The organism is Thalassobaculum sp. (assembly GCF_040219615.1).
GTDB lineage: Bacteria > Pseudomonadota > Alphaproteobacteria > Thalassobaculales > Thalassobaculaceae > Thalassobaculum_A.
Map to the genome: position 1 here is coordinate 279,022 of NZ_JAVJSE010000010.1, position 109,006 is coordinate 388,027.

Here is a 109,006-nt window from a genome sequence, read left to right on the forward strand (position 1 = left end):
CGGCCCGCAATGGTGGCAGCGTGAGATCGCAGGATGGCACCTGATCGGCCTGGACACCGCGCTGATGGGCAGCGGCCTGGAGGAGGAACGCGAGCAGCGGGCCTTCCTGGAGCAGTCCCTTGCCCACCGCGACGGCCACCCGGTGATGGTGTTCGTCCACATACCGCCGTTCGAACGGACCGCCGACGAGGAGTCGCCGGGGACCGCCTGCATCCCCAAGCCGGTCCGCGGCCACTTCCTTGAAGCCTGTGCGACAGGCGGGGTGCAGGTCATCGCCTGTGGGCACCGCCACGTCCATCGCCGGCTGCGTCACCGCGGCATGGACATCGTCTGGGCGCCAACCACCGCCATGGTCGACGTGCGGTCCACGCTCGGACCGCGCCGCCGCGCGCCGCGCCCGGGCTACCTGGAATGGCTGCTGGAAGACGGCCGCGCACGCTACCGGCTGATCGAGCCGCAGCGCATGTTCGTCATCGACATGACCGGATGGACGCAGAGCAACGGCGGCACTACCACGACCCTTCCCGCCTGGCCGGGCCCGGCCGACGGCATGCGGTAGCCTGGCCCGGCGATCGGCGGCCTGGATGCCTCATGCCGGGCGTCCGGCGCCCCCCGGTCACTTGATCGGGGCCAGCAGTTCCTTGGCGGTCACCAGCTGGCGCACGCCGTGGGCGGAGGCCTCCTGGAAGACGTTCCCCTTGCACCAGTCGTGAACGGTCGCGATGTTCACCCGCGCGCATTGCGGCCGGACGTTCCAGGTCACCTGCAGCGCCGAGCATTTCGCCTCGGTGTATTTCGGGCCGGTCGTGGAGCCCGCGAAGGACACGGCCGGGCCGGTGCCGGTCGGCAGCGCCTTCGGCTGGTGCACCCCCCCGACCATGTTGCCCTCATAGCCGAAGCTCTTGAAATCCAGCGCCTTGGGGTCGTTGACCAGCAGGAAGACCTGGGTCTCGACGCGCAGCTGCGGATTCCCGCATTGCGCACTCGAACACGCGCCCAGCCCGGCCCCCGGCTTCACGTCGCAGGAGCTGTAGACCCAGTGCACCTCGATGGTGTCGCCCGGCTTGATCCCCTTGCACGCCCCGGTCCCGCCGGCGGGATCCTGGAGCTCGGCAGGCGTCAGGCTGGCACTCTCGCCGCACTTGTACCCGCCCTGCTCGCCGGGGCCCGCGAACACCGAGAACCCCGGGCCCTTGTGCTCGGCGTTCTTGTGGAAATGGATGTTGCAGAGGTTCAGTTTGTCCGCCGGCGGCGCAGGGCTGAACAGCCGGGCGTTGGTACCCGCCGGGCTTGAGATGTCGCGCGGCGTCTGCGGGCCGTAGCCCGTGCAGAGCTCCGCGGCCGACGCCTGCGCGCCGAGCCCCAGGAGTAGGGCCAGGGAACAAGCGGCCAAGCGAGCATACGACCTGATCATGGACACCCCCATCGGATCGGTTCGAGATCGGCGAGCGCCGCCGGGCGCGGCTCCGCCTGTGTTCCGGACCCTGGGCTCGACCCCGGCCCGGAAAGCCGAAGCCTAGCATCAAGCCGTTCGGTGGGCGAGCCGAAGCCGCCGCGCCGCGGGCGCCCGAAACGAAAGCGGCCCGGAACGAGGCTCCGGGCCGCTCGAATATCTCTGCGATCGCGCCGGAGGTCAGCGCGGGGCCACCACCATGATCATCTGGCGGCCTTCCAGCTTCGGATACGCCTCGACCTTGGCGACCTCGGCCAGATCGTCCTGGACCCGCTTCAGCACGTTCAACCCGATCTCCTGGTGGGCCATCTCGCGGCCTCGGAAGCGCATGGTCAGCTTGACCTTGTCGCCGTCCTCGAGGAACCGGTTCACGGCCCGCATCTTGGTCTGGTAGTCGTGATCGTCGATGTTCGGCCGCATCTTGATCTCTTTGACCTCGATGACCTTCTGCTTCTTCTTGGCCTCGTTCTTCTTCTTCTGGGCCTCGTACTTGAACTTGCCGAAATCGAGGATCTTGCAGACCGGCGGATCGGCGTTCGGCGACACTTCGACCAGGTCGAGGCCGTACTGCTCAGCCTGCGCGAGCGCCTCGTTCAGGCTCAGCACGCCGATCATCTCGCCCTCGGGGCCGACGCAACGCACGTTACGAACGTTGATCTCGCGGTTGACGCGCGGGCCGTCCTTGGACGGCGGCGCGGCATTGAACGGGGGTCTAGCTATGGGGTCGTCTCCTTTTGATGGTTACTGTTCTGCCGGGACCTGCCCACTGGGCGGAGTGGCCTCGGATTTAAGTCTATTAACCGCTTCGTCCAGCGCAAGCACTTCCTGAGCCTGACCGCCAAGCCGGCGCATGGCAACGCTTCGGCCCTCGGCCTCGCGCGCGCCGACCACCAGGATCGCCGGCACCTTGGCCTCGGAATGCTCGCGGACCTTGTAGTTGATCTTCTCGTTGCGCCGGTCCATCGCCACCCGCAGCCCGGCCGCCTTGCAGGCCGCCGCCACTTCGGCGGCGTAGCCGTCGGCGTCGTTGGTGATGGTCGCGACCACCACCTGCAGCGGCGAAAGCCACATCGGGAAGCGCCCGGCATACTGCTCGATCAGGATGCCGATCCAGCGCTCCATCGAACCGAAGATCGCCCGGTGCAGCATGACCGGCCGGTGGCGGGCGCCGTCCTCGCCGACATATTCCGCGTCCAGCCGCTCCGGCAGCACGAAGTCGACCTGCAGGGTGCCGCACTGCCAGTCGCGGCCGATCGCGTCGCGCAGCACGAACTCCAGCTTCGGGCCGTAGAACGCGCCCTCGCCCGGGTTCAGCGTGGTCGCCAGGCCGGCGGCGTCACAGGCCTCGCGCAGCGCGCCCTCGGCGCGGTCCCAGACCGCGTCCTCGCCGGCCCGCACCGCAGGTCGGTCGGAGAACTTGATGCGGATGTCCTCGAAGCCGAAGTCCTTGTAGACGCTCTTCAGCAGATCGCAGAACCGGATGCTCTCCGCGGTGATCTGGTCCTCGGTGCAGAAGATGTGGGCGTCGTCCTGGGTGAAGGCGCGCACCCGCATGATGCCGTGCAGCGCGCCCGACGGCTCGTTGCGGTGGCACGACCCGAACTCGGCGAGCCGCAGCGGCAGGTCGCGGTACGACTTCAGGCCCTGCTTGTAGACCTGGACGTGGCCCGGGCAGTTCATCGGCTTCAGGGCCAGCACGCGATCGTCCTCGGCATTGGCCGTGAACATGTGCTCGCGGAACTTCTCCCAGTGCCCCGAGGCCTCCCACAGCGCCCGGTCGATCAGCTGCGGGGTCTTGATCTCGCGATACCCGCCTTCCTCCAGGCGGCCGCGGATGTAGGTCTCGATGGCGCGGTACAGCGTCCAGCCCTTCGGGTGCCAGAACACCGAGCCGACCGCCTCCTCCTGGATGTGGAACAGGTCGAGGTCGCGGCCCAGCCGCCGGTGGTCGCGCTTCTCGGCCTCCTCCAGCATGTGCAGGTGGACGTCCAGCTGCTTCTGGTCGGCGAACGCCGTGCCGTAGATCCGCTGCAGCATCGGCTTGCTGCTGTCGCCGCGCCAGTAGGCGCCGGCCACCTTCGTCAGCTTGAAGGCGTGGCCGACCGTCTTGGTCGACGGGCCGTGCGGGCCGCGACACAGGTCGAGGAACCCGCCCTGGCGGTAGAAGGTGATGATCTCGCCCTCGGGGATCGCCTCGGCCAGCTCGACCTTGAACGGCTCGTGGGTCTTCTTGTAGTGCAGCACCGCCTGGTCGCGGGTCCATTCCTCGCGCGTGATCGCCTCGTCGCGGTCGACGATGTCGTGCATCCGCTTCTCGATGGCGACCAGGTCGTCCGGCGTGAACGGCACCTCGCGGAAGAAGTCGTAGTAGAAGCCGTTCTCGATCGACGGGCCGATGGTGACCTGGGTCTCCGGGTACAGCTCCAGCACCGCCTCGGCCAGCACATGGGCGCAGTCGTGGCGGATATGCTCGAGCGCCGCCTCGTCCTTGCGGGTCACCAGGGCGAGCTGGGCGTCGCGCTCGATGACGCGGTCCAGGTCGACGAACCTGCCGTCGACCTTGGCGACGAAGGCGGCCTTGGCGAGGCCGGGGCCGATATCGGCGGCGACCTGGGCCGGCGTCACCGGCTGGTCGTAGGAACGGACGGAGCCGTCGGGGAGCGTTATGGCAGGCATGGCGTGTCTCGACTCGATGCGATTGGCTGACAGGGACCGGTCGGGCCGGCGGTCACCGGCCCTGCGATAGGGCGCCGCCTCAGACGCTGAACGTCCGAGACGGCCGGCTAGTCAGCTCGCGCGAGCGGCGCATCGGTTCGCCTGCGATAATCATGGTGCGGCGTTACTTAACGCGGTGGGGCCGCGGTCGCAAGGGCAGCGTGGCTCTCGGCCGCCGGCCGGCCCCGCTCACTCCTTGATCTGCGCCGCCCCGGCCATCATCGCCAGCCCGCCCGGGCCCGGGGTGCCGCGGGTATTGACGATGACCCGGCAGCCCTGGGCCGCCGGGCAGGCCCGCGTGCGATAGAAGCTCTGGATCCCGCCGTCCTCGGTGCGCTTGAAGTGCTCCTGCTCGAAGCCCGCGGCGGCGGCGCCGAAGCGTTCCCGGACCGCCGCCTCGACCGCCCCGGTGTCGCCCAGCGCCGAGAGCACCAGGCAGCCGCCGGCCTCGCGGACCACCATCACGACCTGCATGTCCGGCTGCGGGTTCCAGACGCTGCCTTCCATGCCGTGCAGCCAGACCTCGGCGAGCGGCGACTCGACCGGGGTCATGCCGGCGGTGTCGACCGGCTTTCCGGCATGGGCCGCCGGCATGCAGCGGGTCAGGAAGGTGTCCAGGAACAGCCGGGTGTGCGCGGCCTTTTCGGCATCGGGCTGCTGCGCCGACGCCGGCACGGCCGGCACCGCGGCCAGCACAAGCGCGGCCGGCAGCAGCGCGCGGAACACCGCAGTCCCGATTCCCCTCATGCCCATCGCGCACCTGCCCGCCTCGTCATCCCGACACCTTACCCCAGCGCCATCCGGGCTCAACCCCGGCGTCGGATCTCCGGCTTTGAGGCTTGCATCGCACGGCGGCTCGGGGCTCACTGCCGGCTCCGGAACGACGAGGCTGCCGTGACCGTCCAGACCCAGCCCGCCATCGCGAAGCCCGAGCCGGGCGACATCGCCCCGCGCCTCAAGCTGCGACGGCCGTCGGGCGCCGATTTCGACCTGTTCTCCGACGACCAGTCCGGGCGCTTCCATGTCCTGGTGTTCGCGTGGTCGCTGGCCGGGCCGAAGGCCGGGGCGGTCGTGCAGTCCTTCGCCGCGGCCCGCGACACTCTGGATGAGACCAGGGTGCAACTCCACCTGGTGCTGCCTGCGGCCGAAGCCGACCGCGGCACGGCGGCGGCCTTCCCGGTTCTCGCGGACGCCGACGGGTCGGCGCTGCGCCTGATGCATGGCGGCGTCCCCGGCGACGATGCATGCGTGCTGGCGGTGGCGCCGAACGGCCACGTGCTGCTGCGCCTCGACCCGGGCGCCGACGGCGATCCGGCGGCGGCGGTGCTGGAGCGCGTCCGGCCGCTCGCCGAGAAGCGCAAGGCGGCGGGGGTGCCCTCGATCCATGCACCGGTGCTGGTGGTGCCGGACGTGCTCAGCCCCGAGGACTGCCGCAGGCTGATCGGCATCTACGCCATGCAGGGCCAGGAATTCGTGGAGCCCGGCCACAACCAGCTGCAGGGCCGGACCACGGACTGCAAGATGCGGATCCCGGAATACGGCCGCAACGACCGCATCGACCACTGGGTGTGCGCGCCGCAGACCAACAACTTCATCGACAGCCGGCTGGTGCCGCGGCTGATGCCGGAGATCCAGAAGGCCTTCAACTACCAGGTCACCCGGCACGAGCGCTACCGCATCGCCTGCTATGAGGGCTACCGCGGCGGCTCGCAGCACGGCCACCGCGACAACACGCTGCCGTTCGTGGCGCACCGCCGGTTCGCGGTCACCGTCAACCTGAACGCGGACGAATACGAGGGTGCCGAGCTGCGGTTCCCGGAGTTCTCCGAGGCCGCCTACAAGACCCCGACCGGCTCGGCCATCGTGTTCTCCTGCTCGCTGCTGCACGAGGTGATGGCCATGCGCGCCGGCCGCCGGTTCGCCCTGCTGGCCTTCCTGTTCGGCCAGACCTGAGGGAGCTAGCCCGTCACTTCCTGGGTTCCGGATCGTCCGCGCCGGGGCGGCGCGCCCGTCCGGAATGACGATGGAAGGAGAGACGATCGGCGGGGCCTCCCCCTTGTCGTCATTCCGGACGGACACGCCGGAGGCGGGGCCGATCCGGAACCGACCCGCCACCGCATCAATCCCGAGCGGGCGGCCGCCAGCTGCCTTACTTCGCCGCCACCACCTCGATCTCGACCTTCCAGGACGGGTCGACCAGGCCCGAGACGTAGACCAGGGTGCTGGCGACCTTGCGGTCCCCGAGGAATTCGCCGCGGGCCTGCCGCAGGGCGTCGAGGTCGGCGCGGTCGATCAGGAAGATCCGCATGTGGACGATGTCCCCGGCCGCCATCCCGCCGGCCTCCAGCAGGGCGCCGATATTGGCGAGCGACTGCCGGCACTGCCCCAGCGCATCCGCCGCGACGCTGCCGTCGGGCCTCAGGCCGACCTGTCCGGACAGGTGCAGCCAGCGGGTCGTGCCTGCGCTGGCGATGCCGTGGGTGTAGTTCGGGACGCCGAGGACCCCGACGGTCGCCGGATCGAGCGTTGCGTGCGGCATGGGACACTCCCTGGGAAAGGATCGCTTCGGCGACGATCCGAGCAAGCCGCCGGCACGCGGTCAACCGCGGTCGCGCGACCGGATCAGAATTCCAGCCGGCCGAACAGGTGGTCGAACGGCAGCATGACGTGCGCACGGTAGGCCGGGCGTTCCTGCAGGCGGCGGTACCAGTCCTCGACGTTGGGTACCGCCGGCCGCTCGACCGCGACGCCGAAGTAGCGGAACAGGTTGGTGCCGGCCGGGATGTCCGCCAGGCCGAAGCGGTCGCCGCCGAGCCAGGGCCGCTCGGCCAGCGCCCGGTCGAGCTGCCGCATGTGACGGGCGCAGGCCGCCACCTTGGACGCCACGGCCACGCTGTCGCGCTGCGCCTCGGGGGTCCGGTAGAAGCCCCAGAACACGCCGGTCAGGAAGTCCGGCTGCAGGGTCGTCGCCGACCAGTCGATCCAGCGGTCGGCCTGCGACCGCGCGGCCGCGTCGGCGGGCCAGAAGTCGCCGCCGCCGTAGGTTGCCGCCAGGTAGCGCAGGATGGCATGGGACTCCCAGACCACCACCTTGCCGTCCTCGATCACCGGCACCTTGCCGTGCGGGTTCATCGCCCGGAACGCCGGATCGTCGAGCCCGCCATGGGAGCCGCCGGCCGGGATGTGCTCGTGCTCGAGCCCCAGTTCGCCGACCAGCCACATCACCTTCTGGACGTTGAACGAATCCCGCCGTCCCCAGATTTTCAGCATCCCCGACTCCCGGAACGTCGCCGACCGACGCCAGTTCGGCCGCGCCTGCGGTCACCCTAGCATCGCCGGGGCCGACGGGGAGAGCCCGGCATCCGCCTCGGCCCGGGCGGCCTCCAGCAGCAGGTCCCGGGTCCGGTCGTTGCGGCTCGCCGAGATCCCGGTCCGCCGGCATTCCCGGGCGGCGGTCGCAAAGTCGCGCCGGCCGAGACCGTGCTCGCGGAACCGGGGAAACCGCCGGTAGAGACCGCGCGCACCCAGATTGAAGGCCATGTCCAGCACCGCGAGCTGGGCGGCAGGCGGATAGGAGTCGAAGCCGCCGCCGACCGACCGGAAGGCGTCCCGGGTGTATCCGAGGATGGCGTTGAAATCCCGCTCGTACAGGGCCAGGACCGAAGCCTCCGGCAATCGCAGGTCGGTCAGGCCCCGGAACGCGCCGGCACCTCGGGTCGCGAGCCGGCGCGCCCGCCGGACCGCGGCATGACCCGCCACGATGTCGGCGGCGGCGGCCGGTCGCCCGGCGCGGCCTGCGACGAAGGGCAGTTCCGCCGCCTCGTCGGCGTCGCCGAGCAGGTGACCGATCCCGACGGTCACGTTGCCGCGGGTGTCGAGGTACATCCAGGGGATGTTGCCCTCGTTCTCCTCGGCCAGCAGCAGGTAGTCCAGATGGGTGATCGGCATCGCACGCTCCCGGACATGGAGCGGCCTGTTTTATCCGATCGATAGGAATATGTAAATTCCTATTTCATGAGATCCGTCACGGCCCCGATCACCGGCCCGGCCGGCAGGTCGGCCAGCGCTTCCGCGAACAGCTCGCGGACCGCCGCGCCGCGCGGCGCCGTCTTGGCCGGGTCGGAGGCGACCGAGAACAGCGCCACCGTCGGGCAGCCGGCGAGCGCCGCCAGGTGGGTCGGGCCGGTGTCGTTGCCGACCGCCACCGACGCCCTGCGGGCCAGCGCCGCCAGCTGGCCGAGGTCGGTGCGGCCGGTCAGGTCCAGCGTCGCGGGCTCGACCGCGGCGATCGCCCGGGCCTCGGCGGCCTCGGCCGGCCCGCCGACCACCACCGGGGTTACGCCCTGCGCCGCCAGGTGTGCCGCCAGCGCGCCGTAGCGGTCGGCCGGCCAGCGCTTGCCCGGGCGCTCGGGCGACGAGCCGGGGATCAGCAGCGCGAACCGTGCCGGCAGTCCGAAGCCGGCGAGATCGCCGTCCAGGAAACCCAGGTCCGGCAGCGGCACCTCGGCGATCCCGGCGACCGCCAGCTGGGCGCGCTGGCGGTCGATCGCATGCAGTCGGTGGTCGGCCGGATAGACGTGGCGGTGGCTGGCCCCGTCGACCTTGCCGGACCATTCGGGCGTCCGGTCGCGCCGGAATAATCGGAAATATCCAGCCGTCCGGTCCGAGGTCTGCAGGTCGTAGACCCGGGCGAAGCCGGCGGCCCGCAGCCTTGCGCGCCAGCGCAGCCAGGCGACCGGGCTCCAGCGCGGCGCCGGGTCGATCCAGACCTCCTGGAACAGCCCGGTCGCCTCCCCCAGCCCGCGATAGGCCGGCCGGGTCAGCAGCACCAGGTCGGCGTCAGGATGATGGCGGCGGATCGCCTGCATCGGCCCGAGCGCCATCAGGAAGTCGCCGAGCGCGCCGAGCTTGATCACCAGGATGCGGGGACGGGGCATTCCACCGGGACGGGACATTCCACTCGACGGCGCAGGCTTCGGAAACGGGTCAGACGGCGGCGGCCGCACCGTCGTCGGCACGCGCCGCCGGCCCGTCCAGCAACTCGCTATACACCGCCAGCGTCCGCGCGCACATCTGATAGCGCGAGAAGTGCTCGCGGACATGGCCGACCGCCCGTTCGGACAGCCGTCGCCGGCCGTCACCGTCGAGGGTCAGGGCGGCCCGGATGCCGTCGGCCAGCGCCCCCGGGTCGCCCGGCTTCACCAGCCAGCCGGTCTCGCCGGGCAGCACGGTCTCGCGCGCCCCGCCGTGGTCGGCGGCGACGATCGGCCGGCCCATGGCCTGGGCCTCGATCATCACCCGGCCGAACGGCTCCGGGTCGAGGCTGGCGGACACCACCACGTCGGCCAGCTTGTAGGCCGCCGGCATGTCGTCGCAGCGGCCCACGAAGTGGATGTGCGGGGTCAGCCCGAGCTTGGCGATCCTCGGCTCCAGCGCCGCCTTGACGCTGCGCCGCCCCTCGTCCTCGCCGACCATCAGGCAGTGGCAGGAGCCGCGCTCGAGCCGGGCCAGGGCGTCGACCAGCAGGCCGTGGCCCTTCCACTGGGTGACCCGGGCCGGCAGCATCACCACCGGCACGCCGTCCGGGATCCGCCAGCGGTCGGACAGCCGGATCAGCCGCTCGGCGGTGACCTTGTCCGGGTCGAACAGCGACAGGTCGACCCCGCGCGGGATCACCCGCAGGCGGGCCGGATCGAGCCCGTACTCGTTCAGCAGGCGGTCGGCGACGTAGTGCGAGATCGCGATCACCCGGTCGCCGCGCACCATCACCGAGTTGTACAGCCGCTTGGCGGCGTTGGCCGCCGCCGGGCGCTGGTGGAAGGTGGTCACGAACGGCACCCGGTTGCGCCGGGCGGCCCGCCAGGCCAGCCATGCCGGCATGCGCGACCGGGCATGCACCAGGTCGACGCCCTCCTGCCAGATCAGGTCGACCAGGGCATCGAAGGTCGAGCGCCACAGCAGCGGGTTCTTGGCGTGCACCGGCAGGGCGATGTGCCGGGCGCCGACTCGCTCCAGCTCATGCACCATCGGGCCGCCGCGCGACACCACCAGCGCCCGCCAGCCGGCCTCGACCAGGGCACGCGCCACATCGACGGTGCCGCGCTCGACACCGCCCGACACCAGGGCCGGGAGGACCTGCAGCACCGTCGGCGCCCCCCTCACGGTGGTCCGGCGGAACGCTTCGTAATCCTCGATGATCCTGATAGAGTCCGGCGCGGTCGTCGCACCCAGATCGAGCGGCTGGTTCACCGGCCCTTCCAACCATCGATGGTCCATGTCCGGGAGACCCTAGCACAATGACGGATGCCTCGCAGCCGGCGTCGCCGGAGGCCCCCGCCCCCGACCAACTTACGACAGCCGACGGCCAGGTCCTGGCCTATCACCGCAGTCCGGGACGCTCGCCCGGCGTGGTGTTCCTCGGCGGATACGCCTCGGACATGACCGGTACCAAGGCGACCGCGCTGGAGGCCCATGTCCGGGCGCGCGGCCACGCCTTCCTGCGCTTCGACTACCGTGGCCACGGCCAGTCGTCGAGCCAATTCGAGGACGGCACCATCGGCCGCTGGCGCGACGACGCCCTGGCCGCGATCGACACCCTGACCGAAGGCCCGCAGGTGCTGGTCGGCTCGTCGATGGGCGGCTGGATCGCGCTGCTGGTCGCGGTCGCCCGGCCGGACCGGGTCGCCGGCCTGGTCGGCATCGCCGCGGCGCCGGACTTCACCGAGGACCTGATGTGGGCGGAGTTCGACGAGGCCCAGCGCGCCGCCCTGGCCGCCGACCGCATCCTGCGGCTGCCCTCGGAGTATTCCGACGAGCCGAGCATCGTGACCATGGACCTGATCGAGGACGGCCGGAACCACCTGCTGCTGCGGGCGCCGGTACCGATCCGGGTGCCGGTCCGGCTGCTGCAGGGCATGCGCGACCCCGACGTGCCGTACCGCCTGGCGCTGACCCTGGCCGACCGGATCGAGGGCGACGACGTGCAGGTCACCCTGATCAAGGACGGCGACCACCGGCTGTCGACCGACCGCGACCTGGCGATCCTGGCCGCCGCCGTGGACGGGCTGCTGAAAGGGTGAGGCCTCGCGGCGGTCAGCCGCCGCCGGGCAGCGGCAGGCGGATGATCGCACAGGTGCCCTTGCCCCGGGCCGACCGCAGCTCCAGCGATCCGCCGAGCGCCTCGACCTGGCGGCGCACCACCGCCAGCCCCATGCCGCTGCCGGTGTCGCCGTGCACGCCGAGCGTCGAGACCGCCCCGGCCCAGCCCGGCGCCATTGCCCGGGCGACCTCCTCCGGGTCCATGCCGACGCCGGTGTCGGAGATCACCAGCACCGCCACATTCTCGCTCGGCTCGGTGCGCGCGGCGACCGTGACCCGACCGCCGCGCGGCGTGAACTTGATGGCGTTGACCACCAGGTTGTTGACCGCCGAGGTCAGCGCCTCGGCCTCGACCTGGATCTCGGGCAGCGTGTCCGGCAGGTCGAGAACCAGGCTCACCCCTCGCTCCTCGGCCATCGGCCCGAACAGGCCGACGATGTCGGCCAGGACCCGGCCCACCGGCGACGTCGCGACCGACCGGGCGGCGGGATCCTCCAGCAGCAGGCGGTCGCACAGCTGCAGCATGCGCAGCGCGGCACCGTGGGCGAGGTCGGCATATTCGGGATACCTCTCGCCCGGCAGCGGGCCGAAGCGCTGGTCGCGGAAGATCTCGGCGATCGCCGTCAGGGCGTTCAGGGGATTGCGCAGCTCATGGGCGATCTCCCGGAGCTGGGCCGCCGCCTCCCGGGAAAGCCGCCGATCGCTTTCGGCCGAAGCGAGGTCGCTTCTCATCATCTCACTCGTCCCTCACGCTCCTGGCCGACGGTAGGGCTAACTGGTTACCGAAGCCTTAATGCCGTGACGCCGCGAACGTTCCGACCAACCGCTCCGGATCCGAAGCACGAACCGTGCCGACGCGTCAGAAGTCCAGGTCGGCGTAGTGCTTGGCGGGGCGCAGGCCGGAGACGTGGTCGGCCAGAAGCGGCCGGAAGCTGGGCCGGGACTTGACCCGGGCATACCAGTCCTTGGCCTCGGCGTTGCGGTCCCAGGGCACGTCGCCGAGATAGTCGACGCAGGACAGGTGGGCGGCCGCCGCCACGTCGGCCAGCGAGAACCGGTCGCCGGCCAGCCAGGTCCGCCGCTCCGCCAGCCAGCCGATGTAGTCCAGGTGGATCACGATGTTGGCATGGCCGGCCCGGATCGCCTCGCTCGACGGCTCGCCGATGCCGAGGAAGCGCTTCAGCACCTTCTCGCCGACCAGCAGGTCGGTGACCTCGCGGTCGAACTTGCGGTCGAACCAGGCGACCAGCCGGCGGATCTCGGCGCGCTCGGCGGCGTCGCCCTGCAGCAGCGCCGGCTCCGGGCAGGTCTCCTCGAGATACTCGGCGATCGGCCCGGCGCCGGCGACGGTGGTGCCGTCGTCCTCGACCAGCACCGGCACCTCGCCGGCCGGGTTGATCGCCAGGAAGTCCTCGCGGCGGTCCCAGATCGGCTCGGCGCGCAGATGCGCCTCCATCCGCTTCTCGCCGAGGACGAGGCGGACCAGACGCGACTGCGGCGAGAGGGCGAGGTGAAAGAGCGTGCGCATGCCGTCGTTTGACACGGGCGGGGAGGTTCAGGCTAGCAGTATCGGCGGCGGCGGAACAGCGCGCAGCGGTCGCAGTCGGGCGGCGGGCAGGTTCCGGATCGATCGCGCTGCGGCGCGCTCGTCCGGAATGACGAGGGAAAGGGCAAGGACGTCGCGCCGACGTCAGAAGCAAATCCGCCGCATTCCCCCGATGTCGTCATTCCGGAGCGGACCGCCGCAGGCGGGATGCATCCGGAACCCACGGAGCGACAAGCGACGGTCATTCGAGCCCTACCGCACGAAGTCGAAGGGCTGGGCCCGCCGCAGGGCCTGGTCGACGCGGATCCGGTGGTTGACCGGCGGGTGGGCGCGCTGGGTGCAGTCCAGGCGCTCGCAGACCCGGCAGCTGACTCCGGCCGGGGTGAAGGCCTCTGGCTTCTTCGGGTCGACGCCGTCGCCGTAGGCCAGGTGGCGGGCGTCCTTCAGCTCGCAGCCGAGTGCGATCGAGTAGCGCGGCTGCAGCCGGTCGCGGCCGCCGCCGATCGGGTCGAGGGTCCGGGCCATGATCAGGAAGGTGGTGTCGTCGGGCAGCCGGGCGACCTGCGTGAGCAGCTGGCCCGGGCTGCGGAACACGTCGTGCACCACCAGCCGCGGGCAGGTGCCGCCGAACCGCGCGAACTGGAAGCCGCCACCCGACAGCCGCTTGGAGATGTTGCCGGCGTTGTCGACCCGCAGGAAGAAGAACGGCACGCCGCGTGCGCCCGGGCGCTGCATGGCGGTCAGCCGGTGGCAGACCTGCTCGACGCTGGCGCCGAACCGCCGGCGCAGCAGCTCGATGTCGTAGCGCAGGTCCTTGGCGGCCTGCAGGAAGGTCGCGTAGGGCATCATGACGGCCCCGGCGAAATAGTTGGCGAGCGTCATGCGGAACAGGCCGCGCGCCTCGTCGTTCGGCAGCTCGACCCGCTCGACCAGGCGGTCGAGCCGCTCGCGGTGGCCGATCAGGGCGAGTTGGACCGCCAGGTGGAAGATCCGCGCCGACGGCAGCAGGGTCTCGGAGATCAGGATGCGGCGGCGGTGGTAGTCCCAGCGCCTGAGCGTGTCGGCCATCACCTCGACCGGCATCACCCGCACGTCGATGCCGTGGGCGGCCTTCACATGGGCGCGCAGCCCGGCGAACAGCGCGTCGCGGTCGAGGCCGGCGTCCTCCCACAGCTCCTCGGCGGCCCGCTCCAGGTCGTCGAAGTGGTTGGCCTCGGCCTCCAGCACGTCGCGCACCGCCTCGACCGGGCTGTCCGGCGGCAGCGGGCCGTCGCCGGTGCCGTCGCCGCCGGCCTCGTGGGCCAGCACCTGGGCATTCTCCCAGATCCGGCGATAGGCCCGGTACAGGGTCAGCACGCCCTGGGCGGCCGCCGGCGCGGCCGCCACCAGCTCGCGCATCTCGCGGTCGGACACCCCCTGGCCTTCGAACAGCGGATCGCCGAACACCTCGGACAGGCCGGCCGCCAGCCGCTGGTCGTCGTCCTCGGCGAATTCCTTGAGGTCGATCTCGAAGGCGTTGCCGAGCTTGAACAGCAGCGGCACCGTGACCGGGCGCTGGTTGTGCTCGATCAGGTTCAGGTAGCTCGGCGAGATGCCGATCTGCGCCGCCATCTCGGTCTGGCTCAGCCCCTGGTCGATCCGAAACCGGCGGATCTTGTGGCCGAGCATGGCCTTGCGGTCCAACCGTTCGCCTGCCATGCGCGGACCTCTCCGTCACCGTCGGCGGGGCGCCGCGGCATCCTCCCGGCACTCTAGCCAAGGAGTGTCGCAAACGCGAAGAATTTTACAATCGTTACAAATTACTAAATGTGATTTTTTCTGCTGAGACAGTGTTACTCGTTTTCATGCAATAGGTTATGGCCCGCCCCGGTCTTTGGTGAATATATGGCGGTCATGTTGCGGCGCAACAGTCGCTGTGCACCGCCGAACCGATACCGAGGAGGACCACGCGATGACCCAGGAATTCGAAGACCGTACCCGAACCAAGCCGGGCCGCTTCGCCGGCATCCGTCGCGACTACACGATGGAGGATGTCCGCCGGCTGTCCGGCTCGCTCCGCATCGAGCACACGCTGGCCCGCCGCGGCGCCGAGCGGCTGTGGGAACTGCTGAACACCGAGCCCTACGTCAACACCCTGGGCGCGGTGACCGGCAACCAGGCCATGCAGCAGGTCCGGGCCGGGCTGAAGGCGATCTACCTGTCCGGCTGGCAGGTCGCGGCCGACGCCAACGTCGCCGGTTCCATGTACCCGGACCAGAGCCTGTACCCGGCCAACTCCGGCCCCGAGCTGGTGCGCCGCATCAACAACACCCTGGCCCGCGCCGACCAGATCCAGACCATGGAAGGCAAGGGTTCGACCGACTGGTTCGCCCCGATCGTGGCCGACTGCGAGGCCGGCTTCGGCGGCGTGCTGAACGCCTTCGAGCTCGCCAAGGCCTACATCGAGGCCGGTGCCGCCGGCATCCACTACGAGGACCAGCTGGCGTCCGAGAAGAAGTGCGGCCACATGGGCGGCAAGGTGCTGATCCCGGTGCAGCAGCACGTCAACACCCTGAACGCCGCGCGCCTGGCGGCCGACGTCATGGGCGTTCCGACCCTGGTGGTCGCGCGGACCGACGCCGAGAGCGCCAAGCTGATCACCACCGACGTCGACGAGCGCGACCGGCCGTTCCTGACCGGCGAGCGCACCGCCGAGGGCTTCTACCGCCTGAAGGACGGCAACAGCTTCGAGCGCTGCGTGGTCCGCGGCCTGGCCTACGCGCCGTATTCCGACCTGCTGTGGATGGAGACCTCGACCCCGAACCTGGACCAGGCCAAGCGCTTCGCCGAGGCGATCCGCAAGGAGTTCCCGGACCAGATGCTGGCCTACAACTGCTCGCCGTCGTTCAACTGGTCGGCCAACCTGGACAAGGACGACATCGCCCGGTTCCAGCGCGAGATCGGCGCCATGGGCTACAAGTTCCAGTTCGTTACCCTGGCCGGCTTCCACAGCCTGAACCACGGCATGTTCGAGCTGGCCCGCGGCTACCGCGAGCGCGGCATGGCCGCCTACTCGGAGCTGCAGAACGCCGAGTTCGCGTCCGAGGCCAACGGCTACACCGCCACCCGCCACCAGCGCGAGGTCGGCACCGGCTACTTCGACGCGGTGTCGGTGGCGATCAAGGGCGCGGACGCCTCGACCACCGCGCTGCACGACTCGACGGAAGAGGCGCAGTTCCAGCCGGCGGCGCTGACCGCGGCGGCTGAATGACACGGCCCCACCAAGACGGCCCGAGCTGAGAGGAGGAACGGACATGCCTGAGCGTTACTGGGTGATCGGCGGCGAGTACGAATCGACCGCCTTCGACAAGCTGGTGGACGGCACCGAGCAGATCCTCGGCCCCTACCGCGACCCCGACACGGCCAAGCGCGCCTGGGAGCATATCGCGGTCGAGACCCGCAGCGTCTGCACCGCCCGCTACACGATCGTCCGGGAGGGGTCGGCCGCGGCCTGACCCTATCCCTTTCCCGCGACGGTCGCAGGGCCGGGCCCTCCTCCTCACGCTCGGAGGGCCCGGCCTTTTTTTCTGTCCGTCAGCCCAGCGTCGCCCTGATGATCGCCACCAGCGCCATCACGGCCAGCAGGGCGAGCGCCGCCCGCTTCACGCTGGTCTCGTCGGCGGTGCCGTAGAGCCGGCGGCCGAGATACACCGCCCCCTCGACCAGCGGCGCCAGCACCAGGCAGTGCAGCAGCACGTCGGCGGTGACCAGCCCGTAGGCGGTCATGGTGACGAGCGCGATCAGGTCGACCGCCAGGAACACCGCCACCGCGGTCGCCCGCAGGGTGGCGGCCGGCAGCGGCGACGAGAGATACAGCAGGATGACCGGCGGGCCGGGGATGCCGGCGGCCCCGGACATCAGCCCCATGGTCACGCCGGTCGCCAGCTTCAGCCCGGTGCCGGGCACCCGCCGCAGCCCGATGCCGGCGGCGATCGCCAGCGTGGCGGCCAGCACCGCGACGCCGATCGCCAGCCGCATGGCGTCCTCGCTGAACCCGGCGAGCGCCAGGGCGCCGATCGGGATCGCCGGCAGCGCGCCGGCCAGCATCAGGAGGCAGCCCCGGCGGTCGACGTCCCGGTGGACATGGGGCAGCATCCGCAGGCTGGCGAAGATGTCGAGCACCACCGAGATCGGCACGATCTCGGCCGGCGCCGCCAGCACCGAGACGGTGGTCACCAGGATCAGCGCGAAGCCGAAGCCGGTGTAGCCGCGCACCACGCCGGCGACCAGCGAGGCCGCGGCGGCGAGCGCCCAGACCTCCGCGGGCCAGCCGAGCAGGTCCACTCGGTCAGCCGACGCGCAGGCGCCGGTGGGTCACGACGGCATCACCGTCGGCGTCGCCGCCGCGATGACACCTCCACGGCAGGACCCGCAGGATCGCCTCGCGCGGCAGCGAGTCGAGCGCCCCCCCGGCCAGTTCCTTGACCTGCAGGTGGCCGGCGGTGATCGGCCCCGGCATGGCGAGGCCGCGGGCCGCCGCCGGCTCGAAGCCGTAGGGCCGGTAGTAGGACGGGTCGCCCGACACCAGGCACAGCCGCCAGCCACGGTCGCGCGCCACCGACAGGCCGTGCCCGACCAGCGCCCGGCCGAGGCCCTGGCCGCGCCGCTCCGGGGTCACCGCCAGCGGACCGAGCAGCAGGGCCGGCCGGTCGAGGCCGACCATCACCGGCCAGAACCGCAGGGTCGCCAGCGGCTGGTCGCTCTCCGGGTCGGCGGCGATGAAGCCGAGGGTCGGGGCGCCGAGCCGCAGCCGGTAGACCGTGCGGCCGCGCCGGTCCGGGCCGAAGCCCATGTCGTTGAGGGATTCGATGGCGGCGCCGTCGGACGGCAGCTCGGAGCGGATCTGGAACATCTTGAACACCTGGCCGGAGAGGGTAGGACAAAACCCGCTCCGGCAGGGCCGGGCGGGATCAGACGAAGGCGCGTCGTCGCGCGGCCCCACGGATCGTTCCGGGGGGCGAGGTTCGTCGTCGCAGCTGATCTCGGCTCGTCGGGACCATGGCCCTTGGGCGTCCTCTGATACAGTGGCGGAACAGGTAATCGAAACCGCCCCCCCGCGCCAGAGGAAATCCACGCATGGCGGACACCACCACGACGCAGGGCGGCCGCCGCGCGGCAGCCGCGAAGCCTCCCTATGTGCAGTGCATCGGAGCCGCCACCCTCGACACCGTGCTGCGGGTGCCGGCGATCCCGCCGCACGGCAAGGTGCTGGCCGACGCCTGCGCGGTGTTCGGCGCCGGCATGGCGTCGGCCGCGGCCGCCTCGATCGCCCGGCTCGGCGGCCGGGCCGGGATCTGGGCTCGGATCGGCGACGACGAGGCCGGCGGGCGCTGGCGTGCCGACCTGGCCGGCGAGGGGGTCGACGTCTCGGCCGTCCGGGTCGTGCCCGGGCGCCGCACCGCGATCTCGACCATCGTCGTCGACGCCGCCGGCGAGCGGCTGATCGTGCCGTTCTACGACCCGGAGCTGTCGCGCGACCCGTCCTGGCTGCCGCTGGCGTCGCTGGCCGGCGCCGGGGCGGTGCTGGTCGACACCCGCTGGCCGGAGGGCGCCGCCGCCGCCCTGGACGCCGCCCGCGCCGCCGGCGTGCCGGCGATCCTGGACGCCGACACCGCCGACCCTGATGTGCTGCGCGACCTGGCGGCCCGCGCCGACCACGTGGTGTGCTCGGAGCCCGGGCTGGCGCTGCTGGAGCCGTCCGGCGACCTGGCCGCGCTGGCGGACCGGCTGCCGGCGGCGCGGGTGCTGGCGGTGACCCTGGGCGCCGACGGCGTGCGCTGGATCGCCGACCGCGTTTCCGGCGTCCTGCCCGGCTTCCCCGTGGTGGCGGTCGACACCCTGTCGGCCGGCGACGTGTTCCACGGCGCCTACGCCCTGGCGGTCGCCGAGGGACGGGGGATCCCCGACGCCATGCGGTTCGCCGCGGCCGCCGCGGCGATCAAGGTGACCCGGTTCGGCGGCCGGCTCGGCGCCCCGACCCGCGACGAGGTAGACGCGCTGCTGACCGGCGACGCCGGCTGACGCCGCTCAGCCGGCCTCGGCGGCCCGGTTGGCGAGTTCGGCGTCGGTCGCCTCGGCGCGCTGCAGGGCCGGCCGTGCCTCCAGCCGCTCGACATAGCGCGCGAAGGCGTCGACCGCCGGCAGCAGCTCGAACCGCATGGCCCAGCGCAGGGTCGCGCCGAGCACCAGGTCGGCCGCAGTGAACGGATCGCCGAACAGGTAGGGCCCTTCCTCGACCGCCGCCGCCAGGGTGCCGACCAGGGTCTCGAAGTCGCCGTAGCCGACCATCGCGCGCGGCGGCGCGTCGCGCTTCAGGGCGCGGTCGGTCATCGCCGGCTCAAGGCAGCTCGGCGAGAAGAACAGCCACTTCAGGTAAGGTCCGCGACGCCGGTCGCCGACCGGAAAACCCAGCCCGGCCTCCGGGAAGGCGTCGGCCAGATGGCAGCAGATCGCCGCCGCCTCGGTCACCGCGACACGGTCGTGCAGCAGGACCGGCACCTTGCCCATGGGGTTGAGCGCCAGGAACTCGGCGCTGCGGTTCTCGCCCCTGGACAGGTCGAGCAGCCGCAATTCGTAGGGATGCCCGACCTCCTCCAGCATCCAGTGGACCACCGACGAGCGCGACGGGATGGCATGGTACAGGACCAGTTCCGAACGGTCAGACATGCGACGCTCCAGTGCGCGACGGTTCCGTCCCGACGATTGTCCCGGGCCGCGACGGAGTCAAGAACGAATCGGGAACATTCAAGGATTCATCTGACCCGTTCGGATCGTACGCCCGTCGCTTCGCGAGTTCCGGATCCGTCCCGCCGTCGTCGGGCCGCTCCGGAATGACGACAGGGTAAGGAATCCTCCCCTTCGATTGTCGTCATTCCGGACGGACGCGCCGCCGTCGGCGCGGTCGAGCCGGAACCCACGAAGCGACGGGCGAGCAGCCCCTGCCTACACCTTCAGCGCCGCCGCCTGCCGGGCCAGATCCTCGATCCGCCCCCAGTCGCCCGCGTTGATCGCGTCGGTCGGGGCCGGGAAGCTGCCGCCGACGCACAGCACGTTGGCCAGCTTCAGGTAGGCCGGCGCGTCCTCGGCGCCGATGCCGCCGGTCGGGCAGAACGCGATGTCCGGCAGCACCGGGCGGATCTGGTCGAGAGCGTAGGTGCCGCCGGCCGCCTTGGCCGGGAAGAACTTGAGGGTGTCGAGCCCGGCCCTGCGCGCCGCCATCGCCTCGGACACGGTCTGGATGCCCGGCAGGTAGGCGAGGCCGGCGGCCGCCACCGGCGCCACCAGGTCCGGATCGAAGCCCGGCGACACCGCGAACACCGCCCCGGCCTCGACCGCCGGGCCGATCTGCCGGCGGTCCAGCAGGGTGCCGACGCCGACGATGCAGTCCGGTACCTGCGCGCGGATCGCCCGCACCGCGTCCAGGGCGGCCGGCGTGCGCATGGTCACCTCGATCACCCGGATGCCGCCGGCCAGCAGGGCGCGGGCGAGGCCGGGGCCGCGGGCCGCGTCGTCGACGGTGACCACCGGAATCACCGGCCCCGCGTTCAGGATGTCGCGGACGTTCATGGCGGATTCTCCCTCCGGGATGGCCTGCCGAAGCTAGGACCGCCGGCCGCGCGGCACAAGCCGCCCTTGCGCCGACCGGGGCCGACGTCCTATATCCCGCCTCGGAAGGTCGGCGCGGACGGGCTCCTCGCCAACCCGGTCAGGTCCGGAAGGAAGCAGCCGTAACGAGTTTCGGTCCGGGTCGCTGCCGGCCTTCCACCGGATCCCCCCCCCGATCCCCCGGCGGATCGGCCGCCGGTCGTGATCGTCGGTTTCACCCTCGCGCGCGGCGCCCTATGATCCCCGCATGAGCGACGCCGGAACGCCAGCAGACAGCCCCGCAGCCGAGTACCGTGTGCTGGCGCGCAAGTACCGCCCGCAGACCTTCGAGGACCTGGTCGGCCAGGAGACCCTGGTGCGGACGCTGCGCAACGCCTTCGCGCAGAACCGCATCCACCACGCCTTCGTGCTGACCGGGGTGCGCGGGGTCGGCAAGACCACCACCGCACGGATCGTCGCCAAGGGACTGAACTGCACCGGGCCGGACGGCAGCGGCGGCCCGACCATGACGCCCTGCGGGGTGTGCGAGAACTGCCGGGCGATCGCCGAGGACCGCCACGTCGACGTGCTGGAGATGGACGCCGCCTCGCGCACCGGCGTCGACGACGTCCGCGAGATCATCGAGAGCGTGCGCTACCGCCCGGTGTCGGCGCGCTACAAGGTCTACATCGTGGACGAGGTCCACATGCTGACCCGCAACGCCTTCAACGCGCTGCTGAAGACCCTCGAGGAACCGCCCGAGCACGTGAAGTTCATCTTCGCGACCACCGAGATCCGCAAGGTTCCGATCACCGTGCTGTCGCGCTGCCAGCGCTTCGACCTGCGCCGGATCGACGTCGCCGTGCTGACCGGGCTGTTCGAGCGGGTGTGCGCGGCCGAGGGGGTGGAGGCCGAGGCCGAGGCGCTGCGGATGATCGCGCGGGCGGCCGACGGCTCGGCCCGCGACGGGCTGTCGATCCTCGACCAGGCGATGGCACTGGCGACCGGACCGGTCACCGCCGCCCAGGTCCGCGACATGCTGGGCCTGGTCGACCGCGAGCGGGTCTACGACCTGTTCGAGGCGGTCATGGCCGGCCGCATCCCGGACGCCCTGGACGTGCTGCGGATGCTGTATGACGGCGGCGCCGACCCGGTGGTGGTGATCCAGGACCTGATGGAGCTGACCCACGCGGTCACCCGGATGAAGGCGGCCCCGAAGGCGGCCGGCGCCAACGACCTGGGCGAGGCCGAGCGCGACCGCGGCCGCAGGCTCGCCGAGACCCTGGCCGTCCCGGCGCTGACCCGGTCCTGGCAGATGCTGTCAAAGGGGCTGGGCGAGGTGCAGAACGCCACCGCCCCGGTCGCCGCCGCCGAGATGGTGCTGATTCGCCTCGGCTATGCCGCCGAGCTGCCGGACCCGGCCGACCTGATCCGCCTGCTGACCGACGGCTCGGGCGCGGTCGCCGGCGGATCGGCTGCACAGTCCGGTTCCGGCCAGGCCGCCGCCGCGCCGGTCGCCTCGGCTGTCCCGCCCCGGCCCGGCGCGCCCGAGCCGGCCCCGGTCGGCCCGCCACCTGTCGATCCCGACGAGCCGCCGGCCTATGTCACCGACGGCCCGCCGCCGGACGGCGTCGACGAGGAGCAGCCGCCGGCGATGCCGGCAACCTTCCGCGAGATGGTCGAGCTGTTCCACGCCCGCGGCGAGCCGGTGCTGTCGGCGCAGCTCGCCGGCTCGGTGCATTGCGTGTCCTATGCGCCCGGCCGGGTCGACCTGCGCCCGCAGGCCGGCGCCGACCCGCGGCTGACCGCGCAGCTTTCAGCCCATCTCGGACGCTGGACCGGGCAGAGCTGGGACATCCGGATCTCGCGCGACGCGGGCGAGCCGACCCTGCGCGAGCAGGCCGGCATGGCCAGGGCCGAGCGGTTCGCGCGGGTCGCCGAGCATCCGGTGGTATCCCGGGTGCTGGATCTGTTCCCGGGCGCGCGGATCGAGGAGATCACGGCGCCGCCGCCGGCCGACCCGGTCGGCGAGGCGGACGAGGACGAGGCGATGGACGACGCCGACACGGTCGTGCTCGACGACGAGGGCTCCGGCGGCGGGCATCCCGAAAGCAAGGCAAACCAGGCGTGAGGCAGTCATGAAGAACCTCGGCCAGCTCATGAAGCAGGCTCAGGAGATGCAGTCCAAGGTCCAGGAGATGCAGGAGCGCCTGGCCGGGCTGGAGGTCACCGGCAGGTCCGGCGGCGGCATGGTCGAGGTCGTGCTGTCCGGCAAGGGCGAGGCCCGCAAGGTCAGCATCGACCGGGCGCTGGTCGACCCGGCCGAGGTCGAGGTGCTGGAGGACCTGCTGGTGGCGGCGATCAACGACGCCCGCGCCAAGGCCGACGCCCAGTCCGCCGAGGAGATGCAGAAGCTGACCGGCGGCATCAGCCTGCCGCCCGGCTTCAAGCTGCCGTTCTGAGCGGGAGCTGCCCGGTGTCCGGCGGCGAACTCGACCGTGCGATGCAGTATCTGGCCAAGCTGCCGGGGCTGGGCCCCCGGTCGGCCCGGCGTGCCATCCTGCACCTGATGAAGCGGCGGGAGTCGCTGATGATCCCGCTGGCCGAGGCCCTGGCCGAGGCGGCCCGGGCGGTGCGGCCGTGCTCGACCTGCGGCAACCTCGACACCGTCGACCCGTGCACGATCTGCACCGATCCGCGGCGCGAGCCGCACACGCTCTGCGTGGTCGAGGACGTTGCCGACGTCTGGGCGCTGGAGCGGGCGGCGGCGTTCGGCGGGCGCTACCATGTGATCGGCGGCGTGCTGTCGGCGCTGGACGGGATCGGCCCCGAGGACCTGAGCGTCGACGGACTGGTGGCGCGGGCCTCGGACCCGGCGATCACCGAGGTGATCCTGGCGATGAACGCCACGGTCGACGGCCAGACCACGGCGCACTACGTCGCCGACCGCCTGGCGCCGACCGGCGTGCGGGTGTCCCGACTGGCCCATGGCGTGCCGGTCGGCGGCGAGCTGGACTATCTGGACGACGGCACGCTGGCGCAGGCGCTGCGGGCCCGGCAGGCCGTGTAGGGCCGGGGTTTCCGGCCACCGATTCCCCGGGGGATTCCCAGGGCGTTGACTTGCCCGGTTGCAGCCGATATACACGCGCCCTCGCCGAAATATGGCACGTCGACGTGTGACGGAGACTTCCCGTGAAGCGCACCTATCAACCGAGCGTCCTGGTCCGCAAGCGTCGGCACGGCTTTCGTTCGCGCATGGCTACCGTCGGTGGCCGCCGCGTGATCGCTACCCGCCGCGCCAAGGGCCGCAAGCGCCTCTCCGCGTAGTACCGTTCGACGGCGTCGGACGGTGAAACGATGCGGACGACCGGCGCTACCCCGCTGCCGCGCCTGCTCCGTCGCGCCGATTTTCTGCGCGCTGCCCGCGGCGTGAAAGCCGCGGCTCCCGGCCTGGTTCTCCAGGATCGCCGGCGTGCGCCCGAAGAGACCGGCGACGACACCCGTCCACGCCTCGGCTTCACCGCCAGCCGCAAGGTCGGCGGCGCCGTGGTCCGCAACCGGGCCCGCCGGCGCCTGCGCGCGGTCGCGGCCGACGTGCTGAGCCGCCGGGCCGAACCGGGACACGACTACGTCCTGATCGCCCGCGCCGCCACCGCCGACCGGCCCTATGACGACCTGCTCGCCGATCTCGAGAAGGCCCTGACCCGGATCCAGTCCGGGCGCGGCCAAACCGGCGACCGGCCTTCCAGGCGGCCCCCGCCCCCGGCCGCGGGGGCCCGGACGTGATCCGCGCTATCGTCGGCGCGCCGGTTCACCTATACCGGTTGCTGGTTTCGCCGCTCCTCGGGCCGGCCTGCCGCTTCGCCCCGTCCTGCTCGGCCTATGCGCTCGAGGCGATCGCGGTGCATGGCCCGTTGCGTGGCTGGCTACTGGCGCTGCGGCGCCTGCTGCGCTGCCACCCCTGGGGCGGTTCCGGCTACGATCCGGTGCCGCCGCTCGCCGCCGCCGATCTCGACCGTTTGCCCACGCTGCCCTCCCGCCGCCTCACTGACGGAAGTCCGCGATGACCGACCAGAAGAACATGATCCTCGCGATCGTTCTCTCCGTGATCATTCTGCTCGGTTTCCAGTTCCTCGTGGAAAAGCCGAAGATCGAGCAGCAGCGCGTCCAACAGGCCCAGGAGCAGGCGCAGCAGCAGGCGGCAGGCGGCAGCATCGTGCCGGGCCCGGGTGGCACGCCGGCGGGCTCCGCACCGGCGGTGCCGGGCAGCGCGGCCGCTGCGGCCACCGGCGAGACCCGCGAGGCGGCCCTGGCGATGAGCCCGCGCGTGAAGATCGACACGCCGCGGATCCAGGGGTCGATCGCCCTGAAGGGCGCGCGCATCGACGACGTGGTGCTGACCGACTACCGGCTGACCATCGACCCGAAGAGCCCGCCGATTCATCTGCTCGACCCGACCGGGCTGCGGCACCCCTACTACGCCGAGTTCGGCTGGGTGGCGGCCGGCGGAGCGACGGTCGCGCTGCCGACCCCGGAGACGGTGTGGACCGCCAGCGCCGACACCCTGGCGCCCGGCAGCCCGGTCACCCTGTCCTGGGACAACGGCCAGGGCCTGACCTTCGAGCGCGTCGTCTCGATCGACGACGACTATCTGTTCTCGGTCTCGCAGCGCGTGGTGAATCGCACCGACGCGCCCGTCACGCTGTACCCGTACGGCCTGCTGAGCCGCGGCGGCACGCCCGAGACCATCGACTTCTACATCCTGCACGAAGGCCCGCTCGGCGTGTTCAACGACACGCTGACCGAGCTCGACTACAGCGAGCTGCGCGAGGACGGCGACGTCGCCAAGACCGCGACCGGCGGCTGGATCGGCATCACCGACAAGTACTGGCTGGCCGCCCTGGTGCCCGGCCAGAACCAGGAGTGGAGCTACAACTTCCGCCACGCCAGCCGCAACCAGTCGGAGCGCTATCAGGTCGACTTCCTGGGCGGCGCCCAGGAGATTGCCGCCGGCGGATCCGCGGCCGTCGAGAACCGCCTGTTCGCCGGCGCCAAGGAGGTCAAGCTCCTGGACCGCTACGAGGAGCGCTACGGGATCGCCAATTTCGACCTGGCGATCGACTTCGGCTGGTTCTACTTCCTGACCAAGCCGTTCTTCTACGTGCTGACCTACCTGCACGGGGTGCTCGGCAACTTCGGCCTGGCGATCCTCGGCCTGACGATCATCATCAAGCTGCTGTTCTTCCCGCTCGCCAACAAGTCGTACAAGTCGATGGCGAAGATGAAGGAGCTGACCCCGAAGCTGACCGAGATGCGGGAGAAGTACGGGGACGACAAGCAGCGCCTGAACCAGGAGATGATGGCGCTGTACAAGCGCGAGAAGGTCAACCCGGCGGCCGGCTGCCTGCCGATCCTGGTCCAGATCCCGGTGTTCTTCGCGCTCTACAAGACCCTGTTCGTCAGCATCGAGATGCGGCACGCGCCGTTCTACGGCTGGATCAAGGACCTGTCGGCGCCCGACCCGACCAGCATGTTCAACCTGTTCGGGCTGATCCCCTGGGATCCGCCGCAGTTCCTGATGATCGGCGCCTGGCCGTTGGCGATGGGCCTGACCATGTTCCTGCAGCAGAAGCTGAACCCGCAGCCCGCCGATCCGGTGCAGGCCAAGGTGTTCATGTTCCTGCCGGTCATGTTCACCTTCCTGCTCGGCCACTTCGCCGCCGGGCTGGTGATCTACTGGACCTGGAACAACCTGCTGTCGATCGCCCAGCAGGCGGTCATCATGCGCCGGATGGGCATCCGGAAGGCGCTTTCTTGACCACGGACAGCCCCGACGCCTCGCCCGAGTTCACGCCCGAGGCGATCGAGGCCGCGCGGGTCCTGTTCGCCGCCGAGTGCAAGTTCGTGTGGGCGACGGCGGCGATCGACCAGCTGCCGCCGATCGGCCTGCCCGAGATCGCGTTCGCCGGCCGCTCGAACGTCGGCAAGTCGAGCCTGGTGAACGCGCTGACCGGCCGCAAGACGCTGGCCCGCACCTCCAACACCCCCGGCCGCACCCAGGAGCTGATCTTCTTCGACCTGGGCGGCCGGCTGCAGCTCGTCGACCTGCCCGGCTACGGCTACGCGAAGGTCTCGAAGACCAAGATCCAGCTCTGGACCGACACGCTGTTCGCTTACCTGCGCGGCCGGACCAGCCTGCAGCGCGTCAACCTGCTGGTCGACTCCCGCCACGGCCTCAAGGACAGCGACCTGCAGGCCATGGACCTGTTCGACCGGGCCGCCCTGTCCTACCAGGTGGTGCTGACCAAGGCCGACAAGCCGAAGTCGCCCGAACTCGCCGAGATCATGGAGCGGACCGCCGCCGCCCTGGCCCGGCGGCCGGCGGCGCATCCGGTCATCCGCCCGACCAGCAGCCTGACCGGGGCCGGCATCCCGGAACTGCGCGCCGAGCTCGCCCGCTTCGCGGTCTGACGCCCGCGGGCTTGCGCGGCGGCGGGCATTTGCGCTCTATTCTCCGCTATCCAGCAAGCGGGACAGCGATGATGAAGCCGATCGACCTCAAGCGCCGGGCCGAATGGCTCTCCAAGGCCGGTATCCTGACCGAGGCGCTGCCCTTCATGCGCCGCTACAACGACAAGACCGTGGTCGTGAAGTATGGCGGCCACGCCATGGGCAACGACGAGCTGGCGCTGCAGTTCGCGGCCGACATCGTGCTGCTGAAGCAGGTCGGCATGCACCCGATCGTGGTGCATGGCGGCGGCCCCCAGATTGGCCGCATGCTCGAGCGCCTGGCGATCAAGAGCGAGTTCGTCGACGGCCTGCGCGTCACCGACAAGGAGACCGTCGAGATCGTCGAGATGGTGCTGTCGGGCGCCATCAACAAAGGCATCGTCGCGGCGATCAACGCCGCCGGCGGGCGCGCCATCGGGCTGTCCGGCAAGGACGGCGACCTGATCCAGGCACGCCAGCTGCGCCGCACCCGGATCGACCCCGACAGCAACATCGAGAAGGTGCTGGACCTCGGCTTCGTCGGCGAGCCGGTGAAGGTCGAGGGCGAGATGCTGCGCCGGCTGGTGGCGCAGGACCTGATCCCGGTGGTAGCGCCGATCGGCTCCGGCCCCAACGGCGAGACCTTCAACATCAACGCCGACACCGCCGCCGGCGCGGTCGCTGCGGCGGTCGACGCCAGCCGCTTCATGCTGCTGACCGACGTCGAGGGCGTGCTGGACAAGGAAGGCCGCCTGATGCCGGAGCTGACCGTGGCCGAGGCCCAGGCGCTGATCGCCGACGGCACCATCTCGGGCGGCATGATCCCGAAGATCGAGACCTGCATCGAGGCGGTGCGCGGCGGCGCCGGCGGTGCGGTGATCATCGACGGCCGGGTCCAGCACGGCGTCCTGCTGGAGCTGTTCACCAGCCACGGCATGGGCACCTGGATCAAGGCCGACTGAGCGGTCCTACACCGCCCTGCGATCCCGACCGTCGCTGCCGGTGCGCTGCGGGCGGCGCAGGCTCGGGACGTTCCCGACCAGCAGGCGGTCGACGGTGCCGTGCTCGTCCACGAACGGCAGGACCAGACGGTCCCACTGGGCAACCTGGATGTGGTGATGCGTGCGGTGGTGGGCGAACAGCGGCCGGCGCCGGTCTGTGACCGCCTTGTAGGTCGCCACGAAATACGCCGCGACCTGCGGTACCGGGATATCCCAGACGCATTTGCCGGTCATCTCGACCCCTGAGTACTCGACGATCGTCGAGCCGTAGACCCGATAGCGGAAGTCCGCCGACCGCTCGACCGGCTCCATCAGCATCACGTATCCCAGCGCCGGCGCCAGATCGAGCGGATCGATCAGGCTGGAACGCGGAAGCCCGCCGATTTTCGGACAGGCCTCCCAGTAGCGGGCGAGGAATCGCAGCGCCAGGGGCTCGAGCGCGGATTCAGCCGGATTCCAGTGCAGCGTCGGCGACGGGCTCTGCATCTCGGCGAACAGGCCGTCGATGATCCCGGTCCGGCCGGCCGCCAATTCGAGGGCCGCCCGGGATGCGATGTCGCGCAGCTCCGACGCGGTCCGCTCGATCCGCATGGCGTCGGGCCAGGCGTCCAGGACCGCGGCGAGATGACTCGCATTCAGGGAAGGCGACCGCATCGGGGTCCGGCTCCAGTCGATCGGAAATTCAGGCGGTATGTCGGGCTGCGGCGCGCCGGATCGGCGGCTTCCGCAAGGGCGACGGCCGGGACCATACAGTGCGAATGCTAAGAAACCGTTGACCGGCGCCGTCCGGCCACGCCAGGCCTGTGGAGCGCGGTGGCTACTCGACCTTGCCCTCGGCATACATCCGCACCTGCCAGTCGAGCTGCTCGTCGTCCAGCGGGAAGCGGGTCCCGTAGGAGGCCCGCAGCACGTCGCGCGGCTCGATATAGGCGAGCCGCAGCTGCAGCTGCTCGGCGAACTCCATGGTCATGCCGGCCCGCCAGGCCAGTGCGGTCACGGCCTTGGCGCTGCCCGAGCTCATCATCGAATGCACGACCGGCTCCGGCAGCCCCGAGCGCACCGACAGAGCGGCCATCACGAAGGCCCGCCGGCCGGCGGTCAGCGCCTCGCTCAGCGACAGTTCGTCGAGCTCGCCCTCGCTGTGCATCGACAACGCCCGGCCGCGCTCGGCGCCGGCCGGCGAACGCCCGCCGGCCTCCTCGATACGGCGGCTCATGGCCTCGGCCAGCCGCGCCGAGGCGTCCTCGTCCAGGTCGGTGCGGCTGCGCAGCTCCTCGACCAGCGCCATCGCCACGAACCGTGCGAGCTTGCCGACATGGCCGGCCGACAGCTTCGGGCGAGCCACAAGCGGCGCGTGCCAGCCCGGCTTCTCCGGCGCCATGTCGATCAGCCGGTCCAGCGTCGCCTCGCGGATCTGCGCCGATTCGTTGGCCAGCAGGGCGGCGATGGCACCGTCGTCGCCACTGGCGGCGACCGCATCGGAGACCCGCGACGACACGCCGCGGCGGCGCGACACCGCAGTCACCGCCCCGGCACTGGCCGGCGCCTCCACGACCCCGACGAGGAAGTCGTCGGACAGCAGCGGCGAGAACTCCAGGACCGGTCCAGCCACCTCATGGGCGGTGTCGCGGGCCAGCACCTCGATGACCCGGCGGATCACCTCCGGCGGCGCGTTGTCGGCATCCTTGATCGCCTCGGCCAGTCGCCGCCGCACCTTCTCCGCGGCATCGACGGCCAGCGCCTCCATGACCTCGACGGTGATCCGGCGATGCTGGGACCGGCGCTCGTCCTGCAGGCCCACGACCTCGGCCCCGACCCGCCCGGCCACCGTGGCACGCACCGCCTCGTCGCGATCGCGCGCCAGGAACTCGTGCGCGTGCCTTGGCGTCGACGCGTTGGCGGCCACCGCCCGGCGGACGACCACGTCGTCGTCCTCGGCCAGGTAGAACAGCAACTCGGGGGCCAGGTCCCCCCGCTTGGCGAGCGCCCGACGCGAGGCCACGTCGCCGGTGCGGGCGATCTCCATGGCGCGCTCGCGGGCGATCGGATCCGCGACGGCGTCCTCGGCGCGACGGCGGGTGAACTTCTCGGTCATGGGTTCTGTCGTCGGTCTCGTGGCACGGGGACTTGGGGCGAAACGGCAGGCGGGGGCATCCCGGCGATCCGGTACCAGCCTTTGCCCCCGTGCTTTATCTCGTACATCACCGCGTCGGCGCGCGCGACAAGCTCTTCGCGGGTCTCGTGCGAGCCGGCGCTCCGGATCGCCATCCCGATCGACAGGCCCAGCGGATGCTCGGGGCCTCCGGAATAAGGCTCCAGTTCGCGCACCGCCTCGAGGACCCGCTCGGCCCGCGCCGCCGCGGCCGCGGCGTCGACACCCTCCATCCAGACCGCGAACTCGTCGCCGCCGAGCCGGGCCACCAGGTCGCCGGCCCGCGATTCCCGGCTCAGGATCTCGGCCACGTGGATCAGCGCCCGGTCGCCGACCTGGTGGCCGCGGGTATCGTTGACCTTCTTGAAGTTGTCGAGGTCGACATAGGCCAGTGTCCCGACCGCCGCGCCGGCATCGCCGAGTTCCAGCCGGCTCGCGAACGCGTCATCGAACCCACGGCGGTTGAGCAGCCCTGTCATCGCGTCGGTCGACGACAGGGTGCGCAGATGCTCGTGGGCAGCGACCTGCTGGAGCGCGATGCCGAGCTGGTCGGCCACCTCGATCAGCAGGGCGACCTCCTCCTCGTCCCAGACCGCGCCGGCGCCCCCGCGCCACAGCGCCACGGTCCCGTTCATCTCTTGGTGGTAGGAGAGCTGGTGGGCCAGTGCTGCACCTTCCTCGACCTCGGCGATGACCGGTTCGCGCGCTTCGACGATCGCCTCGCGCAGGTCGTCGACGACGCGCGACGGCACGCTCTCGCCGACGCCCACCGCCAGGTCGAGGCCGGCCCCGGGGACGATCCGGTAGAGGGCACAGCCATCCGCCGTCAGGGCCCGGGACAGCGCCTCGGCGGCGGCGTCCAGCATGCGCGCCGGCTCGATCTCGTCGCGGATCGTGCGGACGATGTAGGTGGTCAGCCGCTCGCGGCTGCGGGCCCGGGTCAGGGCGGCGTCGCGCTGCCGGGCCTCGGTCACGTCGCGGCACACCCCGCGGGCGCCGCTCCACCGCCCCCGGTCGTCGAACAGCGGCGCCGCCGAGGCCTCCAGGGTGGACACGCCGCCGTCGGCGCGGCGGAACCTCACCTCGACCCCCTGGACCGGCTCGCGGGCGACGAACGGGCTGACGATGTCCAGCCCCTCGGGCACCACCAGGAAGCGCTCGGCCGGCCGGCCGACCAGTTCGTCCGGATCGTAGCCCAGCGCCCCGGCGGTCGACACGAACACGAACTGTCCGGTCGGCCCGGTTTCCCAGGCGAAGTCCGAGGAGATCTCCACCAGGTCCTTGTAGCGCTGCCGGGAGTCCACCAGCGCGGCGCGCAGATTGTGGTCCAGCGAGACGTCGCGGCCGACCAGCAGCGCCAGCCGGCCGGACACCGGGATCGCCGCCAGGTCGATGGTGCTGCCGGTATCCTCGTCGGAGATCTTGAAGCTCTGCGAGCCGGTACCGGCGGTCACCGCCGACACCATGGCTGTCACCGCCGGTAGTTCGCCGCTGGCGAAGCGCATCGCGAGCGGCGCGCCGGGAATGTTGCGCGCCAGTACGCGGCCGTCGGTGCCGACCAGCATGACCGGGCCGGGATGATCGGCGAGCGGCCCGTCCTCGATCAGCTGGAGCAGATCGGCAACCGCCGCTTCGTCACCCATGTTCCGCTGCCTCCGGCACCTTGCCCAACCACGCGCACGGCGTCACTCTAGCGGCATGACTGTTAACAAGCCATTGTGGCAAATCCCATCGGAAACGCTTGACCCGGCGACCGTGGAGACCTGGGTCTTCGACCTCGACAACACGTTGTATCCGGCCCGGAGCAACCTGTTCGTCCAGGTGTCGGCCCGCATGACCCGGTTCATCCAGGACCGCTTCGAGCTCGAGGCCGGTCCGGCCAAGGAGCTTCAGCGCGACCTGTTCCGCCGCTACGGCACCACCCTGCGCGGCCTGATGACCGAGCACGCGGTCGAACCCGGCACGTTCCTGGACTTCGTCCACGACATCGACGTGACGCCGGTCGACCCGTCGCCGCGGCTCGACGACCTGCTGGCCCGGCTGCCCGGCCGCAAGCTGGTGTTCACCAACGGCTCGGTGCCCCATGCCGAGCGGGTGATGGCGCGGCTCGGCGTCGCCCGGCACTTCGACTCGGTGTTCGACATCGTGGCCGCCGACTACGTGCCGAAGCCCGACCCGCGCCCGTACGCCCGGCTGGTTGAGGTGGCGGGCTTCGCGCCCGCCGGCGCGGTGATGATCGAGGACATGGCGAAGAACCTGGCACCGGCGGCGGCCCTCGGCATGCGCACCGTGTGGCTGCGCAGCGAGCACGACTGGGCCCGCGACGGCGCCGAGGGCGAGCATGTCCACCATGTCGCGGAGGACCTGGTCGGGTTTCTGGAGAGCCTGCCCTAGCCCTCGCCGAGCCGCGTTGACAGCCTTCTGGCGCACCGCCATTGTGCCCCGGAATTCCGCCTTTTCGACACCTTGGACAGCCGACGACGGGACCGATGAGCACGAGCCAGATGCAAGCTGTGATCGACGCCGCCTGGGAGAACCGGGCCGAGATCGGCGTCAACACGAAGGGCGAGGTCCGCGACGCCGTCGAGGCGGCGCTGGAGGGTCTGGACAACGGCAGCCTGCGGGTGGCGACGCCGAAGGGCGACCACCAGTGGGAGGTCAACCAGTGGCTCAAGAAGGCCGTCCTGCTGTCGTTCCGGCTGTTCGACATGCAGGTCATCCCGGGCGGCCCCGACGGGCCGGACCTCGGACCGTCGGTGTGGTGGGACAAGGTCCCGTCCAAGTTCGCCGGCTGGGGTGAGAACCGGTTCCGCGAGGCCGGATTCCGGGCGGTCCCGAACTGCGTGGTGCGGCGCTCGGCGTTCATCGCCCGCAACGTCGTGCTGATGCCGAGCTTCGTGAACGTCGGCGCCTATGTGGACAGCGGCACCATGGTCGACACCTGGGCCACGGTCGGGTCCTGCGCTCAGATCGGCAAGGACGTCCATCTGTCCGGCGGCGTCGGCATCGGCGGCGTGCTGGAGCCGCTGCAGGCCGACCCGGTGATCATCGAGGACAACTGCTTCATCGGCGCCCGCAGCGAGGTCGTCGAGGGCGTCATCGTCGAGACCGGCGCGGTGCTGTCGATGGGCGTCTATCTCAGCAAGACCACCAAGATCGTGAACCGCCAGACCGGCGAGATCACCATGGGCCGGGTTCCGGCCTACTCGGTGGTGGTTCCGGGCTCGCTGCCCGGCAAGCCGATGCCCGACGGCCAGCCCGGCCCGTCGCTGTACTGCGCGGTGATCGTCAAGCAGGTCGACGCGCAGACCCGGTCGAAGACCTCGATCAACGACCTGCTGCGCGACTGAGCGAGGACCGGACGATGCCGGAGGCCGGCAATGGAGGCGCCGACAGTAGCGCCGGTCTCGACCCGGTCGAGGTCGCCGGCCGGCTGATCCGCTGCCCGAGCGTGACCCCGGCCGAGGGCGGTGCGATCGCCGCCCTCGAGGCGATCCTCGAGCCGATCGGATTCGCCTGCCACCGGCTGCGCTTCGAGACCCCCGGCACCGATCCGATCGACAATCTGTACGCCCGGTTCGGCACCGGCGGCCCGCATTTCTGCTTTGCCGGCCACACCGACGTGGTACCCGTCGGCGACGAGGCGGCCTGGACCGTCGGGCCGTTCGAGGGTGCGGTCAGGGACGGCCAGCTCTGGGGCCGCGGGGCGGCCGACATGAAGGGCGGGATCGCCGCCTTCGTGGCCGCCGCGGCCCGGGTGATCGGCGAGCGCGGCGACGCCCTGCCCGGCTCGATCAGCCTGCTGATCACCGGCGACGAGGAAGGACCCGCGGTCAACGGCACCACCCGGGTGCTGGACTGGATGGAGGCCAACGGGGAGATCCCCGACGCCTGCGTGGTCGGCGAGCCGACCAACCCCGCGGCCCTCGGCGACATGATGAAGATCGGCCGGCGCGGCAGCCTGACCGGCCGCCTGACGGTGCACGGCACCCAGGGCCATGTCGCCTACCCGCATCTGGCGGAGAACCCGGTTCACCACCTGCTGCGGATGCTGGAGCCGTTCGCCCACGGCCAACTCGACGAGGGCACCGCGCATTTTCCGCCGACCACGCTGGCGGTCACCAGCATCGACGTCGGCAACCCGGCCAGCAACGTGATCCCGGCGCGGGCGTCGGCGGTGTTCAACATCCGCTTCAACGACGCCCACAGCTCCGGGTCGCTGGAACGGATGCTGCGCGCCAGCTTCGACCAGAAGGGCGCGCGCTACGAACTGGCGACCGAATGCTCCGGCGAGAGCTTCGTGACCGAGCCGGGCCGACTCAGCGACCTGGTCGCCGACGCCGCCGAGGCGGTGACCGGGCGCCGGCCCGCGCTCAGCACCACCGGCGGCACCTCGGACGCCCGCTTCATCAAGCGGCTGTGCCCGGTGGTCGAGTTCGGCCTGGTCGGCCAGACCATGCACAAGGTCGACGAGCGGGTCGCCGTCGACGATCTCCGCGCCCTCACCGACATCTACGCCGCGATGCTGCGGCGGTTCCTCGCCTGACCCGGCCGGCATGGCGGCGCCCGATCGGATCGAGGTGGCGACCGCCCTGTACGGGGCCTGGCGCCTGATCCGCGGCGACGCCGGCGGCGTCGCCTATTTCCGCGCCGGCCGCGAAGGCTTCTGGTCGGCCGCCTGGGCGGTCCTGCTGGTGGTGCCGGGGCACCTGATGACCCTCGGCCTGCATGTCTCCGGCGACGACATGGTGCGGTTCGGGCTCGAGGACCTGGTGCGCGAGACCGAGATCCTGGTCATCGGCTGGTTCGGCTACGCCCTGCTGGTGTTCTACCTCCTGCAGGGCCTCGGCCGGTCGAACCGGTTCGACGGCTACATGACGGCGTATTTCTGGACCACCGTGCCGCTGGTCTATGCCGAGACCCTGCTGACCCTGTTGCGCGTCGTCGGCCTGCTGCCCGACGCCCTGATCAACCTGCTCGGCCTCGGCCTGCTGATGCTGGTGCTGTGGGTGCGCTGGTTCATCGCTCGCACCGGGCTCGGCGTCGCCGGCTTCGAGGCCAGCGCCGTCGTGGTCGGCACCATGGTGTTCGACTTCTTCGTCAGCAAGACGCTGTCGCCGCTGCTTTAGCGCCCGGTCATCAGTCCGGATAGCCCACCCCGGTCAGCGTCAGCCCGCCGGCCGGCGCGGTCGGGCCGGCCGCGGTGCGGTCGCGCGCCTGCAGCGCGCGGGTCACGTCGTCCGGCGACCATTTGCCCTCGCCGACCAGCTTCAGGGTTCCCACCATGTTGCGCACCTGATGGTGCAGGAACGAGCGCGACCGCGCCTCGACCAGGATGCGCTCGCCGTGCCGGGAGACCCGCAGGCTGTCCAGGGTCTTCATCGGCGACTTCGACTGGCAGTGCGTGGCCCGGAAGCTGGTGAAGTCGTGGTGGCCGAGCAGGCGGTCGGCGCCGGCCTGCATGGTCGCGACGTCGAGCGGCGCCTTGACGTGCCAGGCCCGGCCGGCATCCAGGGCCAGATGCGCACTCCGGTTGACGATGACGTAGCGATAGGCCCGCCAGATCGCCGAGAACCGGGCGTGGAAATCCGGCCCGACGGGCTCGACCGCCAGCACGGCGACCGGCCGCGGGACCAGATGGGCGTTGACCGCGTTCATCACCGTGCGGGCGTCGAATCGATCGGTTGCGAGGTCGATATGGGCGACCTGGCCGGTGGCATGGACGCCGGTGTCGGTCCGCCCCGCGCCGGCCACCTCGACCCGTTCGCCGGTGAACGCCGCCACCGCGTCCTCGAGCGCCGCCTGCACGGTCGGCCCGTTGTCCTGGCGCTGCCAGCCGACGAACGGGGCGCCGTCGTATTCGATCGTGAGCCGGAACCGCGGCATGGCGTCCGGGCTCAGCCGAGAACGCTGCCGGGCGCGACCGCGAAGCCGCGCAGGAAGGCGTCGGTGTCCACCGGTCCCCTGCCGGCGCGCTGCACCCGGGTCGGGCGGAGCGCGTCCGCGCCGCAGGCGATGGTCAGCTCGTGGTCCAGCACCGTGCCGGGCGCATTGGCCAGCCGTCCGACCTTCAGTACCGTCGCCGACAGCACCTTGATGCGCTCGCCCCCGAGCTCGAAATACGCCCCCGGCCAGGGATCGAAGGCCCGCACCAGCCGCTCCAGCTCGGCCGCCGGGCGGGTGAAGTCGAGCCGCCCCTCGTCGCGCTCCAGCTTCTTCGCGTATGTGACGCCGTCCTCCGGCTGCGGAGTCGGCAGCAGGTCGCCGGCGGCCAGCCCGGCCAGCGCCGGCAGGATCAGCTCGGCGCCGAGCGCGGCCAGGACGTCGTGCAGTCCGGCCGCCGTGGTCTCCGGCCCGATCGGCACCGACCGGCGCAGCAGCATCGGCCCGGTGTCGAGCCCGGCATCCATCTGCATGATGGTCACGCCGGTCTCCGGGTCGCCGGCGGCGATCGCGCGCTGGATCGGCGCCGCCCCGCGCCAGCGCGGCAGCAGCGAGGCATGCACGTTGATGCAGCCCAGCCGCGGCGCGTCCAGCACCGCCTGCGGCAGGATCAGCCCGTAGGCGACCACCACGGCGGCGTCCAGATCCAGGGCCGCGAACGCCGCCTGGGCCTCGGCGTCGCGCAGGGTCCGCGGCGTCCGCACCTCGATGCCGGCGGCCTCGGCGGCGGCCTGCACCGCGGTCGGCCGCTCGCGCTTGCCGCGGCCGGCCGGGCGTGCCGGCTGGGCATAGACGCAGACCACGTCGTGGCCGGCGTCGCGCAGGGCCTGCAGCACCGGAACCGCGAAGTCGGGACTGCCGAGGAAGGCGAGGCGGAGGGGCTGGCCGGCGGGGTCGGTCACGCCGCCTGCTCGCGCGAGCGCAGTTTCTTCGCCTTGACCATCTTCTTCATGATCATGTTGCGCTTGAGCGCCGAGATGCGGTCGACGAACAGCACGCCGTCGATATGGTCGATCTCATGCTGCAGACAGACCGCCATCAGGCCGTCGCCCTCGATCTCCTGCCTGGCGCCGTCGCGGTCGAGATAGCGCACCTTGACGCGGGCCGGCCGCTCGACGTCGGCGTACATCTCCGGCAGCGACAGGCAGCCTTCCTCGTAGACCTGGGTGTCGTCCGAAGCCCAGGTGATCTCCGGGTTGATCAGGGCGATCGGCTGCGGCTTCTCGTCCTTGCCGGCGACGTCGACCACGATCACCCGCTTCTCGACGCCGATCTGCGGGGCCGCCAGGCCGACGCCCGGGGCGGCGTACATGGTCGCCAGCATGTCGTCGACCAGCCGCCGCACCTCGTCGTCGACCGCCTCGACCGGCTTGCACTTGGTTTTCAGGACCGGGTCGGGCGCCCAGATGATCGGCAGGATGGCCATTGCGACTCTTCGTGTGCGACTCGGCAGGGCGATTCGTTCGGGTTTCGAGATCCCCTGAGGTAGGCGAACAGGCCCGGAGCGTCAAGATTCCCGCGCCGTCGCAGCTGCCGGCGGGGACCGGTCGCGAACGTGCTAGGGTGCCGGCATGGCCGAGATGACCCTTCCCCTGCCGCCGGAGCTGCTGCTGCTGATCGTCGGCGCCTGCGTGCTGGCCGCCCTGCTGCTGATCGCCTGGCGGCTGTGGACCGGCAGCGCCGGCGTCGAGGACGCGCTGGCCGAGGCGGAGCGCCGGCAGGCCGACGCCGCCGAGCGGCTGGCGCGCAGCCAGGCCGAGCTGGCCGGGCGGCTGGCCCAGGTCGCCGAGAGCCAGGCCGCCGGGCAGGCCCGCATGGCCGAGCAGCTCCAGAATCAGGAGCGCGAGCTGGCGAAGAAGCTGGAGGAGCGGCTGGCCGACGTGACCAAGCGGGTCGGCGAGAGCCTGGAGAAGTCCAGCCAGACCGCCCAGACCACGATCACCGACCTGAAGGAGCGGCTGGCGGTCATCGACTCCGCCCAGAAGAACATCACGGCGCTGTCGACCCAGGTAGTCGGGCTGCAGGACATCCTGGCCAACAAGCAGGCCCGCGGCGCGTTCGGCGAGATCCAGCTGAACGACCTGGTGATGCAGGCCCTGCCGCCGAGCGCCTACAGCTTCCAGGCGACGCTGGCGAGCGGCCGCCGGGTCGACTGCCTGCTGACCCTGCCGAACCCGCCGGGCGCCATCGCCATCGACGCCAAGTTCCCGCTCGAGCACTACCAGACGCTGCGCGACGCCGGCACCGACGCCGAGCGCGAGGTGGCCCGCAAGCTGCTGGCCCAGGCGATCAGCAAGCACGTCAAGGACATCGCCGAGCGCTACATCGTGCCGGGCGAGACCGCCGATTCGGCGCTGATGTTCCTGCCGTCGGAGGCGGTCTACGCCGAACTGCACGCCAGCCTGCCGGCGGTCGTGCAGGACGCCTTCCGGCGCCGGGTCTGGATCGTCTCGCCGACCACCCTGATGGCGACCCTGAACACCGTTCGGGCGGTGCTGAAGGACGCCCGGATCAGCGAGCAGGCCGGCCTGCTGCAGGCCGAGGTCGGCCGCATGCTGGACGACGTCCGCCGGCTCGACGACCGGGTCGGCAAGCTGCAGAACCACTTCCGCCAGGCCGACGAGGACATGCGGCAGATCCGGGTCTCGACCGAGAAGATCGACAAGCGGGCCGAGCGCATCCGCGAGGTCGAGGTCGAGACCGTCGAGCCGAAGGACGTGGCAGTCGTGCCGGATCGTCCGCGGCTGGTCTCCGAGTAGGAAACCGTCATCGTCGTGTGGCGTTCCGGCCGACGCTACGCGGCTGGCTTCAGCCCGGGTTGTCGGTCAGCTCCAGGCGCTGGTTGATCCGGTCGATCTGGCCCTGCATGCGGTCGACCCTGGATTGCAGGTGGGCGACGGTTTCCGCGTCCCCGGCCCGCTCCCGGCGCGTGCCGGCGACCCCCATCTCGAGATTCGAGAGGCGGAACAGAACCTCGTCAAACTTCTGGCTGTGCAACGCCAGCGTCGCCCGGATCAATCGGAACTGCTCGAGCATCAACTCCTGGTTGGGATCGACCATCGGCGTGTCTTCCATGGTTCAAGACTACGCCTGCCCTATGGACGGCTCAACCCGGCATTCTGCCGTCTCCCGGTTCAGGTCAGGTACATCCCGCCGTTGAGATGCAGGGTCTGGCCGTTGACATAGGCGCCCTCCGGCCCGACGAGGTAGCGCACCGCGGCCGCGATGTCGTCGACCGAGGCCTTGCGGCCGAGCGGGATGCCGTCCAGCAGGCCGGTCGGCATCGGGCCGGCCGAAGCACCGCGCTGGGTGTCGACCGGGCCGGGCGCCACGCAGTTGCAGCGCACGCCGTGCGGGCCGAGCTCGACCGCCAATGCCCGCATCAGGCCCTCCAGCCCGGCCTTCGACGCCGACACGTGGCAGCGGTTCGGGGTGCCGAGATGGGTCGAGATCCCCGACAGCGCGACGATCGCCCCGCCACCCCGCGCCACCATCGACGGCGCCGCAGCGCGCGCCGTCAGGAAGGCGCCGTCCAGGGCCACCGACAGGATCTCGCGCCACTCCGCGTAGTCCATCTCGAGGAACGCGGTCTGGCGCCGCAGGCCGGCGTTCGACACCAGGATGTCGAGCCCGCCGAGTTCGGCGGTCACCCCCGCCATCATCCGGGCGACCGCCGGCTCGTCCGCGACGTCGGCCATCCAGCCGAGGGCCCGGCCGCCGGCCGCCTGGATCTCGGCCACCACGGCATCGACCGCCGCCCGGTCCGACCGACCGTTCACGACCACGGTGGCGCCGTCGCGCGCCACCAGCAGCGCGACCGCGCGCCCGATGTTCCTGCCGGCCCCGGTGACCAGGGCGACCTTGCCCGCCAGTGCGCCTGCCATGGTCGATCTCCTCCCGTCGGTTTCGGCACACCATGCGCCGCCGAGGGCGTCGGGTCGAGGCCGCGGGACGGCCGGCAGCGGGCTGGGCAACACCGCGGTTTCGCTGTCTAATCCTTCCGGACGCTCAACCATCGGCGCGAGGACGGAATGCTCAAGGAGTTCCGGGAATTCGCCCTCCGGGGCAACGTGGTCGACCTCGCGGTCGGCATCATCATCGGCGCCGCCTTCACCGGCATCGTGCAGTCGCTGGTGAACGACATCATCATGCCGCCGGTCGGCGTGCTGATGGGCGGCATCGACTTCTCGAACTACTTCCTGGTGCTCCAGTCGGGCGAGGCGCCGGCGTCGCTGGCGGCGGCCAAGGAAGCCGGGGTGCCGGTGCTGGGCTACGGCAAGTTCATCAACGCCCTGATCAACTTCGCGATCGTCGCCTGGGCGCTGTTCTTCGTGGTCCGGCAGATGAACCGGCTGCGCCGCCGCTTCGAGGAGCCGGAAACCCCGAAGGCGCCGGCGGCACCGCCGCGCCAGGAGGTCCTGCTGGAGGAGATCCGCGACCTGCTGAAGACGCGGGGCTGAGAGCACCAGGCGGGCCGGGGCCGCCGGCCGGAAATCGACGAACGACATGGGAGGATCGCAATGTCCGTGACCGCACTCGCCGGCGACCGCCGCCCGGCGAAGTATTCCGAGCAGGAGTGGCGCCTGCGCGTCGAGCTCGCCGCCTGCTACCGGCTGGTCGAGCATTTCGGCATGGCCGACCTGGTCTACAACCACATCACGGTGCGGCTGCCGGACCCGGTCGACGGCAAGGAGGTGTTCCTGATCAACGGCTTCGGGCGGCACTACACCGAGATCACGGCGTCCAACCTGCTGCGTGTCGACATCGACGGCAAGGCGCTCGACCAGGACGACTACCCGGTGAACGGCCCGGGCTACGTCATCCACTCGGCGATCCACCGGGCTCGCCACGACGTCGCCTGCATCATCCACACCCACAGCCGGGCCGGCTGCGGGGTGGCGGCGCTGAAGGACGGGCTGGCGCCGCTCGACCAGCAGTCGATGCAGTTCCACCGGCGCATCGCCTACCACGACCTCGAGGGCATCGCGACCGACCTCGGCGAGCAGGAGCGGCTGATCGCCGACCTCGGCGGTCACAACGCGATGATCCTGCGCAACCACGGCCTGCTGACCTGCGGCCGCTCGGTCGCCGAGGCGTTCCGGCGGATCTACTACCTGGAGCGCGCCTGCCGCCTGCAGCTCGACGTCATGGCCAGCGGCGGCGCCATCGCGGTCCCCTCGGAGAAGGTCGCGGAGCACACCGCCCGGCAGTGGGAGGAAGGCTCGGCCGGCCAGGGCACCGTCGACGCCATCGAATGGCCGGCGCTGGTCCGCCTGATGGAGAAGAAGGACCCGAGCTTCGCGACCTGACGGCGGGAGCGGCGCCCGGACCGACCTCGGTACGGCGGCGGGCTGCTATGCGTGGCCGGCGTCGCTCGACAGCAGCGAGGCGCTGATCCCCAGCTTGGCCAGCGCGCGCTCCCACTTGTCGTCGAGCTCGCCGTCGAACACCAGGTCCGGGTCGGCCTCGACCGACAGCCAGGCGTTCTCCTGCAGTTCGCCGTCGAGCTGGCCGGGGCCCCAGCCGGCATAGCCGAGCGCCAGCAGATGCTGTTCCGGCCCCTGGCCGGCGGCAATCGCCTTGAGGATGTCGACGGTGGCGGTCAGGGCGAAGGTGCCGGTCAGCGGCATCGAGTCCGGGCCGACATAGTCCGCCGAGTGCAGCACGAAGCCGCGGCCGGTCTCCACCGGCCCGCCGAAATGGATCGCCGGTACCGTCGCCTCCTCGGGCGCCGGTTCCTCGACCTTCAGCTCGTCGAGCAGATCCTTGAAGGTGATCGAGCTGATCAGCCGGTTCAGCACCAGCCCCATGGCACCGTCGGCATTGTGGGCGCACAGGTAGATGACGGTGCGCGCGAACCGCGGGTCGCTCATGCTCGGCATGGCGATCAGGATCTGGCCGGCGAGATAACCTTCGGCAGTTGCTTCGTCCGACATCATGCCCGGTCCTCCTCGGGGAATGCCGATGCGGCCCTCCGGGATCCTTGTCGTCGGAATCCGTGGGCCGCGACGATTTGACAGGGCGGCGTGCCGCAGCATCCCGCCTTCGTGACCAACATCTTCGTCCCCTATTACTATATTGGTCGGCGAATGACTTTCAAACCTGGCCGATGAATATGGCTTTTTTCGCAGCGAAGCAGGCGGCCCGGACCGCCCTGGCGATCCTGGCGGCGGCGACCGTCCTGGCAGGCCATCCCGCGGCCGGACGTGCCGCCGACGCGGCCACCGACTGGGTCCGGACCGAAGCCGCCGACGTGCGACTGGTGTCGGCGATCGCCGGGACCGGCGGCCGCGAAGCCGTGCCGCTCGGCCTGGAGTTCCGGCTGGCCGAGGGCTGGAAGGTCTACTGGCGGTCGGCCGGCGACGTCGGCTATCCGCCGCAGGCGGACTGGGCCGGCTCCTCGAACCTGGCCGCCACCGAAATGCAGTACCCGGTTCCGCACCGGTTCTCGGCCTTCGGCATCGAGCAGTTCGGCTATTCCGGCCATGTCGTGTACCCGATCACCGCCCGGCTGGCCGAGCCGGGGGCGCCGTTGTCGCTGCGCGCCGCCGTGAACGCGCTGGTCTGCAGCGAGATCTGCGTGCCCCTGGACGCCGCCCTGTCCCTGGACCTGCCGGCGACACCGCCGAAGCCGACGGCGTTCACCCAGATGCTCGACCGCTGGTCGGCACAGGTTCCGTCGGACCTTCCCGGGCTCGGCCTGGACGTCGTCTCGGCCCGGACCGAGGGCGATCCGGCGCACCCGACCCTGGTGCTCGCCCTGGCTTCCGACCGGCCGCTGTCGGCCCTCGACGTGTTCCCGGAGGGCCCGGCCGGGCTGTCCTTCGGCAAGCCGGCGGTGTCCTTCGGGCCGGACCGCCGGACCGCCGAACTGCGGGTGCCGGTCGGCGCCGGCGCCGGTGCGCCGCTGTCGGGCGCCGCCCTCACGCTCACCCTGGCCGACGGCGACCGGTTCGCCGAGCGCCGGGTGACGGTCGATGCAGGGCCGGCCGGGGCGGGTCCCGCCGCCGCAGCCGCCGGGGAGACCGGCCCGGCGACCTGGCTGGCCATGCTCGGCGCCGCCGTGCTGGGCGGGCTGATCCTCAACCTGATGCCCTGCGTCCTGCCGGTGCTGTCTCTCAAGCTGCTGTCGGCGGTCGGCTACGGCGGTGCCGCGCGCGGCGCCATCCGGCGCGGTTTCCTGGCTTCGGCCGCCGGCATCGTGGTGTCGTTCCTGCTGCTGGCCGGCGGCGCGGTCGCGTTGCGGTCCGCCGGGGTGGCGATCGGCTGGGGGATCCAGTTCCAGCAGCCGCTGTTCCTGGCCGCCATGGCGACCCTGGTCGTGCTGTTCGCCGCCAACCTGTGGGGGCTGTTCGAGGTGGCGCTGCCGCGGGCGGTCGCCGATCTCGGGGCCCGGCTGCCGTCCGACACCCCGGCGCGGCCGGGCAAGTCGCTGGCCGGGCATTTCCTGACCGGCGCCTTCGCCACCCTGCTCGCCACCCCCTGCTCGGCGCCGTTCCTCGGCACCGCGATCGGGTTCGCGCTGGCCCGGGGGCCGCTGGAGATCGTGGCGGTGTTCGCCGCCATGGGCCTGGGCCTCGCCCTGCCCTATCTGGCGGTCGCGGCGGTGCCGGACCTGGCCCGTGCCCTGCCCCGCCCCGGCCGCTGGATGACCGTGCTGAAGCGGGTGCTGTCGGTGGCGCTGGCGGCGACGGCGCTGTGGCTGCTGAGCGTCCTGGCGGCGCAGACCGGAGCGGCGGCCGCGCTGGCGGTGGGCGGCGTGTTCGTAGCCCTGGCGGCGGCCCTGGTGCTGCTGCGCGGCCGCGGACTGGCAGTTCCGCTCGGGGCGGCGGCGGCGGTCCTGGCGCTGGTGCTGGCCGGGACCGGCGAGCGCCCGATGCCGGCGGAACGGACGGCCGGCAGCACCACGGTCGAGACCGTGGCCTGGCAGCCCTTCGACCGCGGCGAGATCGACCGGCTGGTCGGCGAAGGCCGGGTGATCCTGGTGGACGTGACCGCCGACTGGTGCCTGACCTGCAAGGTCAACAAGGCGGCGGTGCTCGACCGCGGCCCGGTGGCCGACCGGCTCGCCGGCGGCGACGTGCTCGCCATGCGCGCCGACTGGACCAGCCCGGATCCGGCGATCGCCGAGTACCTGGCCAGCTTCGGGCGCTACGGGATCCCGTTCAACGCGGTCTACGGCCCGGCGGCCCCGGGCGGCATCGCGTTGCCGGAACTGCTGACCGAGGACGCGGTGCTGGCGGCCTTCGGCAAGGCCGGCGCCGGCCCGGCGACCGCCCGCCTGGAGTGAGACCGGTCGTGGCGGGCGCGATTGGCCCGAGCGCTGTTGGATTGAGCCCGTCGACGGTCTATGTAAGCAGCGGAGTTTCGATGAGGATCGCCGACCGCCACAGGGGCGGAGCCGGTCGGTCCTCGGCAACGGAGGCGACGCGATGAGCATCAAGGTTGGCGACAAGGTACCGGCGGTCAACTTGAAGACCAAGACCTCGGAAGGCATCCAGGACGTGAAGACCGACGAGCTGTTCGGCGGCAAGACCGTCGTTCTGTTCGCGGTTCCGGGCGCGTTCACCCCGACCTGCTCGGCCAAGCACCTGCCGGGCTACGTCACCAAGGCCGCCGACCTGAAGGGCAAGGGCGTCGACGCCATCGCCTGCCTGTCGGTCAACGACGCCTTCGTGATGGACGCCTGGGGCAAGGACCAGAAGGTCGGCGAGGACGTGCTGATGCTGGCCGACGGCAATGCCGACTTCACCAAGGCGATGGGCCTGGTGATGGACGGCAGCGGCTACGGCATGGGCAACCGCTCCAAGCGCTACGCCATGGTCGTGAAGGACGGCGTGGTGAAGGACCTGTTCGTCGAGGAGCCGGGCCAGTTCGAGGTCTCGAGCGCCGACTACGTGCTCGGCAAGCTCTGATCCTGCCGCAGCACTGCATGTCGCGGGGCGCCTTCGGGCGCCCCTTCGCGTTTCGGCACCCCGGTCAGCGCCCGGCCTCCCGGATCGCCGCGATCGCCTGGCGGGCCAGCTCGTCGCAGCGCTCGTTCTCCGGGTGGCCGGCATGGCCCTTGACCCAGTGCCAGCGGACGTCGTGGGCCTGGGCCGCGGCGTCCAGGCGCTCCCACAGGTCCTGGTTCTTCACCGGCTTCCGGTCGGCGGTCTTCCAGCCGCGCGCCTTCCAGGACCGCAGCCACTTGGTGATGCCGTCGCGCACATAGGTGCTGTCGGTCGTCAGGTCGACCGGCATGCCGCGGGTCAGCGCCTCCAGGGCGGCGATCGCCGCCATCAGCTCCATGCGGTTGTTGGTGGTCAGCCGCTCGCCGCCCGAGAGCTCCTTCTCGGTGCCGTTCCAGCGCATCACCGCCCCCCAGCCGCCCGGCCCCGGGTTGCCGCTGCACGCGCCGTCCGTGAAGATCTCGACGCGCCTGGTCATCGGGCCGCCATGGCGCGCAAGCTGGGTTTGCTGCCGGTCAGGGTCATGGGCTGGTCGTCCGGTGTCGGGCTGCGAGGCGTCGGACTATGGGGATGCCGGCGGCCGGCGTCCAGCCTGCCGGGCGGCGACCGATCGCGAGACCCGACAAGGTTGTCGACGCCGCCCCGGACCGGTCCGATAATTTGCCGACTTGCCCGGACGGCCCGGTCGACGACCGTGGAACCATGCCAGCCCGGTGCCGTTGCCTCCGGAAGGAACAGACGATGCCCGACAGCGCCGAACGACTGCGGGCCGTGATCGACACGGCGGTCGACGGGGTCATCCTGATCGACTCCGAAGGGATCGTGCAAACCTTCAACAAGGCCTGCGAAGGGCTGTTCGGCTACGTCGCCGACGAGGTCGTGGGGCGCAACGTGCGCATGCTCATGCCGGAGCCCTATCACGGCGAGCACGACGGCTATCTGCGACGCTACCTGGCCACCGGCGAGCGCAAGATCATCGGCATCGGCCGCGAGGTCAGCGCGCGGCGCAAGGACGGCACCGTGTTCCCGATCGAACTCTCGGTCGGCGAGACGGAGGCCCCCGAGGCGCGACCCGGCGGCGAGCACGGCTTCGTCGGCATCATCCGCGACATCTCGGCCCGCAAACAGGCCGAGCGCGAGCTGTCGGACAGCCTGGCCCGCCTGCGCGCCGTCATCGGCACCGCCGTCGACGGCGTCATCCTGATCGACTCGAACGGCATCGTTCAGAGCTTCAATGCGGCCTGCGAGGGGCTGTTCGGATACCAGGCGGACGAGGTCGTCGGGCACAACGTGCGGATGCTGATGCCGGAGCCCTATCACGGCGAACACGACGGCTACCTGCAGCACTATCTGGATACCGGGGAGCGCAAGATCATCGGCATCGGCCGCGAGGTCAGCGCGCGGCGCAAGGACGGCACGGTGTTCCCGATCGAGCTGTCCGTCGGCGAGGCCCAGCAGGGCGCCGATCGGATCTTCGTCGGGATCATCCGCGACGTCACCGCCCGCAAGGAGGCCGAGACGGCCCTGATCCGGCACACCCGGGAGCTGGAACGGCTGAACCGTGCGCTCCGGCTCCAGTCCGTCGACCTGGAACGCTCGAACGACGAGCTGCGGCTGTTCGCCAGTGCGGCGTCGCACGACCTCAAGGAACCGCTGCGCAAGATCCAGACCTTCGGCGACTTCCTGGTCACGGAACACGCCGACCGGCTCGACGACGAAGGCCGGCACTATGTCGGGGTCATGGTCGACGGCGCCGCCCGGATGGCCCGCATGATCGACGGCATCCTCGCCTATTCCCGGGCCGGCCTGGCCGAGATCGACGTCTCCAGCGTCGACCTCGCCGAGCTCTGGCATGCGGTCTGCAGCGACCTCGAGATCCAGGTGGCGGAGGCCGATGCGACGGTCTCCGTACAACCCATGCCGGCCATCGAGGCCGACGCGGTCCGGCTGCACCAGGTGTTCCAGAACCTGCTGAGCAACGCGCTTAAATACCGGTCGCCCAGCCGTCCCCTGACGGTCTCCGTCGATGCCGCCACCCGGCCCGCCGCCGGCGGTCGGGAGGAGGTGGTGATGTCGGTCGTCGACAACGGCAACGGCTTCGATCCGGCATACGCCGACGCGATATTCGAGCCGTTCAAGCGCCTGCAGGGCCGCAAGGGCGTCGACGGGATCGGGCTCGGCCTTGCCTTGTGCCACCGTATCGTTCGGCTCCATAGTGGGGCGATAGAGGCGGAGGGACGTCCCGGAATCGGCGCGACGTTCCGGGTCACCCTCCCGGTCCGGCAGGAGGCGCGCAATGGCGACGCATAGAACCGAGGCCGCAGTCCCCGACGGGGCGATCCTGATGGCCGACGACGACGACGACGACGTCCTGGTCGCCCGCAAGGCCTTCAACCAGGCCGACATTCGAAATCCGTTCTATCGGGTCGCCGACGGCGGCGAACTGCTCGACTTCCTGCGCCGGCGGGGCGACTACGCCGACGCCCCGCGTCCCGGGCTGATCCTGCTGGACCTCAACATGCCCGGCATGGGCGGTCGGGAAGCGCTGTCGCGGATCAAGAGCGATCCCGACCTGCGCCGCATCCCGCTGGTCGTGTTCACCACCTCGCAGGACGAGGCCGACGTCGCCGACAGCTACGACCGCGGCGCCAACTCCTATATCGCCAAGCCGGTCGGGATCGCCGGGATGGTCCGAACCGCGCGGAGCATCCAGAATTACTGGTTCGACCTCGTGACGCAGGCAGATTGAGCGACCCGGAGAACGACACGCGACGCGCTCTCAGAAACGGGCCGGACGGAACGCCGAGCCGACCAGCGATAACCGGCCATTAACCCGGGCAGGCAATAATGGGACGTGGTACGAGCAGATGTTCGTCCAATGGTCGTTTATGGTGCGGCGGGATCGCGCAGCAGGCCGGCCGGCAGGGAGTGTGGGATGAGTGAGTGGAGCGTCGCATCCGCCGGATCCCGCGGGGCCGGACCACCGCTGACGGCGGCGCGTAACCGGTGGCGCAAGTCGGAGAGCGACGAGGCCATCCGGGTCATGATCGTCGACGACGATGCCGAGGACCGGCTGACGATCCGGCGCTACCTGCGCGGCGCGCGCAGCTGCCGCTTCGCCGTGCGGGAATGCGACGATCCCGCCGACCTGGTCGCGATCCTCGACGACAGCCCGGTCGACGTCATCCTGATGGACCAGCGGCTGGGCGGTCAGCAGGGCACCGACGTCATCCGCCGGATCGGCGGCAGCCGCGCCGCCGCCCCCGCGATCCTGCTGACCGGCTACGACGAGGCCGCGGTCGAGGAAGAGGCGATCGTCGCGGGTGCCGCCGAGCACCTCAACAAGGCCGACCTGTCCAGCCGGGTGCTCGAGCGCACCATCAAATACGTCGTCAAGTGGCACAGCGACCAGCTCGAGCTGCGGCGCCAGGGCGAGCAGCTGCAGCTGGCGTGGAGCGAGGCGGCCAAGGCCAACCGGGCCAAGTCGGTGTTCCTGGCCAGCATGAGCCACGAGCTGCGCACGCCGCTCAACGCCATCATCGGGTTCTCGACCATGCTGCTGGGCAAGCCGATGGCCCGCAAGCCGACACGGGTCCGGGAGTATGCCAGCTTCATCCTGGACGGCGGCCAGCAGCTCCTGCACCTGGTCGACAACCTGCTCGACATCGCGCGGATCGAAGCCGGCCAGTTCGTGCTCGGCGACGAGATTCTCGACCTCGGCGAGGCCCTGCTCGAGGTGGCCAGGCAGAACGAGCCGCTGGCCCGGCAGCGCGGCATCGAGGTCGTGGTGCAGTGCCCGGCCAACCTGCCGCTGATCCGCATCGACCGGACCGGCTTCCAGCAGATCTTCCTGAACCTGCTCTCGAACGGCACCAAGTACACGCATGCCGGCGGGCGGGTCACGGTGACCGTGTCCAGCCTGGCGGCCACGCTCCGGGTCACGGTCCGCGACACCGGAATCGGCATGGCCGAAGACGAGGTCGAAACCGCGCTCCGCCCGTTCATGCGGATCCGGAACAACGCCTATGTCCGCTCCACGGAAGGCACCGGGCTGGGCCTCGCCATCGTCACGGCGCTGGCCGGCCAGCTCGACCTGACCGTCGAATTCGACAGCCGGCCCGGCGACGGCACCACGGTGACCGTGACGATTCCGGCCGACCGGGTCGAGCGCGGAACCGCGCCTCAGAGCCCATAGGCCGCCGGCCCCGATGCCGACTGATGGAAGCGCAGCTTCTGGTGATACTCCATCGGGTCCTTCGGCTTCACGAAGGCACCCTCCGGATGGTTCAGCCAGTCGTACAGCCGGGTCAGCAGGAACCGCAGGGCCGAGCCGCGGGCCAGCATCGGGATCGCCTCGCGCTCGGCCGCCGACAGGGTCCGCACGGTCTGGTACCCGGTGACCAGCAACCGCGCCTTGGTGACGTTGAAGCTGCCGTCGTGCTCGAAGCACCAGGCGTTCAGGCAGATCGCCAGGTCGTAGGCGAGCGCGTCCGTGCAGGCGAAGTAGAAGTCGATGAGCCCCGACACCTGGTCGCCCAGGAAGAACACGTTGTCCGGGAACAGGTCGGCATGGATGACGCCGGTCGGCAGACCGGTCGGCCAGTTCCGCTCCAGCAGGCCGAGCTCCTGGTTCAGAGAGTTGTAGAGGCCGTGGTAGATCTGGTTCGACTTCATGCCGCAGGCTTCGAGCAGCGGCCGCCAGCCCGCCACCGACAGGTTGTTGGCCCGGGTCATCGGGAAGTCGGCCCCGGCCACGTGCATGGCCGCCATGGCGGCGCCGAGCGAGCGGCAGTAGGCCGGCTGGATACGGCGGTGCCACAGCCCCTCGAGGAAGGTGACGACCGCCGCCGGGCGGCCGTTCAGCGTGCGCAGGGTCTCGCCGTCGCGGGCCGCCACCGGCCGCGGGCAGCTCAGCCCCTTCTTGGCGAGATGGTCCATCAGCCCGATGAAGAACGGCAGGTCTTCCGGGCTGACCCGCTTCTCATACAGCGTCAGGATGTAGGTCGAGCGCGTGGTCCGCACCAGGAAGTTCGAGTTCTCCACGCCTTCGGCGATGCCGGCGAACGAGGTCACCTCGCCGATGTCGTAATCGGCCAGGAAGGCCTGCAGCTCTTCGTCGGAAACCGGTGTGTAGACGGCCATCTGGTGCCCGGGGGTAAGGCCTAGGAGGCGAGCTCGCGAGGCAGTTTGAAGCGTATGTCCTCGCGGGCGACCGCGACTTCTTCGACAGTGACCGGGCGCAGCGCCCGGCAGGCGGCCACGACCTGCTCGACCAGCAGTTCCGGGGCCGAGGCCCCGGCGCTGATGCCGAGCCGCCGGACCCCGGCGAGCCAGCCGCCGTCGATGTCCGGCCCGCCGGAGATCAGCCGGGCGTCGGCGCAGCCCGCCACCTTGGCGACCTCGACCAGGCGCTTGGAGTTCGAGGAGTTCGGCGAGCCGATCACCACCAGGGCGTCGACCATGCCGGCGATCGCCTTGACCGCCTCCTGGCGGTTGGTGGTGGCGTAGCAGATGTCTTCCTTGTTCGGCGCCTCCATGTCCGGGAAGCGCCGCCGCAGGATCTCGACGATTCGGGCGGTGTCGTCGACCGACAGCGTGGTCTGGGTCACGAAGGCCAGCGGCTGGCCCGGTACCGGCGGCTGGTAGGCCTCGGCCTGGGCCTCGTCCTCGACCAGCGACATCGCGCCGTCGGCCAGTTGCCCCATGGTGCCGATCACCTCGGGATGGCCGGCATGGCCGATCAGGACCACGTGGCGGTCGCGCCGATGGTGGCGCTCGGCCTCCAGGTGGACCTTGCTGACCAGTGGGCAGGTGGCGTCGACGTAGATCATGTTGCGGCGCTGGGCGTCGGCCGGCACGGATTTCGGTACGCCGTGCGCGCTGAACACCACCGGCCGGTCGACCGGGCACTCGTCGAGCTCCTCGACGAACACCGCGCCCTTGCCCTCCAGCGCCTGCACCACATGCCGGTTGTGCACGATCTCGTGCCGGACATAGACCGGCGCGCCCCACTTCTCGAGGGCGTGCTCGACGATCTGGATGGCACGGTCGACCCCGGCGCAGAACCCGCGCGGGGCGGCGAGGACGATGGTGAGGGGCTCGGTCATGGCCGGGCGGTTTTCTCGCGAATGGCCGGCGGCGTCAATTGCGCCGACCGGGGCGGCGGGCTATCGTCCGGCGCAATTTCCGGGCCGAGGAGCGAACCGATGACCGAGCCGGTGTGTGCGCAGAAGGAACCCTACGCCGTCGACGTCGAGGCGGGGCGGGCCTATTTCTGGTGCGCCTGCGGTCTCAGCAAGAAGCAACCGTTCTGCGACGGCTCGCACAGCGGCACCGGAATCCAGCCCGTGCGCTACAAGGCCGAGCAGGCCGACACGGTGTTCTTCTGCGGCTGCAAGTCGACCGGCGACAAGCCGCTGTGCGACGGCACCCACAACACCCTCTGATGCGGCACTCACGATGACGGCAGGCCCCACGATGCGTCGATCCATCCTGGCCGCCCGGTCGCTCGTCATGCTCTCGGCGTTGACGGTCCTGGCCGGCTGCTCGTCCGACGGTCCGCCGCCGCTCTGCCCGCCGACCGGCACGCCGGCCCCGCTCGACAGCTTCACGCAGTTCGAGCCCGGCGGTGGCGAGGACCTCACGCAGGTCCGGTTCTCGGGCCGGATCGCACGGGTGCAGTCGGCCTGCGAATACGACGAGAAGGGCGTCGACCTCGAGCTGGCGATCCAGCTGGTCGTCGAGCGCGGCCCCGCCGACCGCAGCCGGCAGGCCGAGCTGCAGTACTTCGTCGCGGTCGAGGACGGCCCCGGCAACATCACCGCCAAGCGGATCTTCGACGTCGCGGTGCCGTTCGAGGGCAACAGCCGGCGGCTGGCCCGGCTCGAGGAGATCGAGCTGCGGATTCCGGCACCGGCAGGCCAGGGCTTCAAGCAGACCCGCGTGCTGGTCGGGCTGCAGCTCAGCCAGGAGCAGCTCGACTACAACCGCCGGCTCAAGCCCTAGGCAGACCTCGGCCAGGGTCCCGCCGAGACGGTCTCGGCGAACGCCGAGACGTTGCGGGCGAAGCGTTCCGGCTCCTCCCAGTGCAGGCCGTGGCCGGCGCCCTCGTAGACCAGCAGCTGGGCGTGCGGGATCGCCGACAGCAGGGCGTCCTGGTCGGCCCTCGGGAAGAACCCGTCGCGATCGCCCCAGACCACCAGGCAGGGCTTGTCGATCCGCGCGAGCTCGGCCGAGTGGTCGGCCTGCAGCAACCCCTCCAGGGCTGCCCGCCAGACCAGCGCCGGCGTCCGCAAGCTCTCGTCCACCACCATGTCGAGGAAGTCGGGTGCCGGCGGGCGTGCCAGCGTGGCCTCCTGGAAGGCGCGGACGAAGTCCGGGTCGACCGGGTCGTCCAGCTTCGCCACGTCGCCCCACAGCATGGCGACCTCCGGATTGCCGCGGGCGGTGGCGAAGGATCCCGCCAGCACCAGCCCGTCCACCCGGTCCGGATGGTCCAGCGCGAACCGCTGGGCGATCGCGCTGCCCATGGAGTGGCCGGCGATCACCGCCCGGTCGATCCCGCGCGCGTCCATGAACCCGGCCAGGTCGTCGGCGAAGTCGCGCGGCCGGTAGCCGGCCGCCGGCCGGCCCGCCTCGCCATGCCCGCGCTGGGTCGGTGCGATCGCGCGGATCGTCGGCGGGAAGTGCGGCAGCACGCCGTGGAACGACCGCCAGGTGTCGGTGTAGCCGTGCAGCAGGATGACCGGCAGGCCGCCGGCCTCGCCGCGTTCGGCATAGGGCAGCAGCAGGCCGTCGGACAGCACCACGACGCCGAGGCGGGTCACGGCGGCGCGGCCGGAGCCCTCCGGCGCCGGAGCGCCGGAAGGCATGGTCACCACACAGCAGGGCATGGTCAGGCCGCCAGCTTGCAGTGGCCGCAGATCTGCTCGATGTGGCGATGGTCGGTGCCGCAGCAGCCGCCCAGCACGTTGATCTGCCCGAACCGCCCGCGCAGCTCCCGATACAACCGGCCGAGCTCGACCGGATCGCCGGAATCCAGTTCGGTCGCCTGGTCGAGCTCGGCGTGGCTGCAGCGCGACGCGTTCGCGCGGATGCCGCGGATCCGGCCGACCCAGGCCTCGCCCTCGGCCAGTTGCCCGGCGAAATGGCTCGGATGGGCGCAGTTGATCATGAAGTAGGCCGGGCCGTCGCCGGTGGCGCCGTCGACCGCGGCGATCGCGTCCCACAGCGGCTCGCCGGTCGGCAGCCGGCCGTCGGTCTCGACGGTGAACGAGATCACCACCGGCATGCCGGCGGCCTGGGCCGCCCGGGTGACGCCGATCGCCTCCGGGGTGTTGGTCATGGTGATCGCGGTCACCATGTCGGCGCCGGTCGCGGCGAAGGTGGCGATCTGGCGGGCGTGATAGGCCTGGGCCTGCTCCGGCGTCATCGCCGCGCCCGGATCGTAGCCGTCGCCGCGCGGACCGACGCAGCCGCTGATCACCATCGGCGAATCGGCCGTCTCGAACTCGCCGCGCAGCCCGTGCAGCATGTCGATCGCCTTGCGGTTCGCCTCGTCGAGCGCCGCGTCCGAGTAGCCGAGCCTGGCTCCCCAGTCGGCGCTGGCGCGCCAGGTGGCGCTCTCCAGGATGAACCCGGCGCCGTTGGCGCGGGCGATCGCCGCGTGGCGGCGGAAATAGTCCGCCAGCGCCGCCGTGCCGTCGGCCTCGCGCAGCAGGTGGAAGGCCGCGAAATACGGCAGGTCCAGCCCGTCCTGGAAGATCAGCGTCGTCTCGATGCCGCCGTCGGTGAGAAACAGCCGGCCGTCGAGCTGTGGAAGCCTGTTCCTGTACTTCGTCATCTCTGTCACCTCGCGATACCCCCATCGCCCCCGGGGAGAAGGCCGCCGGTTTAACCCTGCCGTGTATCGCGGTGACGACGCGGATGTTTCATTTGTATCAGCCCGCCGCAACCGGTCGCCGGCGGGCGAGACAGGCGGCCCGGGCTTGCAACCCGGCCGGACCTGGGTATTCTGGCGACCTCATAACCCACGACTCTCGGGGGAGAGAGCGACGGGCCGCCGGCAACGGCGGTCGCGGTCGACGCCGAAGGAGCAACCGCCCCGGAAACTCTCAGGCGAAGGTACCCCGAGGCGAGGTGACTCTGGAGAGCAGGTGGGGGCCGCAAGGCCCGCTGCCTCACCGACGGGGAAAGCCGGGACGCCCATCCGCCCGGCCAATCTCTCAGGTCTTTCGGACAGAGGGGGCACGCACGGCATTCCGCCGTCGCGGAGCCGTCGCCGGAGGACCGATGACCGACCAGCAGGACCTGAAGACCACGCCGCTGACCGCGCTGCACGAGCGACTCGGCGGCAAGATGGTTCCGTTCGCCGGCTACCTGATGCCGGTGCAGTTCCCGCTCGGGATCCTCGGCGAGCACAAGCACACCCGGGCCAAGGCCGGGCTGTTCGACGTGTCGCACATGGGCCAGCTGCGGATCGACGGGGCCGACGCCGCCGCCCGGATCGAGACCCTGGTGCCCGGCGACATCGTCGGCCTCGACGCGGGGCGCACCCGCTACACCCAGTTCACCAACGCCGACGGCGGCATCCTCGACGACCTGATGGTCACCAATGCCGGGGACCACCTGTTCGTGGTGGTCAACGCGGCCTGCAAGGAGACCGACACCGCGCATCTGCGGAACACCCTGGGCGACGCCGTGACCGAGTTCGGCGACCGCGCGCTGCTGGCGCTGCAGGGACCGGCGGCGGAGTCGGTGCTGGCGGCGCTGGCTCCCGAGGCCGCCGCGATGACCTTCATGACGTTCCGCTGCATGGACGTCGCCGGGGTGCCCTGCTTCGTCACCCGCTCCGGCTATACCGGCGAAGACGGCTACGAGATCTCGGTTCCGGCCGCCGACGCCGAGGCCCTGGCCGAGCGCCTGCTGGCGCATCCGGATGTCGAGCCGATCGGCCTCGGCGCGCGCGATTCGCTGCGCCTGGAGGCCGGGTTGTGCCTGTACGGCCACGACATCGACACCACCACCTCGCCGGTCGAGGCGGCCCTGACCTGGAGCATCGGCAAGCGCCGGCGCGAGCAGGGCAGCTTCCCGGGCGCGGCCCGGGTCCAGGCCGAGCTGGCGAACGGCCCGAGCCGCCGCCGCGTCGGCCTGAAGCCCGAGGGCCGGGCCCCGGCCCGCGAGGGCACCGAGATCACCGACCCGGACGGCCGCCCGATCGGCAAGGTCACCAGCGGCGGCTTCGGGCCGTCGGTCGATGGGCCGGTCGCCATGGGCTATGTCGAGACCGCGTTCGCGGCCGACGGCACCGAGCTGCGGCTGGTGGTCCGCGGCAAGCCGTTGCCGGCGCGGGTGGCGAAGCTGCCGTTCGTGGCCCCGGGCTACAAACGTGGATAAGAACCCAGACACAACCGGCTTGGACCTGTGCAGGAGCGTGCGATGACCGTGAAGTACACCGAGGACCATGAGTGGATCCGCGTCGAGGGCGGGATCGGGACCGTGGGGATTACCGACCATGCCCAGGAACAGCTCGGCGACATCGTGTTCATCGAGCTGCCCGAGGTCGGCCGCTCGCTCGCCAAGGGCGACGAGTCCGGCGTCGTCGAGTCGGTCAAGGCCGCCAGCGAGATCTACGCCCCGGTGTCCGGCGAGATCGTCGAGGTGAACGCCGCCCTGGTCGACGCCCCGCAGACCGTCAACAGCGACCCGGCCGGTTCCGGCTGGTTCTTCAAGATCCGGCTGTCGGACCCCGGCGAGCTCGACGGGCTGATGGACGAGGCCGCCTACAAGGCCCACGCCGGCGGGTGACCCTTCGTGGCCCGCTGCTGCGCAACGGGCGCAACGGGACGAGAGAAATGCGTCGCCCGCCGATCTGCGGCGGGCGCCCAGGAGGACAGGACAGCATGACCCGGCCGACCTTGAGCGAGCTGACCGCCCGCGACGACTTCGTGAACCGCCACATCGGCCCGAGCGCCGACGAGACCGCGGCGATGCTCGCCGCCCTCGGCTACGACTCGCTGGAGGCGCTGACCGACGCCGCGGTGCCCAAGGGCATCCGCCGCGACCGGCCGATGGGCCTGGACGAGCCGCGCGGCGAGGCCGAGACGCTGGCCGAGCTGGCCGAGATGGCGAGCCAGAACAAGGTGGTGAAGTCGCTGATCGGCCAGGGCTACTACGGCACCGAGACACCCGGCGTGATCCGCCGCAACCTGCTGGAGAGCCCGGCCTGGTACACCGCCTACACGCCGTACCAGCCGGAGATCAGCCAGGGCCGGCTGGAGGCGCTGCTGAACTTCCAGACCATGGTGACCGACCTGACCGGCCTGGACATCGCCAACGCCTCGCTGCTCGACGAGGGCACCGCCGCCGCCGAGGCGATGATGCTGCTCCGCAAGCTCGCCAAGAATCCGGGCATGATGTTCTTCGTCTCCGAGCGTTGCCACCCGCAGACCATCGAGGTGGTGAGGACCCGGGCCGAGCCGATGGGCATCGAGGTCGTGGTCGGCGACGAGTTCGCCGGCCTGCCGGCCGACGCCTTCGGCTTCCTGGTGCAGTACCCGGCGACCCGCGGCGCCGTTCACCACTACGCCGACCTGGTCGAGCGGGCGCACGGTAACGACGCCCTGGTGGTGGTCGCCGCCGACCTGCTCGCCCTCACCCTGCTGACTCCGCCGGGCGAATGGGGTGCCGACGTGGCGGTCGGGTCGACCCAGCGCTTCGGGGTGCCGCTCGGCTTCGGCGGGCCGCATGCCGCCTACATGGCGACCAAGGACGTCCACAAGCGGTCGATGCCCGGCCGGCTGGTCGGGGTGTCGGTCGACGCCGCCGGCCGCCCGGCCTATCGCCTGGCCCTGCAGACCCGCGAGCAGCACATCCGCCGCGAGAAGGCGACCTCCAACATCTGCACCGCCCAGGTGCTGCTGGCGGTGATCGCCTCGATGTACGCGGTCTACCACGGGCCCGAGGGCCTGACCCGGATCGCCCGCCGGGTGCACCGGCTGACCGCGGCGCTGGCCGAGGGCGTGCGCCGGCTCGGCTACGAGCTGGACAGCGACAGCTTCTTCGACACCATCACCGTCAAGACCAGGGACTGGGGCGCCACGATCTGGGAGACCGCCCGGGTCGAGGGCCTGAACCTGCGGCTCGAGGACGACGGGGTGGCGGTGTCGCTCGACGAGACCTGCGACCGCGCCACCGTCGAGAAGCTGTGGACCTGCTTCCGCCAGGGCTCGGAGGCGGAGTTCGACTTCGACTCGATCGAGGCCGCGGTCGCCGACGCGATCCCCCAGGACCTGGCGCGGACCTCCACGTTCCTGACCCACCCGGTGTTCCACCAGTACCGGTCAGAGACCGAGATGCTGCGCTACCTGCGCCGGCTCTCGGACAAGGACATCGCGCTCGACCGGGCGATGATCCCGCTCGGCTCCTGCACCATGAAGCTGAACGCGACCAGCGAGATGATCCCGATCACCTGGCCGGAGTTCGCGAACATCCACCCGTTCGCACCGGCCGACCAGAGCACCGGCTACCACCGCATGATCGCCGACCTGGAGCGCATGCTGGCGGCCGCCACCGGCTACGCCGCGGTGTCGGTGCAGCCGAACGCCGGCTCGCAGGGCGAATACGCCGGCCTGCTGGTGATCCGGGCCTACCACCGGGCCCGCGGCGAGGGCCATCGCGACGTCTGCCTGATCCCGTCCTCGGCCCACGGCACCAACCCGGCGTCGGCCGCCATGGCCGGCATGCGGGTGGTGGTCGTGGCCTGCGACAGGCATGGCAACGTCGACGTCGACGACCTCAGGGCCAAGGCGGTCCAGCACGCCGACAAGCTGGCGGCGCTGATGATCACCTACCCGTCGACCCACGGGGTGTTCGAGGAGCGGGTGAAGGAGATCTGCGCGATCGTGCACGAGCACGGCGGGCAGGTTTACACCGACGGCGCCAACCTGAACGCGCTGGTCGGGCTGGTGTCGCTGCAGGAGCTCGGCTCCGACGTCAGCCACATGAACCTGCACAAGACCTTCTGCATCCCGCATGGCGGCGGCGGCCCCGGCGTCGGCCCGATCGGCGTGGCCGAGCACCTGGTGCCGTACCTGCCGGGCCATGCCGAGATCGACAGCCTGGAGACCGCGATCGGCGCGGTGTCGGCGGCGCCCTACGGCTCGGCCGGGATCCTGCCGATCAGCTGGACCTATATCCGGATGATGGGGGCCGAGGGCCTGACCAAGGCGACCCGGATGGCGATCCTGAACGCCAACTACGTGGCCAAGCGCCTGGAGGACCACTACCCGGTGCTCTACACCGGTCCGAACGGGCTGGTGGCGCACGAGTGCATCGTCGACCTGCGGCCGCTCAAGGAGCGCAGCGGGGTGACCGTCGACGACGTCGCCAAGCGGCTGATCGACTTCGGCTTCCACGCCCCGACCATGAGCTTCCCGGTGGCCGGCACCCTGATGATCGAGCCGACCGAGAGCGAGAGCCAGGCCGAGCTCGACCGGTTCTGCGACGCCATGATCCAGATCCGCGAGGAGATCCGGGCGATCGAGGACGGCGACCACCCGGTCGAGCACTCGGCCCTGCGCCACGCCCCGCACACCGCCGACGACCTGCTGGGCCCGGCCTGGGACCGGCCCTATCCGCGGCGCGCCGGCGCCTTCCCGATGCCCGGCATGGAGGCCACCAAGTACTGGCCGCCGGTGTCGCGGATCGACAACGTGTACGGCGACCGCCACCTGATCTGCACCTGCCCGCCGCTCGAGGCCTACCAGGACGCGGCGGAGTAGGTCGGCGGGAACGCCCGTCGCACCGTGGGTTCCGGCTCCGTCCCGCCACCGGCGGTCCGGGCCGGAATGACGACAGTGTGGTGGCGCTTCGGCCGGCCACCGGCCGTGGGGATCCCCTCCCCGCCGTCATTCCGGACGACCGCGCCACCCTTGGCGCGGCCGAGCCGGAACCTACCGATTGCCCGGGACCCGAGGCCGAAGCGGCCTACGGCCTCACGATGGTCCAGCCAGCCTCGTCGAGTTCGATCAGGGTAACCACGCCGGCCGGCACGATCTCGGCGTTGGCGACCAGCGGCGGCACCTTGCCCTCCTTCTTCGCCATGCCGTCGATGGTGTTCTGGCAGGCGTCGAAGCTGACGTTCGGCATGCTCTTGGCGAAGCCCAGGACGCGCTTCTTCACGCCCTCCGGGGCGGTGTCCTCGCGCAGCATGTGCAAGCCGGCGTTGAAGGCGACGATCCTGATCTTGACCTCCTCGCCGCGCTCGGCGTAGAGCCGCGACACGTTGGCGGCCACGTTCAGGACGGTGTTCATCTTCTGCGGATCCCGGTCGCTGATCTGCAGGGCCAGCTTGTGCTCCCTGATCTGGGCCGAGGCGGGCGGGCCGGACAGGGCCAGGGCAGCCAGGAGGACCAGCGCCCCGGCGGTCGACAGCAGGCGGTTCATGCGACGCTCCTCCTGATCGCTCGCGATCGGCTTTACGGCCGATTCGTTCCAGTCATTCAGAAATAGAAACGTTTGCATGTACAGCGGCAGGGCCGAGGATCCGGAGTCACGCCCCCGTCAACGCGCCGAAATCGTGGACGTACTCGCCGGCCTCGAACCGCTCGAAACCCTGGCTGCGGACGGTGCCGGGCCACAGATAGTCGACCCGGCCCTCCGCCGGGCGGTACACGGCGGTATAGACGCTCGGCGACCGGGCCGCGCGCGAGTAGATCGGCGGCTCCAGGAACCGCGCGGTCAGGCTCGCCAGGGTCGTGCCCGGATCGTCAAGCGCCGCCTGTGCCGCCCGCCAGCGCTCGACGGTCAGCGAGCGCGCCGCCAGTTCGAGCCAGACCACGGTTTCCTGATGGTTCGTGGTGGCGCGATCCCGGGTGACCGCCGGCTCGCGATCAGGACCGAGATATACCGTCGCGAAGTCGCCGGTGCGGTCGAGCAGCATGACGTTGTGCGACAACGCGATCGGGATCCGGCGCAGCGCCGCGACGGCCTCTTTCACGTTGCTGCAGGCCTCCAGCAGGTAGCGGGTGATCAGGATCACGGCAAAGCCGAGGCCCTGCGCCGGGGCGCCGCCGAAGGTCGAGGTCACGACGAGGCCGGCGTCGTTCATGCCGTCGTGCAGCCCGCCCCAGGGGCGCTGCGCCTTGCCGATGACCCGGCGCCCGGACCAGATCGTCAGCTCGAAGCGGTCGGAGACCATGTCGAGCGGAAAGTCCTGCTGGCGGACCAGGGCCGGGCCACCGTCCCCGAGCCAGACCGCCAGGGTGCAACCGGCGGCCTCCGGCGCCGGGCGGTAGTGGCTGAGGATGCAATGGTCGAGCGGATCGTCGCCGACCATCGCGCAGGCCCGATCGTAGCCTTTGAGAAGCTCCGGCATGTGGCGGGCCAGCGCCGCGCGGCACTCTGCAGCGGTCGGCGGCTCCCCTCGCCCACCGCCATGATGCCAGTTGAGCGCGTCCCCGGCTGGACGTGCTGCCTGCCTGTCACCGAGATACCAGCGCCGGGCCGCCTCGCGTCCGGCGACGAACCGGGCCAGCCACTCCTCCGCCGGCCGGTCCTCCTGCACGAAGGTGAAGCGCTTGTGCATCGCAGCATTCTAGGGGTGGATGAGATCGCGCATTAGCTGTGGAATCGGAACAATTGCCCTGCCTTCACTCCGGCATCGCGTCCCACCACCTTACGCCGCTTCCTGGTTGAAGCGCTGCACCAACCGAAGCGCGGCCGCAGTTCGACATACATGGTGTCGGTGTCCGGGTAGTAGCGGATCGGCTGGTCGGTCTTCATGGCTCGAACCTCCGGTCCAGGAAAGCATTATGCACTGTCTCGCCGTCGTTCAGCGTGACGACGCGAAGCCAGCGATGGAGGCCGGGCAACCAGCCCCAGTGCCGGTACCGACCGTCCGCCTGTCGCTGGGTATGCACAGGCGTCGCCAGGACATCCTGGATCATCTCAGCCGTGATGCGCAGGCGATCCTGCCGAAGCATCACCTCGTTCGCGAAGTAGGCGGTGCGCCAGAATGGTGGGGATGGCAGTCGAACCGGTCCGCCGGCCACGGTCACCTCCTCCTCCCTTGCCCTTTGGCATTGGGACTAAGGAAGTCGGTGAGCCGAAAGTCCGCCTCGGTCCTACCCCTCGCGCGCCTTCGCCGCCTCGCGCTGCTGCTCGCGGACCTGCTCCGGCCAGCGCGACTTCACGAAGGCGATGATCGCCCACAGGTCGGCGTCGGCCAGCCGGCCCTCGAAGCCGGGCATGTCGTTCTTGTAGGTCGGCGGCGAAAACGGCTGGCCGCCGAATTTCGTGATGTCGAACAGGTCGCGGTCGCTGAGCCGGGCGATCGCGCCCGCACCGTCGAGCGGCAGCGGCGGGCGGCCGCCCGTCGGATAGTCGCCGTCCCAGCCCGGCTTCCCTGCCAGCTCCGCGCCGTGGCAGAAGGCGCAATGCTGGTCGTAGAGGCTGTGGCCGAGCGCCACCTGGGCCGGGTTGGCGAAGTCCGCCGCAGTCGCGGTCTCGTTGCTCCAGCGGTCCCAGTAGATGCTGGCCACCGTGATGCCGGCGGCGATGACGGCGGCGACCGTCACGAACCGCCCCTTGGGACCGAGCCGGCGACCGAGCCGGCCGAGCGGCGAGGACGCGCTCGGGCCGGCCGCAACGTCGTCCTCGACCTGCACCAGCCCGCGCAGCCGGCGCTCCGGGTCGAGCGTGCGGCCCGGCTCCCGCGGCACCCTCGGGTCCATGTCGGCCATCCGGCCAAGCCTCCGTTGGCGGTCGAAACGACGTTCGGTCATGGTCTCAGTATAGCGTCGGTCCGGGCTCTACTCGACCTCGCGCACCTTGTCGGTCCCGAAGACGTGATCGAGCCAGGGCGGCCGGGTCATCCCGGCCTTCACCTTGGCCTCGGTCTCGGCCTCGGCCTCGCGGATCGCCGCCACCCGCTCGGCGACCGCGTCGATCCGCGCGAACGGCACCACCACCACGCCGTCGCGGTCGGCCACGATCAGGTCGCCCGAGGCGACCGGGACACCGCCGCATGTGATCGGCAGGCCGATGCTGCCGGGGCCGAACCGGGCCGGCGAGTTCGGGGTGACGCCGCCGTGCCAGACCGGCAGGCCCATGCCCTCGACGCCGTCCTGGTCGCGGATCGCGCCGTCGGTGACCAGCGCCGCCGCGCCGGCGTTGCGCAGCATGCCGGCCAGCAGGTCGCCGGTCAGCGCGGTCTCGCGATAGCCGTCGGTGGTGCAGACCACCACATCGCCCGGCTGCAGCACGTCGAGGCAGCCGAGCAGGGCGAGGTTGTCGGCCGGGTAGGCGAAGGCGGTCAGGGCCGGCCCGACGATCGTGCCGCCGGGCCGGACCTGCGGCTTGATCGCCCGGTCGAGTGCGCCACGGCCGTCCATGGCGTCGACGACCTGGGCCGTCGGCGCGCCGCGGAACGCCTCGAGCTGCTTGGCGCTCGGCCGCGGAAAGTTGCGGCGAACGGTCAGGATCGGCGGGTCTTCGAGCATGGTCAGTCTCCGGAGAAGAAGGTCAGCAGCGCGGCCGCGCACTCCTCCGCCGCCTCCTCGGCGACGAAATGCCCGCAGTCCAGCGGTACCTCGCGCACATCCTCGGCCCAGCCGCGCCAGACGTCCAGATGCCGGCGACGACGCTCCCTGAGATAGCGGCGGGCCCAGACCAGCAGGACCGGGCAGTCGATCCGGCGGCCGGCCGCGCGGTCGGCGCGGTCGCACTCGACGTCCAGGGTGGCGCCGGCCCGGTAGTCGGCGCAGGCGGCCGCCACCACGTCCGGATCGGCGAAGGCCCGCGCATAGGCCTCGACCGCCGCCGGGTCGAGGCGGTCGCGATGGCCGGCCCAGCGGTCGATCAGATGCCGGACGTAACCGGGTCCGTCGGCCCCGACCAGGGTCTCGGGCAGCGGTGCCGGCTGGGCCAGCAGCAGCCAGTGGTAGCCGCCCAGCGCCGCTTGCCAGTCCATGGCATCCCAGACCTCGACGGTCGGCAGGATGTCGACCGGGGCGAACCGGGTAACCGTCCCCGGGCTGTCGAGGGCCAGCCGGTAGCCGATCCGGCCGCCGCGATCGTGCCCGGCGAGCGCGAAGCGGTCGAAGCCGAGCTCCGCCATCAGCCCGGCCATGATCGCCGCGAGATTGCGCTTGGCATACGCCTCCGGGGTTGCCGGCAGGCCGCGCGAGGCGCCGTAGCCGGGCAGGTCCGGCACCACGACGGTGAAGCGCTCGGCCAGCACCGGCGCCACCCGGTGCCAGGCCAGATGGGTCTGCGGGAAGCCGTGCAACAGCAGCACCGGCGGGCCGCCGCCGCCGACCCGGAGGTTCAACTCCGCGCCCTGCACCGTCGCGCGCCGCGTCTCGAAACCGTCGAACATTGCCGTCCTCCGTTACCGGGCCGAGCCATTGTAGCGACGGAATGCGGCGGAACGACCCGCGCCGTGGAACGCCTGCCGTGCCGTCACGCGAAGCCCCACGGGGCCCAGGTCGGCACGGATATCAGCGGTTGGCCAGGAACCACACGCTGTTGGCGTCGTCGGTGGTGCCGGGGACATAGACGAACATGCTCAGCACGCTGTCCACCGTCGCGCCGTCCGAGGCCAGCGGCAGGTGAATGCCCTCCTGGGGCGCGATGTCCATGCCCTTGAAGGTGCCCGGCACCGCCGGCCGCAGGCAGGGCAGGCCGGTCTTGGCCACCTCGACCCGCATGGAATGGCTGAGCGACTCGCCATGCCCTTCGAAGACCTCGTCCATGTACTTGCCCGTGAAGTCCCGGCCGAACGCGTCGGCGACCGCCGTGCCCAGGACCCGGACCTTGAAGCGGTAGGGATCGCGCTCGACCTCGGTCAGCACGATGCTCTTGAGCAAGCGGGGAATCCCGGCCGGGTCGAAGTGCTGCCGGCCGGGCAGCCGGTCGCCGGGATGGATCGACAGCCAGTTGCGAACCAGGTCGCGGATCCCCTCGCTCCGCGCCATCGCGAGGAGTTCGTTCGCCTTTCCGACACTGGGGTGTTCCGCTGCCATCCTGTACGCCTGCGACCATTGGCGGCCGGACCATACTCTACAATGGTATACAAAGAGATAATCGGAAATCGCCCGAAATTCCGGCGTTCCGGGCGAGCCTCCCGGATTCGGCAAGGCTGGGTCGCGCGCCCGAGCCTTCCGGACCGATTCGGCTTGGGCTCTACTGGCGGACCGACATCGAGGAGCGTCAGGGGAGCGAGGCGTGATCGACGATCTGAGCGGCAAGGCGGTGCTGGTCACCGGGGCGTCGAGCGGGCTCGGCGCCGCGGCGGCGGTCGCCTTCGGGCGCTGCGGGGCGCATGTCGCCGTGCACTACAACCGCTCGGCCGCCGGCGCCGAAACCACCGCGGCCACCGTCCGCGCGACCGGCGGCGAGGCTGTGGTCCTGCAGGCCGACGTCCGGGATTCCGACGCCGTCGCCGCGCTGGTCGAGGCCACCGTCCGGGCCTTCGGCGGGGTCGACGTGCTGGTCAACAACGCCGGCGACCTGCTCGGCCGCCATACCGTCGAGGACGTGACCGACGACTTCGTGCTCGACGTGTTCCGGGTCAACGCCCTGTCGGTGGTCGCCGCCTGCCGCGCCGCGGTGCCGGTGATGCGGGCGCGCGGCGGCGGCGCGATCGTCAACCTGTCGTCGGTCGCGGCCCGCACCGGCGGGTCGTCGGGGACCATGTTCTACGCCGCGACCAAGGCGTATGTCGCCTCGATCACCCGGTCGATGGCCAGGGAATACGCGGCCGACGGCATCCGGGTGAACGCGGTCGCGCCGGGCGTGATCACCACGCCGATCCACGACCGGTTCACGCCGCCTGCGGTGCTGAACCAGCTGGCCGCCACGATCCCGCTGCGCCGCCTGGGCGCCGCCGACGAGGTCGCCGGGACCATCCTGTACCTGGCGTCGGCGGCGCTGTCCGGCTACGTCACCGGCGAGACGGTCGAGGTCAACGGCGGGATGTGGATGGGATGACCGCCCCCGACGACTGGCTGGCCCGGGCGCTCGGCTACCCCTACCCGGCCCATGGCGGCGACTTCCTGTTCCGCGGCGGGGCCGCCCGGCCGCTGGCCGACGACCACGCGCTCGACGGCCTGACCCCGGTCATCGCGGTCGGCTCGAACCGGGCGCCGGCGCAGCTGGCCCGCAAGTATGCCGGGATGGACGTGGCGGTGCCGGTGACCCGGATGCGCGCGCGCGACGTCGACGTGGTGCATGCCGCCCATGTCGCCGGCTACGGCGCGGTACCGGCGACCCTCGCCGCCTCGCCGGGCACCGTGGTCGAGCTGTGGATCACCTGGCTGGACGAGCCCGCGCTGGAGCGCATGGATGCCACCGAGGCGGTCGGCGTGAACTACGACCGGGTGACGGTGTCGCTGGCCTGGGAGAATGCCGGGCCGCGCAGTCCCGCACGGGCCCTGCTGTACAGCGCGCGGCGCGGGCTGCTGCGGCTGGACGGCGCGCCGGTGGCCCTGGCGGCGATCCCGGCGGCTGGCAGGCACTTTCCTGCACTGAGCCAGGAGCAGGTGCTGCGCCGTCTGCACGCGGACCGCGGCGACGGCCGGTTCGAGGACTGGCTGGGCGGGATCGTCGGGCCGCCGGGTCAGGCCGGCCGCAACGCGCTCACGGCGTGGCTGGCGAACGCCGCCGACCGCTCGCCGTGCCCCGGTATCGTCGTGGAACACGGACCGATCTCCGCCGGCAGGCCCTCGCCGCGCTGATCGACCAGGGCGTCGTTGGTCGCGCGCAGACGCCGCAGGAGCACCTTCAGCAGCGCCACCAGCCCGGGCTCGGCGGTGGTCAGCAGGCGATGGAACTCCTTCTCGTTGATGACCTGCAGCACGGTCATCTCGGCGGCGCGGGCGGTGGCGCTGCGCGGCGAGCCGTCGATCAGCCCCATCTCGCCGAACAGGTCGCCCTTCGCGATGGTCGCCAGGTGCTTCGGGGACGGCCCGTCGGCGTTCTTGACGATGTCGACCGACCCGGACTCCACCATGAAGGCGGCCCAGGACTGCTCGCCCTCGCGGAAGATGACCTGGCCTTCGCGATAGACCCGGCGATCCAGTACCTTGGCCTTGCGCATCCTGTCCTCCTGCCGCTCCCGAATGCTGAAGGTGGTAGAGGAGATACGCAGCCGGAAGGGCTTCGGATGCTCGCGCCCCGTCAACCGTCCGTGATCGGCAGCACCCGCCACACCACGGTCCGCCGCAGGTCGCTGTCCTCCAGGTCGCGCGGCGTCGGCACCAGATACTCCGCCAGCTGCTCCAGGCCGTCGGCCGGGCGGTAGCTGCGGCCGGGGTCGCCCATCAGCACCAGCGCCCCGGCGGCGGCGTGGCGCCGCAGCCAGGCGGTCATGCGCTCGGCCATCGGCTTCTCGTAGCAGACGTCGCCGGCCAGCACGACGTCCCACAGCGGGCCGCCGTCGTCGGCCAGGGTCGGCTCGTCGAGCATGTCGCGGCCGGCCAGCTCCAGCCCGGCCTCCAGCCCGTTGGCCTCGGCGTTCATCCGGATCGCGGCGAGCGCGAAGCCGTCGATCTCGTTGGCCACCACATGGGCGGCCGAGGCCCACAGGCAGGCCATCGCCACCACGCCGCTGCCCGACGCGACATCGAGCACCCGCTTGCCGGCGACCAGTTCCGGTCGGTCGATCAGGTGGCGCGCCAGCGCCTGCCCGCCGGCCCAGGCGAACGCCCAGTAGGGCGGCGGCAGGCCGACCTGCTCCAGTTCCTCCTCGGTCTTCTCCCACAGCGGCAGCGCGGCGTCCGCCAGGTGCAGGCGGATCTCCGGCACCAGGGTCGGGGCCTTGAGCAGTGTGTTGTCCCGGATGAAGATCGCCGGATCGCGCGCCGCCCGATCGTGCGCCACCGGGTCGGTCATCAGCCGATCACGAGGGCGGCGGCGACGATCAGCCCGGCATCGCGGTTCGACCGGAAGATCGCCAGGCAGCCCTTGGGATCGTCGATGTCGACGGTCCGCACCTGCCAGGCGAAATGCGCGGCCAGCGCCGCCAGCCCGGCATAGCTCCAGGGCCCGAGGCCGGCGGCCCAGGCGGCGGCCCCGAGCAGGACGACCGTCAGCGCGTAGAACCCCACCAGGGCCGGCCGGGTCCGTTCGCCCAACGCCAGCGCCGAGGACCGCACGCCGACGATGGCGTCGTCCTCCTTGTCCTGGTGGGCGTAGACGGTGTCGTAGCCGAGCGTCCAGAAGAACCCGGCGGCATAGGCGACGATCGCCGGCGCCGCGACCGTGCCGGTCACCGCGGCGTAGCCGAGCAGCGCGCCCCAGTTGAAGGTCAGGCCCAGCACCGCCTGCGGCCAGTCGGTCACCCGCTTGGCCAGCGGGTAGCTGAACACCAGCACCAGCACGGCGGCGCCGAGCGCCCATGAAAAGGCGTTGAGCTGCAGCAGGATCGCCAGGCCGACGGCCATCTGCGCGGCCAGGAACACCAGCGCCCGGCGCGGGCTGACGGCGCCGCTGGCGATCGGCCGGGTGGCGGTGCGCGCGACCCGACGGTCGAGCTCGCGGTCCATCAGGTCGTTCACCGTGCAGCCGGCGCCGCGCATGACCAGCGCGCCGATCCCGAACAGCGCCACGTACCAGAGCATCTCCGGCAGCGGCGCCCGGGTCGCCTGCCAGCCGAGCGCCAGCCCCCACAGGCAGGGCAGGTACAGCAGCCAGGTGCCGATCGGCCGGTCCAGCCGCGCCAGCCGGGCGTAGGGCTGCCAGCCGCCCGGCAGCAGCCGGTCGACCCAGTCCCCTTCGCGGATGTCGGAGGCGTCGGTCATGGGGCGGTTCTACGCCTTCGGGAAGCGGGCGTCTTCCTCTTCTATCGTCATTCCGGAGCGGGCCGCCTCCGGCCGGAGTGACGAGGAAGCGGGAAGCGTCTCATTGTCCCTACCGCCGCCCAAACAGCCGCTCGATGTCGGCCAGCTTCAGCTCGACATAGGTCGGGCGGCCGTGATTGCACTGGCCGGAATGCGGGGTGACCTCCATCTGCCGCAGCAGGGCGTTCATCTCCTCCGCCCCCAGCCGCCGGCCGGCCCGCACCGAGCCGTGGCAGGCCATGGTGCCGCAGACGTCGGCCAGCCGGTCCTGCAGGGACTGGGCGTCTCCGACCTCGGCCAGGTCGTCGGCGAGGTCGCGCACCAGGGCGGCGGCGTCGGTCCTGCCGAGCAGCGCCGGCACCTCCCGCACCACCACCGCCCCCTGGCCGAACGGCTCCAGCACCAGCCCGAGCGCCGCCAGTTCGTCGGTGCGCTGCAGCAGTCGGTCGACCGCCGCCTCGTCGAGCTCGACCACCTCGGGCAGCAGCAGCGCCTGGCGGGCGACGCCGCCGGCCGCGAGCGCCTCCTTCATGCGCTCGTAGACCAGCCGCTCGTGGGCGGCGTGCTGGTCGACGATCACCAGGCCGTCCTCGGTCTGGGCGACGATGTAGGTGGCGTGGATCTGCGCCCGCGCCGCGCCCAGCGGGTGGCGCTCGGCCACCGGGTCGGGCGACGCGCCCTCGACCCGGGCGGCCGGGGCTCCACCCAGGTCCAGCCGGTCGCCGGAACCGGGCATCGGCGCCTGCCAGGCGGCCTGGGCCTCGGCGAGCCCTTGCGACGGCGGCGGGGCCCAGGCGGGCGTCACCCAGGCCGGGCGCTGGGCCGAGCCGGAATGCGGCACCAGGCCGTCCGGCCGGAACGCCCCCAGGGTGGCGGTGCCGACCGAAGCCGAGGCCCGGTGGCCGGCGGCGGCGAGCGCGTGCTTGAGCGCCCCGACGATCATGCCGCGCACCAGCCCGGCGTCGCGGAACCGCACCTCGGTCTTGGCCGGGTGCACGTTCACGTCGACCTCCTCGGCCGGCAGTTCCAGGAACAGCGCCAGCATCGGATGGCGGTCGGAGGCGACGAAATCCATGTAGGCACCGCGCACCGCGCCGAGCAGCAGCCGGTCGCGGACCGGCCGGCCGTTGACGAACAGGTACTGGTGGGCGCTGGTCCGCCGATGCAGGGTCGGCAGCCCGGCATAGCCGGTCAGCCGGTAGCCCTGGCGCTCGGCGTCGATCGGCAGGGCGTCGGCCGCGAACTCGCGGCCGAGCACCGCGCCCAGCCGGGCCAGCCGGGCCTCGAACAGCCCGCCCCCCTCGAGGAGATCCTGCGCCGCCTCCAGGCTCAGCACCGTGCGGTTGCCGTCGGACAGGCTGAAGCCGACGGTCGGCGCCGCCATCGCCAGCCGCTGCAGGATCTCGACCGCGTGCATCTGCTCGGTGCGCGGCACCTTCAGGAACTTCAGCCGGGCCGGGGTGGCATAGAACAGGTCGCGCACCTCGACCCGGGTACCGGCCGACAGCGCCGCCGGCTCGGGCGCGCCGACCGCCCCGCCCTCGATCCGGATGCGCCACGCCGCCGGCGCCCCGGCGGCCCGGCTGGTGATGGTCAGCCGGCTGACCGCGCCGATCGACGGCAGCGCCTCGCCCCGGAATCCGAGGGTCGAGATGTGGGTGAGGTCGTCGTCCGGCAGCTTCGAGGTGGCGTGGCGCTCGACCGCCAGCGCCAGGGTGTCGGGATCCATGCCGCAGCCGTCGTCGCTGACCTGGATCAGGGTGCGGCCGCCGTCGCGCAGCACCACGTCGATCCGCCGCGCCCCGGCGTCGAGCGCGTTCTCGACCAGTTCCTTCAGGGCGCTGGCCGGCCGCTCCACCACCTCGCCGGCGGCGATCCGGTTGACCAGGGTCTCGGGCAGCCGCCGGACCACCGGGCCGACCGGCCCGGCGCCCGCATGGGCCGCGCGCTCGGCGGTCATTCCATGCCTTCGCGCAGATACTTGCGCGCCAGCACCTTGCTCTCCTCGACCGCCGGCTGGTCGAACGGATCGATTCCGAGAAGATGGGCGGCGATGATGGTCTCCAGGATGAAATGCATCATCAGGCCGCCCATGACCTCCTCGGTCAGCACCGGGAAGCGGATCAGCCGGGTCGGGCAGCCGTTGCGGATCAGGGTCTCGGCGGTGGCCCGCTGCTCGGCCGCCAGCAGGTCGCCGAGGCTGCGGCCGACCAGGTAGTCGAGCGACGCGGCGGCCGGGCCGGCGGTCACCGCCCTGGCGACCGGGCCGTGGCCCGACGGATCGGCCAGGATCAGCGTGAACAGCTTGTCGCGCGGGCCGCCGAGATAGAGCTGCAGCTGGCTGTGCTGGTCGACCGCCCCCATGGCGTCGACCGGGGTGGTGCCGTGGCCGTCCTTGCCCAGGCTCTCCGCCCACAGCTGGCGGAACCAGGTCCCGAACCGCTCGAGGCGGTCCACATAGGGCATGATCACGGTCTGGCTGACGTCGCCGCCGGTGGCCAGGCCGATGTTGATCACCGCCCCGGCCGCCGGTGCGGCGTCCTCGGGCCGGTCGGCGCTCAGCGCCGCGTTCAGCACCATGCCGGCGCCGCGACGCACCGCCTCGACGTCGACCCCGGCGATCGCGGCCGGCAACAGGCCGGTGACCGACAGCGCCGAGTAGCGGCCGCCGATGTTCGGGTCGTGGTCCAGGCAGAACAGCCCGAAATGCCCGGCGATCGCCCGCAGCGGGTTGTCTGTGTGCTCGGCGATGCAGGTCATCCGGGTCGCCAGGTCGTCGTTGCCGAGGCGCTGGTTCAGCCGGTCCAGCACCGCCAGGGTCTGGGCCACGGTCTCGGCGGTGCCGCCGGACTTCGAGATCGACAGGAAGCCGGTCCTCCCGAGGTCGAGGCGAGCCATCAGGGCGTCGAAGGTCCAGGGGTCGATGTTGTCCAGGAACCGTACCCGCGGCGCCCCGTCGCTCGGCCCGAAACCGGCGTCGGCGAGCCGGCAGAGGGTAGCGCCGCCGAGCGAGGAACCGCCGATGCCGAGCACGATGACGTCGTCGAACTGCGCACGGTAGCGGTCGACGATCGGCTTCCAGGCCTGCAGATCGTCATGACGTCCCGGCAGGGCCAGGATCGGCAGCGCGCCCGACGCCTTCTGCTCGCGCAGCCGGTCCAGCGCCGTACCGGCGCGCGGCATCAGGGCGTGATAGGCCGCGTGGTCGAGGCCGGCCATGCCGACCTTGTCCGTGAAGGTACCGGCGATCTCGTGGGTGAACGGGCTTTCCATCAACATAGAGTGGTCTCCATTCCCCAACACTACCAGATACGCGACCTCGTCGTCATCCGCCCCGGGACGGCACCCCCGGAACCCGAGGGGCCGGGGCCGTCGGCGTCACCGCCTCCGGCATCCCCACGAAGACTACCGTCAACTGCTCGGGCCGGTACAGCCGCGCCGCCACCCGCCGGAGGTCGGCCGGGGTGACCGCCCGGTACAGCGCCTCGCGCCGATCGAAGTAGTCGATCGGCAGGTCGCCCTCCTGTAAGCCCATGAGAACGCCCGCGGTTCCGTCGGAGTCGGTCAGCCGCAGCGGGAACGAGCCCAGGAGATAGGTCAGGGCGTCGGACCGCTCCGCGTCGGTCGGCCCCTGGTCGGCCATCCGTTTCCATTCCTGGCGCAGGATCTCGACCGATTCCGCGACCCGGGCGTTCTGGGTGGCGAGGCCGCCCATCACCAGCGGCGCGTGGTCGAGCGGCAGCAGGTAGGCGTAGACCCCGTAGACCAGTCCGCGCTTCTCGCGGATCTCCTCGGTCAGCCGCGAGCCGAAGCCGCCGGCCATGATCTCGTTGAGCAGCGATGCGGCGTACCAGTCCGGGTCGTCGCGCGCGATGCCGGCATGGCCGAACACCACCAGCGACTGCGGCACCGGCACCTCGACCACCATGGTCTGGCCGACCGCCTTCGGCGCGGCGTCGGGGACCGGCGCCAGCGATCCGGCCGCGGGCAGGGACCCGAACACCCGGTCGAGCAGGGCCGCCAGCGCCGGCGCGTCGATGTCGCCGACCGCCGCGACCACCAGGCCCTTGCGGACGAAGGCGGCCCCGACGAAGGACCGGAGGTCGTCGACGGTGACCGCGGCCACGCTGTCGGCGGTGCCGTCGCCGGAGCGGCCGTAGGGATGGTCCGGAAAGCTCGCCGCCCACCACGCCCGGCTGGCGATGCTGCGCGGGTTCTGCAGGTCGTTGCGGAGCGACGCCTGGATCTGGGCGCGGATGCGCTCGACCGGCTCGGCGTCGAAACGCGGCGCGGTCAGGGCGAGGCGCAGCATGTCGACCGCCAGCTCCCGGGTCTCGGTCAGGGTGACCAGTTCGCCGGAGAACCGGTCGATGCGCGAATTGAAGCGCAGGCTGATCGAGTTGTCGGTCAGGGCCTTCTGGAAGGCCTGCGAGTCCATCTCGCCGGCGCCCTCGTCGAGCAGGCCGGACACCAGCCGGGCACGCCCCTCCTTGCCCGCCGGATCCGACGACTCGCCGCCGGCGAACGAGAACGACAGGCTGAGGATCGGGTTGCTGTGGTCCTCGACCAGCCAGGCCTTCACGCCGCCGGGGCTGACGACCTCCTGGATGTCGAGCGCGGCGGCCGGCAGCGCGCGGCCGCCGATCCCGAGGACCAGGACGAGGATCGCGAGAGTTCTGCGCATGGTCGGATCCTCAGCTGGCCGGCTTCGGGCGGATGACCGCGGTGACCGAGCGTTCCGGCACGAACAGCGTTTTGGCGGCCTCCGCGATCCGGGCCGCGGTCACCGCCCCGATGCGCTCCGGCCATTCCTCGACCTCGGCGATCCCGCCGCCGGCCGCCATCGCCTCGCCGAACAGCCGGGCCGGGGCCAGCATGTCGTCGCGCGCGAACACCGCCTGCCGCTTCATGCGGGTCACCGCCGAGGCCAGTTCCTCCTCGGTCACGCCGTCGCGCAGCAGTCGCGCGACCTCGTCCTCGACCGCCGCCTCCAGCCGCTTCAGGTCGACGCCGTCGCGCGGGCTGGCGTAGAGCGCGAAAGTCTGGGGGCCGAGCCCGTCCGGCGAGTAGCCGGCGCCGGACGACACCGCCAGCCCCTGCTCGACCACGAGGCGGCGGTACAGCCGGCTGGTGGTGCCGCCGCCAAGGATCTCGGCCAGCACCTGCAGCGGCGCCGCCTGGGCGGTCTCGCCCCAGACCACGCCGGGCGCCAGCCAGCGGCGCGACCAGCTCGGCTGGTCGACCCGCGCGCTGTCCATCTCCAGCCGGCGGGCCGCGAGTTGCGGCGGCTCGATGCCGCGCCGCGCGATCCGATCCGGGACGGCGCGCGCCGGGATCCTGCCGTAGGTGCTCTCGGCAAGGCCGCGGACCTCCTCGGCGGTCACGTCGCCGGCGACCACCAGCACCGCGTTGTTCGGCGCGTACCAGGTCTCGTAGAACCGCAGGGCGTCCTCGCGGGTCAGCCCGCGCATCTCGTTCTCCCAGCCGATCACCGGGATCCGGTAGGGATAGGCGAGATAGGTGGCCGCGGTCACCTGCTCGCCGAACTGGGCGCGCGGGTCGTTGTCGGTACGCGACCGCCGCTCCTCAAGGATGACCTCGCGCTCGGCAGCGACGTCGGCCTCGGAGATCGACAGGTTGGCCATGCGGTCGGCCTCCAGCTCCATCATCCGGCCGAGCTGGTCGCGCGCCACGTTCTGGTAGTAGCCGGTGTAGTCGAAGCTGGTGAAGGCGTTCTCGCTGCCGCCGACCCGGTTGACGATGCGCGAGAACTCGCCGGGCGCCCGGTTGCTGGTGCCCTTGAACATCAGGTGCTCGAGGAAGTGCGCGATGCCCGACTTGCCGGCCGGCTCGTCGGCGGCACCGACCTTGTACCAGACCATGTGGCTGACCACCGGCACCCGGCGGTTGGGGATCACCACCACCTGCAGGCCGTTTTCGAGCGTGAAGGTCTCCGGGTCGAAAACCGCCGCGGCCGTCGGCAGCGGGCGGCCGAGGACACCGACCGCCAGGACGGCGATCGCGACGACGGCGACGATGGCGGAACGCAGGTCGGACGGGCGTATCGGCACGAGGACTCTCCCGGTCGGCGAAGGCACGATTGCAGAGAAGACGCGAATCGCGGCGCCGGTATGGCAGGTCGACGGGCGCCGAACACGTTCCGGCTGTCGGAACCGTCAGAACAGCCCTTCGAGGATCCCGCCGCGCCGGCGCTCGATGGTCGGGGTCTCGCCGGTCCCGACCGGCTGGCCGAGGGCGCTGTTCTCGCGCAGCCGCTTGCTCTCCTTCTCGGCGTCGAGAAGGATTCCCGGCTCCGGCTTGTCCTTCCAGAACAGCAGCCGGTCGATCGGGTACTCCGTCTGGTAGACGAAGTCGGCGGTCTCGCGGTTCACGATCTGGCGGATGTTCGGCTCGGCCTGGTCGAGCTGGAGCTGGTCGCGCAGCGCCGCGACCCCGCCCGACTGTACCGACACCGGCGCGCGCGGGGCGGCCTGCACGGCCGGTCCCGGCTGCTGGCCGGTGACCGCCCGGCTCTGACCGGTCCGGCGTCCCAGGATGCGCTCGGCCGCGGCGTCCGTCGGCGACAGTTCCTGCGGGCGGTCGGCGCCCGGTTCCGGCGGCCTCAGGTCGTAGTTCGGCGGCAGCGCCAGCGGCGCCCGCGCCACCACCTGGAACTCGTCCGGCGGATCCTTGTCGTAGCCCAGGGCATCGCGAACCTGGCCGCAGCCGCCGACCAGGGACGCGGCCGCGATCACCGCGGCGACCGCGGCACATCGACGTCGTGCCATTCCGTTACCCATCGCTGGTCCGTCCTCCCTCGGACGCCCGCGCCCCGGTTCCGATTCCGAGGGCATCGAGCAGCAAAAATCCAACGCCCAGCGTAATCGCTGCGTCGGCGATATTGAAGGCCGGCCAGTGCAGATCGCCCCAATGGGCGTCCACGAAGTCCACGACCGCGCCGTACAGCGCCCGGTCGATGGCGTTGCCGACCGCCCCGCCGATCACCAGTCCGAGGCCGGATCCGAGAATCCGGTTGTCGGCCCGCAACAGCCATATCACCAGCGCCCCCGCCACGGCGAGCGCAAACCCGCCGAGCAGCCAAGGCCCCCAGGGGGAGTCGCTGGACAGCAGGCCGAAACTGACGCCGCGGTTCCACACCGGAACCAGGTTCAGGACCTCGAGCACGGTGATCCGGGCCGGCGGATCGAACAGCGCGTCGAGCGCCCACACCTTGGTCACCCGGTCGAGCGCCACGGTGAGCGCCGCCAGGCCCAGGCCCAGTTGAGCGGTGCGGCTGATCATCCCGTCACCGTCACTCGGCGGCGTCGCGCGCGGACGACACGACGTCGTCGCAGCGGTCGCAGACCGGATCGCCGACGGCGACCTCGGGCAGCACCCGCCAGCAACGCTCGCACTTGGCGCCGTCGGCCAGCCCTGGCAGCACCGCGACCCCGGCGACCTCGGCCAGCCGGTACGCCTCGGCCGGGCCGTCGCCGGCGACCAGGGTCGCCCCGGATGTGATGAACACCTCGGCCGGGTCGACGCCCTGCATGCCGGCCAGCAGGTCGGCGGTCGCATAGACCGTCGGATGCGCCTGCAGCGACGCGCCGATCCGCTTCTCGGCCCGCTCCAGTTCGAGTGCGCCGGTCACGACTCGGCGGAGCTGGCGGATCTTCGCCCACTTCGCCGCCAGCGCGTCGTCCCGCCAGCCTTCCGGGATCGCCGGGTATTCGCGCAGGTGCACGGAGTCGGCCGGCCCGGCGTTGCGCGCCCGCCAGGCCTCTTCCGCCGTGAAGCACAGGATCGGCGCCAGCCAGGCGGTCAGGCAGTCGAACAGCTGCGCCATGACCGTGCGGGCCGCCCGGCGGCGGTCGGAGTCCGGCCGGTCGCAGTACAGCGAGTCCTTGCGGACGTCGAAGTAGAAGGCCGACAGGTCGACCGCGCAGAACTGGTGTATCTGGGTGAACAGGGTGTGGAAGTCGAAGTCGTCGGTGCAGCGCCGCACGACCGCGTCCAGCTCGGCCAGCCGGTGCAGCACCCAGCGCTCCAGCTCCGGCATCCGCTCGACCGGCAGCTTCTCGGCGTCGCCGTAGCCGTCGAGCGCCCCCAGCAGGTAGCGCAGGGTGTTGCGCAGGCGCCGGTAGTGGTCGGCCTGGTGCTTGATGATGTCGGGCCCGATCCGCAGGTCCTCGGAGTAGTCGGAGCTGACCACCCAGAGCCGCAGGATGTCGGCGCCGAACTGGTCCATGACCTCCTGCGGCGCGGTCACGTTGCCCATCGACTTGGACATCTTGCGGCCGTCCTGGTCGAGCACGAAGCCGTGGGTCAGTACCGCGTCGTACGGCGCCCGCCCGCGGGTGCCGCAGGACTCCAGCAGCGAGGAGTGGAACCAGCCGCGGTGCTGGTCCGAACCTTCGAGATACAGCGAGGCCGGCCACTGCAGCTCCGGATCGTTCTCCAGCACGAAGGCGTGGGTCGAGCCGGAGTCGAACCAGACGTCGCAGATGTCGCCGACCTGCTCGTAGTCGTCCGGGTTGTAGTCGTTACCGAGGAACCGCGCCGGCGGCGAGGCGAACCAGGCGTCCGCCCCCTCGGCCTCGAAGGCCTGGGCGACGCGCTCCAGCACCGCCGGGTCGCGCAGCGGCTGGCCGGTCTTCTTCTCGACGAACACCGGGATCGGCACGCCCCAGGCGCGCTGCCGGCTGATGCACCAGTCGGGCCGGCTCTCGATCATGCCGCGCAGCCGGGTCTGGCCGGACTGCGGCACGAAGCGGGTGTCGTCGATCGCCTGCAGCGCGGTCTCGCGCAGCCTGTTCGTCTCCATCGAGATGAACCACTGCGCGGTGTTGCGGAAGATCAGCGGCGCCTTCGACCGCCAGGAGTGCGGGTAGGAGTGCTTGAGCTTGCCGCGGGCGACGATGCCGCCGTGATCGCGCAGGATTGCCGCGATCCTCATGTTGTCCTCGAGCACGTTCATGCCCGCGAAGATCGGCACGTGGTCGTAGAAGTTGCCGTCGTCGGCGACGGTCTGCGGGATGTCCAGGCCGTGCTTCTGTCCCAGCAGGAAGTCGTCGGCGCCGTGGCCGGGCGCGATGTGGACGAAACCGGTACCGGTCTCGTCGGTCGCGAACTCGGCGGCCAGCATCGGCACGTCGTAGTCGTAGCCGTGGCCGCGCAGCGGATGCGCGGTGACCGTGCCGGCCAGGTCGGTGCCCTTCAGGCGGGCGACCTCGGCGACCGATTCGATCTTGGCCTGGGCCTTGAAGTCGTCCAGCAGGGCGACCGCGCAGACCAGCTTCTCGCCGACCTTGACCAGGCTGTTCTCGGCGACCGCCGTTGCCTCGACCACGGCGTAGTCGATGTCGTCGCCGTAGGCGACCGCGCGGTTGCCCGGCATGGTCCAGGGGGTGGTGGTCCAGATCACCACCGACGCGCCGTCGAGCGCCGGATGCCCGGCCTTCACCACCGGGAAGCGGACATGGATCGTGGTCGAGACGTGGTCGTGGTACTCGATCTCGGCGTCGGCCAGCGCGGTCTTCTCGACCACCGACCACATGACCGGGCGTGCGCCCTTGTACAGGCCGCCGTTCATCAGGAACTTGCCGAGCTCGCGGGCGATCTGCGCCTCGGCGGCGAAGGTCATGGTCAGGTAGGGCCGGTCCCACAGGCCGGTGACGCCGAGGCGCTTGAACTCGGTGAGCTGGGTGTCGATCCACTTGTCGGCGAACGCCCGGCATTCCTTGCGGAACTCGACGATCGGCACGTCGTCCTTGTTCTGGCCGCGGGCCCGGTACTCCTCCTCGATCTTCCACTCGATCGGCAGGCCGTGGCAGTCCCAGCCCGGCACGTAGGCGGTCTGCTTGCCGGCCATGTGCTGCGAGCGGTTGATGACGTCCTTGAGGATCTTGTTCAGCGCGTGGCCGATATGCAGGTGGCCGTTCGCATAGGGCGGCCCGTCGTGCAGAATGAACTTCTCCCGGCCCTTGCGGACGTCGACGATCCGGCGGTCGAGGCCGATCTCGCTCCACCACGCCAGGATCTCCGGCTCGCGCTGCGGCAGGCCCGCGCGCATCGGGAAGTCGGTCTTCGGCAGGAACACCGTGTTCTTGTAGTCGGTCGTCATCACTGGTCCTTCCCGGGCCGTCGGCATCCTGGGCTTACGCGCCCAGGATCTCCCGCGCCCGCGCCGCGTCCGCGGCGATCTGAGCCTTCAGCTCCTCAAGGCCGCCAAATTTCCGTTCCGGCCGGATAAAGTCAACCAGACGCACGCGCAGGCCGCGTCCGTACAGGTCGATATCGCGATCGAACAGGTGCACTTCCAGCAGGACGCCGCGGTCGTTGACCGTCGGGCGCACGCCGAGATTGGCCACGCCGGCCATCCAGGACCCGGCCCCGTCGCCTTCCGTGAGCGCGGCGCGCACCGCGTAGACCCCGAGCCGCGGGCAGATCAGCCCGCCGAGCCGCAGGTTGGCGGTCGGGAAGCCGATGGTGCGGCCGCGCCGGTCGCCCTGCTCCACCGGCCCGTCGATCTCCCAGGGCGATCCCAGCAGCGACGCCGCGCCCCGCGGGTCGCCCTCGGTCAGGCACTGGCGGATGCGCGACGACGAGTAGACCGCGCCGTCGCTCTCGTGCACCGCCGCCACCTTGGTGGCGCCGAAGCCGAGATGGCCGGCCCGCTCGATCAGCATGTCGGTGGTGCCGCGCCGGCGGTGCCCGAAGTTGAAGTCGTAGCCGACCACCACGTGGCGCGGGCCGAGGGCGCCGTGCAGCACGTCGTCGACGAAACCCTCGGCGGAGACATGCGCGAAGGCGTCGTCGAACGGCAGTTCGAACAGCAGGTCGACGCCGAGTTCCTCGAGCCGCGCCGCCCGGCCGGCCGCGCTGGTCAGCCGGAACGGCGCCGCGTCCGGCTGGAAGAACATGCGGGGGTGCGGCTCGAAGGTCAGCACCGCCAGCGGCGCGTGCAGGTCGCCGGCGATGCGCGCGGCCTCGCCGATCACCGCGCGGTGACCGAGATGCACCCCGTCGAAATTGCCGATGGCGGCGACCGCCCCGCGATGCCGGGGCTCGACCGCGCCGAGTGTGCGCAGAATTTCCATGACCGGATCTTAAGCCGCGGCGGCCCGGGCGCGCGAGGGGACGAGAATCAACGCGTCCCCGTCGATGACGACCGTCGCGCCGACCTTGCAGCGCGACTTGAACGACACCCGCTTCTTCTCGCTGTCGATGCCCGTGACCTCGACGGTGGTGAGCACGGTGTCGTCGATCCGCACCGGCGCAAGGAACCGCAGGGTCTGCGAGATGTAGACCGAGCCCTTGCCGGGCATGACGGTGCCGAACACCTTGGAGATGAACGCCGCCGACAGCATGCCGTGGGCGATCCGGCCCTTGAACATGGTCGTGGCGGCATAGTCCTCGTCGAGATGGAGCGGGTTGAAGTCGCCCGACACCTCCGCGAAGGACTCGATCATGTCCTCGGTCACGCGGCGCTCGTACTCGGCGCGCATGCCGAGTTCGAGATCCTCGAGAAAGTACTGCTTCACGGGGTGCATGCCACGCTACCTTGTGCGCTGCAACAAAAAGGCGGGGGACTATACAAGCGGGTCCTGCGAGGGACAAGGACGGGCCGGCGGGCAGCGGACCTGCGTTACGCGACGCCGCGATCGAGCCGGACGAGCCACGCCAGCAGCGCGTCGATGGCCGATCCCTTGAGGCCGACGAAGCGCCCGGCCACCAGACGGCGCTGCGGCTCCAGCCGTACGACAGTGAAGGATACCGGGAACTCGCCGACCCGGCCGGTCGGCTGCAGCATTCCCTCGAACAGCGTCCCGATCGCGGGCAGCGCCGCCCCGTTCCACTCGGCCGACAGTCCGGACAGCGAGATCGTCACCACCGCCAGCGGTTGGTCGGCGACCACCAGTGCCGCCCCATTCGCCGCGTAGCGGGCCGAACGGCGATCGGCCCGGAACTCCCGGCCGTCCGAGGACGCCGGCAGCGGCACGACCCGCAGACCGGTCTGCGGCGTCGGCTGCGTCGGGCGCTCGCGCGGACCCGGTCGGCCCGGCGACGGCATCCGCCGGTCTTCTCCGGGACCCTGCGCGACCGGCATGCCTCGCCGCGGGCCCACCGTGACCGGACCACCATCGCCCCGCAGCCATCGGCGGATCATGCCCGCGCTCCCGTCCAAGCCACCCGACCGGAAACCGGAATCGGATCTTTGACTACAATATGCGCACCGATCGTCGCTCTCCACGGTAAAGTTGCAAATCCGCCGCGCGGTCCGGCCTGCCGTCACGCGACAGGATGGACAGCCCCGAGGGGTTCCGCCGACTATACGACCGAATACCTGCTGGGAGTTCCCCGATGCCGATCTCCGCCGCCGATTCCGCGACCGCCGCGCGCCTGCTGCTCGACCACCGGCGCCGCGGAGTCGCGCTGCCGGCGCTGCCGGAAGCCTGCCGGCCGCAGTCGGCGGAGGACGGCTATGCCATCCAGCAGGCCCTGGTCGCGCTGCGCATCCAGGAGGAACGGGCGCGGCCGATCGGCTGGAAGATCGGCGCCACCAACCCGGCGGCCCGGGAGATGCTGGGGGTGGTCGAGCCGTTCTTCGGGGTGCTGCTGTCGACCCTGACCAGCGACGCACCGGCCCGCTTCGTGGCGTCGGAGATGTTCCAGCGCATCGTCGAGCCGGAGATCGCTCTCGAGATCGACATCGACCTGGATCCGGCCGACGCGCCGTTCGACGCCGACGCGATCCGCCGCGCGGTGCGCACCGTGCTGCCGGCGATCGAGATCGTCGACACGCCGCTGGCCGGCGGCATCACCGCCGGCGGCCCGTCGCTGATCGCCGACGACGGCTCGCACGGCCGCTGGGTAAAGGGCGCGCCGGTCGCCGACTGGCAGGGCCTGGACCTGATCGAGCAGCGCGTCACCCTGACCGTCGACGGCGCCCTGCTGCGCGAGGGCCGCGGCGGCAATGTCGAGGGCGGGCCGCTGGCGGCGACCGCCTGGCTGGCCAACGCGCTGGCGGCCCGGGGCCGCGGCCTCAGGGCCGGCGACTTCGTGTCGACCGGGACCACCACCCAGCCGATCCCGGCGTCGGCCGGGCAGACCCTGGTCGCCGATTTCGGCCCGATCGGGCGCATCGAGGTGAGCTTCGACTGACCGGCCCCGAACACCCGGGCGATACTCGATCGCGGATTGCCCCGCGGCCGCCCGCGGGCTAAACGGGCGACCATGACGACCCGCGCGCCCATCCTGTTCATCGGCGGCCTGGGCGGCTCGGGGACCCGTGCCGTCGCCGGCGCCGTCGCCGCCCTCGGCTACTACCCGGGCGGCTGCCTGAACGTCTCCAACGACAACCTGATCTTCACCGAGTTGTTCAAGCGGCCGGACTGGCTGCGCGCCGGACCGCCGCCGCGACAGGTCGCCGCCCGCCTGCGGCTGTTCGAAGCGGTGATGACCCGGGGCATCGGCCTGCCGCAGCTGCTGCGCGCGCCGACCCTCTTGCGCTACCGCCGCGCCCAGGGCCGCGGCCTGGCCGGAGCGCCGGGCAGCCTGGGGTGGATGACCAAGGAGCCGAACTGCCACGTGTTCCTGGAGGCGATCCTCGACACCTGGCTGGACGCCGCCTTGGTCTACGTCTCGCGGCATCCGCTCGACATGGCGTTCAGCGACAACCGCGGCCAACTCGGCAACTGGTCCTGGCTGTTCGACCTGGAGCCGGCCGACTGGCCGTCGCCGGAGGCCGCCCAGCTGGAATACTGGATCCGCACCCAGAAGCGGCTCGACGCCCTGACCGCGCGCTACCCGGGCCGGGTGATCCCGCTGCGCTTCGACGACTTCGTCGAACGGCCGGTCGACGAGTTGACCCGGCTGGTCGAGGCGCTGCGGCTGCCGGTTCCGGCCGAGCGGATCGTCCCGGCCTGCGCCGACGTCATCCGCCCCGAGGGCATCGGCCGCTGGCGCGAGCGCGACCTGTCGGCGTTCTCGGCCGAACAGCTCGCGTTCTGCCGGGAGGCCGGCTGGGAGGTCTGAGCCGTCCGGGGTTGAGGCAATGGGTGGGTTCCGGAGCCGGACGCTCGCGCGTCCCCTCCGGAATGACGGAAGAGGGGGAGTTCGCTGGATTGGCGCTGCTCGCCCCTGCCTCCGTTCGTCGTCCCGGGGAAGCCGCGCGAGCGACTGGCTCCGGGACCCACGAAGCGACCGGCCTCCTCACCCCTTCGGGCCGCGCGGGTCGACCGGCAGGGTGTGCGCCCACGGGGCAATGTCCTCGAACATGGCGGCCGCCGCCAGCACCGCCGCCTCGCCGCGCGGCGGCCCGGCGATCTGCAGGCCGACCGGCAGGCCGCCCGCGGTGAACCCGGCCGGCACCGAGATCGCCGGCAGCCCGGCGCAGGTGAAGGCGTAGGCGACCGTGCACCACTCGATGTAGTTCGAGAAGGTGTGGCCCTGGCACTCGGCGACGTAGCGGTCCTCGATCGGATAGGGCGGCACCACGGTGGCCGGGCACAGCACCAGGTCGTAACGGTCGTAGAACGCCCGGACCCGGTGGTAGTAGCGGCCGCGCGCCAGCTCGGCGGCGGCGATGTCGGCCATTGTCAGTTCCAGGCCCTTCTCGATGTTCCAGATCACCTCGGGCTTCAGCTGGTCGCGATGCGTGGCCAGCAGGTCCTTCTTGCCGGCCGCCATGCCCATGGCGCGCATGGTCTGGAAGATCATCTGCACGTCGGCAAAGTCGGGGCTGGCCTCCTCGACCGTGCAGCCCATCGCCTCGAACCGGCGGGCGGCCCGCTCGACGATGTCGGCGACCTCCGGGTCGACCGGGGTGATGCCGCCGAGGTCGCGGCTGAACGCCACCCGCTTCGGGGCCCTGCGGGCGGCCACCGCGTCGACGAAAGACACCGCCGGCCTCTCCAGCGAGATCGGGTCGACCGGGGTCTGGCCGCACATGGCGTCCAGCATCAGCGCGCAGTCGGCGACCGTGCGCGCCATCGGCCCCTCGACCGACATGGAGTTGTACGGCAGCGCAGCCGGCCCGTGCGCCACCCGGCCCGGAGTCGGGCGGAAGCCGACGATGCCGCAGAAGCTGGCGGGGTTGCGCAGGCTGCCGCCGAGGTCGGATCCGGACGCCATCCAGGCGGTGCCGGTGGCCAGCGCCACCGCCGAGCCGCCGGACGACCCGGCGCAGCTCTTCGAGGTATCCCAGGGGTTCAGGGTGCGCCCGAACACCTCGTTGAAAGTGTTGGCGCCTGCGCCGAATTCCGGGGTGTTGGCCTTGGCGTAGATCACGCCGCCGGCGGCCTCCAGCGTGGTCACCACGACGTCCGACGTCTCCGGCACGAAGTCGGCGAAGATCGGCGACCCCTGGGTCGAGCGCACGCCGGCGACGTTCACCAGATCCTTGATGGCGACCGGCATGCCGGCCAGCATGCCGCGCTCGGCCACCGGCTTCGCGGCCAGCGCCCTGGCGGCCTCGCGAGCCCGCTCGAAGCACAGGGTCGGCAGCGCGTTGACCGCGGGCTCGACCTCGGCGATCCGGCCTTCCAGCGCATCCAGCAGGTCGAGGGTGGTGACCTCGCCGGCCTTCAGCAGGGCGACGATCTCGGTCGCCGTCTTGGCGATCAGTTCGGAAGCGGGCATCGGTCGGGTCCGGGCAGATGGCGGGGCCGCCATCAAACCGCCCCGCAACCGCCCGTGCAAGCGGGCATCGCCGGCGGCCGCGCACCCGGAGGCACGCGGCCGCCGACAGCCGGTCAGCGCGGCTCGCTGCGCAACCCCTTGACCAGGGCCCAGCAGCCGAGCAGCAGCACCAGGGTGAACGGCAACCCGGTGGAGACCGCCGCCGCCTGCAGGGCCGCCAGGCCGCCGCCGAGCAGCAGGGCGATCGCCACCAGCCCTTCGAAGATCGCCCAGAACACCCGCTGCGGCACCGGCGCGTCGACCTTGCCGCCGGCAGTGATGGTGTCGATCACCAGAGAGCCGGAATCCGACGAGGTGACGAAGAACACGATCACCAGGACGATCCCGATGAACGAGGTGATGCCGGCCAGCGGCAGCGCCTCGAGCATGACGAACAGCTTGAGTTCGAGGGCGGCGTCGTTGACCGCCTGGTAGCCGTCGTTGACGATCTGGCCGATCGCCGTGCCGCCGAACGCGGTCATCCAGAACACCGACACGAGCGACGGGATCAGCAGCACGCAGATCATGAACTCGCGCACGGTCCGGCCGCGGCTGACCCGGGCGATGAACATCCCGACGAACGGCGACCAGGAGATCCACCACGCCCAGTAGAACGAGGTCCAGCCCTGGCTGAAGTTGGCGTCGTCGCGGCCGAACGGGTTCGACAGCGCCGGCAGATACTCGGCATAGGCGATCAGGTTCTGGAAGAAGCCGGTCGCGATCGCCATGGACGGGCCGACCGCCACGACGAACACCAGCAGCAGCGCCGCCAGCACCATGTTGATCTCGGACAGCCGTTTCACGCCGGCGTCCAGCCCGGCCACCACGGAGACCAGGGCGATTGCCGTGATGCCGGTGATCAGCAGCACCTTGGAGGTGTTGCCGACCGGCACGCCGAACAGGTGATTGAGACCGGCATTCGCCTGCTCGGCCCCGAATCCGAGCGAGGTCGCCAGCCCGAACAGGGTCGCGAAGACCGCCAGGATGTCGATGACATGGCCTGTCCATCCCCACACCCGGTCGCCGAACACCGGATAGAAGATCGACCGGAAGCTGAGCGGCAGGCCCTTGTTGTAGGAGAACAGCCCCAGCGCCAGGGCGACCACCGCGTAGATCGCCCAGGGATGCAGGCCCCAGTGGAAGATGGTGGCGGCCATGCCCAGCCGCCGCGCCTCCGCCGGGTCGCCGGCGGCGCCGGCCAGCGGCGCCCAGCTGTCGGGCGATCCGGCACCCTCGGCCACCGACGACGAGAAATGCGAGATCGGTTCCGACACCCCGAAGAACATCAGCCCGATGCCCATGCCGGCCGCGAACAGCATCGCGAACCAGCCGGAGTAGGAATAGTCGGGCGTGGCGTCGCGGCCGCCGAGCCGGACCTTGCCGAGCGGGGTGACGATCAGCGCCAGGCACAGCAGGACGAACACGTTCGCCGCCGCCAGGAAGAACCAGTCGAAGGTCGAGGTGATCGCCGGCCGCAGCCAGCCGAAGATCGCCTCGGCCTCCTGCTGCAGGGCGAGCGTGAACACCACGAACGCGACGATGGTCAGCCCGGAGACCATGAACACCGGGTTGTGGATGTCGATGCCGAACGGGCCGAGCTTGGTCTGGATGTTGTCCTGGCCGATCTCGTAGTCGGTCTCGATCAGGTCGGCGGGCCCTTCGGGCCGGGGATTCGCTGCATCGCTCATGACGTCTCCCAGTAACGCGGTTCTCAGGATGTGTTCGCGGTCTGCGCCGCGCGCTTTTCGGGCCGGCGGCCGGCTATCGGATGACGAAGACCGAGACGCTGGCGTGATTGGCCAGATAGCCGGCATTGCTGGCGAAGATGTGCTCCGGGAGCCCCGGAACGTGCGACGCCATGACCACCAGGTCGGCGCCGGTATCGGCGATCGCCTGCATCAGGGAATCGTCGAGGTCGACGGCGGGGTCATGGCTGACCACCATCCGGGTCGACGCGTCGATCCCGTGCCTGGCGGCCTGATCCTTGCCGAAGGCTTCTAGCTTGCCGGCGAATTCCTGGGGCGTGTGGGCCACCCGTCCGGGGGTCGCCGCGGTGATGCCGACATAGCAGACCGGGATCCGGTAGTGCTTCGACAGGTCGGCAGCCGTCTCGAGGGCCTTCTCGAGGCGGTCGGCATGTTCCAGGTCGACCGGAACCAGGATGCTCTTGTACACGGCGTCTCCTCCTGCTTGGTCCTCATCGCGATTGTCGTGTCCGGGTCGCGGCATCATGGCGGCCTCGGCCTGCGGGCACCGGATGACGCACGCCGCTCCGAACCGGGCGTGCCCTCGAACACATCTCTGCGATCCGCTTAGTATTTGCCGTTCGCGCGAACCTCGCTTCTCCGAATCCGTCAGTCATCAATCCACTATTCAATCTTCTCCAGCACCCCGATCACGATAACCGAAAACACACCATCGGAAAACGACGTCCCATATCTGACCCTGTTCTGTCGCTCTCGGTACCGGACAGACCGTTGATCGACGCAGTTCCGGCAAATCATCCGATCGTGACCGGCTTCATCCTATGGCGCGGCGCGCTATGCTGTGTTCATTCTGCGGCCGAATCTGTCCGATGACCGACGCCCGCCGTGCTTGTCGCTGTCGCACGCACCGCCCGGGTTGCCTTGCCGGACGGCTTGTCCAAAACGACAGTCGACCGTCCGGGTCGTCCGGATAGGATGTGCGACAGCGTTCCCCGCAGCACCACTCGGAGTAGGAAATGTCCAGGCCGCGCATGTGCACGAGGCTGGCGAGCCTGCTGGCCCTCGCGATGCTGACCGCAACCGCGGCCGCCGCCGCCGAGACCACGCTGACGGTCGTCGACGCCGACGGCGCCTCCCACCGGTTCCCCGTCGAATCGCTGCTGGGCCGCCCGGACGTCGAGACCGTGACGGTGGCCGGCGACCCGGCCTACGGCGACGCCTCGCCGGCCTATCGCGCCATTCCGCTGACCGGGCTGCTGGCCGGGCTGCCGGTCCGGGGCGCCGATATCCTGGAGGCGACCGCGCTCGACGGCTTCGTCGCGCAGCTGCCGGCCGGCAAGGCCCTGAGCGCCGACCCGGCCGGGGCGCGCGCCTGGCTGGCGATCGAGGATCCGGCGAAGCCCTGGCCGAACCTGCCGGGCAAGAAGGTGAGCGCCGGGCCGTACTACCTGGTCTGGAGCAATCCAAAGCGATCCGGCATCGGGCCGGAGGCCTGGCCGTACCAGGCCGTCACCCTGAAGCTGACCGCCTCGGTCGCCAGTCGCTTCCCGGCGATCGTGGTCGCCGAAACCCTGGCCGCCGACGACCCGGCGCGCCGGGGCCAGGCGGTGTTCGTCGACAACTGCTTCGCCTGCCATCGCATGAACGGCGCCGGCGAGGCGTCGATCGGGCCGGACCTCAACCTGCCGATGAACCCGACGGAGTACTTCCAGCCGGAGGTGCTGCCGCTGTTCATCCGCGATCCGAAGACCGTCCGCGATTGGGGCGAGCAGAAGATGCCGGGCTTCGGGCCGGACGTCCTCGGCGACCGGGATCTCGACGCGGTCATCGCCTATCTCGCCCACATGGCGGGGCGACGCTAGACGCCGGGACCGCCTACACCAGCTCGACCCGGTAGCGGTGGGCGTCGGTACGGCAGCGGCTGAGCCGCCACTCCACCGGCATGCCGTCCAGGCTGCTGGCCAGCCGGTCGATCTCCAGCAGCGGGGTGCCGGGCGCCACGCCAAGGAGTTCGGCGTCGCGCTCGTCGGCGGCGACCGCCCGCAACTGCTCGGCGGCCCGGTACACCGTCACACCGAAGCGCTCCTCGTACAGCGTGTACAGGGTGTTCGGCAGGTCCTCCGGCGCCACCTCCGCCAGCGCGCCGAACAGCCGGCCGGGGAGCACCAGGCGCTCGACCAGCAGCGGCCGGCGGCCGGCCGAGCGGACCCGGTCGATGACCACCACCGGTGCGCCGGCCGGCAGGCCGAGCCGGGCCGCCTCGGGACGCTCGGCCCGGCGCCGGCGGCAGGCCAGCACCCGGCTGTCCGGAGTCGGCCGGGCGCCGACCGCGTCGACCATCCGGAAGAAATGGAACAGCGAGCGCTCCGGGTCGTGGCGGCACACGATGGTGCCCTTGCCCTGGTGGCGGACCAGCAGGTTCTCGGCCACCAGCTCGTCGAGCGCGCGCCGCACGGTGCCCGGGCTGACGCCGAACGATGCGGCCAGCTTCGGCTCGCTCGGCAGCATGTCGCCGGGCTTCCAGGTCTCGTCGATCAGCCGACGGATGACCCGCTGCTTTACCTGCTTGTACAGCGGGCCCTGGCCCGGCCTCATCGGCTCTGCGGTCACCGCGCGACGCTCCGTCTGCTGCCTGCGGAATACGGGCTCTCCCGGACGAGTCTTGTATAAGACCTACAAGTCTTGTATTCAATGGCGACGGTCGCAACGCCGCCTTCCGAGAGCGCCCGGCCGACCGCAGGAAACGCTCCCAGAGACCTCCGACGAGAGCCGCGATGACCAATCATTTCAACGTCCACCACAAGGCCGACACGGTCGGCGTGATCACGGTGGAAGGGATCGAGGCCGGCCAGGAACTGACCGGCTGGATCATGGAGACCGACGAGACCGTCGTGCTGAAGGCGCTGGACCCGATCCCGATCGGCCACAAGATCGCGCTCGGCGACATCCGGAGCGGCGACACCATCCTCAAATACGGCCACGACGTGGGCAAGGCCGTCGCCGATGTCGGCAAGGGCCACCACGTGCATGTCCACAACATGAAGACCAAGCGCTGGTAAGCGAGGGAGACACAGTCATGGTGGACAAGAGCAAGCTGAGCTTCCAGGGCTACCGCCGCGAGAACGGCCGCGTGGGCATCCGCAACCACGTGATCATCCTGCCGCTGGACGACCTGTCGAACGCCGCCTCCGAGGCGGTCGCCAACAACATCAAGGGCTGCCTGGCGATCCCGCACGCCTATGGCCGGCTGCAGTTCGGCGCCGACCTGGACCTGCACTTCCGCACCCTGATCGGCACCGGCTGCAACCCGAACGTCGCCGCCGTCATCGTGATCGGCATCGAGCCGGGCTGGACCAAGCGGGTGGTCGACGGCATCGCCGCCACCGGCAAGCCGGTCGAGGGCTTCGCGATCGAGCAGCACGGCGACATCAGCACGATCGCCCGCGCATCCTACCGGGCCAAGCAGTTCCTGCAGGACGCCACCGAGAAGCTGCGCGAGGAATGCGCGATCGACGAGCTGTGGGTCTCGACCAAATGCGGCGAGAGCGACACCACCTCGGGCCTCGGCTCCTGCCCGACGGTCGGCAACCTCTACGACAAGCTCGACCCGATGGGCATCACCTCCTGCTTCGGCGAGACCTCGGAGATCACCGGCGCCGAGCATGTCTGCGCCGGCCGGGCGATCAACGAGGAGGTCGGGAAGAAGTTCCTGGCGACCTGGCAGGCCTACATGGACGAGGTCATCGAGCCGCACAAGACCTCGGACCTGTCGGAGAGCCAGCCGACCAAGGGCAACATCGAGGGCGGGCTGACCACCATCGAGGAGAAGGCCTTCGGCAACCTCGAGAAGATCGGCAAGACCGTGAAGTACATCGACGTGCTGGAGCCGGCCGAGGCGCCGTCGAAGGGCCCGGGCATGTATTTCATGGACACTTCCTCGGCGGCCGCCGAATGCGTCACCCTGCAGGCCGCCGCCGGCTTCGCGGTGCACCTGTTCCCGACCGGCCAGGGCAACGTCATCGGCAACCCGATCGAGCCGGTGATCAAGCTCAGCGCCAACCCGCGCACGGTCCGCACCATGGGCGAGCACATCGACCTGGACGTCTCCGGCATCCTGCGCCGCGAGATGACCCTGGACGAGGCCGGCGACGCCCTGATCGACGTCATGATCCGGACCTGCAACGGCCGGCTGACCGCGGCCGAGGCCCTCGGCCATCGCGAGTTCGTGCTGACGAAGCTGTACCGGAGCGCCTGAGGCCGCTCCGACGGAGTCCGGGAGATCCGGGCGCACGAGGCCGGAACCGAGGTGCGCCCGGAAATCCCGCAGTCATGCCGACCGACTTCTTCGGGTCGCGCTACAGCGTCTTGAGGAATTCGATCAGTGCGCGCTTGTCCGGCTCGGTCAGGCCGGCCGGGGGATAGACATGCCCCTGGTTGCCGAAACCGCGCTGGTCGGTCCGGTAGTGGCGCCGCCTCTCGGCCGGGTCCGTCAGGTTCTCGGGCAGGCGGTCCAGGGCGGTCGCCTCGACGCCTAGCTTCGCGTGGTCGTAGCCCGCGTCGCTCCGGGTCCATATCGCCGGCCGTTCGGACGGGGTCAGCAGATCCCACATCGTGGGCACCGAGCCGTTGTGGAGATACGGCGCCGTCGCCCAGATCCCGTCCAGCGGCTGCGCCACGTAGCCCCCGGTGTCCGGGTACAGGGGCGTGGCGCCGTCGTGACCGAACCAGCCATCGCCCAGATGCACCTTGAAGTCGCGCGGCATGTCGTTGGCGCGCACCGGGTCGGTGCCGACCTCTGCGACCGGGATCACACGCTCGGGGTAGCTGTCGCCGATACCATGGCAACCGACGCAGTCCCGCAGGTAGAGGAGGCGGCCGCGTTGCGCCAGCGCCTTGTCGACCGGCCCCGGATAGGGCGGGGCCTCGACGGCGTCTATCCAGGCGAAGATGTCGCGGAACGGCTCCTCCAGCGCCCGGATCTGTTCGCCGGTATACGCAAAGCTGGCGATGAACTGCATGATGTCGCGGTGCGACTTGCCGATGAAGGCATCGGCGTAATACCGGGTCTTGCGCTTCGACAGCCAGTACGCCGGCGTCTTGGTCGGCAGGTACATCTGCTCGGCGGTCGGGGCGGGGAACTGCAGGGTCTCAGTCCGCTCGGCCCGGCGATCACGGAGCAACAGCAGGGCAATCGCCCCGCCCCAGGCATTGTTGGGGCCGCGGACGGAACTCTCGGGCACCGGCGGAACGCCCTCGGGCCAGGGCGGTGTCGCAATGTTGCGCTGGGCCCGCAAGGCAGCCACGTCCTCATAGAAGGTCGCGAGGTCCACGAGGCTGTTCCCGAGGCCCCGGATCACCTTTCCCGCGACCGGCCCGCCGTGACAGGACAGGCAGTTCTCCGCCAGGTTGCCTTTGCCATCCGGGGTGAACTGCTGCGGGATAGGCCCCTCTCGGTCGGGGGTCTCCTGGAAGCCATAGCGCGCAAGCAGCATGCGGCGACGCTCAGCGGGTGTCGCCGCCGCGGCGGCGGCGCGTTGCGGTTCGGGCCAGGTCTGCCAGAGGTCGAAGTACTCCGACTCCGTCAGGGTGGGCGGCAGCAGCGGCAGGGTCAGCAGCAGACGATAGCCGCGCTCGGCCTGGGTCTCCGCCGCTGCCGGGACAGGTGCTTCCAGAACGATGGCTGCGATCGCGGCGAGAATCGCCGGAACAATGCTGCTGGCGAGGCTGCGGATCGAGGTTCCAGGCATCGTTCGAACTCCGGAAGTTGACCCAGAACCCGTGTTCGGCATCCGCGATGGTAAGGTCGCCGCGGAATCAAGGCAACCGGATCGGCAGCCGCCGGACCGCTCGACCGCTGGCGGCGAGAACGGCATTGCAGACCGCGGGGGCAATGGGCGGCACCCCGGCCTCGCCGACGCCTCCGAGCGCATCCGCCGCCGCCTGCCGGTCGGTCGTGCCCGACACGATGTGCACGTCGACGGTCGGGCTGTCGGCCAGCGACAGCAGCCGGTACCCGTCGAGATTGGCTTCCTGCACCTGCCCGCGGCGCACGGAGACCGAGCCATGCAACGCGGCGGTCAGCCCGAAGATGATGCCGCCCTCCATCTGCGCGGCAACGGCGTCGGGATCGAGCGCGATGCCGCAGTCGACGGCACAGTTGACGTGATGAACGCGCAGGCCGGCGGTCGACAGGGCGATCTCGACCGACTGCGCCACCACGCTGCCGAACGACGTGTGGATCGCGGTCCCGCGGAACCGTCCATCGGCCGCCGGCGCGGGCCACATCGCCGCCACGGCGTCGAGCACCGCGAGTTGACGCGGCGCCGCTTGCAGCAACCGCCGGCGCAGCGCCACCGGTTCCAGGCCCGAGTGATGCGCGATCTCGTCGATCGCATGCTCGACGAACCAGGCGTTGAAGCTGTGCCCGACCGAGCGCCACCAGCCCACGGGCAGACCGACGTCCGCGTCGCTCCACTCGACGCGGCGATGCACGAAGGCGTACGGGTTGGCGACCGCGCCCTCCACGGCCTCGGGATCGGCGCCGGCGGGCGGTTGCCCGCCATGGCGATAGGGATCGCTGGCCGTCCGCAGGTCGGGTACGGCGATGCGTTGCTCCCAGCGCACGGGGACGCCGTCGCGATCGAGGCCGGCTTCGATCCGGCAGGCCGCCGGCGGGCGGTAGTTGTCGTGGCGCAGGTCCTGGGTCCGCGGCCAGATCAGCTTGACGGGATGGCCGGCGGCGCGGGCGGCCAGTGCGGCCTGCACGATCACCCTGGTGTCCAGGTTGCGGCCGAAACTGCCCCCGGCGAGGGTGGCGCGGATGTCGACCTCGGCTTCCGGGCGTCCCAGGGCCGCCGCCACGGCAGCACGCGCTGCGCCTGGCGCCTGGGTGGGCGCCCAGACCGCCACGCGGCCCGGGGTGACGTGAACGGTGGCGTTGGGCGGCTCGATCGCGGCATGGGCGAGCGGCGGAACCTCGTAGTCGAGCCTGAGAGTTCGGACCACGCGGGAGGTTGCGGCCGCGGCGTCGCCGGTGCTTTCGGCGACCACCGCCGGCCCGTCGAGAGCGCCCTTCAGCCGTGCCGAGATCGCCGCGCTGTCCAGAGCGGCAGGCGGGCTTCGATCCCAGTCGGGGCGCAGTGCAGCGGCCGCGCGCTCGGCCGTCCAGAATGACCTGGCCAGCACCACCACCGCATCCTCGAGCGGGACGACCGCTGTCGTGCCGCCTACCGCCAGCGCCGGCGCCGGGTCGACCCGGCGCAAGCGGCCGCCTGCGACGGGCGCGTTCAGGACGGCACCCACCATCATGCCCGGCACCTCGACGTCGATGCCGAAGCGTGCCGTGCCGAGTACCTTGGCCAGGCTGTCGACGCGCGGTCGCGGACGCCCGAGCAGTCGCCAGGCGCCCGGCCGCCGCACGGCCACGTCCTGCGGCGGCGTCAGGCGCGACGCGGCGGCGGCAAGGGCCCCGTAGCCGAGCACCGCCCCGGTGCGGGCGTTGCGGACCGCACCGTCGTCCGCGACACAGTCGGCGACCGGACACCGCCAACGCTCGGCGGCCGCCGTCAACAGCATTGTCCGCATTGCCGCCGCGGCCGTCTGAAGGGCGGGGAGAGCCACCCTCGCACTCGTACTGCCGCCGGTCACCTGGCTGCCGAAAAACGGGTTGGCGTAGCCCGGAGCGACCGGTGCCGGCAGTACGGCGACGCCGGCCGGCTCGATCTCGAGTTCCTCGGCGACGATGGTCGCGACCAGGGTGTGGATGCCTTGGCCCATCTCGGTGAAGGCCGAGTAGGCGGCGATGTCGCCGTCGCCGGCGATCCGGATCCAGGCCCACGGTCCGGGCGGATCCTTGCCCCCACCGCCCGGATCGTCGCCGTCGGCCGGGATCGCCGCCGCGGCTGCACCGAAGCAGCCAAGGGCAAGGCCGCCGGAGGCCGCGCCGGCGAGCAGGACCCAGCGTCGGCTGGCCGGCCGGTTCATGGCGATACCGCTCACGATCCGAGCAAGGCGCGGAGCGCCTTCAGAACCCGCGGATAGGTGCCGCACCGGCATAGCACGTTCAACCGCGCCGCCGCCCCCGCCGCGCTCGGTCTTGGCGATTCGCCCAGCAGCGCCAGCACCCCCATGATCATGCCGGGCTGGCAGTAGCCGCATTGCGAGACCCCGTGGTCGAGCCAGGCCTGCTGCACCATCGTGATCCGGCCGCCGGCGGCCACGCCCTCGATCGTGGTCACGGCCAACCCTTCCGCGGCGGCGAGCGGCAGCATGCAGGAGGGCACCGCCACACCGTCCAGGTGCACCATGCAGCTGCCGCACCGGCCGATGCCACAGCCGTATTTCGTGCCGGTCAGGCCGAGATCTTCCCGCAGCACCCACAACAGGGGCTTGTCGGGTGGAGACTCGACGGAACGAACGGAACCGTTCACCAGGAGATTCATCTTTCGGTTCAAACCCGCGGTGGACCGGGACTTGGATCCTGCCACCGGCCACGGCGTATTCCAACTCGGGCGACCGGAAGCGCCCTGATCGACGTCATGATCCGGGCCTGCAACAGGCGGTTGACGGTCGTCGAAGCCCGCGGTCATCTTGAGTTGGTGCTGGGGAAACTTTACCGGAGCGCCTGAGACCGCTTCGATGGGGCTGAGGGATGGCGCTTACGGGGAACGTGGACGGCCTGTTCGAAGGGGTCATTCACGGCTGGGCCTGCCGGCCCGACCGACCGGAACTGCGGGTCGAGGTGGTGGTCCGGGCGGACGGCGAGGACGTCGTCCGGGCCACGGCCGACCTGCAGCGGGACGACCTGGCCGGGCACGGGATCGGCGACGGGCGCTACGGCTTCGAGATCCCGGCGCCGCCCGGCCTCGCCAAGTTCCGCCTGTCCGTGCAGTTCGCCGAGAGCGGCGAACCGATTCCCGGCAGCTTCGCGGACAATCTCAGCGTCGCCCGTCGGCTGGAGCTGCCGCGCGCCGAGAACCCGCTGGTGGAAGAGCTGATCGCCGAGGACGGCCTGTCGGACCGGCAGGCCGGGCTGGTCCGACAGTTCGCCCGCGACGGCTTCCTGAAGTTCCGGGTCACCGACCCGGCGTTCGACGAGCTCGCGGACGCCGCGATCGCCGGCGTCGACTGGTCGAGTTCGAACGGCATCCGCGTGCAGGATGCCTGGCCCGAAGTCGAGGCGGTGCGCCGGCTGGCGTCCCTGCCCGAGGTGATGGACCTGCTGGAACTGCTCTACGGCCGGCCGGCGGTGCCGTTCCAGACCCTGAGCTTCCGGGTCGGCACCCAGCAGGAGACCCACTCCGACTCGCTCCACTTCTCCAGCCGCCCGGGACGCTTCATGTGCGGGGTGTGGATCGCCCTGGAGCCGGTCGACGAGCGCAACGGGCCCCTGCACTACTTCCCCGGCTCGCACCGGCTGCCGATCTATGACCTGAACGACCTCGGGCTGCTGGGAGACGAGGCCAGCATCGAGCAGAACTACGAGATCTACTGCGACATGCTGCAGGCGATGATCCGTGCCCACGGCCTGCACAAGCAGCTGGCGCTGATGGATCGCGGCGAAGGCATCGTCTGGGCCGCCAACCTGTATCACGGCGGCGACCCGATCCTGGACCGGACGCGGACCCGCTACAGCCAGGTCACCCACTACTACTTCGAGGGCTGCGCCTACTACGCGCCGCTCAGCTCGGATCCGTTCCTGAACCGCTACGACCGGCCCGACCGCCGGGACGTCCGGACCGGCCGGCCGATCGGGCACTGGTTCGGGACCCGCCCGGTCGGCGAAGCCGACCGCGCCGACGAGCCCGCCATCCTTCGTGCCCCTCCGGCGGCCCGACCGCTGGCGGCCCGACCGCTGGCGGCCCGACCACTGGCGTCCCGGCTCCGCCGATTCCTGGGCCGCTGACCGGGTCTCACAGAACGCCCAGGCTGCGGACCAGCATGTAGCCCGCGACCGCGAAGATCAGCGTCGCGAAGACCGTGTTCAGCAGGCCACGCCGGCCGGCCAGGATGCGCGCGAACCGGCTGCCGAGCAGGCCGCCGGCGATACCGCCGACGATGAACAGCGCCGCCAGGACCCAGTCCAGCTTGCCCGAGGCGGCGTAGTTGCCGGCGGTGGTCAGGCCGAAGGCGGTGACCGCCACCAGCGACGAGCCGACCGCGTTCAGGATCGGCATGCCGGTCGCCGCCAGCAGGCCGGGCACGATCAGGAAGCCGCCGCCGATCCCGAAGAACCCGGACAGCGCGCCGGCGCCCGAGCCGACCGCCAGCAGCTTCGGCAGGTTGCCCCGGTTCAGCCGGACCCCGGCATCGCCCGTCCCGTCGCGCCGGCGCAGCATCAACGCGCCGACCACCATCATGAGGACCGCGAACAGCGCCAGCAGCTTCTGGCCGTCGACCATCTTGCCCAGGGTCGAGCCGGCCAGGGCGCCGACCACCCCGGCGGCGGCGAACACCGACGCGCAGGGCCACTTCACCGTGCCCTGGCGGGCATGCGTCGCGAGACTGGCCGCCGCATTCGCCGCTACCGCGACGGCGCTGGTGCCGATCGCGACATGGGCGTCGGTGACGCCCACCAGATAGATCATCAGCGGCACCGCCAGGATCGAGCCGCCACCGCCCACCAGGCCCAGCGTGAACCCGACGAGCGAACCGGAAGCCAGCCCCAGCCCGTCCTGGAGCAGCGTGAGAGTGGCCATCGGAGGAGCCCTGCAGTCGATGGATGGCGGCGCCGTGCGACGACGGCGACCCGGGCCGGCGGCCGGGCGGTCAGGCAGTGGGTCAGGCGGTCCGGGTCGTGCCCGACCCGGCATAGGTCGAGCGGTTCCACGGCGCATGCACCAGCACCCTGGCCAGGCCGCAGAAGCCGGTGACACCGGCGGTCAGCAGGCCGGCACCGACAAACAGCGGGACCGCCAGGAACCAGGGCGAGACCAGGATGCCGAGCAAGGTGCCGAGGAACGCGAGGCCGCCGGCGCCGATCTGGACCTGGCGCTGCAGTTCCAGCGGCCGGCCGCGGTCGACGGCGACCGGCAGCCCGGCCTTCTTCCAGGCGTCGAGTCCGCCGTCGATCAGATAGGCCTCGCAGCCCTCGCCGACCCGGGCCGCCAGGTCGCCGGCGTTCGCCCGAGTGCGGGCGCCGCTGCGGCAGTGGAACACCACCGCCCGGCCCTCCGGCACCGCCAGCTCGCTCTCGTCGAGCCGCGACAGTGGCAGGTTGCGGGCGCCCGGGATGGTCTCGCGGGCATGCTCGTCGGCCTCGCGGACGTCGACCAGCACCGCCCCGTCGTCGAGGAGGCGACGCGCCTCGGTCGCGGAAATCGTTGCAAGCGCCATGGTGTCACTCCTCCGTGGCAGTCGTATCGGTTGCACAGAACTCGTCATGCAGGACGGCGAACAGCCGCTCGAGCCGGGGATCGGCGATCCGGTACCACAGCGTCTGGCCTTCCCGGCGATAGCTCACCAGCCCCTCGGCGCGCATCTTGGCGAGATGCTGCGACAGGGCCGGCTGCGACAGCCCCACCGAGGCGGCCAGGGCGGTCGGCGTGGCCTCGCCCTGCTCGACCAGCCGGCACAGGATCGTCAGCCGCCGGGCGTTGGCGATCGCCCGCAGCACGCCGGCGACCTCCGCGGCCTTGCGTTCCAGAATCTCGGGATCAAATTCGGTCTTGGGCATTGCGGTCTCTATTTAAGACATCACTTAATTGGAAGTTGCTTATGTATCTGTCAAGGGTGTTCAATGCACCGGTCAGAGCGGAGGTGAGACGATGAGCGGCAAGCCCGTGATTCATGCGTTTTTCGACGAACCGACGAACACCATCAGCTATCTGGTCGCCGACCCGGCGACCGGCCAGGCAGCGGTGATCGATCCGGTGCTCGACTACGAGCACAGCTCCGGCGAGGCCGACACCAGATCGGTGCGGGCGATCCTGCGGGCCGCGGAGACGGCGGGCTGGAAGATCGTCTGGACCCTCGAGACCCATGCCCATGCCGACCACCTGTCCGGCTCGCCCTACATCAAGGCGCACACCGGCGCGAAGATCGGCATCGGCGAGCACATCAGGGACGTCCAGAAGCTGTTCCGGCCGGTGTTCAACGCCGCCGACCTGAAGACCGACGGCAGCGACTTCGACCATCTGTTCGCCGACGGCGAGCGCTTCCGGATCGGCGAGATCGAGGCCGAGGTGCTGTACACGCCCGGGCACACCCCGGCCTGCGTCACCTACCGGATCGCCGATGCCGCCTTCGTCGGCGACACCCTGTTCATGCCGGACTACGGCACCGCCCGCGCCGATTTCCCGGGCGGCGACGCCCGCGCCCTGTACCGTTCGATCAAGCGGGTGCTGGCGCTTCCCCCCGAGACCCGGCTGTTCATGTGCCACGACTACAAGGCGCCGGGCCGCGACGAATATGCCTGGGAGACCACCGTCGCCGCCGAGCGCGCCGGCAACCGGCACGTCCACGACGGCGTCAGCGAGGACGAGTTCGTGGCCATGCGGACCGAACGCGACGCCACCCTGTCGACGCCGAAGCTGCTGCTGCCGTCGGTGCAGGTGAACATCCGCGCCGGCCGGTTCCCGCCCGCCGACGCCAACGGCGTCCACTACCTCACGATCCCGGTCAAGCTGAAGGGCGGCGCCGAGGCCGGGCTGTGACCGGCCCGGCGCCCTGCCCGGTCAGCGGTACCGGGTGTACAGCAGCCCCATCGCCTTGCCGGCCGCCAGATCGGCGGCGCGACCGCCGATGTTGACCGCCACGACCACGGCGATGTCCTTCTCGATGTCGATCAGGATCTTCGCCAGGTTCATGCCGTTCGAACCGTTGTGGGTCACCAGATCGCGGTCGGCCCAGTCGAACTTCTCCAGGCTCCACCCGAAGGCGTAGCCGCCCTCCGCCGGCGTCCCCGGCGGCGGGTTCGGCCGGCTCGGGGTGCGGACCTTCTCGGCCATCAGGTAGGCCAGGGTCTCGGGCTTGACCAGCGCCGGCCCGCGCCTGGCGCCGCCGGCCACCCAGGCGCCCCAGCGCGCGAAGTCGAGGATCGACATGTGCACGGTGCCGGCCGGTCCGAGCAGCGAGGGCATGTCGGCGCCGGTCCCCCACAGCCGCGGCTCGGCGGTGCCGTCCGGCTTCGGCAGGTGGCCGGCCATGGCGTCGATCCGCCCGGGCGTCAGGGTCGCCCCCAGCCCGGCGGAGCCCAGATTCAGGGGGTCGAAGATCCGCTCGCGGATGAGCCGTTCCCAGGGCTCGCCGCTGGCCGCCTCGATCATCGCGCCGGCCATCATGTAGCCGAAGTTGGAGTACTGGAACGGCGAGCCCTCGGGCACCACCGGCATGTTGTTCTTCCAGCGTTCGAGCGCCCGCAGCCGCAGGGTCGCGGACTCGTGGTCGAAGGCGTCGGTGTTGAAATAGATGTCCATCATCGCGGGGGTGTCGGACGGGATGCCGCTGGAATGCGACAGCAGCTGCTCCAGCCGGACCTTGGCGAGCGCCGGGTAGATCCCCGGCACCAGCGGACCCAGGACCTCGCCGATGGTCGAGTCCCAGCGCAGCCTGCCCTTCTCCACCAGCATGGCGGCGATCAGCGCGGTCATCGCCTTGCCGTCGGAGCCGATATGGACCCGGTCCTCGACGGTCGCCGGGCGGTCGTAGCCGAGGGCGCGCAGGCCGGCGGCACCGGCGCCGACGATCCGGCCGCCCTTGGCGACCGCCGCCACGATACCCGGCATGCGGAACTCCTGCTGCACCGGCAGCAGCACGGCATCCAGGTTCTCGGTGGCCGCTGCAGGCTGCACCGGCGACATCCAGGACCCGACGATCAGGGCCAGGGCCAGGGTGGTGGATCCGAGTCTCATGATGCTGTCTCCTCCAGGTCGTGGCTCACCGCGATCCCGGCCTAGCGGGACACGCTGCGGACGAAGGTCCCCAGCCCGTTGCGGTCGTAGAAGTCGATGACGGCCTCGGATACGCCTCCGGACGGGTCCAGCCGGAAACCGACGCCGGCTATCAGGCTGGCGTTCTCGCCCGGCGGCACGAAGGTGAAGGTGTCGCCGTCGTAGTGCGTGAGCGAGAAGCTCGTCCGGGCCGATTGCGGTCCCAGGGTCATCGTCAGGCGATCGCCGTCGAGCGAGACGTCGAGCGCGCCGTAGTATCCGTTGTCGTAGCGGCCGACATACTCCGGCAGGGCGAGCGGCGGCCGCGCGGTGGCAGGGCGTGGCGTGTAGTCGAACGCCGCCATGTCGGCGGCGAACATCGCCTGGAAGATCGACCCGAACAGGCCGAACCAGTCGACGGTCGGGGTGCCGTTCCGGGCGATGTCGAGAAAGCTCTTGGCGATCCCTTCCGGCACCCCGATCGGCTGGCCGTTGGTCAGCACGGCGATCCCGAGCTGCTCGCCGGGGATCAGGTCCACGAAGGTCGAGGTCCCGAGATAGAACGCCCCGGCATGCCCGATCTCGAGCCGGCCGAGATCGTCGTAGCTGACGTTCCAGCCGAGCCCGTAGAAGCCGGGCCGGCTGAGCGGGGTCCGCGGTAGCCCGGGCATCGCATGGGGCGCGTGGGTGACCGCCAGCGCCGCCGGATCGACCAGCGTCCTGCCGTCGACGGTACCGCCGCCGAGCTGCAGGCGGAGGTACTGCGCGACGTCGGCGATCGACCCGCTGGCACCGCCCGCCGGGGCCTGGGCGTCGGGCTGACGGTCGTGCTTCGCCACCCACATGTCTCCGACCCTGACGTGGATGCTCGCCCGATTCCGGTGCGCCAGATAGTCGGCGTGGCGGTAGCTCGACCGCGTCATGCCCAGGGGCTCGAAGAGCGCCTTGTCGGCCAGGTCCTCCCAGGTCGTGCCGGCGGCACGGGCCGCCGCCTCGCCGCCCAGGGTGTATCCGTAGTTGCTGTAGTGGTAGCTCGCCCGGAACCGGTCGAGCGGCTGCCGGTCGAGGCGCGACAGGATGTAGTCCCGGTCGTATCCGAGATCCTCCAGCAGATCGCCGGCCGCGGTGTAGAGCCCGGAGCGATGCGACAGCAGGTCGGCGACGCTGACATGGGCGGTGACATAGGGATCCGACAGCGCCGCCGCCGGGAAATGCTTTCGGATCGGCTCGTTCCAGTCCATCAGGCCGCGCCCGACCACCGTCGCGACGACGGTGGAGGCGATCGGCTTCGACACCGAGGCCAGCAGGAACACGGTGTCGGTGTCGACCGGCTCCGGCCGACCGGCCTCGCGCACCCCGAAGCCGCGCGCGTAGACCACCTGGTCGCGGTAGACCACGGCCACGGCGACGCCCGGCACGCCGGTTCTCGCCATCGCTGCCTCGACGAGGCCGTCGAGCCCGGCGACCGCGCCGTCGACCATCTGCTCGGTCAGCAGCGGCGGAACGAAGGCCGGCGGCGTCGGGCGAAGCGCGCCCGGGGTCTGGGCGGACACCGGGCCGACCGGCCCGGCCGCCAGCAAGGCGGTAGCCGTCAGGGTGGCGAACGACCGGCGGAAGCATTGCATTGTCAGTCTCCAGCATGAAAATCGGCGCCCGGTCGGCATCGGGTCAGAACCGCTTCTTCAGCGACAGGAACACCCGGGCCCCGGGGTCCTCGGCGTCACCGGTGTCGATCGGCACCGCCAGGGTGGTGTCGACCGCGAAACCGCCGTCGAGGACGGCGCGAAATCCCAGACCGGCCGACCCGATGGTCGTGCGCCCGTCGTCGCGATCGCCGCCCCGGAACCACAAGGCCCCGTAATCGACGAAGCCGTAAACGGCGGAGGCCAGGACGATGTCGACCGGGGCACCCGTGTCGACCGCCAGTTCGAGCGACCCCAGGATCCCGGAATCGCCCGAGGCCGTACCGTTGTCGAATGCCCGGCCATAGGGCTCGCCGCCGAACGAGAGCTGGACCTCGCCCGGCAGCGGCCCGAAGGCATACTGCCCGGCGAGGCTGGCGACCAGGCCGACCCGCTCGGACAGGTCCGCGGAAAACGCCGCCCCGGCGGTCGCCGCCTGGAACTCGGTCTCCGCCGCGGTTCGGCTGGCGAGCGCCGAGCCCTCGTCCGTCGCGTCGAGCAGGTCGATCCCCTGGAGGTATTCGGCCCGCAGGTCGAGCGCCCCGATGCCGAGGTCGTGCTCGCTCGCCACGCCGGCCGAGAGCCAGCGGTAGCGGTCGCGCGACTGGGTCTGTCCGCCGATGTCGACGTCGGTGTTGCGCGCCGTGAGCGCGACATTGGTCCAGAGGCTGTGCGCAATGGTCCGCAGCACCGGGTAGGAGACGTAGACCTCGCCGGTAAAGGACGCGACCTCCACGTCGAGGCTGTCCAGTTCGCCGCCCGGCCGCGAGCTGGCGGCGTCCAGACGGTAGCCCACATGCAGGCCGTCGCCGCCGACCGGAAGGTCCTGGGCCAACTGGCCGAACAGCAGCTCGCGCGGCTGGTTCGGGATCGTCACGCCGGTCAGCGTGGTGGATTCGAACAGCCCCAGAACATCGTTCTCCTGGTAGGTCCCGAACGCCTGGACCGGGCCGACTTCGTCGGTCCCGCGGTTGTCGAGCGAGACCCGGATCACGCGCTTCGCGAACGCGATGTCCAGGGTGAGGCTGCCCCCGTTGCCCGGAACCTCCGGGCGGCGCAGGCTCGCCTCGATGTTCATGCCGGCGATATCGCTCATCAGCAGCAGTATCCGCTCGATCCGCCTGATCCGCAGCGGCTGCATCGCGACCAGTTCGGCGATGTAGGGATCGAGGCGCCTTCGGAGGCGCGGATCGTCGCCCCTGGTCTCGACGGTTCGGATGAAGGACTGGTCGAAGACCACCACCCGGACGTCGCCGTCCGCGAGATCCTGGACCGGAACCGTCGCCACGGTCAGGATCCCGGCCGTCAGGTAGCGTTGCTCGATCCGGGCGGTCAGCGCGAACAGATCGGCGACCGGGATCTCGCGTCCCACCAGGCCGGCCCAGAGCGGCCGCAGGTCGTCCGGCGTCAGCTCGGTCGCGCCCTCGATCCTGATGTTGCGCAGCACGAAGCTGCGCTGGGCCGCCAGCTCGGCTGGAATCCGCTCCTCCAGCGTCGGGACCCGCAGGCTCGCCGAGCCTTTGACCGGCGGCGGCGAGAAGCGCTCGATGATCCGCGACTGCTCGACGACGACGTCCTCGACCACGCGGTTCTGTGCCCAGGCGGGGACGGCGGAACCGGACCAGAGCAGCAGACTCGCGCCGGCCGCGATCCACCGGATGAGCCCGGACGCCGGCCCGGCCGGCTTGCCAAGAAGGTCGATCATGTCTCCGCCTTGGCGTTCACGCGGTGGCATTCACGCGGCCGCGAGGGCGATGCCTCGCCGGCGGGCATCGACGCGACCATGGGGAAGCGGCGGCCGGCTTCGCAGCGCCGTGCCGCGTTCGATGGCGCGCGTCGCGCGCGCACCGGTTCCAGGGTTGTCCTGCGACATGGCTTCCTCCGGATTCCGGCCGGACTCCTAGCCTTGCGGATTCCGGCCTCGCGCCGACTATGGTGGGCGCGACAGGGCCTGTCCGGTTTAGTGATTCGCTTTTTTTGGCTGTTTCCCGTAGAGATTCGTAAGTCCTTGCTGCCTTTTGCAGCGATACCGAAGGCACACACAGGTTTCGATCCGCCGCGGTCGGGTCGGAGGAATCGTTCGTCGGGGGACGGATGCGGCAGACGATCGACATCGCCAGAAAACTCGAGCTGACATCGATCGCCCTCGGTTGCCTGACCCGCAAGGAACTCTGCGCCGCCTTCGAGCGGGTCAATCCGAACACCGTGATGACCCTGCAGAACAGCTACAACTGGCAGAGCGGGCGGTCTTCGCCGCGGAACTTCGGCCTGTTCGAGGACTGGGCCGGCGCCCTCGGGCTCGCCGAAGGCCCGCACTTCATCATGACGAGCAGCCTCGAGGAGTTCGCGCGGGTGCTCGGCGAACGGCTCTCCCTCCCCGACCAGCTCCTGGATTCCTTCGGTCGGCAGCCGGCGGCACCCCCGGCGCCGGAGGCCGAGGTCGCTGCCGCCTGGCGCAACGGCGCCCTGCTGCGCGGCAGCTTCATGGCGCTGTCGCTGTCCTGGTCGCCGACGCAGCGCGGGCGCCTGCTGTGCGGCAGCATCGCCTTCGACGTCCAGCCCGGCGGCGGCCTGACGGCGGACTACCGGGAAAACGTCCTGGGTCGGCTGATCGGCTTCACCGGCGGCGGCATCGAGGACGGGCGAACCGGCCAGGTGACGCTGAAATGCGACGTCAACGGCGCCAGCTTCTTCATGGCGTTCCACCTGCCGACGCTGCCCGGAAACCTGGCCGGCGGCGTGTTCGCCGGCAACGCGCTCTACGATCCGAACTCGGAGCCGACGGCATCCGCGATCCTGCTGCTGCGGAACCACCGCCTGCCGCGGGCCGAACTCGACAAGGCCGCCGACTATCGCGACCTCGACGAGGCGAGCCTGTCGGAACTGCTGGCGATGCTGGGCTACGGACGCGATCCGGGACTGGCGGCGGAACGGGCGTTGTGCGAGCTGCTGTCCACCTCCGGCGACGCTCCCCCGATGGTTTCGGTGGCCCGGCACATGCTGGGGCCGGCCGCAGTCCTGCTGGATGCCCGCCGCACCGTGCCGCCCGAATAGCTCGGCCCGGCCGGATTGCAGCCCGGAACGCATCGTCGGGCGGGACGTTGCCGTACCGTCGATCGGCAATTGTTCAGGAGGGACTGATGGGAATCGAGGTGAGCGGCCTGTTCGGGCTGATCCTGCTGGCGCTGGATATCTGGGCGATCGTCAGCGTCGTCGGCAGTTCCGCTTCCACCGGCGGCAAGGTCCTGTGGATCCTGCTGATCCTGATCCTGCCCGTGCTGGGCCTGCTCATCTGGCTGTTCGCCGGGCCGCGGCCGGTCCGGGCGTGACCGGACCGGCCGGGCCGGGAATTGCCCGCGAACGGAACCCTTCCCCGGCGAGATCGCCTCAGGTCACTTCGGCTGCGGGACGTAGCGCAGATACGGCTTTTCGGTCCGCCAGCCGCCGGGGAACTTCGCCTTGGCGGCCTCGTCGTTCAGCGACGGCACGATGATGCACTCGCCGCCCTGCTGCCAGTTCACCGGCGTCGCCACCGAGTGCTTGGCGGTGAGCTGCAGCGAGTCGACCACGCGCAGTACCTCGTCGAAATTGCGGCCGGTGCTGGCCGGGTAGGTCAGGGTCAGCTTGATCTTCTTGTCCGGACCGATCACGAACACCGTCCGCACGGTCAGGCTGTCCAGCGCGTTCGGGTGGATCATGCCGTACAGGGTGGCGACCTTGCGGTCCTGGTCGCCGACGATCGGATAGTTCGGCAGAATGCCCTGGGTATCCTGGATGTCCTTCACCCAGACATGGTGGTCGGAGACCGGATCGACGCTGACCGCCAGGATCTTGACGTTCCGCTTGTCGAACTCCGGCTTCAGCTTGGCCATGTAGCCGAGCTCGGTGGTGCAGACCGGCGTGAAGTCCTTCGGATGCGAGAACAGGATGCACCAGCCGTCGCCGATCCACTCGTGGAAGTTGATCGTACCTTCGGTGGTGTCGGCGGTGAAATCCGGGGCGGTATCGCCGAGTTGGAGAGCCATGGATCTTCCTCCCATGCAGTTGGTGGGGCTGTGAGACCAATCGAAAATGAAGCGCGCAGCCTAACGCTCTTCGCGCGACAGAACACCTGTTTCCGTCGTCCCGTCGGATATACCGAACAGGTGCCGCCGCCGCCAGGATCGCGCCTGGCCACCCGGTGCGACTCGGGCCGGCGCAACCATGGCTGAACACCCCACGGTCGGCCCGATCCTGTTCGCCCGCGGCTGCGACCGACGGGCCTTCCAGCTGGCCGCACTGCTGGTCACCGGGGACCGCGAGGCGGCGCCGGTACTGATCCCGGACGGCGCCGACCCGGTTCCGCCGGTCCGGCTGGACGGCCGGTTCGGGCGGATCGTCTGGCGCTACGACTTCGCGCTGCCGGCACGGGCGGATGCGACCTATCGCCTCGGTCCGCAGGTGTTTCCGGTGGCGGCCGACCTGTCCGGCGACCTGCGCATCGCCTTCGTCTCCTGCAACGGCCAGGAGAACGGCGACCTGCGCCGCCCGGTCGACGAGCGCAACGCCATGTGGGAGCGCCTGGCCCGCGAGAACGCCAGCCGCCCGTTCGGCCTGCTGCTGCAGGGCGGCGACCAGCTCTATGCCGACGAGGTGCTCGACGCCGACCCCGGGCTGCGGCGGTGGTGGAACGCTCCGGTCCGGGACAAGGACCGGCACCCCTACACCGTCGCGATGCGGGAGACCGCCGAGCGCTTCTACTTCGAACGCTATCTGGCGCTGTTCGAACAGCCGGGGATCGCCGCGCTGTGCGCCCGGGTGCCGTCGCTGATGATGTGGGACGACCACGACATCGTCGACGGCTGGGGCAGCCACCCGTCGCGAACCCTGGACAGCCCGGTCGGCCGCGGCCTGTTCGCCGCCGCGCGCGCGGCTTTCGCGCTGTTCCAGCTGGCGCGGTCGCCCGACGAGGCCGATGCCATGGGCGGCACCCTCGGCTATGGCGCGGCGTTCCCCGGATTCACCGTGGTCGCCCCGGACCTGCGGTCGGAGCGCCGGCCGGACCGGGTCATGGGACCGGCCGGCTGGGCCGCGCTCGAGGGCTGGCTGGCGACGGCGAGCGACGGCGAGCGGCTTCTGCTGATGTCGACCGTGCCGCTGCTCGGACCGCGGCTGAGCTGGGTCGAGTGGCTGATCGGAGCGCTGCCCGGAATCGCCAAGTACAAGGACGACCTGCGGGACCAGTGGCAGAGCCGCAGTCACCGCGCCGAGTGGCGCCGGCTGCTGCGGACCCTGGAGCGCGAGGCGGTCGAGCGCGGCCGCGGCGTGACGGCGCTGTCCGGCGAGATCCATCTGGCGACGCGCGGCGAAATGGCGTTCGGCGACGGCAGCGTCCTGCACCAGCTGGTCGCCTCGGGGATCGCCCATCCCGCACCGCCGGCCGGCTATTCCGCCGGCCTCGGCCTGCTGGCCGCCCTCGGCGAGGATCCGCTCGAGAACCGGCCGATCCGGCTTCGGCCGTTGCCGGGCCGGCGATGGATCTACACCGGTCAACGCAACTACCTGGTGCTGGAACGCACCGGCACCGCCTGGACGGCCTGCTGGGAACTGGAGCACGACGGCCGGACCCCGGCACTCGCGCTCTGAACCGCCGGCCCACGCCCGAAGAACCCGATTGCCAAGGCCCCGATCTGGCCCGAATGTAATGGCGGATCCGTCACTGCGGGAGGGTGGCGTGTCCGACGGTCAGGGTCGTGCATCACCTGGGTGTTCGACCGCCGCCCACTCCCTGGGGCGTCGGGTATCAACGACGCAACGGAGAGAACCATGCGCCCGACGCAGGCCGATGGCGCCGCGGAGTCCTATGACGCCGTCAGCATCGCCTTCCATTGGATAACCTTCCTGCTTGTCCTGGCAATGTTCGCGCTGGCCCTCGCGCCGGGCGTGGTGAAGGGGTCGATCGAGCTGCACAAGTCGCTCGGGTTCGCGGTCTTCGCGCTGGTCGTCCTGCGGATTCTGTGGCGCGCTCTTCGCGGCCGGGCGCCGGACCACGGCACCGCCGAACCGATCCTGCTGCGGCTCGGCGCCAAGGCGGCCCACATGGCGCTCTACGCCCTGTTGCTCACCGCACCGGTCCTGGGCTGGCTCTACCTCGAGGCCAAGGCCATCGACGTGCATCCGTTCGGGATCTCCTGGATCGAGATGCCGAGCGTCATCTACTACGACCGGCCGCTCGCCATGGCGATCTACGGCTGGAAGCAGGTCGTCGTGTACGCCCTCCTGGCGCTGATCCTGCTGCACGCCGCGGCGGCGATCGTCTACCATTCGATCATCCGCAAGGACGCCGTGCTGCACTCGATCCTGCCACGGCGCTGGCGCGGCGGGGTCGCCGTGCTGGCGGCGCTGGTGGTCTTCGCCCCCGGCTCCGGGCGCGCCGAGACCTCGTTCGACGTCAACGCCTTCGCCGCGGGACTGGGGGCATCGCTCGCGAAGTCCTGCCCGATGGCCGATCCGGGCGACATCGCCGCGCACGACGCCTGCCGCCGTGGCATCGGCACCGGGATCGAGGCCGGCATGCGGACCGATTTCATCCTGTTCGGCGGGCAGCAGTCGACCAAGCACTGGCTGAAGGACAAGAAGACCTCGGTGTTCCGGGGCGACTTGTTCCAGGACATGTACATGTCGCTCTACATGTATACGGGCAAGGTCCGGGTCCAGCAGGCCCCGGACGGCCTGACCACGGTCGGCGTGCAGGCCTACTTCCGCAACAAGCTGCCGGCCGGACGCTATCCCTACCCGTTCTGGCACGCCCCGGCGAAGTGGCTGGCCTACGAGAAGGCGAACGAGATCCGGTTCCGCATGAACAACGACGGCAAGGTGGTGTTCGCCTATCGCGCCGACGTCGGCTCGGACGAGAACCGCGGGCCCTACGAGCATGTCGAGCACCCGTACTTCCTGGGCGAATGGATGTGGCGCGACAACAGCGGCGGCGCGCAGCCGGTCGTCACGCTGTTTTCGGAGATGTACAGCCAGGACAACCCGAATCTTGCCGCCCTCGACGACAGCTACCGCAAGATGGCGATCAATTTCCGGGACGCCGACTGCACGGTCTGCCATCAGCCGGAGGGCCATCGGAAGATGAACAAGCTGACCCTGCTGCAGACCCCCTATCATGCCGCAGCGGCGATCGACGCGGTGCTCGACGAGGTGCGGGCGGACAAGATGCCGGTGGACGACTACGACGACCCGAAGTCGATCGACACGAAGTTGAAGGCCGAACTGCTGAAGAACGGCGAGGCGTTCAAGCAGATGCTCGCGACCGCCGATGCCTGGGAGCGGTCCAACAACCGGCCGAAGGCGAGACCCGCCTCGGGCCACTGACGGAAGACGCCCGGCCGGCTTGCCACGGCGGCAACGGCCGGGCTATCGACGGGGTTCCCGCCGCGATGTCCCGATCGGATCAGTCCGTGCCGCGCTACAGCCCCGCCGACCTCACCGACCTCATCGCCCGCGTCTTCGAGAACAGCCGGGTGGCGCCCGCCATCGCCCGGATGGTGGCCGAGGCCCTGGTCCGGGCCGAGGCCGACGGCATCTCCAGCCACGGTGTCGCCCGGGTGCCGCCCTACGCCGAGCAGGCGATGAACGGCAAGGTCGACGGCTTCGCCGAGCCGACGGTGACCCGCACCGCGGCCGCCGTGCTGGACATCGATTCCCGGATCGGCTTCGCGTTCCCGGCGATCCGGCTCGGCCTGGAGACCGCCGCCGGCATCGTCGGCGAGACCGGGATCGTCGCCATCGGCATCAAGCACAGCCACCATTTCGGGGTCGCCGGCCACCATGTCGAGGACGCCGCCAGCCGGGGGCTGATGGCGCTCGCCTTCTCCAACACCCCGGCGGCGATCGCGCCCTGGGGCGGGGCGACGGCGCTGTACGGCACCAACCCGATCGCCTTCGCCTGCCCGCGCGCCGACGGCCCGGACGGCGGGAAGCGCCCGCCCCTGGTGATCGACCTGTCGGTGTCGACGGTGGCCCGCGGCAAGGTGGTGCTGGCCGCCAAGGCCGGCGAGCCGATCCCCGACGACTGGGCGCTCGATGCCGACGGCCGGGTCACCACCGACCCCAAGGTCGCGCTGGTCGGCTCGATGGCGCCGCTCGGCGGCCGCACCGCCGGCGCCAAGGGCGCGGCCCTCGGCCTGATGGTCGAACTGCTGTGCGGGGCGCTCACCGGCTCGAACTTCGGCTACCAGGGCTCGTCCTTCTTCGAGCCGACCGGTGCGCC

Annotated in this window: 112 protein-coding genes, 1 other RNA gene and 2 riboswitches (2 of these 115 running past the window's edge); of the genes, 47 read left to right on the plus strand and 66 right to left on the minus strand. The window is 71.0% G+C overall.

Annotated elements, in window-relative coordinates; translation table 11 throughout:
• A protein-coding gene (locus tag RIC31_RS06050) for a metallophosphoesterase family protein (RefSeq protein WP_350104250.1) crosses the window boundary here: on the plus strand, window positions 1–559 show its 3' portion. Its footprint begins 314 nt before the window's first position; the window shows 559 of its 873 coding nt (coding positions 315–873); the start codon falls outside the window, past its left edge; the stop codon is at window positions 557–559.
• A gap of 57 nt (window positions 560–616) precedes the next feature.
• On the opposite strand, the gene RIC31_RS06055 is transcribed toward RIC31_RS06050, so the two are convergent.
• The 4 genes from RIC31_RS06055 to RIC31_RS06070 all read right to left on the minus strand — a co-directional run bounded on the left by RIC31_RS06055 (window position 617) and on the right by RIC31_RS06070 (window position 4,915).
• A complete protein-coding gene (locus RIC31_RS06055; protein ID WP_350104253.1) occupies window positions 617–1,393 on the minus strand; it encodes a delta-class carbonic anhydrase in 777 nt (258 codons plus the stop codon).
• Window positions 1,394–1,633: 240 nt separating this feature from the next.
• Window positions 1,634–2,173 carry a translation initiation factor IF-3 gene (infC, locus tag RIC31_RS06060; RefSeq protein ID WP_350104694.1) on the minus strand — a complete coding sequence of 180 codons (540 nt, stop codon included), beginning with the start codon at window positions 2,171–2,173 and terminating at the stop codon, window positions 1,634–1,636.
• Between the two features lie 21 nt (window positions 2,174–2,194).
• On the minus strand, window positions 2,195–4,129 hold the full coding sequence (thrS, locus tag RIC31_RS06065; RefSeq protein WP_350104256.1) for a threonine--tRNA ligase: 1,935 nt from the start codon (window positions 4,127–4,129) through the stop codon (window positions 2,195–2,197).
• Between the two features lie 228 nt (window positions 4,130–4,357).
• Entirely contained in the window at window positions 4,358–4,915 is a 558-nt protein-coding gene (locus RIC31_RS06070; RefSeq protein ID WP_350104258.1) for a hypothetical protein, read from the minus strand.
• A gap of 147 nt (window positions 4,916–5,062) precedes the next feature.
• On the opposite strand from RIC31_RS06070, the gene RIC31_RS06075 reads away from it, so the two are divergent.
• Window positions 5,063–6,121 carry a 2OG-Fe(II) oxygenase family protein gene (locus RIC31_RS06075; RefSeq protein ID WP_350104260.1) on the plus strand — a complete coding sequence of 353 codons (1,059 nt, stop codon included), beginning with the start codon at window positions 5,063–5,065 and terminating at the stop codon, window positions 6,119–6,121.
• Window positions 6,122–6,317: 196 nt separating this feature from the next.
• On the opposite strand, the gene RIC31_RS06080 is transcribed toward RIC31_RS06075, so the two are convergent.
• The 5 genes from RIC31_RS06080 to RIC31_RS06100 all read right to left on the minus strand — a co-directional run bounded on the left by RIC31_RS06080 (window position 6,318) and on the right by RIC31_RS06100 (window position 10,417).
• Window positions 6,318–6,707, minus strand: a complete 390-nt coding sequence (locus tag RIC31_RS06080) for a RidA family protein (RefSeq protein WP_350104263.1) — start codon at window positions 6,705–6,707, stop codon at window positions 6,318–6,320.
• An 83-nt stretch (window positions 6,708–6,790) separates the two neighbouring features.
• Window positions 6,791–7,438, minus strand: coding sequence for a glutathione S-transferase family protein (locus tag RIC31_RS06085; RefSeq protein WP_350104266.1), 648 nt, complete (start codon window positions 7,436–7,438; stop codon window positions 6,791–6,793).
• A gap of 51 nt (window positions 7,439–7,489) precedes the next feature.
• Window positions 7,490–8,116 (minus strand): hypothetical protein, encoded by a 627-nt coding sequence (locus RIC31_RS06090; protein ID WP_350104268.1) that lies wholly within the window; start codon window positions 8,114–8,116, stop codon window positions 7,490–7,492.
• Between the two features lie 59 nt (window positions 8,117–8,175).
• Window positions 8,176–9,105 carry a glycosyltransferase family 9 protein gene (locus tag RIC31_RS06095; RefSeq protein WP_350104270.1) on the minus strand — a complete coding sequence of 310 codons (930 nt, stop codon included), beginning with the start codon at window positions 9,103–9,105 and terminating at the stop codon, window positions 8,176–8,178.
• 49 nt (window positions 9,106–9,154) lie between these two features.
• The gene (locus tag RIC31_RS06100) at window positions 9,155–10,417 is read right to left on the minus strand and encodes a glycosyltransferase family 4 protein (protein WP_350104272.1); all 1,263 of its coding nucleotides are present in this window, start codon (window positions 10,415–10,417) and stop codon (window positions 9,155–9,157) included.
• 47 nt (window positions 10,418–10,464) lie between these two features.
• On the opposite strand from RIC31_RS06100, the gene RIC31_RS06105 reads away from it, so the two are divergent.
• Window positions 10,465–11,247, plus strand: a complete 783-nt coding sequence (locus RIC31_RS06105; RefSeq protein WP_350104275.1) for an alpha/beta hydrolase — start codon at window positions 10,465–10,467, stop codon at window positions 11,245–11,247.
• 13 nt (window positions 11,248–11,260) lie between these two features.
• Here the strand turns inward: RIC31_RS06105 and RIC31_RS06110 are convergent, their stop codons facing one another.
• From RIC31_RS06110 to RIC31_RS06120, 3 genes are all read right to left on the minus strand, one after another.
• The gene (locus RIC31_RS06110) at window positions 11,261–11,998 is read right to left on the minus strand and encodes a sensor histidine kinase (protein WP_350104277.1); all 738 of its coding nucleotides are present in this window, start codon (window positions 11,996–11,998) and stop codon (window positions 11,261–11,263) included.
• 127 nt (window positions 11,999–12,125) lie between these two features.
• Entirely contained in the window at window positions 12,126–12,794 is a 669-nt protein-coding gene (locus RIC31_RS06115; protein WP_350104279.1) for a glutathione S-transferase family protein, read from the minus strand.
• Between the two features lie 270 nt (window positions 12,795–13,064).
• Window positions 13,065–14,510, minus strand: coding sequence for a helix-turn-helix domain-containing protein (locus tag RIC31_RS06120; RefSeq protein WP_350104282.1), 1,446 nt, complete (start codon window positions 14,508–14,510; stop codon window positions 13,065–13,067).
• A 253-nt stretch (window positions 14,511–14,763) separates the two neighbouring features.
• On the opposite strand from RIC31_RS06120, the gene aceA reads away from it, so the two are divergent.
• Both aceA and RIC31_RS06130 read left to right on the plus strand, forming a co-directional pair.
• Window positions 14,764–16,062: an isocitrate lyase gene (aceA, locus tag RIC31_RS06125; RefSeq protein ID WP_350104285.1), complete on the plus strand. Its 1,299-nt coding sequence runs from the start codon at window positions 14,764–14,766 to the stop codon at window positions 16,060–16,062.
• Window positions 16,063–16,105: 43 nt separating this feature from the next.
• The gene (locus tag RIC31_RS06130; RefSeq protein ID WP_350104287.1) at window positions 16,106–16,306 is read left to right on the plus strand and encodes a DUF4170 domain-containing protein; all 201 of its coding nucleotides are present in this window, start codon (window positions 16,106–16,108) and stop codon (window positions 16,304–16,306) included.
• Window positions 16,307–16,385: 79 nt separating this feature from the next.
• Here RIC31_RS06130 and RIC31_RS06135 read toward each other — a convergent pair whose 3' ends face one another.
• Window positions 16,386–17,135, minus strand: a complete 750-nt coding sequence (locus tag RIC31_RS06135) for a sulfite exporter TauE/SafE family protein (protein WP_350104289.1) — start codon at window positions 17,133–17,135, stop codon at window positions 16,386–16,388.
• A 4-nt stretch (window positions 17,136–17,139) separates the two neighbouring features.
• A complete protein-coding gene (locus RIC31_RS06140) occupies window positions 17,140–17,703 on the minus strand; it encodes a GNAT family N-acetyltransferase (protein ID WP_350104291.1) in 564 nt (187 codons plus the stop codon).
• Window positions 17,704–17,927: 224 nt separating this feature from the next.
• Between RIC31_RS06140 and RIC31_RS06145 the strand changes: the two genes are divergently transcribed.
• A complete protein-coding gene (locus RIC31_RS06145) occupies window positions 17,928–18,872 on the plus strand; it encodes a PfkB family carbohydrate kinase (RefSeq protein ID WP_350104293.1) in 945 nt (314 codons plus the stop codon).
• A gap of 6 nt (window positions 18,873–18,878) precedes the next feature.
• Here RIC31_RS06145 and RIC31_RS06150 read toward each other — a convergent pair whose 3' ends face one another.
• The gene (locus RIC31_RS06150) at window positions 18,879–19,517 is read right to left on the minus strand and encodes a glutathione S-transferase family protein (protein WP_350104295.1); all 639 of its coding nucleotides are present in this window, start codon (window positions 19,515–19,517) and stop codon (window positions 18,879–18,881) included.
• A 276-nt stretch (window positions 19,518–19,793) separates the two neighbouring features.
• On the minus strand, window positions 19,794–20,417 hold the full coding sequence (gene eda, locus RIC31_RS06155) for a bifunctional 4-hydroxy-2-oxoglutarate aldolase/2-dehydro-3-deoxy-phosphogluconate aldolase (RefSeq protein ID WP_350104297.1): 624 nt from the start codon (window positions 20,415–20,417) through the stop codon (window positions 19,794–19,796).
• A gap of 103 nt (window positions 20,418–20,520) precedes the next feature.
• Here eda and ffs point away from each other — a divergent pair.
• From ffs to argB, 10 genes are all read left to right on the plus strand, one after another.
• An RNA gene (gene ffs / locus RIC31_RS06160) (signal recognition particle sRNA small type) lies at window positions 20,521–20,617 on the plus strand.
• Window positions 20,618–20,703: 86 nt separating this feature from the next.
• A complete protein-coding gene (locus RIC31_RS06165; protein ID WP_350104299.1) occupies window positions 20,704–22,566 on the plus strand; it encodes a DNA polymerase III subunit gamma/tau in 1,863 nt (620 codons plus the stop codon).
• Window positions 22,567–22,573: 7 nt separating this feature from the next.
• Window positions 22,574–22,897: a YbaB/EbfC family nucleoid-associated protein gene (locus RIC31_RS06170; RefSeq protein WP_350104301.1), complete on the plus strand. Its 324-nt coding sequence runs from the start codon at window positions 22,574–22,576 to the stop codon at window positions 22,895–22,897.
• A gap of 14 nt (window positions 22,898–22,911) precedes the next feature.
• Window positions 22,912–23,505 carry a recombination mediator RecR gene (gene recR / locus RIC31_RS06175; RefSeq protein WP_350104303.1) on the plus strand — a complete coding sequence of 198 codons (594 nt, stop codon included), beginning with the start codon at window positions 22,912–22,914 and terminating at the stop codon, window positions 23,503–23,505.
• A 122-nt stretch (window positions 23,506–23,627) separates the two neighbouring features.
• The gene (rpmH, locus tag RIC31_RS06180) at window positions 23,628–23,762 is read left to right on the plus strand and encodes a 50S ribosomal protein L34 (RefSeq protein ID WP_350104306.1); all 135 of its coding nucleotides are present in this window, start codon (window positions 23,628–23,630) and stop codon (window positions 23,760–23,762) included.
• Between the two features lie 30 nt (window positions 23,763–23,792).
• Window positions 23,793–24,221, plus strand: coding sequence for a ribonuclease P protein component (gene rnpA / locus RIC31_RS06185; protein ID WP_350104308.1), 429 nt, complete (start codon window positions 23,793–23,795; stop codon window positions 24,219–24,221).
• On the plus strand, window positions 24,218–24,502 hold the full coding sequence (gene yidD / locus RIC31_RS06190; RefSeq protein ID WP_350104311.1) for a membrane protein insertion efficiency factor YidD: 285 nt from the start codon (window positions 24,218–24,220) through the stop codon (window positions 24,500–24,502). The genes rnpA and yidD overlap by 4 nt, the downstream gene beginning before the upstream one ends.
• Complete coding sequence (gene yidC / locus RIC31_RS06195) at window positions 24,499–26,253, plus strand: membrane protein insertase YidC (RefSeq protein ID WP_350104313.1); 1,755 nt, start codon at window positions 24,499–24,501, stop codon at window positions 26,251–26,253. Before yidD ends, yidC begins: the two co-directional genes overlap by 4 nt.
• On the plus strand, window positions 26,250–26,906 hold the full coding sequence (gene yihA, locus RIC31_RS06200) for a ribosome biogenesis GTP-binding protein YihA/YsxC (RefSeq protein ID WP_350104315.1): 657 nt from the start codon (window positions 26,250–26,252) through the stop codon (window positions 26,904–26,906). The genes yidC and yihA overlap by 4 nt, the downstream gene beginning before the upstream one ends.
• 71 nt (window positions 26,907–26,977) lie before the next feature.
• On the plus strand, window positions 26,978–27,886 hold the full coding sequence (gene argB / locus RIC31_RS06205; RefSeq protein ID WP_350104317.1) for an acetylglutamate kinase: 909 nt from the start codon (window positions 26,978–26,980) through the stop codon (window positions 27,884–27,886).
• Window positions 27,887–27,892: 6 nt separating this feature from the next.
• On the opposite strand, the gene RIC31_RS06210 is transcribed toward argB, so the two are convergent.
• The 3 genes from RIC31_RS06210 to RIC31_RS06220 all read right to left on the minus strand — a co-directional run bounded on the left by RIC31_RS06210 (window position 27,893) and on the right by RIC31_RS06220 (window position 31,720).
• Window positions 27,893–28,579 (minus strand): PAS domain-containing protein, encoded by a 687-nt coding sequence (locus tag RIC31_RS06210; protein WP_350104319.1) that lies wholly within the window; start codon window positions 28,577–28,579, stop codon window positions 27,893–27,895.
• A 163-nt stretch (window positions 28,580–28,742) separates the two neighbouring features.
• Window positions 28,743–30,020, minus strand: coding sequence for a DUF2336 domain-containing protein (locus RIC31_RS06215; protein WP_350104321.1), 1,278 nt, complete (start codon window positions 30,018–30,020; stop codon window positions 28,743–28,745).
• On the minus strand, window positions 30,017–31,720 hold the full coding sequence (locus tag RIC31_RS06220; RefSeq protein ID WP_350104323.1) for a sensor domain-containing diguanylate cyclase: 1,704 nt from the start codon (window positions 31,718–31,720) through the stop codon (window positions 30,017–30,019). The genes RIC31_RS06215 and RIC31_RS06220 overlap by 4 nt, the downstream gene beginning before the upstream one ends.
• A 112-nt stretch (window positions 31,721–31,832) precedes the next feature.
• Between RIC31_RS06220 and RIC31_RS06225 the strand changes: the two genes are divergently transcribed.
• The 4 genes from RIC31_RS06225 to RIC31_RS06240 all read left to right on the plus strand — a co-directional run bounded on the left by RIC31_RS06225 (window position 31,833) and on the right by RIC31_RS06240 (window position 35,206).
• Window positions 31,833–32,471: a pyrimidine 5'-nucleotidase gene (locus tag RIC31_RS06225; protein WP_350104325.1), complete on the plus strand. Its 639-nt coding sequence runs from the start codon at window positions 31,833–31,835 to the stop codon at window positions 32,469–32,471.
• A 95-nt stretch (window positions 32,472–32,566) separates the two neighbouring features.
• A complete protein-coding gene (gene dapD, locus RIC31_RS06230) occupies window positions 32,567–33,427 on the plus strand; it encodes a 2,3,4,5-tetrahydropyridine-2,6-dicarboxylate N-succinyltransferase (protein WP_350104327.1) in 861 nt (286 codons plus the stop codon).
• Between the two features lie 14 nt (window positions 33,428–33,441).
• Complete coding sequence (dapE, locus tag RIC31_RS06235; protein WP_350104329.1) at window positions 33,442–34,623, plus strand: succinyl-diaminopimelate desuccinylase; 1,182 nt, start codon at window positions 33,442–33,444, stop codon at window positions 34,621–34,623.
• A gap of 10 nt (window positions 34,624–34,633) precedes the next feature.
• Window positions 34,634–35,206, plus strand: a complete 573-nt coding sequence (locus RIC31_RS06240; protein WP_350104331.1) for a hypothetical protein — start codon at window positions 34,634–34,636, stop codon at window positions 35,204–35,206.
• Window positions 35,207–35,216: 10 nt separating this feature from the next.
• Here RIC31_RS06240 and truA read toward each other — a convergent pair whose 3' ends face one another.
• The 3 genes from truA to def are packed head-to-tail and all read right to left on the minus strand — an operon-like array spanning window position 35,217 to window position 37,446.
• The gene (gene truA / locus RIC31_RS06245) at window positions 35,217–35,963 is read right to left on the minus strand and encodes a tRNA pseudouridine(38-40) synthase TruA (RefSeq protein WP_350104333.1); all 747 of its coding nucleotides are present in this window, start codon (window positions 35,961–35,963) and stop codon (window positions 35,217–35,219) included.
• A gap of 11 nt (window positions 35,964–35,974) precedes the next feature.
• Window positions 35,975–36,922 (minus strand): methionyl-tRNA formyltransferase, encoded by a 948-nt coding sequence (gene fmt, locus RIC31_RS06250; RefSeq protein ID WP_350104335.1) that lies wholly within the window; start codon window positions 36,920–36,922, stop codon window positions 35,975–35,977.
• Window positions 36,919–37,446, minus strand: coding sequence for a peptide deformylase (def, locus tag RIC31_RS06255; protein WP_350104337.1), 528 nt, complete (start codon window positions 37,444–37,446; stop codon window positions 36,919–36,921). Before def ends, fmt begins: the two co-directional genes overlap by 4 nt.
• A 145-nt stretch (window positions 37,447–37,591) precedes the next feature.
• On the opposite strand from def, the gene RIC31_RS06260 reads away from it, so the two are divergent.
• A complete protein-coding gene (locus RIC31_RS06260; protein ID WP_350104339.1) occupies window positions 37,592–38,779 on the plus strand; it encodes a DNA recombination protein RmuC in 1,188 nt (395 codons plus the stop codon).
• Window positions 38,780–38,828: 49 nt separating this feature from the next.
• Here the strand turns inward: RIC31_RS06260 and RIC31_RS06265 are convergent, their stop codons facing one another.
• On the minus strand, window positions 38,829–39,095 hold the full coding sequence (locus RIC31_RS06265) for a hypothetical protein (protein ID WP_350104341.1): 267 nt from the start codon (window positions 39,093–39,095) through the stop codon (window positions 38,829–38,831).
• A gap of 59 nt (window positions 39,096–39,154) precedes the next feature.
• Window positions 39,155–39,904: an SDR family NAD(P)-dependent oxidoreductase gene (locus tag RIC31_RS06270; protein WP_350104343.1), complete on the minus strand. Its 750-nt coding sequence runs from the start codon at window positions 39,902–39,904 to the stop codon at window positions 39,155–39,157.
• Window positions 39,905–40,051: 147 nt separating this feature from the next.
• Between RIC31_RS06270 and mscL the strand changes: the two genes are divergently transcribed.
• Window positions 40,052–40,480 carry a large conductance mechanosensitive channel protein MscL gene (gene mscL, locus RIC31_RS06275; protein ID WP_350104345.1) on the plus strand — a complete coding sequence of 143 codons (429 nt, stop codon included), beginning with the start codon at window positions 40,052–40,054 and terminating at the stop codon, window positions 40,478–40,480.
• A 60-nt stretch (window positions 40,481–40,540) separates the two neighbouring features.
• On the plus strand, window positions 40,541–41,329 hold the full coding sequence (locus tag RIC31_RS06280; RefSeq protein WP_350104348.1) for a class II aldolase/adducin family protein: 789 nt from the start codon (window positions 40,541–40,543) through the stop codon (window positions 41,327–41,329).
• Between the two features lie 45 nt (window positions 41,330–41,374).
• Here RIC31_RS06280 and RIC31_RS06285 read toward each other — a convergent pair whose 3' ends face one another.
• Window positions 41,375–41,959, minus strand: coding sequence for a YqgE/AlgH family protein (locus RIC31_RS06285; protein WP_502990049.1), 585 nt, complete (start codon window positions 41,957–41,959; stop codon window positions 41,375–41,377).
• A 176-nt stretch (window positions 41,960–42,135) separates the two neighbouring features.
• Between RIC31_RS06285 and RIC31_RS06290 the strand changes: the two genes are divergently transcribed.
• Both RIC31_RS06290 and RIC31_RS06295 read left to right on the plus strand, forming a co-directional pair.
• Window positions 42,136–44,310, plus strand: coding sequence for a protein-disulfide reductase DsbD family protein (locus RIC31_RS06290; protein WP_350104350.1), 2,175 nt, complete (start codon window positions 42,136–42,138; stop codon window positions 44,308–44,310).
• A gap of 142 nt (window positions 44,311–44,452) precedes the next feature.
• The gene (locus RIC31_RS06295; protein WP_350104352.1) at window positions 44,453–44,935 is read left to right on the plus strand and encodes a peroxiredoxin; all 483 of its coding nucleotides are present in this window, start codon (window positions 44,453–44,455) and stop codon (window positions 44,933–44,935) included.
• Between the two features lie 64 nt (window positions 44,936–44,999).
• Here the strand turns inward: RIC31_RS06295 and rnhA are convergent, their stop codons facing one another.
• Window positions 45,000–45,449, minus strand: coding sequence for a ribonuclease HI (gene rnhA / locus RIC31_RS06300; protein ID WP_350104355.1), 450 nt, complete (start codon window positions 45,447–45,449; stop codon window positions 45,000–45,002).
• A gap of 263 nt (window positions 45,450–45,712) precedes the next feature.
• On the opposite strand from rnhA, the gene RIC31_RS06305 reads away from it, so the two are divergent.
• From RIC31_RS06305 to RIC31_RS06315, 3 genes are all read left to right on the plus strand, one after another.
• On the plus strand, window positions 45,713–47,281 hold the full coding sequence (locus RIC31_RS06305; protein ID WP_350104359.1) for a sensor histidine kinase: 1,569 nt from the start codon (window positions 45,713–45,715) through the stop codon (window positions 47,279–47,281).
• Window positions 47,268–47,720, plus strand: coding sequence for a response regulator (locus tag RIC31_RS06310; RefSeq protein ID WP_350104362.1), 453 nt, complete (start codon window positions 47,268–47,270; stop codon window positions 47,718–47,720). Before RIC31_RS06305 ends, RIC31_RS06310 begins: the two co-directional genes overlap by 14 nt.
• A 186-nt stretch (window positions 47,721–47,906) precedes the next feature.
• A complete protein-coding gene (locus tag RIC31_RS06315; protein ID WP_350104364.1) occupies window positions 47,907–49,166 on the plus strand; it encodes a hybrid sensor histidine kinase/response regulator in 1,260 nt (419 codons plus the stop codon).
• On the opposite strand, the gene RIC31_RS06320 is transcribed toward RIC31_RS06315, so the two are convergent.
• Both RIC31_RS06320 and ispH read right to left on the minus strand, forming a co-directional pair.
• Window positions 49,154–50,113 carry a homoserine kinase gene (locus RIC31_RS06320; RefSeq protein ID WP_350104367.1) on the minus strand — a complete coding sequence of 320 codons (960 nt, stop codon included), beginning with the start codon at window positions 50,111–50,113 and terminating at the stop codon, window positions 49,154–49,156. The genes RIC31_RS06315 and RIC31_RS06320 overlap by 13 nt on opposite strands.
• Before the next feature lie 20 nt (window positions 50,114–50,133).
• Entirely contained in the window at window positions 50,134–51,078 is a 945-nt protein-coding gene (ispH, locus tag RIC31_RS06325; RefSeq protein WP_350104370.1) for a 4-hydroxy-3-methylbut-2-enyl diphosphate reductase, read from the minus strand.
• Between the two features lie 99 nt (window positions 51,079–51,177).
• Between ispH and RIC31_RS06330 the strand changes: the two genes are divergently transcribed.
• On the plus strand, window positions 51,178–51,417 hold the full coding sequence (locus RIC31_RS06330; protein WP_350104373.1) for a CDGSH iron-sulfur domain-containing protein: 240 nt from the start codon (window positions 51,178–51,180) through the stop codon (window positions 51,415–51,417).
• 31 nt (window positions 51,418–51,448) lie between these two features.
• A complete protein-coding gene (locus RIC31_RS06335; protein WP_350104376.1) occupies window positions 51,449–51,976 on the plus strand; it encodes a Slp family lipoprotein in 528 nt (175 codons plus the stop codon).
• Here the strand turns inward: RIC31_RS06335 and RIC31_RS06340 are convergent.
• Together RIC31_RS06340 and RIC31_RS06345 are read right to left on the minus strand one after the other, a co-directional pair.
• Window positions 51,973–52,842, minus strand: a complete 870-nt coding sequence (locus tag RIC31_RS06340) for an alpha/beta fold hydrolase (protein ID WP_350104379.1) — start codon at window positions 52,840–52,842, stop codon at window positions 51,973–51,975. The two genes, RIC31_RS06335 and RIC31_RS06340, sit on opposite strands and share 4 nt — an antisense overlap.
• Before the next feature lie 23 nt (window positions 52,843–52,865).
• Window positions 52,866–53,813 carry a homocysteine S-methyltransferase family protein gene (locus RIC31_RS06345; RefSeq protein ID WP_350104381.1) on the minus strand — a complete coding sequence of 316 codons (948 nt, stop codon included), beginning with the start codon at window positions 53,811–53,813 and terminating at the stop codon, window positions 52,866–52,868.
• A gap of 189 nt (window positions 53,814–54,002) precedes the next feature.
• Window positions 54,003–54,110, plus strand: a riboswitch (glycine riboswitch).
• A 3-nt stretch (window positions 54,111–54,113) separates the two neighbouring features.
• A riboswitch (glycine riboswitch) is annotated at window positions 54,114–54,214 on the plus strand.
• Between the two features lie 48 nt (window positions 54,215–54,262).
• Here RIC31_RS06345 and gcvT point away from each other — a divergent pair.
• From gcvT to gcvP, 3 genes are all read left to right on the plus strand, one after another.
• Window positions 54,263–55,366, plus strand: coding sequence for a glycine cleavage system aminomethyltransferase GcvT (gene gcvT, locus RIC31_RS06350; protein WP_350104384.1), 1,104 nt, complete (start codon window positions 54,263–54,265; stop codon window positions 55,364–55,366).
• Window positions 55,367–55,408: 42 nt separating this feature from the next.
• A complete protein-coding gene (gene gcvH / locus RIC31_RS06355) occupies window positions 55,409–55,777 on the plus strand; it encodes a glycine cleavage system protein GcvH (protein ID WP_350104386.1) in 369 nt (122 codons plus the stop codon).
• Window positions 55,778–55,872: 95 nt separating this feature from the next.
• The gene (gcvP, locus tag RIC31_RS06360) at window positions 55,873–58,752 is read left to right on the plus strand and encodes an aminomethyl-transferring glycine dehydrogenase (RefSeq protein ID WP_350104388.1); all 2,880 of its coding nucleotides are present in this window, start codon (window positions 55,873–55,875) and stop codon (window positions 58,750–58,752) included.
• Window positions 58,753–58,957: 205 nt separating this feature from the next.
• Here gcvP and RIC31_RS06365 read toward each other — a convergent pair whose 3' ends face one another.
• The 8 genes from RIC31_RS06365 to RIC31_RS06400 all read right to left on the minus strand — a co-directional run bounded on the left by RIC31_RS06365 (window position 58,958) and on the right by RIC31_RS06400 (window position 63,948).
• Window positions 58,958–59,416, minus strand: a complete 459-nt coding sequence (locus RIC31_RS06365; protein ID WP_350104390.1) for a DsrE family protein — start codon at window positions 59,414–59,416, stop codon at window positions 58,958–58,960.
• 106 nt (window positions 59,417–59,522) lie between these two features.
• Window positions 59,523–60,557, minus strand: a complete 1,035-nt coding sequence (locus RIC31_RS06370; protein WP_350104392.1) for a C45 family autoproteolytic acyltransferase/hydrolase — start codon at window positions 60,555–60,557, stop codon at window positions 59,523–59,525.
• Between the two features lie 32 nt (window positions 60,558–60,589).
• Complete coding sequence (locus RIC31_RS06375) at window positions 60,590–60,754, minus strand: hypothetical protein (RefSeq protein ID WP_350104395.1); 165 nt, start codon at window positions 60,752–60,754, stop codon at window positions 60,590–60,592.
• On the minus strand, window positions 60,751–61,029 hold the full coding sequence (locus tag RIC31_RS06380) for a hypothetical protein (protein WP_350104397.1): 279 nt from the start codon (window positions 61,027–61,029) through the stop codon (window positions 60,751–60,753). Before RIC31_RS06380 ends, RIC31_RS06375 begins: the two co-directional genes overlap by 4 nt.
• 66 nt (window positions 61,030–61,095) lie before the next feature.
• On the minus strand, window positions 61,096–61,713 hold the full coding sequence (locus RIC31_RS06385) for a c-type cytochrome (protein WP_350104400.1): 618 nt from the start codon (window positions 61,711–61,713) through the stop codon (window positions 61,096–61,098).
• Between the two features lie 69 nt (window positions 61,714–61,782).
• Window positions 61,783–62,472, minus strand: coding sequence for an RraA family protein (locus tag RIC31_RS06390; protein WP_350104402.1), 690 nt, complete (start codon window positions 62,470–62,472; stop codon window positions 61,783–61,785).
• Between the two features lie 2 nt (window positions 62,473–62,474).
• Window positions 62,475–63,350, minus strand: coding sequence for an alpha/beta fold hydrolase (locus RIC31_RS06395; RefSeq protein WP_350104403.1), 876 nt, complete (start codon window positions 63,348–63,350; stop codon window positions 62,475–62,477).
• 121 nt (window positions 63,351–63,471) lie between these two features.
• Complete coding sequence (locus tag RIC31_RS06400) at window positions 63,472–63,948, minus strand: PAS domain-containing protein (protein ID WP_350104405.1); 477 nt, start codon at window positions 63,946–63,948, stop codon at window positions 63,472–63,474.
• 250 nt (window positions 63,949–64,198) lie between these two features.
• Here RIC31_RS06400 and RIC31_RS06405 point away from each other — a divergent pair, with 250 nt between their 5' ends.
• Together RIC31_RS06405 and RIC31_RS06410 are read left to right on the plus strand one after the other, a co-directional pair.
• Entirely contained in the window at window positions 64,199–64,963 is a 765-nt protein-coding gene (locus RIC31_RS06405) for an SDR family NAD(P)-dependent oxidoreductase (RefSeq protein WP_350104409.1), read from the plus strand.
• Window positions 64,960–65,709 (plus strand): hypothetical protein, encoded by a 750-nt coding sequence (locus RIC31_RS06410; protein ID WP_350104412.1) that lies wholly within the window; start codon window positions 64,960–64,962, stop codon window positions 65,707–65,709. Before RIC31_RS06405 ends, RIC31_RS06410 begins: the two co-directional genes overlap by 4 nt.
• Here the strand turns inward: RIC31_RS06410 and RIC31_RS06415 are convergent.
• From RIC31_RS06415 to RIC31_RS06475, 13 genes are all read right to left on the minus strand, one after another.
• Window positions 65,592–66,071: a cyclic nucleotide-binding domain-containing protein gene (locus tag RIC31_RS06415; protein ID WP_350104415.1), complete on the minus strand. Its 480-nt coding sequence runs from the start codon at window positions 66,069–66,071 to the stop codon at window positions 65,592–65,594. The genes RIC31_RS06410 and RIC31_RS06415 overlap by 118 nt on opposite strands.
• Window positions 66,072–66,151: 80 nt before the next feature.
• Window positions 66,152–66,865, minus strand: coding sequence for a class I SAM-dependent methyltransferase (locus RIC31_RS06420; RefSeq protein ID WP_350104418.1), 714 nt, complete (start codon window positions 66,863–66,865; stop codon window positions 66,152–66,154).
• Window positions 66,865–67,773: a 4-hydroxybenzoate octaprenyltransferase gene (gene ubiA, locus RIC31_RS06425; protein WP_350104421.1), complete on the minus strand. Its 909-nt coding sequence runs from the start codon at window positions 67,771–67,773 to the stop codon at window positions 66,865–66,867. The genes RIC31_RS06420 and ubiA overlap by 1 nt, the downstream gene beginning before the upstream one ends.
• Window positions 67,774–67,882: 109 nt before the next feature.
• Complete coding sequence (gene mutL, locus RIC31_RS06430; RefSeq protein ID WP_350104425.1) at window positions 67,883–69,772, minus strand: DNA mismatch repair endonuclease MutL; 1,890 nt, start codon at window positions 69,770–69,772, stop codon at window positions 67,883–67,885.
• Window positions 69,769–71,091, minus strand: coding sequence for a phosphoglucose isomerase-related protein (locus tag RIC31_RS06435; RefSeq protein ID WP_350104427.1), 1,323 nt, complete (start codon window positions 71,089–71,091; stop codon window positions 69,769–69,771). The genes mutL and RIC31_RS06435 overlap by 4 nt, the downstream gene beginning before the upstream one ends.
• A gap of 46 nt (window positions 71,092–71,137) precedes the next feature.
• On the minus strand, window positions 71,138–72,496 hold the full coding sequence (locus tag RIC31_RS06440; RefSeq protein ID WP_350104430.1) for a M16 family metallopeptidase: 1,359 nt from the start codon (window positions 72,494–72,496) through the stop codon (window positions 71,138–71,140).
• A 10-nt stretch (window positions 72,497–72,506) separates the two neighbouring features.
• Window positions 72,507–73,883: a M16 family metallopeptidase gene (locus tag RIC31_RS06445; protein WP_350104432.1), complete on the minus strand. Its 1,377-nt coding sequence runs from the start codon at window positions 73,881–73,883 to the stop codon at window positions 72,507–72,509.
• Between the two features lie 105 nt (window positions 73,884–73,988).
• On the minus strand, window positions 73,989–74,600 hold the full coding sequence (locus RIC31_RS06450; protein WP_350104434.1) for a DUF3035 domain-containing protein: 612 nt from the start codon (window positions 74,598–74,600) through the stop codon (window positions 73,989–73,991).
• A 4-nt stretch (window positions 74,601–74,604) separates the two neighbouring features.
• A complete protein-coding gene (lspA, locus tag RIC31_RS06455; protein WP_350104437.1) occupies window positions 74,605–75,114 on the minus strand; it encodes a signal peptidase II in 510 nt (169 codons plus the stop codon).
• A gap of 10 nt (window positions 75,115–75,124) precedes the next feature.
• A complete protein-coding gene (ileS, locus tag RIC31_RS06460) occupies window positions 75,125–77,935 on the minus strand; it encodes an isoleucine--tRNA ligase (protein WP_350104440.1) in 2,811 nt (936 codons plus the stop codon).
• A gap of 34 nt (window positions 77,936–77,969) precedes the next feature.
• Window positions 77,970–78,911, minus strand: coding sequence for a bifunctional riboflavin kinase/FAD synthetase (locus RIC31_RS06465; RefSeq protein ID WP_350104442.1), 942 nt, complete (start codon window positions 78,909–78,911; stop codon window positions 77,970–77,972).
• Between the two features lie 9 nt (window positions 78,912–78,920).
• Window positions 78,921–79,364: a MaoC family dehydratase gene (locus RIC31_RS06470; protein ID WP_350104444.1), complete on the minus strand. Its 444-nt coding sequence runs from the start codon at window positions 79,362–79,364 to the stop codon at window positions 78,921–78,923.
• 95 nt (window positions 79,365–79,459) lie between these two features.
• On the minus strand, window positions 79,460–79,885 hold the full coding sequence (locus RIC31_RS06475) for a hypothetical protein (protein WP_350104446.1): 426 nt from the start codon (window positions 79,883–79,885) through the stop codon (window positions 79,460–79,462).
• Between the two features lie 290 nt (window positions 79,886–80,175).
• Between RIC31_RS06475 and RIC31_RS06480 the strand changes: the two genes are divergently transcribed.
• Together RIC31_RS06480 and RIC31_RS06485 are read left to right on the plus strand one after the other, a co-directional pair.
• The gene (locus RIC31_RS06480; protein WP_350104449.1) at window positions 80,176–80,976 is read left to right on the plus strand and encodes a 2-keto-4-pentenoate hydratase; all 801 of its coding nucleotides are present in this window, start codon (window positions 80,176–80,178) and stop codon (window positions 80,974–80,976) included.
• Window positions 80,977–81,048: 72 nt separating this feature from the next.
• Entirely contained in the window at window positions 81,049–81,849 is an 801-nt protein-coding gene (locus RIC31_RS06485) for a sulfotransferase family protein (protein WP_350104451.1), read from the plus strand.
• Between the two features lie 177 nt (window positions 81,850–82,026).
• Here the strand turns inward: RIC31_RS06485 and RIC31_RS06490 are convergent, their stop codons facing one another.
• From RIC31_RS06490 to RIC31_RS06500, 3 genes are all read right to left on the minus strand, one after another.
• Entirely contained in the window at window positions 82,027–83,454 is a 1,428-nt protein-coding gene (locus RIC31_RS06490) for an amidase (protein WP_350104453.1), read from the minus strand.
• A gap of 113 nt (window positions 83,455–83,567) precedes the next feature.
• Window positions 83,568–85,181: a BCCT family transporter gene (locus RIC31_RS06495; protein WP_350104456.1), complete on the minus strand. Its 1,614-nt coding sequence runs from the start codon at window positions 85,179–85,181 to the stop codon at window positions 83,568–83,570.
• Window positions 85,182–85,254: 73 nt separating this feature from the next.
• On the minus strand, window positions 85,255–85,668 hold the full coding sequence (locus RIC31_RS06500; protein WP_350104457.1) for a universal stress protein: 414 nt from the start codon (window positions 85,666–85,668) through the stop codon (window positions 85,255–85,257).
• 547 nt (window positions 85,669–86,215) lie between these two features.
• On the opposite strand from RIC31_RS06500, the gene RIC31_RS06505 reads away from it, so the two are divergent.
• Window positions 86,216–87,061, plus strand: a complete 846-nt coding sequence (locus tag RIC31_RS06505; protein WP_350104459.1) for a c-type cytochrome — start codon at window positions 86,216–86,218, stop codon at window positions 87,059–87,061.
• Window positions 87,062–87,074: 13 nt separating this feature from the next.
• Here RIC31_RS06505 and RIC31_RS06510 read toward each other — a convergent pair whose 3' ends face one another.
• Window positions 87,075–87,809 (minus strand): GntR family transcriptional regulator, encoded by a 735-nt coding sequence (locus tag RIC31_RS06510; protein WP_350104461.1) that lies wholly within the window; start codon window positions 87,807–87,809, stop codon window positions 87,075–87,077.
• Window positions 87,810–87,973: 164 nt separating this feature from the next.
• Between RIC31_RS06510 and RIC31_RS06515 the strand changes: the two genes are divergently transcribed.
• Together RIC31_RS06515 and RIC31_RS06520 are read left to right on the plus strand one after the other, a co-directional pair.
• Window positions 87,974–88,258 carry a UxaA family hydrolase gene (locus RIC31_RS06515; RefSeq protein WP_350104464.1) on the plus strand — a complete coding sequence of 95 codons (285 nt, stop codon included), beginning with the start codon at window positions 87,974–87,976 and terminating at the stop codon, window positions 88,256–88,258.
• 17 nt (window positions 88,259–88,275) lie between these two features.
• Window positions 88,276–89,454, plus strand: coding sequence for a UxaA family hydrolase (locus RIC31_RS06520; protein ID WP_350104466.1), 1,179 nt, complete (start codon window positions 88,276–88,278; stop codon window positions 89,452–89,454).
• Window positions 89,455–89,554: 100 nt separating this feature from the next.
• Here RIC31_RS06520 and RIC31_RS06525 read toward each other — a convergent pair whose 3' ends face one another.
• The 3 genes from RIC31_RS06525 to RIC31_RS06535 form a co-directional block, all read right to left on the minus strand.
• Entirely contained in the window at window positions 89,555–90,946 is a 1,392-nt protein-coding gene (locus tag RIC31_RS06525; RefSeq protein ID WP_350104470.1) for a c-type cytochrome, read from the minus strand.
• A gap of 67 nt (window positions 90,947–91,013) precedes the next feature.
• Window positions 91,014–93,182, minus strand: coding sequence for a xanthine dehydrogenase family protein molybdopterin-binding subunit (locus RIC31_RS06530; RefSeq protein ID WP_350104473.1), 2,169 nt, complete (start codon window positions 93,180–93,182; stop codon window positions 91,014–91,016).
• 11 nt (window positions 93,183–93,193) lie between these two features.
• Window positions 93,194–93,640 (minus strand): (2Fe-2S)-binding protein, encoded by a 447-nt coding sequence (locus RIC31_RS06535; RefSeq protein WP_350104475.1) that lies wholly within the window; start codon window positions 93,638–93,640, stop codon window positions 93,194–93,196.
• 209 nt (window positions 93,641–93,849) lie between these two features.
• Between RIC31_RS06535 and RIC31_RS06540 the strand changes: the two genes are divergently transcribed.
• Window positions 93,850–95,103: a phytanoyl-CoA dioxygenase family protein gene (locus tag RIC31_RS06540; RefSeq protein ID WP_350104478.1), complete on the plus strand. Its 1,254-nt coding sequence runs from the start codon at window positions 93,850–93,852 to the stop codon at window positions 95,101–95,103.
• A 7-nt stretch (window positions 95,104–95,110) separates the two neighbouring features.
• On the opposite strand, the gene RIC31_RS06545 is transcribed toward RIC31_RS06540, so the two are convergent.
• From RIC31_RS06545 to RIC31_RS06555, 3 genes are all read right to left on the minus strand, one after another.
• Complete coding sequence (locus tag RIC31_RS06545; RefSeq protein ID WP_350104480.1) at window positions 95,111–95,896, minus strand: sulfite exporter TauE/SafE family protein; 786 nt, start codon at window positions 95,894–95,896, stop codon at window positions 95,111–95,113.
• A gap of 82 nt (window positions 95,897–95,978) precedes the next feature.
• Window positions 95,979–96,533, minus strand: a complete 555-nt coding sequence (locus tag RIC31_RS06550; RefSeq protein ID WP_350104482.1) for a rhodanese family protein — start codon at window positions 96,531–96,533, stop codon at window positions 95,979–95,981.
• 4 nt (window positions 96,534–96,537) lie between these two features.
• Window positions 96,538–96,873: an ArsR/SmtB family transcription factor gene (locus RIC31_RS06555; protein ID WP_350104484.1), complete on the minus strand. Its 336-nt coding sequence runs from the start codon at window positions 96,871–96,873 to the stop codon at window positions 96,538–96,540.
• A gap of 91 nt (window positions 96,874–96,964) precedes the next feature.
• On the opposite strand from RIC31_RS06555, the gene RIC31_RS06560 reads away from it, so the two are divergent.
• Window positions 96,965–97,852, plus strand: coding sequence for an MBL fold metallo-hydrolase (locus RIC31_RS06560; protein WP_350104486.1), 888 nt, complete (start codon window positions 96,965–96,967; stop codon window positions 97,850–97,852).
• A 21-nt stretch (window positions 97,853–97,873) separates the two neighbouring features.
• On the opposite strand, the gene RIC31_RS06565 is transcribed toward RIC31_RS06560, so the two are convergent.
• Genes RIC31_RS06565 through RIC31_RS06580 form a run of 4 tightly spaced genes read right to left on the minus strand, consistent with a single transcriptional unit; the run spans window position 97,874 to window position 102,622 of the window.
• Window positions 97,874–99,049, minus strand: a complete 1,176-nt coding sequence (locus tag RIC31_RS06565) for a serine hydrolase domain-containing protein (protein WP_350104488.1) — start codon at window positions 99,047–99,049, stop codon at window positions 97,874–97,876.
• Window positions 99,050–99,090: 41 nt separating this feature from the next.
• A complete protein-coding gene (locus RIC31_RS06570; RefSeq protein WP_350104490.1) occupies window positions 99,091–100,692 on the minus strand; it encodes a serine hydrolase in 1,602 nt (533 codons plus the stop codon).
• A gap of 43 nt (window positions 100,693–100,735) precedes the next feature.
• Window positions 100,736–102,454: a ShlB/FhaC/HecB family hemolysin secretion/activation protein gene (locus tag RIC31_RS06575; RefSeq protein ID WP_350104493.1), complete on the minus strand. Its 1,719-nt coding sequence runs from the start codon at window positions 102,452–102,454 to the stop codon at window positions 100,736–100,738.
• Window positions 102,455–102,484: 30 nt separating this feature from the next.
• Window positions 102,485–102,622 carry a hypothetical protein gene (locus RIC31_RS06580; RefSeq protein ID WP_350104495.1) on the minus strand — a complete coding sequence of 46 codons (138 nt, stop codon included), beginning with the start codon at window positions 102,620–102,622 and terminating at the stop codon, window positions 102,485–102,487.
• A 221-nt stretch (window positions 102,623–102,843) separates the two neighbouring features.
• Between RIC31_RS06580 and RIC31_RS06585 the strand changes: the two genes are divergently transcribed.
• Both RIC31_RS06585 and RIC31_RS06590 read left to right on the plus strand, forming a co-directional pair.
• Complete coding sequence (locus tag RIC31_RS06585; protein ID WP_350104497.1) at window positions 102,844–103,803, plus strand: hypothetical protein; 960 nt, start codon at window positions 102,844–102,846, stop codon at window positions 103,801–103,803.
• Window positions 103,804–103,889: 86 nt separating this feature from the next.
• Entirely contained in the window at window positions 103,890–104,078 is a 189-nt protein-coding gene (locus RIC31_RS06590) for a PLDc N-terminal domain-containing protein (protein ID WP_350104499.1), read from the plus strand.
• A 63-nt stretch (window positions 104,079–104,141) separates the two neighbouring features.
• Here RIC31_RS06590 and RIC31_RS06595 read toward each other — a convergent pair whose 3' ends face one another.
• On the minus strand, window positions 104,142–104,774 hold the full coding sequence (locus RIC31_RS06595; protein WP_350104501.1) for a peroxiredoxin: 633 nt from the start codon (window positions 104,772–104,774) through the stop codon (window positions 104,142–104,144).
• A gap of 178 nt (window positions 104,775–104,952) precedes the next feature.
• Between RIC31_RS06595 and RIC31_RS06600 the strand changes: the two genes are divergently transcribed.
• From RIC31_RS06600 to RIC31_RS06610, 3 genes are all read left to right on the plus strand, one after another.
• A complete protein-coding gene (locus tag RIC31_RS06600; protein WP_350104504.1) occupies window positions 104,953–106,374 on the plus strand; it encodes an alkaline phosphatase D family protein in 1,422 nt (473 codons plus the stop codon).
• Window positions 106,375–106,554: 180 nt separating this feature from the next.
• Window positions 106,555–108,108, plus strand: coding sequence for a cytochrome b (locus RIC31_RS06605; protein ID WP_350104506.1), 1,554 nt, complete (start codon window positions 106,555–106,557; stop codon window positions 108,106–108,108).
• An 86-nt stretch (window positions 108,109–108,194) separates the two neighbouring features.
• Window positions 108,195–109,006, plus strand: partial view of an Ldh family oxidoreductase gene (locus RIC31_RS06610; protein ID WP_350104508.1) — the 5' portion only. 220 nt of this gene lie beyond the right edge of the window; only the first 812 of its 1,032 coding nucleotides appear in the window; its start codon is at window positions 108,195–108,197; its stop codon lies beyond the right edge, outside the window.

Coding starts and splice junctions, on each gene's coding strand:
- thrS (WP_350104256.1), bottom strand. CDS start 4,129: ATGCCTGCCATAACGCTCCCCGACGGCTCCGTCCGTTCCTACGACCAG.
- RIC31_RS06070 (WP_350104258.1), bottom strand. CDS start 4,915: ATGAGGGGAATCGGGACTGCGGTGTTCCGCGCGCTGCTGCCGGCCGCG.
- RIC31_RS06080 (WP_350104263.1), bottom strand. CDS start 6,707: ATGCCGCACGCAACGCTCGATCCGGCGACCGTCGGGGTCCTCGGCGTC.
- RIC31_RS06085 (WP_350104266.1), bottom strand. CDS start 7,438: ATGCTGAAAATCTGGGGACGGCGGGATTCGTTCAACGTCCAGAAGGTG.
- RIC31_RS06090 (WP_350104268.1), bottom strand. CDS start 8,116: ATGCCGATCACCCATCTGGACTACCTGCTGCTGGCCGAGGAGAACGAG.
- RIC31_RS06095 (WP_350104270.1), bottom strand. CDS start 9,105: ATGCCCCGTCCCCGCATCCTGGTGATCAAGCTCGGCGCGCTCGGCGAC.
- RIC31_RS06105 (WP_350104275.1), top strand. CDS start 10,465: ATGACGGATGCCTCGCAGCCGGCGTCGCCGGAGGCCCCCGCCCCCGAC.
- RIC31_RS06110 (WP_350104277.1), bottom strand. CDS start 11,998: ATGAGAAGCGACCTCGCTTCGGCCGAAAGCGATCGGCGGCTTTCCCGG.
- RIC31_RS06115 (WP_350104279.1), bottom strand. CDS start 12,794: ATGCGCACGCTCTTTCACCTCGCCCTCTCGCCGCAGTCGCGTCTGGTC.
- RIC31_RS06120 (WP_350104282.1), bottom strand. CDS start 14,510: ATGGCAGGCGAACGGTTGGACCGCAAGGCCATGCTCGGCCACAAGATC.
- aceA (WP_350104285.1), top strand. CDS start 14,764: ATGACCCAGGAATTCGAAGACCGTACCCGAACCAAGCCGGGCCGCTTC.
- RIC31_RS06130 (WP_350104287.1), top strand. CDS start 16,106: ATGCCTGAGCGTTACTGGGTGATCGGCGGCGAGTACGAATCGACCGCC.
- RIC31_RS06140 (WP_350104291.1), bottom strand. CDS start 17,703: ATGTTCCAGATCCGCTCCGAGCTGCCGTCCGACGGCGCCGCCATCGAA.
- RIC31_RS06145 (WP_350104293.1), top strand. CDS start 17,928: ATGGCGGACACCACCACGACGCAGGGCGGCCGCCGCGCGGCAGCCGCG.
- RIC31_RS06150 (WP_350104295.1), bottom strand. CDS start 19,517: ATGTCTGACCGTTCGGAACTGGTCCTGTACCATGCCATCCCGTCGCGC.
- eda (WP_350104297.1), bottom strand. CDS start 20,417: ATGAACGTCCGCGACATCCTGAACGCGGGGCCGGTGATTCCGGTGGTC.
- RIC31_RS06165 (WP_350104299.1), top strand. CDS start 20,704: ATGAGCGACGCCGGAACGCCAGCAGACAGCCCCGCAGCCGAGTACCGT.
- RIC31_RS06170 (WP_350104301.1), top strand. CDS start 22,574: ATGAAGAACCTCGGCCAGCTCATGAAGCAGGCTCAGGAGATGCAGTCC.
- rnpA (WP_350104308.1), top strand. CDS start 23,793: ATGCGGACGACCGGCGCTACCCCGCTGCCGCGCCTGCTCCGTCGCGCC.
- yidC (WP_350104313.1), top strand. CDS start 24,499: ATGACCGACCAGAAGAACATGATCCTCGCGATCGTTCTCTCCGTGATC.
- argB (WP_350104317.1), top strand. CDS start 26,978: ATGAAGCCGATCGACCTCAAGCGCCGGGCCGAATGGCTCTCCAAGGCC.
- RIC31_RS06210 (WP_350104319.1), bottom strand. CDS start 28,579: ATGCGGTCGCCTTCCCTGAATGCGAGTCATCTCGCCGCGGTCCTGGAC.
- RIC31_RS06215 (WP_350104321.1), bottom strand. CDS start 30,020: ATGACCGAGAAGTTCACCCGCCGTCGCGCCGAGGACGCCGTCGCGGAT.
- RIC31_RS06220 (WP_350104323.1), bottom strand. CDS start 31,720: ATGGGTGACGAAGCGGCGGTTGCCGATCTGCTCCAGCTGATCGAGGAC.
- dapD (WP_350104327.1), top strand. CDS start 32,567: ATGAGCACGAGCCAGATGCAAGCTGTGATCGACGCCGCCTGGGAGAAC.
- dapE (WP_350104329.1), top strand. CDS start 33,442: ATGCCGGAGGCCGGCAATGGAGGCGCCGACAGTAGCGCCGGTCTCGAC.
- RIC31_RS06240 (WP_350104331.1), top strand. CDS start 34,634: ATGGCGGCGCCCGATCGGATCGAGGTGGCGACCGCCCTGTACGGGGCC.
- truA (WP_350104333.1), bottom strand. CDS start 35,963: ATGCCGCGGTTCCGGCTCACGATCGAATACGACGGCGCCCCGTTCGTC.
- def (WP_350104337.1), bottom strand. CDS start 37,446: ATGGCCATCCTGCCGATCATCTGGGCGCCCGACCCGGTCCTGAAAACC.
- RIC31_RS06260 (WP_350104339.1), top strand. CDS start 37,592: ATGGCCGAGATGACCCTTCCCCTGCCGCCGGAGCTGCTGCTGCTGATC.
- RIC31_RS06265 (WP_350104341.1), bottom strand. CDS start 39,095: ATGGAAGACACGCCGATGGTCGATCCCAACCAGGAGTTGATGCTCGAG.
- RIC31_RS06270 (WP_350104343.1), bottom strand. CDS start 39,904: ATGGCAGGCGCACTGGCGGGCAAGGTCGCCCTGGTCACCGGGGCCGGC.
- mscL (WP_350104345.1), top strand. CDS start 40,052: ATGCTCAAGGAGTTCCGGGAATTCGCCCTCCGGGGCAACGTGGTCGAC.
- RIC31_RS06280 (WP_350104348.1), top strand. CDS start 40,541: ATGTCCGTGACCGCACTCGCCGGCGACCGCCGCCCGGCGAAGTATTCC.
- RIC31_RS06285 (WP_502990049.1), bottom strand. CDS start 41,959: ATGATGTCGGACGAAGCAACTGCCGAAGGTTATCTCGCCGGCCAGATC.
- RIC31_RS06290 (WP_350104350.1), top strand. CDS start 42,136: ATGGCTTTTTTCGCAGCGAAGCAGGCGGCCCGGACCGCCCTGGCGATC.
- RIC31_RS06295 (WP_350104352.1), top strand. CDS start 44,453: ATGAGCATCAAGGTTGGCGACAAGGTACCGGCGGTCAACTTGAAGACC.
- rnhA (WP_350104355.1), bottom strand. CDS start 45,449: ATGACCAGGCGCGTCGAGATCTTCACGGACGGCGCGTGCAGCGGCAAC.
- RIC31_RS06305 (WP_350104359.1), top strand. CDS start 45,713: ATGCCCGACAGCGCCGAACGACTGCGGGCCGTGATCGACACGGCGGTC.
- RIC31_RS06310 (WP_350104362.1), top strand. CDS start 47,268: ATGGCGACGCATAGAACCGAGGCCGCAGTCCCCGACGGGGCGATCCTG.
- RIC31_RS06315 (WP_350104364.1), top strand. CDS start 47,907: ATGAGTGAGTGGAGCGTCGCATCCGCCGGATCCCGCGGGGCCGGACCA.
- RIC31_RS06320 (WP_350104367.1), bottom strand. CDS start 50,113: ATGGCCGTCTACACACCGGTTTCCGACGAAGAGCTGCAGGCCTTCCTG.
- ispH (WP_350104370.1), bottom strand. CDS start 51,078: ATGACCGAGCCCCTCACCATCGTCCTCGCCGCCCCGCGCGGGTTCTGC.
- RIC31_RS06330 (WP_350104373.1), top strand. CDS start 51,178: ATGACCGAGCCGGTGTGTGCGCAGAAGGAACCCTACGCCGTCGACGTC.
- RIC31_RS06335 (WP_350104376.1), top strand. CDS start 51,449: ATGCGTCGATCCATCCTGGCCGCCCGGTCGCTCGTCATGCTCTCGGCG.
- RIC31_RS06340 (WP_350104379.1), bottom strand. CDS start 52,842: ATGCCTTCCGGCGCTCCGGCGCCGGAGGGCTCCGGCCGCGCCGCCGTG.
- RIC31_RS06345 (WP_350104381.1), bottom strand. CDS start 53,813: ATGACGAAGTACAGGAACAGGCTTCCACAGCTCGACGGCCGGCTGTTT.
- gcvT (WP_350104384.1), top strand. CDS start 54,263: ATGACCGACCAGCAGGACCTGAAGACCACGCCGCTGACCGCGCTGCAC.
- gcvH (WP_350104386.1), top strand. CDS start 55,409: ATGACCGTGAAGTACACCGAGGACCATGAGTGGATCCGCGTCGAGGGC.
- gcvP (WP_350104388.1), top strand. CDS start 55,873: ATGACCCGGCCGACCTTGAGCGAGCTGACCGCCCGCGACGACTTCGTG.
- RIC31_RS06365 (WP_350104390.1), bottom strand. CDS start 59,416: ATGAACCGCCTGCTGTCGACCGCCGGGGCGCTGGTCCTCCTGGCTGCC.
- RIC31_RS06370 (WP_350104392.1), bottom strand. CDS start 60,557: ATGCACAAGCGCTTCACCTTCGTGCAGGAGGACCGGCCGGCGGAGGAG.
- RIC31_RS06375 (WP_350104395.1), bottom strand. CDS start 60,754: ATGAAGACCGACCAGCCGATCCGCTACTACCCGGACACCGACACCATG.
- RIC31_RS06385 (WP_350104400.1), bottom strand. CDS start 61,713: ATGGCCGACATGGACCCGAGGGTGCCGCGGGAGCCGGGCCGCACGCTC.
- RIC31_RS06390 (WP_350104402.1), bottom strand. CDS start 62,472: ATGCTCGAAGACCCGCCGATCCTGACCGTTCGCCGCAACTTTCCGCGG.
- RIC31_RS06395 (WP_350104403.1), bottom strand. CDS start 63,350: ATGTTCGACGGTTTCGAGACGCGGCGCGCGACGGTGCAGGGCGCGGAG.
- RIC31_RS06400 (WP_350104405.1), bottom strand. CDS start 63,948: ATGGCGCGGAGCGAGGGGATCCGCGACCTGGTTCGCAACTGGCTGTCG.
- RIC31_RS06410 (WP_350104412.1), top strand. CDS start 64,960: ATGACCGCCCCCGACGACTGGCTGGCCCGGGCGCTCGGCTACCCCTAC.
- RIC31_RS06415 (WP_350104415.1), bottom strand. CDS start 66,071: ATGCGCAAGGCCAAGGTACTGGATCGCCGGGTCTATCGCGAAGGCCAG.
- RIC31_RS06420 (WP_350104418.1), bottom strand. CDS start 66,865: ATGACCGACCCGGTGGCGCACGATCGGGCGGCGCGCGATCCGGCGATC.
- ubiA (WP_350104421.1), bottom strand. CDS start 67,773: ATGACCGACGCCTCCGACATCCGCGAAGGGGACTGGGTCGACCGGCTG.
- mutL (WP_350104425.1), bottom strand. CDS start 69,772: ATGACCGCCGAGCGCGCGGCCCATGCGGGCGCCGGGCCGGTCGGCCCG.
- RIC31_RS06435 (WP_350104427.1), bottom strand. CDS start 71,091: ATGTTGATGGAAAGCCCGTTCACCCACGAGATCGCCGGTACCTTCACG.
- RIC31_RS06440 (WP_350104430.1), bottom strand. CDS start 72,496: ATGCGCAGAACTCTCGCGATCCTCGTCCTGGTCCTCGGGATCGGCGGC.
- RIC31_RS06450 (WP_350104434.1), bottom strand. CDS start 74,600: ATGGCACGACGTCGATGTGCCGCGGTCGCCGCGGTGATCGCGGCCGCG.
- lspA (WP_350104437.1), bottom strand. CDS start 75,114: ATGATCAGCCGCACCGCTCAACTGGGCCTGGGCCTGGCGGCGCTCACC.
- ileS (WP_350104440.1), bottom strand. CDS start 77,935: ATGACGACCGACTACAAGAACACGGTGTTCCTGCCGAAGACCGACTTC.
- RIC31_RS06465 (WP_350104442.1), bottom strand. CDS start 78,911: ATGGAAATTCTGCGCACACTCGGCGCGGTCGAGCCCCGGCATCGCGGG.
- RIC31_RS06470 (WP_350104444.1), bottom strand. CDS start 79,364: ATGCACCCCGTGAAGCAGTACTTTCTCGAGGATCTCGAACTCGGCATG.
- RIC31_RS06475 (WP_350104446.1), bottom strand. CDS start 79,885: ATGCCGTCGCCGGGCCGACCGGGTCCGCGCGAGCGCCCGACGCAGCCG.
- RIC31_RS06480 (WP_350104449.1), top strand. CDS start 80,176: ATGCCGATCTCCGCCGCCGATTCCGCGACCGCCGCGCGCCTGCTGCTC.
- RIC31_RS06485 (WP_350104451.1), top strand. CDS start 81,049: ATGACGACCCGCGCGCCCATCCTGTTCATCGGCGGCCTGGGCGGCTCG.
- RIC31_RS06490 (WP_350104453.1), bottom strand. CDS start 83,454: ATGCCCGCTTCCGAACTGATCGCCAAGACGGCGACCGAGATCGTCGCC.
- RIC31_RS06495 (WP_350104456.1), bottom strand. CDS start 85,181: ATGAGCGATGCAGCGAATCCCCGGCCCGAAGGGCCCGCCGACCTGATC.
- RIC31_RS06505 (WP_350104459.1), top strand. CDS start 86,216: ATGTCCAGGCCGCGCATGTGCACGAGGCTGGCGAGCCTGCTGGCCCTC.
- RIC31_RS06515 (WP_350104464.1), top strand. CDS start 87,974: ATGACCAATCATTTCAACGTCCACCACAAGGCCGACACGGTCGGCGTG.
- RIC31_RS06520 (WP_350104466.1), top strand. CDS start 88,276: ATGGTGGACAAGAGCAAGCTGAGCTTCCAGGGCTACCGCCGCGAGAAC.
- RIC31_RS06525 (WP_350104470.1), bottom strand. CDS start 90,946: ATGCCTGGAACCTCGATCCGCAGCCTCGCCAGCAGCATTGTTCCGGCG.
- RIC31_RS06530 (WP_350104473.1), bottom strand. CDS start 93,182: ATGAACCGGCCGGCCAGCCGACGCTGGGTCCTGCTCGCCGGCGCGGCC.
- RIC31_RS06535 (WP_350104475.1), bottom strand. CDS start 93,640: ATGAATCTCCTGGTGAACGGTTCCGTTCGTTCCGTCGAGTCTCCACCC.
- RIC31_RS06540 (WP_350104478.1), top strand. CDS start 93,850: ATGGCGCTTACGGGGAACGTGGACGGCCTGTTCGAAGGGGTCATTCAC.
- RIC31_RS06545 (WP_350104480.1), bottom strand. CDS start 95,896: ATGGCCACTCTCACGCTGCTCCAGGACGGGCTGGGGCTGGCTTCCGGT.
- RIC31_RS06550 (WP_350104482.1), bottom strand. CDS start 96,533: ATGGCGCTTGCAACGATTTCCGCGACCGAGGCGCGTCGCCTCCTCGAC.
- RIC31_RS06555 (WP_350104484.1), bottom strand. CDS start 96,873: ATGCCCAAGACCGAATTTGATCCCGAGATTCTGGAACGCAAGGCCGCG.
- RIC31_RS06560 (WP_350104486.1), top strand. CDS start 96,965: ATGAGCGGCAAGCCCGTGATTCATGCGTTTTTCGACGAACCGACGAAC.
- RIC31_RS06565 (WP_350104488.1), bottom strand. CDS start 99,049: ATGAGACTCGGATCCACCACCCTGGCCCTGGCCCTGATCGTCGGGTCC.
- RIC31_RS06570 (WP_350104490.1), bottom strand. CDS start 100,692: ATGCAATGCTTCCGCCGGTCGTTCGCCACCCTGACGGCTACCGCCTTG.
- RIC31_RS06575 (WP_350104493.1), bottom strand. CDS start 102,454: ATGATCGACCTTCTTGGCAAGCCGGCCGGGCCGGCGTCCGGGCTCATC.
- RIC31_RS06580 (WP_350104495.1), bottom strand. CDS start 102,622: ATGTCGCAGGACAACCCTGGAACCGGTGCGCGCGCGACGCGCGCCATC.
- RIC31_RS06585 (WP_350104497.1), top strand. CDS start 102,844: ATGCGGCAGACGATCGACATCGCCAGAAAACTCGAGCTGACATCGATC.
- RIC31_RS06590 (WP_350104499.1), top strand. CDS start 103,890: ATGGGAATCGAGGTGAGCGGCCTGTTCGGGCTGATCCTGCTGGCGCTG.
- RIC31_RS06595 (WP_350104501.1), bottom strand. CDS start 104,774: ATGGCTCTCCAACTCGGCGATACCGCCCCGGATTTCACCGCCGACACC.
- RIC31_RS06600 (WP_350104504.1), top strand. CDS start 104,953: ATGGCTGAACACCCCACGGTCGGCCCGATCCTGTTCGCCCGCGGCTGC.
- RIC31_RS06605 (WP_350104506.1), top strand. CDS start 106,555: ATGCGCCCGACGCAGGCCGATGGCGCCGCGGAGTCCTATGACGCCGTC.